The 115,343-nt window shown below is 66.8% G+C and carries 103 protein-coding genes and 1 tRNA gene (1 of these 104 cut by a window edge); 46 read left to right on the top strand and 58 right to left on the bottom strand.

Translation table 11 applies throughout. The annotated features are described in order from the left end of the window. The 15 genes in view from HBE64_RS22690 to HBE64_RS22620 are tightly spaced (at most 46 nt apart) and all read left to right on the top strand, a layout consistent with a single transcriptional unit that may run on beyond the window. A protein-coding gene (locus tag HBE64_RS22690; RefSeq protein ID WP_167107513.1) for a non-ribosomal peptide synthetase crosses the window boundary here: on the top strand, positions 1-2,032 show its 3' portion. It extends 2,210 nt beyond the left edge of the window; 2,032 of the gene's 4,242 nt are visible here — the last part of the coding sequence; its start codon lies beyond the left edge, outside the window; it ends in the stop codon at positions 2,030-2,032. After that, complete coding sequence (mbtG, locus tag HBE64_RS22685; RefSeq protein ID WP_167107509.1) at positions 2,029-3,309, top strand: NADPH-dependent L-lysine N(6)-monooxygenase MbtG; 1,281 nt, start codon at positions 2,029-2,031, stop codon at positions 3,307-3,309. Before HBE64_RS22690 ends, mbtG begins: the two co-directional genes overlap by 4 nt. Continuing rightward, positions 3,290-3,520, top strand: a complete 231-nt coding sequence (locus HBE64_RS22680) for an MbtH family protein (protein WP_167107506.1) — start codon at positions 3,290-3,292, stop codon at positions 3,518-3,520. The genes mbtG and HBE64_RS22680 overlap by 20 nt, the downstream gene beginning before the upstream one ends. Positions 3,521-3,566: 46 nt before the next feature. Beyond that, on the top strand, positions 3,567-5,360 hold the full coding sequence (gene eccA, locus HBE64_RS22675; RefSeq protein WP_167107503.1) for a type VII secretion AAA-ATPase EccA: 1,794 nt from the start codon (positions 3,567-3,569) through the stop codon (positions 5,358-5,360). Beyond that, positions 5,357-6,901, top strand: a complete 1,545-nt coding sequence (eccB, locus tag HBE64_RS22670) for a type VII secretion protein EccB (protein WP_167107500.1) — start codon at positions 5,357-5,359, stop codon at positions 6,899-6,901. Before eccA ends, eccB begins: the two co-directional genes overlap by 4 nt. After that, a complete protein-coding gene (gene eccCa / locus HBE64_RS22665; RefSeq protein WP_167107497.1) occupies positions 6,898-10,905 on the top strand; it encodes a type VII secretion protein EccCa in 4,008 nt (1,335 codons plus the stop codon). The genes eccB and eccCa overlap by 4 nt, the downstream gene beginning before the upstream one ends. Continuing rightward, a complete protein-coding gene (locus tag HBE64_RS22660; protein ID WP_167107494.1) occupies positions 10,902-11,216 on the top strand; it encodes a PE family protein in 315 nt (104 codons plus the stop codon). The genes eccCa and HBE64_RS22660 overlap by 4 nt, the downstream gene beginning before the upstream one ends. Continuing rightward, positions 11,213-12,754 (top strand): PPE family protein, encoded by a 1,542-nt coding sequence (locus HBE64_RS22655; protein ID WP_167107490.1) that lies wholly within the window; start codon positions 11,213-11,215, stop codon positions 12,752-12,754. Before HBE64_RS22660 ends, HBE64_RS22655 begins: the two co-directional genes overlap by 4 nt. Positions 12,755-12,767: 13 nt before the next feature. After that, complete coding sequence (locus HBE64_RS22650; protein WP_167107487.1) at positions 12,768-13,061, top strand: type VII secretion protein EsxS; 294 nt, start codon at positions 12,768-12,770, stop codon at positions 13,059-13,061. Beyond that, the gene (locus tag HBE64_RS22645) at positions 13,061-13,348 is read left to right on the top strand and encodes a WXG100 family type VII secretion target (protein ID WP_167107484.1); all 288 of its coding nucleotides are present in this window, start codon (positions 13,061-13,063) and stop codon (positions 13,346-13,348) included. Before HBE64_RS22650 ends, HBE64_RS22645 begins: the two co-directional genes overlap by 1 nt. Before the next feature lie 3 nt (positions 13,349-13,351). After that, on the top strand, positions 13,352-14,167 hold the full coding sequence (locus tag HBE64_RS22640) for an ESX secretion-associated protein EspG (protein WP_167107481.1): 816 nt from the start codon (positions 13,352-13,354) through the stop codon (positions 14,165-14,167). A 15-nt stretch (positions 14,168-14,182) separates the two neighbouring features. Then, a complete protein-coding gene (gene eccD, locus HBE64_RS22635; protein WP_167107478.1) occupies positions 14,183-15,577 on the top strand; it encodes a type VII secretion integral membrane protein EccD in 1,395 nt (464 codons plus the stop codon). Beyond that, on the top strand, positions 15,574-16,926 hold the full coding sequence (gene mycP, locus HBE64_RS22630) for a type VII secretion-associated serine protease mycosin (RefSeq protein ID WP_167107475.1): 1,353 nt from the start codon (positions 15,574-15,576) through the stop codon (positions 16,924-16,926). Before eccD ends, mycP begins: the two co-directional genes overlap by 4 nt. After that, positions 16,923-17,786 carry a type VII secretion protein EccE gene (gene eccE / locus HBE64_RS22625; RefSeq protein WP_167107472.1) on the top strand — a complete coding sequence of 288 codons (864 nt, stop codon included), beginning with the start codon at positions 16,923-16,925 and terminating at the stop codon, positions 17,784-17,786. The genes mycP and eccE overlap by 4 nt, the downstream gene beginning before the upstream one ends. Positions 17,787-17,800: 14 nt before the next feature. Beyond that, positions 17,801-18,523 (top strand): siderophore-interacting protein, encoded by a 723-nt coding sequence (locus HBE64_RS22620; RefSeq protein WP_167107469.1) that lies wholly within the window; start codon positions 17,801-17,803, stop codon positions 18,521-18,523. Here the strand turns inward: HBE64_RS22620 and HBE64_RS22615 are convergent. Further along, entirely contained in the window at positions 18,502-19,713 is a 1,212-nt protein-coding gene (locus tag HBE64_RS22615; protein WP_167107466.1) for a DNA polymerase domain-containing protein, read from the bottom strand. The two genes, HBE64_RS22620 and HBE64_RS22615, sit on opposite strands and share 22 nt — an antisense overlap. A 64-nt stretch (positions 19,714-19,777) precedes the next feature. On the opposite strand from HBE64_RS22615, the gene fadD2 reads away from it, so the two are divergent. After that, a complete protein-coding gene (gene fadD2 / locus HBE64_RS22610; protein ID WP_167107463.1) occupies positions 19,778-21,457 on the top strand; it encodes a long-chain-fatty-acid--CoA ligase FadD2 in 1,680 nt (559 codons plus the stop codon). An 84-nt stretch (positions 21,458-21,541) separates the two neighbouring features. On the opposite strand, the gene HBE64_RS22605 is transcribed toward fadD2, so the two are convergent. The 4 genes from HBE64_RS22605 to HBE64_RS22590 form a co-directional block, all read right to left on the bottom strand. Beyond that, positions 21,542-23,740: an acyl-CoA dehydrogenase gene (locus tag HBE64_RS22605; RefSeq protein ID WP_167107460.1), complete on the bottom strand. Its 2,199-nt coding sequence runs from the start codon at positions 23,738-23,740 to the stop codon at positions 21,542-21,544. 119 nt (positions 23,741-23,859) lie between these two features. After that, complete coding sequence (locus HBE64_RS22600) at positions 23,860-25,197, bottom strand: MFS transporter (RefSeq protein WP_167107457.1); 1,338 nt, start codon at positions 25,195-25,197, stop codon at positions 23,860-23,862. Beyond that, positions 25,175-26,161 (bottom strand): 2-hydroxyacid dehydrogenase, encoded by a 987-nt coding sequence (locus tag HBE64_RS22595; RefSeq protein WP_208300530.1) that lies wholly within the window; start codon positions 26,159-26,161, stop codon positions 25,175-25,177. The genes HBE64_RS22600 and HBE64_RS22595 overlap by 23 nt, the downstream gene beginning before the upstream one ends. After that, the gene (locus tag HBE64_RS22590; RefSeq protein ID WP_167107454.1) at positions 26,137-27,258 is read right to left on the bottom strand and encodes an alpha/beta hydrolase; all 1,122 of its coding nucleotides are present in this window, start codon (positions 27,256-27,258) and stop codon (positions 26,137-26,139) included. The genes HBE64_RS22595 and HBE64_RS22590 overlap by 25 nt, the downstream gene beginning before the upstream one ends. 194 nt (positions 27,259-27,452) lie before the next feature. Between HBE64_RS22590 and HBE64_RS22585 the strand changes: the two genes are divergently transcribed. Beyond that, positions 27,453-28,034 (top strand): VOC family protein, encoded by a 582-nt coding sequence (locus HBE64_RS22585; RefSeq protein ID WP_167109558.1) that lies wholly within the window; start codon positions 27,453-27,455, stop codon positions 28,032-28,034. On the opposite strand, the gene HBE64_RS22580 is transcribed toward HBE64_RS22585, so the two are convergent. Next, entirely contained in the window at positions 28,031-28,651 is a 621-nt protein-coding gene (locus tag HBE64_RS22580) for a TetR/AcrR family transcriptional regulator (RefSeq protein WP_167107450.1), read from the bottom strand. The two genes, HBE64_RS22585 and HBE64_RS22580, sit on opposite strands and share 4 nt — an antisense overlap. An 82-nt stretch (positions 28,652-28,733) precedes the next feature. On the opposite strand from HBE64_RS22580, the gene HBE64_RS22575 reads away from it, so the two are divergent. Beyond that, positions 28,734-29,624, top strand: a complete 891-nt coding sequence (locus tag HBE64_RS22575) for an oxygenase MpaB family protein (RefSeq protein WP_167107447.1) — start codon at positions 28,734-28,736, stop codon at positions 29,622-29,624. 33 nt (positions 29,625-29,657) lie between these two features. Further along, a complete protein-coding gene (locus HBE64_RS22570) occupies positions 29,658-30,551 on the top strand; it encodes a class I SAM-dependent methyltransferase (RefSeq protein ID WP_167107444.1) in 894 nt (297 codons plus the stop codon). Here HBE64_RS22570 and HBE64_RS22565 read toward each other — a convergent pair. From HBE64_RS22565 to HBE64_RS22540, 6 genes are all read right to left on the bottom strand, one after another. After that, positions 30,541-31,758, bottom strand: coding sequence for a S9 family peptidase (locus HBE64_RS22565; RefSeq protein WP_167107441.1), 1,218 nt, complete (start codon positions 31,756-31,758; stop codon positions 30,541-30,543). The genes HBE64_RS22570 and HBE64_RS22565 overlap by 11 nt on opposite strands. A 72-nt stretch (positions 31,759-31,830) precedes the next feature. After that, entirely contained in the window at positions 31,831-33,606 is a 1,776-nt protein-coding gene (locus tag HBE64_RS22560; RefSeq protein WP_167107439.1) for a glycosyltransferase family 39 protein, read from the bottom strand. Between the two features lie 48 nt (positions 33,607-33,654). Then, entirely contained in the window at positions 33,655-35,535 is a 1,881-nt protein-coding gene (cysC, locus tag HBE64_RS22555; protein WP_167107436.1) for an adenylyl-sulfate kinase, read from the bottom strand. Next, positions 35,535-36,461, bottom strand: coding sequence for a sulfate adenylyltransferase subunit CysD (gene cysD, locus HBE64_RS22550; protein WP_167107433.1), 927 nt, complete (start codon positions 36,459-36,461; stop codon positions 35,535-35,537). The genes cysC and cysD overlap by 1 nt, the downstream gene beginning before the upstream one ends. Further along, entirely contained in the window at positions 36,458-37,261 is an 804-nt protein-coding gene (locus HBE64_RS22545) for a Stf0 family sulfotransferase (protein WP_167107430.1), read from the bottom strand. The genes cysD and HBE64_RS22545 overlap by 4 nt, the downstream gene beginning before the upstream one ends. Positions 37,262-37,328: 67 nt before the next feature. Next, positions 37,329-38,720: a sulfatase gene (locus tag HBE64_RS22540; RefSeq protein WP_243841425.1), complete on the bottom strand. Its 1,392-nt coding sequence runs from the start codon at positions 38,718-38,720 to the stop codon at positions 37,329-37,331. Between the two features lie 187 nt (positions 38,721-38,907). On the opposite strand from HBE64_RS22540, the gene HBE64_RS22535 reads away from it, so the two are divergent. After that, positions 38,908-39,573 carry a phosphatase PAP2 family protein gene (locus HBE64_RS22535; RefSeq protein WP_167107424.1) on the top strand — a complete coding sequence of 222 codons (666 nt, stop codon included), beginning with the start codon at positions 38,908-38,910 and terminating at the stop codon, positions 39,571-39,573. Here HBE64_RS22535 and HBE64_RS22530 read toward each other — a convergent pair. Further along, positions 39,527-41,017 (bottom strand): bifunctional phosphatase PAP2/diacylglycerol kinase family protein, encoded by a 1,491-nt coding sequence (locus HBE64_RS22530; RefSeq protein WP_167107421.1) that lies wholly within the window; start codon positions 41,015-41,017, stop codon positions 39,527-39,529. The two genes, HBE64_RS22535 and HBE64_RS22530, sit on opposite strands and share 47 nt — an antisense overlap. Positions 41,018-41,125: 108 nt before the next feature. Between HBE64_RS22530 and HBE64_RS22525 the strand changes: the two genes are divergently transcribed. Then, entirely contained in the window at positions 41,126-43,051 is a 1,926-nt protein-coding gene (locus HBE64_RS22525) for an alkaline phosphatase family protein (protein ID WP_167107418.1), read from the top strand. Here HBE64_RS22525 and HBE64_RS22520 read toward each other — a convergent pair whose 3' ends face one another. The 4 genes from HBE64_RS22520 to HBE64_RS22505 all read right to left on the bottom strand — a co-directional run bounded on the left by HBE64_RS22520 (position 43,052) and on the right by HBE64_RS22505 (position 46,288). Continuing rightward, positions 43,052-44,026 carry a hypothetical protein gene (locus HBE64_RS22520; protein ID WP_167107415.1) on the bottom strand — a complete coding sequence of 325 codons (975 nt, stop codon included), beginning with the start codon at positions 44,024-44,026 and terminating at the stop codon, positions 43,052-43,054. Then, positions 44,023-44,376 carry a DUF5631 domain-containing protein gene (locus HBE64_RS22515; RefSeq protein WP_243841715.1) on the bottom strand — a complete coding sequence of 118 codons (354 nt, stop codon included), beginning with the start codon at positions 44,374-44,376 and terminating at the stop codon, positions 44,023-44,025. Before HBE64_RS22515 ends, HBE64_RS22520 begins: the two co-directional genes overlap by 4 nt. Positions 44,377-44,435: 59 nt before the next feature. Next, positions 44,436-44,729, bottom strand: coding sequence for a hypothetical protein (locus HBE64_RS22510; RefSeq protein ID WP_167107409.1), 294 nt, complete (start codon positions 44,727-44,729; stop codon positions 44,436-44,438). A 1,103-nt stretch (positions 44,730-45,832) separates the two neighbouring features. Then, complete coding sequence (locus HBE64_RS22505) at positions 45,833-46,288, bottom strand: hypothetical protein (protein WP_167107406.1); 456 nt, start codon at positions 46,286-46,288, stop codon at positions 45,833-45,835. A 329-nt stretch (positions 46,289-46,617) separates the two neighbouring features. On the opposite strand from HBE64_RS22505, the gene HBE64_RS22500 reads away from it, so the two are divergent. Then, a complete protein-coding gene (locus tag HBE64_RS22500) occupies positions 46,618-47,280 on the top strand; it encodes a L,D-transpeptidase (RefSeq protein WP_167107403.1) in 663 nt (220 codons plus the stop codon). Here HBE64_RS22500 and HBE64_RS22495 read toward each other — a convergent pair. Both HBE64_RS22495 and HBE64_RS22490 read right to left on the bottom strand, forming a co-directional pair. Continuing rightward, positions 47,273-47,752 (bottom strand): nuclear transport factor 2 family protein, encoded by a 480-nt coding sequence (locus HBE64_RS22495; protein WP_167107400.1) that lies wholly within the window; start codon positions 47,750-47,752, stop codon positions 47,273-47,275. The genes HBE64_RS22500 and HBE64_RS22495 overlap by 8 nt on opposite strands. A 476-nt stretch (positions 47,753-48,228) precedes the next feature. Beyond that, the gene (locus HBE64_RS22490) at positions 48,229-48,825 is read right to left on the bottom strand and encodes a TetR/AcrR family transcriptional regulator (protein ID WP_167107397.1); all 597 of its coding nucleotides are present in this window, start codon (positions 48,823-48,825) and stop codon (positions 48,229-48,231) included. A 40-nt stretch (positions 48,826-48,865) separates the two neighbouring features. Here HBE64_RS22490 and HBE64_RS22485 point away from each other — a divergent pair, with 40 nt between their 5' ends. The 3 genes from HBE64_RS22485 to HBE64_RS22475 all read left to right on the top strand — a co-directional run bounded on the left by HBE64_RS22485 (position 48,866) and on the right by HBE64_RS22475 (position 51,607). Further along, complete coding sequence (locus HBE64_RS22485) at positions 48,866-50,101, top strand: hypothetical protein (protein ID WP_167107394.1); 1,236 nt, start codon at positions 48,866-48,868, stop codon at positions 50,099-50,101. A gap of 2 nt (positions 50,102-50,103) precedes the next feature. Further along, positions 50,104-51,138, top strand: coding sequence for a dihydrodipicolinate reductase (locus HBE64_RS22480; RefSeq protein WP_167107391.1), 1,035 nt, complete (start codon positions 50,104-50,106; stop codon positions 51,136-51,138). Positions 51,139-51,202: 64 nt separating this feature from the next. Beyond that, on the top strand, positions 51,203-51,607 hold the full coding sequence (locus HBE64_RS22475) for a hypothetical protein (protein WP_167107388.1): 405 nt from the start codon (positions 51,203-51,205) through the stop codon (positions 51,605-51,607). Here HBE64_RS22475 and HBE64_RS22470 read toward each other — a convergent pair whose 3' ends face one another. Continuing rightward, the gene (locus HBE64_RS22470; protein ID WP_167107385.1) at positions 51,608-52,621 is read right to left on the bottom strand and encodes an alcohol dehydrogenase catalytic domain-containing protein; all 1,014 of its coding nucleotides are present in this window, start codon (positions 52,619-52,621) and stop codon (positions 51,608-51,610) included. A gap of 115 nt (positions 52,622-52,736) precedes the next feature. On the opposite strand from HBE64_RS22470, the gene adhE reads away from it, so the two are divergent. After that, positions 52,737-55,331, top strand: coding sequence for a bifunctional acetaldehyde-CoA/alcohol dehydrogenase (gene adhE, locus HBE64_RS22465; protein ID WP_167107382.1), 2,595 nt, complete (start codon positions 52,737-52,739; stop codon positions 55,329-55,331). On the opposite strand, the gene poxB is transcribed toward adhE, so the two are convergent. From poxB to HBE64_RS22420, 9 genes are all read right to left on the bottom strand, one after another. Further along, the gene (poxB, locus tag HBE64_RS22460; RefSeq protein WP_167107378.1) at positions 55,328-57,064 is read right to left on the bottom strand and encodes a ubiquinone-dependent pyruvate dehydrogenase; all 1,737 of its coding nucleotides are present in this window, start codon (positions 57,062-57,064) and stop codon (positions 55,328-55,330) included. The two genes, adhE and poxB, sit on opposite strands and share 4 nt — an antisense overlap. Before the next feature lie 9 nt (positions 57,065-57,073). Then, the gene (locus tag HBE64_RS22455) at positions 57,074-57,295 is read right to left on the bottom strand and encodes a hypothetical protein (RefSeq protein ID WP_167107375.1); all 222 of its coding nucleotides are present in this window, start codon (positions 57,293-57,295) and stop codon (positions 57,074-57,076) included. A gap of 64 nt (positions 57,296-57,359) precedes the next feature. Then, positions 57,360-58,349, bottom strand: coding sequence for an ABC transporter ATP-binding protein (locus tag HBE64_RS22450; protein WP_167107372.1), 990 nt, complete (start codon positions 58,347-58,349; stop codon positions 57,360-57,362). Further along, the gene (locus HBE64_RS22445; protein ID WP_167107369.1) at positions 58,346-59,335 is read right to left on the bottom strand and encodes an ABC transporter ATP-binding protein; all 990 of its coding nucleotides are present in this window, start codon (positions 59,333-59,335) and stop codon (positions 58,346-58,348) included. Before HBE64_RS22445 ends, HBE64_RS22450 begins: the two co-directional genes overlap by 4 nt. Continuing rightward, positions 59,332-60,294, bottom strand: coding sequence for an ABC transporter permease (locus HBE64_RS22440; protein WP_167107366.1), 963 nt, complete (start codon positions 60,292-60,294; stop codon positions 59,332-59,334). The genes HBE64_RS22445 and HBE64_RS22440 overlap by 4 nt, the downstream gene beginning before the upstream one ends. Before the next feature lies 1 nt (position 60,295). Continuing rightward, positions 60,296-61,273, bottom strand: coding sequence for an ABC transporter permease (locus HBE64_RS22435; protein WP_167107363.1), 978 nt, complete (start codon positions 61,271-61,273; stop codon positions 60,296-60,298). An 8-nt stretch (positions 61,274-61,281) separates the two neighbouring features. Further along, positions 61,282-62,925, bottom strand: a complete 1,644-nt coding sequence (locus HBE64_RS22430; RefSeq protein ID WP_167107360.1) for an ABC transporter substrate-binding protein — start codon at positions 62,923-62,925, stop codon at positions 61,282-61,284. A gap of 155 nt (positions 62,926-63,080) precedes the next feature. Further along, positions 63,081-64,007, bottom strand: coding sequence for a hypothetical protein (locus HBE64_RS22425; RefSeq protein WP_167107357.1), 927 nt, complete (start codon positions 64,005-64,007; stop codon positions 63,081-63,083). A gap of 50 nt (positions 64,008-64,057) precedes the next feature. Beyond that, positions 64,058-65,824, bottom strand: coding sequence for an acyl-CoA dehydrogenase (locus HBE64_RS22420; protein WP_167107354.1), 1,767 nt, complete (start codon positions 65,822-65,824; stop codon positions 64,058-64,060). Between the two features lie 221 nt (positions 65,825-66,045). Between HBE64_RS22420 and HBE64_RS22415 the strand changes: the two genes are divergently transcribed. Beyond that, positions 66,046-66,873 carry a family 16 glycosylhydrolase gene (locus tag HBE64_RS22415; protein WP_243841714.1) on the top strand — a complete coding sequence of 276 codons (828 nt, stop codon included), beginning with the start codon at positions 66,046-66,048 and terminating at the stop codon, positions 66,871-66,873. 7 nt (positions 66,874-66,880) lie between these two features. Here the strand turns inward: HBE64_RS22415 and HBE64_RS22410 are convergent, their stop codons facing one another. Beyond that, positions 66,881-67,294: a hypothetical protein gene (locus tag HBE64_RS22410; protein ID WP_167107351.1), complete on the bottom strand. Its 414-nt coding sequence runs from the start codon at positions 67,292-67,294 to the stop codon at positions 66,881-66,883. Positions 67,295-67,589: 295 nt separating this feature from the next. Between HBE64_RS22410 and HBE64_RS22405 the strand changes: the two genes are divergently transcribed. The 3 genes from HBE64_RS22405 (at position 67,590) to HBE64_RS22395 (ending at position 71,631) form a co-directional block, all read left to right on the top strand. After that, positions 67,590-70,442 carry an RND family transporter gene (locus tag HBE64_RS22405; RefSeq protein WP_167107348.1) on the top strand — a complete coding sequence of 951 codons (2,853 nt, stop codon included), beginning with the start codon at positions 67,590-67,592 and terminating at the stop codon, positions 70,440-70,442. A gap of 39 nt (positions 70,443-70,481) precedes the next feature. After that, positions 70,482-70,862, top strand: a complete 381-nt coding sequence (locus HBE64_RS22400) for an intersectin-EH binding protein Ibp1 (RefSeq protein ID WP_167107345.1) — start codon at positions 70,482-70,484, stop codon at positions 70,860-70,862. Positions 70,863-70,962: 100 nt separating this feature from the next. Further along, complete coding sequence (locus tag HBE64_RS22395) at positions 70,963-71,631, top strand: hypothetical protein (protein WP_208300529.1); 669 nt, start codon at positions 70,963-70,965, stop codon at positions 71,629-71,631. 173 nt (positions 71,632-71,804) lie between these two features. On the opposite strand, the gene HBE64_RS22390 is transcribed toward HBE64_RS22395, so the two are convergent. The 5 genes from HBE64_RS22390 to HBE64_RS22370 are packed head-to-tail and all read right to left on the bottom strand — an operon-like array spanning position 71,805 to position 76,468. After that, on the bottom strand, positions 71,805-72,503 hold the full coding sequence (locus tag HBE64_RS22390; protein ID WP_208300528.1) for a bifunctional 2-polyprenyl-6-hydroxyphenol methylase/3-demethylubiquinol 3-O-methyltransferase UbiG: 699 nt from the start codon (positions 72,501-72,503) through the stop codon (positions 71,805-71,807). Positions 72,504-72,516: 13 nt separating this feature from the next. Then, positions 72,517-73,779, bottom strand: a complete 1,263-nt coding sequence (locus tag HBE64_RS22385; protein WP_167107339.1) for an ATP-grasp domain-containing protein — start codon at positions 73,777-73,779, stop codon at positions 72,517-72,519. Between the two features lie 16 nt (positions 73,780-73,795). Beyond that, entirely contained in the window at positions 73,796-74,260 is a 465-nt protein-coding gene (locus tag HBE64_RS22380; protein WP_243841423.1) for a MaoC family dehydratase, read from the bottom strand. Between the two features lie 37 nt (positions 74,261-74,297). After that, on the bottom strand, positions 74,298-75,170 hold the full coding sequence (locus HBE64_RS22375) for a CoA ester lyase (protein WP_167107333.1): 873 nt from the start codon (positions 75,168-75,170) through the stop codon (positions 74,298-74,300). Between the two features lie 44 nt (positions 75,171-75,214). Continuing rightward, positions 75,215-76,468 carry an aminotransferase class I/II-fold pyridoxal phosphate-dependent enzyme gene (locus HBE64_RS22370; RefSeq protein ID WP_167107330.1) on the bottom strand — a complete coding sequence of 418 codons (1,254 nt, stop codon included), beginning with the start codon at positions 76,466-76,468 and terminating at the stop codon, positions 75,215-75,217. 373 nt (positions 76,469-76,841) lie between these two features. Here HBE64_RS22370 and HBE64_RS22365 point away from each other — a divergent pair, with 373 nt between their 5' ends. Beyond that, positions 76,842-76,988, top strand: a complete 147-nt coding sequence (locus tag HBE64_RS22365) for a hypothetical protein (protein WP_167107328.1) — start codon at positions 76,842-76,844, stop codon at positions 76,986-76,988. 250 nt (positions 76,989-77,238) lie between these two features. Next, entirely contained in the window at positions 77,239-77,676 is a 438-nt protein-coding gene (locus HBE64_RS22360) for a pyridoxamine 5'-phosphate oxidase family protein (protein ID WP_167107325.1), read from the top strand. A gap of 484 nt (positions 77,677-78,160) precedes the next feature. Here HBE64_RS22360 and HBE64_RS22355 read toward each other — a convergent pair whose 3' ends face one another. From HBE64_RS22355 to HBE64_RS22295, 13 genes are all read right to left on the bottom strand, one after another. Continuing rightward, positions 78,161-79,045 (bottom strand): DUF3800 domain-containing protein, encoded by an 885-nt coding sequence (locus HBE64_RS22355; protein ID WP_243841422.1) that lies wholly within the window; start codon positions 79,043-79,045, stop codon positions 78,161-78,163. A 192-nt stretch (positions 79,046-79,237) separates the two neighbouring features. After that, complete coding sequence (locus HBE64_RS22350; RefSeq protein WP_167107322.1) at positions 79,238-79,456, bottom strand: hypothetical protein; 219 nt, start codon at positions 79,454-79,456, stop codon at positions 79,238-79,240. 87 nt (positions 79,457-79,543) lie between these two features. After that, positions 79,544-80,089, bottom strand: coding sequence for a hypothetical protein (locus tag HBE64_RS22345; RefSeq protein ID WP_167107281.1), 546 nt, complete (start codon positions 80,087-80,089; stop codon positions 79,544-79,546). 304 nt (positions 80,090-80,393) lie between these two features. After that, positions 80,394-80,873 carry a phage protease gene (locus HBE64_RS22340; protein WP_167107278.1) on the bottom strand — a complete coding sequence of 160 codons (480 nt, stop codon included), beginning with the start codon at positions 80,871-80,873 and terminating at the stop codon, positions 80,394-80,396. A gap of 12 nt (positions 80,874-80,885) precedes the next feature. Continuing rightward, a complete protein-coding gene (locus HBE64_RS22335; protein ID WP_167107275.1) occupies positions 80,886-81,767 on the bottom strand; it encodes a major capsid protein in 882 nt (293 codons plus the stop codon). Positions 81,768-81,781: 14 nt separating this feature from the next. Then, complete coding sequence (locus tag HBE64_RS22330) at positions 81,782-82,174, bottom strand: capsid cement protein (RefSeq protein WP_167107272.1); 393 nt, start codon at positions 82,172-82,174, stop codon at positions 81,782-81,784. Position 82,175: 1 nt separating this feature from the next. Next, a complete protein-coding gene (locus HBE64_RS22325) occupies positions 82,176-82,733 on the bottom strand; it encodes a hypothetical protein (RefSeq protein WP_167107269.1) in 558 nt (185 codons plus the stop codon). Positions 82,734-82,735: 2 nt separating this feature from the next. Further along, positions 82,736-83,062 (bottom strand): helix-turn-helix domain-containing protein, encoded by a 327-nt coding sequence (locus HBE64_RS25045; RefSeq protein ID WP_371744210.1) that lies wholly within the window; start codon positions 83,060-83,062, stop codon positions 82,736-82,738. A 68-nt stretch (positions 83,063-83,130) separates the two neighbouring features. Beyond that, positions 83,131-83,379, bottom strand: a complete 249-nt coding sequence (locus HBE64_RS22315; RefSeq protein WP_167107263.1) for a hypothetical protein — start codon at positions 83,377-83,379, stop codon at positions 83,131-83,133. Positions 83,380-83,681: 302 nt separating this feature from the next. After that, the gene (locus HBE64_RS22310; RefSeq protein WP_167107259.1) at positions 83,682-83,873 is read right to left on the bottom strand and encodes a hypothetical protein; all 192 of its coding nucleotides are present in this window, start codon (positions 83,871-83,873) and stop codon (positions 83,682-83,684) included. Further along, entirely contained in the window at positions 83,857-84,078 is a 222-nt protein-coding gene (locus HBE64_RS22305) for a hypothetical protein (protein WP_167107256.1), read from the bottom strand. Before HBE64_RS22305 ends, HBE64_RS22310 begins: the two co-directional genes overlap by 17 nt. Before the next feature lie 321 nt (positions 84,079-84,399). Next, on the bottom strand, positions 84,400-84,831 hold the full coding sequence (locus tag HBE64_RS22300; RefSeq protein WP_167107253.1) for a hypothetical protein: 432 nt from the start codon (positions 84,829-84,831) through the stop codon (positions 84,400-84,402). A gap of 150 nt (positions 84,832-84,981) precedes the next feature. Then, positions 84,982-86,022, bottom strand: a complete 1,041-nt coding sequence (locus HBE64_RS22295; protein ID WP_167107250.1) for a tyrosine-type recombinase/integrase — start codon at positions 86,020-86,022, stop codon at positions 84,982-84,984. A gap of 730 nt (positions 86,023-86,752) precedes the next feature. Between HBE64_RS22295 and HBE64_RS22290 the strand changes: the two genes are divergently transcribed. Both HBE64_RS22290 and HBE64_RS22285 read left to right on the top strand, forming a co-directional pair. Further along, positions 86,753-87,340: a hypothetical protein gene (locus HBE64_RS22290; protein ID WP_167107247.1), complete on the top strand. Its 588-nt coding sequence runs from the start codon at positions 86,753-86,755 to the stop codon at positions 87,338-87,340. Beyond that, positions 87,333-88,505, top strand: a complete 1,173-nt coding sequence (locus HBE64_RS22285; protein ID WP_167107244.1) for a tyrosine-type recombinase/integrase — start codon at positions 87,333-87,335, stop codon at positions 88,503-88,505. The genes HBE64_RS22290 and HBE64_RS22285 overlap by 8 nt, the downstream gene beginning before the upstream one ends. A gap of 79 nt (positions 88,506-88,584) precedes the next feature. On the opposite strand, the gene HBE64_RS22280 is transcribed toward HBE64_RS22285, so the two are convergent. Together HBE64_RS22280 and HBE64_RS22275 are read right to left on the bottom strand one after the other, a co-directional pair. Then, positions 88,585-88,658, bottom strand: a tRNA-Gly gene (locus HBE64_RS22280). 31 nt (positions 88,659-88,689) lie between these two features. After that, a complete protein-coding gene (locus HBE64_RS22275) occupies positions 88,690-89,523 on the bottom strand; it encodes a hypothetical protein (RefSeq protein ID WP_243841421.1) in 834 nt (277 codons plus the stop codon). A 55-nt stretch (positions 89,524-89,578) separates the two neighbouring features. Between HBE64_RS22275 and dcd the strand changes: the two genes are divergently transcribed. The 7 genes from dcd (at position 89,579) to HBE64_RS22240 (ending at position 97,528) form a co-directional block, all read left to right on the top strand. After that, positions 89,579-90,160, top strand: coding sequence for a dCTP deaminase (gene dcd / locus HBE64_RS22270; protein ID WP_167107240.1), 582 nt, complete (start codon positions 89,579-89,581; stop codon positions 90,158-90,160). A 156-nt stretch (positions 90,161-90,316) separates the two neighbouring features. Further along, positions 90,317-92,050 (top strand): hypothetical protein, encoded by a 1,734-nt coding sequence (locus HBE64_RS22265; protein ID WP_167107237.1) that lies wholly within the window; start codon positions 90,317-90,319, stop codon positions 92,048-92,050. Positions 92,051-92,129: 79 nt separating this feature from the next. Further along, positions 92,130-93,455, top strand: a complete 1,326-nt coding sequence (locus tag HBE64_RS22260) for a UDP-glucose/GDP-mannose dehydrogenase family protein (protein ID WP_167107234.1) — start codon at positions 92,130-92,132, stop codon at positions 93,453-93,455. Between the two features lie 115 nt (positions 93,456-93,570). After that, positions 93,571-95,913, top strand: a complete 2,343-nt coding sequence (locus tag HBE64_RS22255; protein ID WP_167107231.1) for a bifunctional diguanylate cyclase/phosphodiesterase — start codon at positions 93,571-93,573, stop codon at positions 95,911-95,913. Between the two features lie 14 nt (positions 95,914-95,927). After that, positions 95,928-96,692: a maleylpyruvate isomerase family mycothiol-dependent enzyme gene (locus HBE64_RS22250; RefSeq protein ID WP_167107228.1), complete on the top strand. Its 765-nt coding sequence runs from the start codon at positions 95,928-95,930 to the stop codon at positions 96,690-96,692. A 19-nt stretch (positions 96,693-96,711) separates the two neighbouring features. Further along, complete coding sequence (locus HBE64_RS22245) at positions 96,712-97,086, top strand: nuclear transport factor 2 family protein (RefSeq protein ID WP_167107225.1); 375 nt, start codon at positions 96,712-96,714, stop codon at positions 97,084-97,086. 88 nt (positions 97,087-97,174) lie between these two features. After that, positions 97,175-97,528 carry a VOC family protein gene (locus tag HBE64_RS22240; protein WP_167107222.1) on the top strand — a complete coding sequence of 118 codons (354 nt, stop codon included), beginning with the start codon at positions 97,175-97,177 and terminating at the stop codon, positions 97,526-97,528. A 16-nt stretch (positions 97,529-97,544) separates the two neighbouring features. Here the strand turns inward: HBE64_RS22240 and HBE64_RS22235 are convergent, their stop codons facing one another. Both HBE64_RS22235 and HBE64_RS22230 read right to left on the bottom strand, forming a co-directional pair. Next, positions 97,545-98,795: a YibE/F family protein gene (locus tag HBE64_RS22235; RefSeq protein WP_167107219.1), complete on the bottom strand. Its 1,251-nt coding sequence runs from the start codon at positions 98,793-98,795 to the stop codon at positions 97,545-97,547. 31 nt (positions 98,796-98,826) lie between these two features. Next, on the bottom strand, positions 98,827-100,116 hold the full coding sequence (locus HBE64_RS22230) for a pyridoxal phosphate-dependent aminotransferase (RefSeq protein ID WP_167107216.1): 1,290 nt from the start codon (positions 100,114-100,116) through the stop codon (positions 98,827-98,829). Between the two features lie 160 nt (positions 100,117-100,276). On the opposite strand from HBE64_RS22230, the gene HBE64_RS22225 reads away from it, so the two are divergent. Continuing rightward, complete coding sequence (locus tag HBE64_RS22225; protein ID WP_167107213.1) at positions 100,277-100,714, top strand: hypothetical protein; 438 nt, start codon at positions 100,277-100,279, stop codon at positions 100,712-100,714. 10 nt (positions 100,715-100,724) lie between these two features. Here HBE64_RS22225 and HBE64_RS22220 read toward each other — a convergent pair whose 3' ends face one another. The 3 genes from HBE64_RS22220 to HBE64_RS22210 form a co-directional block, all read right to left on the bottom strand. Next, on the bottom strand, positions 100,725-103,628 hold the full coding sequence (locus tag HBE64_RS22220) for a heterodisulfide reductase-related iron-sulfur binding cluster (RefSeq protein ID WP_167107210.1): 2,904 nt from the start codon (positions 103,626-103,628) through the stop codon (positions 100,725-100,727). A 147-nt stretch (positions 103,629-103,775) separates the two neighbouring features. Beyond that, the gene (gene iniR, locus HBE64_RS22215) at positions 103,776-106,277 is read right to left on the bottom strand and encodes an isoniazid response ATPase/transcriptional regulator IniR (RefSeq protein ID WP_243841420.1); all 2,502 of its coding nucleotides are present in this window, start codon (positions 106,275-106,277) and stop codon (positions 103,776-103,778) included. Positions 106,278-106,284: 7 nt separating this feature from the next. Next, the gene (locus HBE64_RS22210) at positions 106,285-108,279 is read right to left on the bottom strand and encodes an Hsp70 family protein (protein WP_167107207.1); all 1,995 of its coding nucleotides are present in this window, start codon (positions 108,277-108,279) and stop codon (positions 106,285-106,287) included. 232 nt (positions 108,280-108,511) lie between these two features. Here HBE64_RS22210 and HBE64_RS22205 point away from each other — a divergent pair, with 232 nt between their 5' ends. The 3 genes from HBE64_RS22205 to HBE64_RS22195 all read left to right on the top strand — a co-directional run bounded on the left by HBE64_RS22205 (position 108,512) and on the right by HBE64_RS22195 (position 112,224). Then, complete coding sequence (locus HBE64_RS22205) at positions 108,512-109,048, top strand: IniB N-terminal domain-containing protein (protein WP_167107204.1); 537 nt, start codon at positions 108,512-108,514, stop codon at positions 109,046-109,048. Between the two features lie 221 nt (positions 109,049-109,269). Continuing rightward, positions 109,270-110,277 carry an IniB N-terminal domain-containing protein gene (locus HBE64_RS22200; RefSeq protein ID WP_167107201.1) on the top strand — a complete coding sequence of 336 codons (1,008 nt, stop codon included), beginning with the start codon at positions 109,270-109,272 and terminating at the stop codon, positions 110,275-110,277. A gap of 81 nt (positions 110,278-110,358) precedes the next feature. Then, positions 110,359-112,224 (top strand): dynamin family protein, encoded by a 1,866-nt coding sequence (locus HBE64_RS22195; protein ID WP_208300527.1) that lies wholly within the window; start codon positions 110,359-110,361, stop codon positions 112,222-112,224. A 3-nt stretch (positions 112,225-112,227) separates the two neighbouring features. Here the strand turns inward: HBE64_RS22195 and HBE64_RS22190 are convergent, their stop codons facing one another. After that, on the bottom strand, positions 112,228-112,671 hold the full coding sequence (locus tag HBE64_RS22190) for a hypothetical protein (RefSeq protein WP_167107195.1): 444 nt from the start codon (positions 112,669-112,671) through the stop codon (positions 112,228-112,230). Between the two features lie 57 nt (positions 112,672-112,728). Here HBE64_RS22190 and HBE64_RS22185 point away from each other — a divergent pair, with 57 nt between their 5' ends. After that, positions 112,729-114,255 carry a dynamin-like GTPase family protein gene (locus HBE64_RS22185; RefSeq protein ID WP_167107192.1) on the top strand — a complete coding sequence of 509 codons (1,527 nt, stop codon included), beginning with the start codon at positions 112,729-112,731 and terminating at the stop codon, positions 114,253-114,255. 3 nt (positions 114,256-114,258) lie between these two features. On the opposite strand, the gene HBE64_RS22180 is transcribed toward HBE64_RS22185, so the two are convergent. Both HBE64_RS22180 and HBE64_RS22175 read right to left on the bottom strand, forming a co-directional pair. Next, positions 114,259-114,861 (bottom strand): hypothetical protein, encoded by a 603-nt coding sequence (locus tag HBE64_RS22180; RefSeq protein WP_167107189.1) that lies wholly within the window; start codon positions 114,859-114,861, stop codon positions 114,259-114,261. An 18-nt stretch (positions 114,862-114,879) separates the two neighbouring features. Next, a partial coding sequence (locus HBE64_RS22175; protein WP_167107186.1) for a hypothetical protein occupies positions 114,880-115,343 on the bottom strand: 464 nt, incomplete at its 5' end.

The following is a 115,343-nucleotide window of genomic DNA, read 5'->3' as shown; positions in this document are numbered from 1 at the left end:
CGAAGCTGTGGTGGCGGCGATTGGCGACCACGAGGCACCCGTCATCGGCTATCCCACCCGCGGAAGCGGCTGTGCGGTTTTGGACGCTTGGCTGCACCCGGTACCCGACGGCGTGGTGGGCGAGCTGTACCTGACCGGACATCAGCTGACCCGAGGCTATCTCGGCCGGTCCGCCGAGACCGCCACGCGGTTCGTCGCCACCGCCGGCGGCGGCCGAATGTACCGAACCGGTGACCTCGTTCGCCGAAATGCCGACGGCGCTTTGACTTTTCTGGGCCGGGCCGATGCGCAGATCCAGGTTCGGGGGCATCGCGTCGAACCGGGCGAGATCGAAGCAGTGCTGGCTGCACTGCCCGGTGTGCGGCACGTCCACGTGGCCGTCCACCCTGCCGCGGCAGGCCCGCGGTTGATCGCCTACCTGGTCGGCGAGGCGGCGGTGCCCGATCTGCGCGCCGAACTGCGCAACCGGCTGCCGCGCTACATGCGCCCGCATCGCGTGGTCGTCGTCGACACCATCCCGCTGACGATGAACGGGAAAGTCGACGAGGCGGCGCTGGCCGCCATGGTCGGGCCGGAGGACACCTCCGCACCGCCACGCACCCCGACCGAGATCACGCTGGCGCGTGCGGTCGCAGACCTGTTGAGCCTCGACGAGGTCGACATCGACGCCGACCTTCTGGAACTCGGACTGGACAGTATCGTCGCGCTCTCTGTCGCCCAGATCGCCCGCCGCGACGGCCTGGCCCTGCCCGCGCGGCTGATCCTCGAAAGCGGGACGACACGGGAACTCGCGGCCGCAGTCGACCGCGGTATCGCCGACGACAGCGCTGCCGGTCCAGAACCTCAGGGCCCGGTTCCCGCGCTGCCCAATGCGCACTGGCTCTATGAGCACGGCGACCCGCGACGCCTGGCACAGGTACAGCTGCTAGCGCTGCCGGAGGGCACCGATGCCGAGCGGCTCCGCGTGCTGCTGGACGCCAGCGCTTCTGCTCACGAGATGCTGTGTAGCCGGATTGATCTGGCGACGATGACCTTTCGCAGCGACGGTCCGGGCGGCATCCCGCTGACGGAGATCGAGGTGGCCGGCGACCCGGTAGCTGCGACCGCCGAACATGCCGCCGCTGCCATCGAACGTCTGGACCCCCAAGGGGGCTGCCTGGTCGAGGCGCTGTGGCTGCACCGGCACGCCGAGCCCGGTGTGCTGGTGCTAGCGGCTCAAGTGCTGGCGATGGACCCGTCGTCATGGCGCATCGTCCTCGGTGAGCTCGCCGCGGGCCTGCAGGCCCCAGCCGGTCTCGAACCGATGCCCGAGCAGATGAGCTATCGCCGTTGGGCGGCCCGCGCCGCCGAGCGGGTGGCCGCCCTGGACACGATGGGCTTCTGGCTGGCACAGCTCGACGGCGAGGATCCGGCCCTGGGAGCCAGGCGGATTCGGCCCGGACGAGACCGGGCCCGCGATCTCCAGGTCACCGCGACCGTCACCGATGCCGAGCTCACCGGGCGACTGTTCCGCGGTCAGCGACCGATTCAGGATGCCCTGGCCGATGCGTGCGCCCGGATGATCGACCGATGGCGGGCCGCACGGGCGCAGCCTGCCGCGGTCCCGCTGCTCGCACTCGAAACGCACGGCCGGGCCGGCGGCGCTGATGACACCGTGGGGCTGCTCAGCGCCATCTATCCGCTGCGGGTTCAGCCGGGTCGCCCCATGCCGGAGATCGACGGGTACGCACAGGATTACGCTCTGCTGCGTTATTGGCGCGCCGACACCGCCGAGCGGTTGCGCAGCCTTCGCGAGCCGCAAGTGCTGCTCAACTACCTGGGGCGCGTCGACGGTCTCCCGACGACCGGGGCACCGGTGTCGATGGTGCCCGAACCGAACGCCGCCGTCCGCCACGAGCTGACCCTGATCGGCGCGGTGAGCGGCGGCCAACTGGTCACCCAGTGGCGCACCGTTGCCGACATCTTCAGCCCACCGGAAGTTACTGAGCTGCAATCACTCTGGCAGGATGCGCTGCGCGAGGTGGCCCGATGAAGCTGGTGATCGTCGGCGCAGGCGCGAAGGCGGTTGCGGTCGCGGCCAAGGCTGCGGTGCTGCGCGAGATGGGTGTGCCGGCCCCCGCCATCGTCGCCGTGGAGAGCCGGACGGTCGCGGGCAACTGGCACGCGGCCGGCGGGTGGACCGACGGCAGGCACAGGCTGGGCACCAGTCCGGACAAGGATGTCGGATTCCCCTACCGGTCAACACTTCTGCCCGGCCGAAACGCCGAGCTCGATCAGCGAATGACCCAGCTGAGCTGGCAGACCTATCTGGTGGCCCGCGGCGGGTTCGCCGAGTGGGTCGACCGGGGAAAGCCCGCCCCGACCCACGAGATGTGGGCGGATTACCTGCGGTGGGTTGCCGAGCGTGCCGGACTGACGATCGTCCACGGTGCGGCCGTCAGGCTGTCGCTGGACGGCCCGCAATGGGTGGTGCACACCCACGACTCCCGCGTCCGCGGTGACGCGGTGATGATCACCGGTCCCGGCCAACCGGACCGATCGGTGTTGCCGGGCCACCCGCAGGTGCTCTCCATCGCCCGGTTCTGGCAGCTCGCGTCCCGCAGAGACCGGATCGATGCCGAGCGGGTCGCGGTGATCGGCGGTGGCGAGACCGCGGCGTCGATGCTCGATGAGCTTTTCCACCATCGGGTTTCGACGATCACGGTGATCTCCCCGCAGGCGACATTGTTCACTCGCGGCGAGAGCTTCTTCGAGAACCGGTTGTTCAGTGACCCGACTGACTGGGCGGGGCTGAGCGTCGCGGAGCGGCGTGAGGTGATGGCCCGGACCGACCGGGGAGTGTTCTCGGCCCGCGTGCAGGACTCGCTGCTGGCCGACGACCGGATCCGCCATCTCCGCGGACGCGTCGCCCACGCGGTGGCTGCCGACGGGCGAATCCGGATCACGCTGCAGACCGACCAGGGCGGCGAACGGCTGGAGACCGTCCACGGCTTCGATCTGGTGATCGACGGTTCGGGCGCCGATCCGTTGTGGTTCATACCGCTACTGGGCCAGGACGCGCTGGACCTGATCGAGGTCGCGCTGAACGCGCCGGTGACGGGCGAGCTGTTGCAACGCTCCATCGGCGACGACCTCGCCCTCGCCGGGGTCGCACCGAAACTGTTCCTGCCCAACCTCTCCGGGCTCGCCCAGGGCCCCGGCTTTCCCAACCTGAGCTGTCTCGGGTTGCTGTCCGACCGCATCCTGGGCGCCGACCTCCGTCCAACCGATCCGAAGATCAGGAGAAACCATGAGTACCAACCCGTTTGACGATGACGCAGGCCAGTTCTACGTCCTGGTCAATGACGAGGAGCAGCACAGTCTGTGGCCGGCCTTCGCTGAGATTCCCAGTGGCTGGCAGATCGTGTTCGGCGTAGCGGGCCGGGGCGAGTGCCTCGACTTCGTCGAGCAGCACTGGACCGACATCCGGCCGAGAAGCCTGCGCAGGGGAGGTCTCGACAGTGCCGTCCGGCAGTGCTAACTTCCTCCAAGTTAGTTTAGGCAACCCTAAGTGAAAGGTTGGGCGCGTGGGCCTGGAGGCGGACCTGGTCACCCGGTTCGCGCACTGCTGCAGGGCGCTGGGTGTTCCGGTCTATGAGCGGCGTAGGCCCGCCGACCGTGCCGCCGCGCACCGGGGCTTCACTGAACTGACCCGTATCGCTGGCGATCAATGCGATGTATGGACGGGTCTGGCCGCCGCCGGCGAATCCACACCGGAGGTGCTGGCCGAAGTCGTCCGCACCGTCGACACCAGCGGAACGCTGCAGCGCCGGATCGAACTTCCGACCGGGACATTGGGATTCGACTACGACACCGGGCTGTATCTGCGGTTCCACGCCACCGGACCGGACGACTTCCGCCTGGCATACGCCGCGGCACTGGCCATCGACGGACAGTTCGCCGCGGCCGACCACGCGCTCAGCACCGTTCGCGGGCGGCGGCCGGACTGGCGTGAGGCGCGCTGGGTCGACGCGGCCCTGCACTACCGAGCCCAACGCTGGTCGGATGTCGTCAGGCTACTGACCCCGCTCGTCGGCGATCCCGCCCTGGACCCGGTCTCCGGGCACGCGGCACGGGTGTGTCTGGGCATCGCACTGGCCCGCCTCGGCATGTTCGCGCCTGCACTGTCGCACCTTGACCAGCATGACGGCCCGGTCGCCCTGGCGGCCCTCGATGGCGCCCTGGCCAAAGCCCTGGCGCTGCGCGCCTACGGGGACGACGACTCCGCGGCAGACGTCCTGCACGAGGTGTACGCGGCCCATCCGGGCAACGACCAGGTCGAGACGGCCTTGTCCGACCCGACGTTTGGCATCGTGACCACCACCGCGGCACGCATCGAAGCCCGGACCGATCCCTGGAACCCCGAAACAGAGCCCACCGCAGGCGATTTCATCGACCCTGAGGCTCACGACCGCAAGGCGGCACTCCTGCAGGACGCCGAGCGGGAATTGGCCGAGTTCATCGGTCTCGAGGAGGTCAAGGATCAGGTTGCGCGGCTGAAGAGTTCGGTCGCGATGGCGCTGCGACGCGAGGAGCGCGGTCTGACGGTTGCGCAGCGTTCGCACCATCTGGTCTTCGCCGGCCCGCCGGGAACCGGCAAGACCACCATCGCCCGGGTGGTCGCCAAGATCTACTGCGGGCTGGGCCTGTTGAAAAAGGAGAACGTCAAGGAGGTGCACCGGGCCGATCTGATCGGTCAGCACATCGGTGAGACCGAAGCCAAGACCAACGCCATCATCGACAGCGCCCTGGACGGCGTGCTGTTCCTCGACGAGGCCTACGCCCTGGTGGCCACCGGCGCCAAGAACGACTTCGGCCTGGTGGCCATCGACACCCTGTTGGCCCGGATGGAGAACGACCGCGACCGACTGGTGGTGATCATCGCCGGCTACCGCGCCGACCTCGACCGCTTCCTGGACACCAACGAAGGTCTGCGCTCCCGGTTCACCCGCAGCATCGACTTCCCCTCCTACACCGCCGGTGAACTCGTCGAGATCGCCAGCGCGATGGCCCGCCAACGCGACAGCGTCTTCGACGAAGCGGCGCTCGCGGATCTTGAGGCGCTCTTCGAACAGTTGGCGGGTTCCACCACGCCGGATTCGGCCGGTGTGGCCAGGCGCAGCCTCGATATCGCCGGTAACGGCCGGTTCGTACGCAACGTCGTCGAACGTTCCGAGGAGGAACGCGAATTCCGGCTTGACCACACCGGGCCGGCCGTGGCCGACTTCACCGACGAGCAGCTGATGACGATCACCGCCCCGGATGTGGTCAATGCCGTGCGGCCGCTGCTGCGCGGACTGGGCCTGTTGGTCCCGGCATGACCGGAGCGCACCCCGAGGACGACCGGCGGTCGTTCTCCTCCCGCACGCCGGCCAACGCCAACCCCGACCGGGTGATCTACCGGCGGGGGTTCATCACCCGGCATCAGGTCAGTGCATGGCGGTTCGTGATGCGCCGCATCGCATCCGGGCTCGCGCTGCACGACACCCGCATGCTCGTCGAGCCGCTGCGTAGCCAGTCCCGCGCGGTGTTGATGGGGGTACTGCTGGCGGTGACCGCCGTGCTGGGCTGCTTCGTCTTCTCCCTGCTACGTCCCGCCGGTGTTGCGGGCAGTGATCCGATCCTCGCCGACCGGTCGACCGCCGCGCTGTACGTGCGTGTCGACGGAAAGTTGCATCCGGTGCTGAACCTGACCTCCGCGCGGCTGGTGAGCGGGCGTCCCGCGGAGCCGACCATGGTCACCAGCGATCAGCTCGACGGCTTCGCCCGCGGCAATCTGATCGGCATCCCGGGGGCACCGGAACGCATGGTGCAGAACCCAATCCGGGACTCCGAGTGGGCGGTGTGTGACGGCAGCGAGCCGCGCGCCGATGCCGCCGGCGTCACCGTGATCGCCGGACCGGTCGACCGCAGCGGAGCGCGTGCACACGACCTTCCGGCGTCCGCCGCCGTCCCGGTCGCCGGTCCCGAGGGGACCTGGCTGTTGTGGGGCGGGCGGCGCAGCGCGATCGACCCGGCCGACCGGGCGGTCGCCGACGCACTCGGCCTGCCCGCGGCGGGCGGTGCGGCCAGGCCCATCTCACCGGGATTGTTCAACGCGATTCCGGAAGGGTCGGCGCTGCGGGTTCCACAGATCCCGGGTGCGGGGCTGCCGCCAGTCTTCGCACTCCCGGTCGCCGCGCCGGTCGGGGCGGTGGTGATCGCCTACCGCACCGACGGCACCCCGACGAACTACGCGGTACTGCCGGACGGACTCCAACCCGTCAGCCCCGTGCTGGCCGCGGTGCTGCGTAACGCGAACTCCTACGGGTTCGCGCAGCCCCCCACACTGACGGCCGATGACATTGTTCGCCTTCCTGTTTCGTCGCAGTTGGATGTGGCGGCCTTTCCCGACCGTCCCGTCGCTCTGGTCGACCCCGCGCAAGCACCGGTGACATGTGCGCTGTGGCAGCGGGCCGACGGTGCGACAACGAGTTCCCTGACGCTGCTTTCGGGCTCGATGCTTCCCACACCTGACGGGACCCACCCGGTCGATCTGATCGGCGGGAACACTGCGGGCACGGCGACCCGCGTGACGTTGCCTGCCGGCCGCGGTTACTTCGTCCGGACCGTCGGTCAACAGGACAGCTCACCGCCCTCGGGTGCGTTGTTCTGGATCTCCGACACCGGGGTGCGCTACGGCATCGGCACCGACCCGTCGACTACTGAAAAGACCGTTGCCGCTCTGGGTTTGACGCAGCCACCGATTCCGATGCCCTGGCCGGTGCTGAGCCTGCTCGCACCTGGCCCCGCGCTGTCCCAGTCCGACGCCCTCGTGGTCTACGACGCGGTCCGGCCGGCCCTGCCCCAGGAGGCCCGATGAGCCGGTTGATCTTCGAGACGAGCCGGCGGCTGCCGGGTCCGACGGCCCCCAAGGGAACGATCGTCATCGAGCCGCCGCCGGAACTGCCCAGAGTGTTGCCACCCTCGCTGCTGCGCAGGGCGCTTCCCTACCTGATCGTCATGCTGATCGTCGGCATGATCGTGGCGATGGTCGCCACCGGGATGCGGCTCATCTCGCCGCAAACCCTGTTCTTCCCGTTCGTGCTCCTGCTGGCCGCGACCGCGCTGTATCGCGGCACCGACAACAAGATGCGCACCGAGGAGGTCGACGCCGAGCGTGCCGACTACCTGCGCTATCTGTCGACCGTCCGCGACAACGTGCGGGCCGCCGCCGCCGCACAGCGCGCCGCCTTGCTGTGGTCCCACCCCGCCCCCGCGGACTTGCTGACGGTTCCCGGGTCACGCCGGCAATGGGAACGCGATCCACACGACAGCGACTTCCTGGTTCTGCGCGCCGGGATACACACCGTGCCACTGGACACCGCACTGCGGGTCAAGGACGCCGCCGCAGACCTCGACCTCGAGCCACTGTCACACAGCACGCTGGCCGCCCTACTGCACACGCAGCGGACCGTCCGTGAGGCTCCACGTGGTATCGATCTGAAGACGCTGTCCCACATCACCGTCGCAGGTGATCGCGCCGAGGTGCGCGCGGTGCTGAGGGCCTGGCTCGCACAGGCCGCCGCATGGCACGACACCGCGTCGCTGGGCATCGCGCTGGCGAGCCCCGACGTGGAGTCGCCGGACTGGTCTTGGCTGAAATGGCTGCCCCACATTGACATCGGTGGCCGCGTCGACGGCTGCGGACCGGCTCGACAGCTGGCGACGAACGTCCCGGACCTGATCGCATCCCTTTCTCCGGCGCTGGCTCAGCGTCCGCTGTTCGATACCGGGCAACCCGAACCCGGCCGGCACCTGATCATCGTCGTCGACGACCCCGGCCAACTGCCGGGAGACTCCGTATTGGCGACCGGCCGCGCCGGTGTGACGGTGATCTACACCGGTGACGCCGACGCCGCACCGGCCCCCGGCCGGTACCCGAATCCGGAACAGCCGTTCTACCGCGTCGCCGACGCCGCGATCTCGCGCTGGGAATCCGGCGGGTGGCAACCCTTCGTCACGGCCGCCGACCAGATGTCAACGGGTGAGGCCGTCCATCTGGCCCGCGGTCTGGCCCGCTGGGATTCCAACCCGACGCTGCCCGGACTTCGCTCCGCCGCCAACCGGGGCGCGAGTTTCACCACGCTGCTCGGGATTCCGGATGCTTCGGCACTCGATGTGGCCGACCTGTGGGCACCGCGACGGCGCGAGGACGAATTGCGGGTCCCCATCGGTGTCACCGCGACCGGCGAGCCGCTGTACTTCGACCTCAAGGACGAGGCCGAGGGCGGGATGGGCCCGCACGGACTGATGATCGGCATGACCGGATCGGGCAAGTCGCAGACGATCATGTCGATTCTGTTGTCGCTGTTGACCACCCACAGTGCCGAGCGTCTCATCGTGATCTACGTCGACTTCAAGGGTGAGGCGGGCGCCGACATCTTCCGCAACTTCCCGCAGGTCGTCGCCGTCATCTCCAACATGGCCGAGAAGAAATCGCTCGCCGACCGGTTCGCCGACACGCTGCGCGGCGAGGTCGCCCGCCGCGAGAACCTGTTACGCGACATCGGCCGCCGCGTCCAGGGCAGCGCCTTCAACTCGGTGGCCGAGTACGAGGCCGCCGCCCCGGCCGCGCAGGCGGCCGGTATCGAACTGCCGCCGCTGCCAACGCTGTTCGTCGTCGCCGACGAGTTCACCCTGATGCTGGCCGAGCACCCGGAGTACGCCGACCTGTTCGACTACGTCGCCCGCAAAGGGCGGTCCTTCCGCATCCACCTGCTGTTCGCGTCACAGACCCTCGACATCGGCCGCATCCGCGACATCGACAAGAACACCTCTTACCGGATCGGGCTAAAGGTGGCCAGTGCGGCCGCCTCCCGGCAGATCATCGGCGTGGAGGACGCCTACCACGTCGAATCAGGCAGGGAACACAAGGGAATCGGCTTCCTGGTACCGGCCCCAGGTGCCGCACCGGTCAAGTTCCGCAGCACCTACGTCGACGGAATCTACGACCCGCCCCGCCCAGCCGTCCCCTACGTGGTGCCCGCTGTCCCCGAACCGGTCACCTTCACGGCAGGGCCCGTGCCCTATCAGGACGACGTCGTGGTGCCCGCACCTGGCGACGCCGCACCCGCGGCGCCCGCGCGCAAGCTGATCGCCACCATCGGAGACCAGCTGGCGAGGTGCGGCCCGAAAGCACCGCCGCTGTGGCTGCCGCCGCTCGACGAGCCGATCCCGCTGAGCGGCGTGCTCCGGCAGGCCGGCGTGCCGCCCCGGCAGTGGCGGTGGCCACTGGGTGACATCGACCGGCCGTTCGACATGCGCCGCGACCCGCTGGTGTTCGACGCGGCCTCGGCTGCAGGCAACGTGGTCATCCACGGCGGCGCGAAGTCCGGCAAGTCCACCGCGCTGACCACCTTCGTGCTGTCGGCGGCCGAGCTGCACTCACCACGCGAGGTCACCTTCTATTGCCTGGACTACGGCGGCGGGCGGCTGCGCGCGCTGGCGGACCTGGCCCACGTCGGCAGCGTCGCCTCACCGCTCGAGCCGGAGCGGATCCGGCGGACCTTCGGCGAGCTCGCGCAACTGCTGCGGGCCCGGCAGCTCGACCCCGCAGTGCACACCGCGAATCCCGAGTCCCGTGCGGACGGCCATGGCGAAGTGTTCCTGGTGATCGACAACCTGTATGCCTTCGGCCGCGAAAACACCGACCAGTTCAACACCCGCAACCCGCTGCTGGCCCAGGTCACCGAACTGGCCAACACCGGCCTGGCGTACGGCATCCACGTCGTCGTCACCACACCGAACTGGATGGAGGTTCCGCTGGCGATGCGCGACGGCCTGGGACTGCGCCTGGAACTGCGGCTGCCCGACCCGCGGGACAGCAACGTGCGGATGCCCGGCAGCCTGCGCCGCCCGGCCGACGCGGTGCCGCACGACCAGCCGGGCCGCGGCCTGACGATGGCAGGCGAGCATTTCCTGATCGCGCAACCCGACCTGGCCGCGATCGCCGACATCAATGCGCGCCACTCGGGCCTGCAGGCGCCGCCGGTGCGCCTCCTTCCGGCCCGGCTCGACCCCGCCGTGGTGGCACCCCTACACCGGGGCGGCGAACGGGTAGTGCTCGGTCAGCGCGAAATCGACCTGGCCCCAGTGGTATACGACTTCGCCGAGAACCCCCTGCTGATGGTGTTCGGGGACAGCAGGTCGGGGAAGACGACGCTGCTACGCCATCTGATCCGCACCATCCGGGAGAACTCCAGCGCACACGACGTCGCGTTCACGGTGTTCGACCGGCGGCTGCACCTGGTCGACGAACCGCTGTTCGACGACAACGAGTACAGCGCGAACATCGACCGGGTCACTCCCGCCGTCATGGGCCTTGCCGCGCTCATCGACAGCCGACGCCCGCCTGCGGGACTGCCGGCGGCCGAACTGGCGTCGTGGAGTTACCGCAGACCGGGCGAGGCGGTGCACGTGCACTATCTGATCGTCGACGACGTCGACCAGATCCCCGACGGGCCAGCGCTCAGCGGTCCCTACGCCGGCCAGCGGCCGTGGACGCCACTACTCGGGTTACTCTCAGCTGCAGGCGATTTGGGGCTGCGTGTCATCGCCACCGGCCGCGCGGGTGGCTCGGCGCACACGCTGATGACCAACCCGCTGCTGCGCAGGATGAGCGATCTGCAGGCCAACGTCGTGATGCTGTCGGGGAACCCCGCCGACGGAGCCAAGATTCGCGGCCACCGATTCAGCAGATTGCCGGCCGGGCGCGCCCAGTTCCTGGGCGACGGCGACACCGCCGACCACATCCAACTCGTGGACCCATTCACTCCCGTGCACAGCACATCCGAGAACCGATCCGGAAAGGACTACCCGTCATGACGCTGCGTGTCGTTCCCGAAGGACTGGCCGCCGCCAGCGCGGCCGTAGAAACGCTCACCGCGCGGTTGGCCGCCGCGCACGCCGCGACCGCCCCTCTGGTCACCGCCGTTGTGCCGCCGGCCAGCGACCCCGTATCGCTGCAGACGGCGGCGGGTTTCAGCGCCCAGGGTGCCGAGCATGCCGAGGTGGCCACCCAGGGGATCACCGAGTTGGGCCGGTCCGGGGTGGCCGTCGGCGAGTCCGGCGCGGGCTATGCCGCCACCGACGCCGCGGCCACCGCGTCGTATGCGATCGCACGGGGAGGCCGATGACCGCCCCAGTGTGGTTGGCGACCCCTCCCGAAGTCCACTCGGCGCTCCTGAGCGCAGGTCCCGGCGCGGGCCCACTGCTGGCGTCGGCGTCGGCATGGAGCGCCCTGAGCGGCGAATATTCCACGACGGCAGCGGAACTGGCCGCGATGCTCGCCGACGTGCAGGCCGGGTCGTGGCAGGGGCCCAGCGCCGCGCAGTATGTCGCCGCCCATACCCCGTACCTGATGTGGCTCGAGCAGGCCAGCCTCGACAGTGCCGGGGTAGCCGTCCAGCAGCAGAGCGCCGCGGCCGCCTACATGACGGCACTGGCCACGATGCCGACGGTGGCCGAGCTGACCGCCAACCACCTCACCCACTCGGTGTTGTTGGCTACCAACTTCTTCGGCATCAACTCCATCCCCATCGCCGTCAACGAAGCCGACTACGTGCGGATGTGGATTCAGGCGGCGACCACGATGAGCGTGTACCAGGCCGTCGCCGGCACCGCACTGGCCGCGGCACCACGCATCACGCCCGCGCCGATGATCACCGTGCCGGGAGCAGAGGCCGCCGCATCGGCTGACCTGGCCATGGGTGCTGCCGCGCAGGCACAGGCAGGTGAATCCGCAGGCGCGCTGAGCAATTCCAACGTCATCGTCGACCTGTTGGAGTCCTACATCAAGTCGCTTCCCGACGGCGATCTCATCTGGGACTTCCTCACCAACCCGGTCTCCACGATCCAGCAGATACTGGTCGACTTCGCCACCAATCCGGCGCAGGCGCTGACCACCTGGGGGCCACTGCTGTCGGCGCTGCTGTACCAGGCGATCTTCCAGCCGCTCGGCTGGACCACCTGGGGTCTGGTCCTGTCCGCACCGCTGTGGTTGCCGCTGGCCCTGGGGGCCGCACTCCCACTGCTCGGCCTGCTGGCCATCCAGGCTCCGGTGCCCACCGCGGCGCCCGGGGCCCAGGCGCTACCGGAACCCGCCCAGGCACAGCGTCCCGGCCTGTGGCCGGTGTCGACCTCCGCGCCGACCGTACCCGCTGCCGCGCCCGCCGCACCGGCGGGCACCGCGGCGCCGACGCCCGCGCCCGCTGCCACCGCGACGGTTCCTGCGGCACAGGGCATCTTGTATGCCGTCGCCGGGACCGACCCCGACGACGGTCCGGGACCGACGTTCACCGAGGGCGGCTCGAGCAAGGCCGCGGTCCCGGCGGAGGCGCCCGCCGCGGCGGCTCTTGCCGGCCAGCGGACCGCCTCACGTGCCCGGCGCCGCCGTGGTCAGCAGGCCAAGGACCGCGGCCACCGCGACGAATACATGGACCTCGACAGCGGCCCGCCGCAACAAGAGTCGAGCCCACCACCGACCGTCTCGACCTCCGATCGTGGCGCAGGACAGATCGGGTTCACCGGAACCGAGACCCGCACCGGCCGTGGCGCCGTCACCGCCGCCGGGCTCGCCGAACTTGCCGGGGGATTCCCCGGCGAGCGTCCCACCATGCCGATGCTCCCGGCCACCTGGGACGACCAGGACGACACCGACACCCACCGAGACTGATTGGAGAACCACCGTGAGCATGCTCGATGCCCACATCCCGCAGATCGTGGCCGCCGAGGCCGCGTTCGGCGCCAAGACCGCACTGATGCGCTCCACCATCGCCCAGGCCGAACAGGCCGCGATGTCCGCCCAGGCGTTCCACATCGGTGAGGCCGCGGCCGCGTTCCAGGCGTCCCACGCCCGATTCGTCGAGGTCGCCGCCAAGGTGAACTCGCTGCTCGACATCGCACAGCTGAACCTCGGCGAGGCCGGCGGTAGCTACGTCGCCCAAGATGCCGCTGCAGCAACGACATACGGAGGGTTCTGATGTCTCAGATCATGTACAACTACCCCGCGATGCTCGCCCACGCCGGTGACATGGCCGGCTACGCGGGCACATTGCAGGCCGTCGGCGCTGACATCGCCACCGAGCAGGCCGCCTTGCAGGGTGCCTGGCAGGGCGACACCGGGATGACCTACCAGGCCTGGCAGGCCCAGTGGAACCTGGCGATGGAGGAGCTGGTGCGCGCCTACCGTGCGATGGCCACCACCCACGAGACGAACACCCTGTCGATGCATGCCCGAGATCAAGCCGAAGGCGCAAAGTGGGGCTGAGCCGTGCCCGCACATAACGCGGTCGAGCTCACCGCCGATGCGGCGTGGCTCGTCGCGGAAAGCATTGGCGCCGGGTCATTTCCGTGGGTGCTGGCGATCACCCCGCCGCAGGCCGATCCCCACGCCGAGCTGACGAGCATGGGTGTGTTGTCAGCGCGCGGAGCCGTCGATCCGGCGGTCGCCCGCTGGACGCGCACCGCGTGCGCACCCGAGCTCTGGCTGGAACTGCGCTATGTGCGCGGCAGCGAGGCCCGCATGCTGCGGGGACTGGTCGCCCGCCGTGGGGAGAGCACCGTCGCAGTGCTGCGCAGCGGCCACCTGGTTACCCTCACCGAACTCGACGTCACCGCTCCCGATCTGCTCGCTGCCGCGGTCACCACGCCGTTGCAGGGACGGGCGGCGGCGCGGTTCACCGAGTTCGTCATGCCCATGCGGGTGGGTCAACGCGCCGACGATCGGCTGCGCGCTGGGGCTGAGGTGGACAGCGTCCTGGACTTTCTGGGCATCCCGCCGTCGGCGGCCGCCCTGGTCCGCTCGGTGTTCACAGGACCGCGCAGCTATGTGGAGGTGCGGGCCGGATGCGCCCGCGACGGCGTGCACCGCCTCAGCGACGTCGGCGTCGGCATCGTCGACACGCCGCTCGGTCGACTGCTGGTCAGCCCACATCGGGCCGACGACGGGACGTGGCTGTCCACGTTCGCCCCCGGCACACCGCTGGCGATCAGCGCAGCGCTCGAGCGGCTCAGCGACACTCTGCCCGCGGGTCGCTGGTTCCCGGAGTCCGTGCTGGTCCGCGAATTCGCCGAGCACCGAACGTAACAGGAGACGACAACGATGACCCAAACTCCGGTGCTGCCGATCGTGCGCATCGCCGTTCTGGCCTACGGCCGGATCACCGACGTGGCCGTGCCCACCGAAGTTCCGCTGCGCGAGATCGTGCCCGCGGTGGTCCGCTTGGTCCCGAAACCGGATTCGGCTGCCAATGACGGTGACCTGACGCCGCTGACGCTGGCCCCGATCGGGGGCGCACCGTTCAGCGTCGATGCCAGCCTCGACACCGTCGGTGTCGTCGACGGTGATCTGCTGGCACTGCAGCCGGTGTCGCATCGGCACACATCGCCCGGCGTGGTCGAGGATGTCGCCGACGCGGCGGTCATCTTCTCCGCAGCCCGTATGCGCCCGTGGGGTCCGGAGCGGCTGCGCGGCGGTGCCCGACTCGCGTTCGTCACCTTCGTCGTGGCGTTGTCGGCGGTGGCATTCGCGCACCGCGCCGCAACCGGCTCGGTCACCGGGCTCTATGCGGTGTCGGCGCTGGCCGCGCTGTCCGCCGCGGCGGGCCTCGTACTGCGCAGGTACTCCGTGCGGATCGCCACCGAGGTGTCGGTGGCGGCACTGGTACCGATCGCATCGGCGTTCTGGCTTGTCGTCCCGGGGACGTGGGGGCCAGCGCAGGTGATGCTGGCGGCCGCGGGTGTCGCGGCATGGTCGGTGATCGTCCTGACACAGAGCGACGACGGGGTCGCTGTGTTCACCACCACCGGGATCGTCAGTCTTGCAACACTTCTGGCGACGGGTGCAGCCGCACTGTGGCAGCTGTCCGGCATCGCGGTGGGCTGCGCGCTGATCGTCATCGGACTGCTGGTCACCGTGTCGGCCCCACAGATCGCCGCGACATGGGCCCGGTTTCCGCTGCCGGTCATCCCAGCACCAGGTGATCCGATCCCGGCCGGCGTGCCCGACCGGCTGCTCGCCGATCTGCCGCGCCGGGTGCGTGTCGCCGAAGCACACCAAACCGGCCTGATCGCGGGGGCAGTGTTGGTATCGGTGGCGGGATCGCTGCTCGTCGCGTCGGCACCGGGCGGTCCCACGGGATGGGGCTGGTACCTGATCGCGGCTGCCGCGGCTGCGGCAGCCCTGCGTTCCCGGGTATGGGACAGCGCCGCGTGCAAGGCCTGGCTGCTGGCTCAGCCGTTCCTGGTCGGCTGCGCACTGTTGATGATGTACGTCGCCGACCGCCAGTTCGTCGCTGCCATGTGGACCCTGATGGCGCTCGCTGCAATGACCGCGGTGTGGGTGCTGGTAGCTGCTAACCCGGATCTGGCTTCGGCCCAACGCTATTCGTTGCCGGTGCGGCGGCTGGTGGGATTCGCGGCGGCCGCGCTGGATGCCTCGTTGATTCCGGTGGCTGCCTACCTCGTCGGCATCTTCGCCTGGGTCCTGGATCGATGATGCGCACCGCCGCGATGGTCGCGGTGGCCCTGCTGGTCACCGGGCCCTCCGCCGCCGCGCTGAGCCCGCCGGTCGCCGACCCCGCTGTGCCGCCGCCGTCGGGTGCGGCCGGCCCGGTCGCGGTGATGAGCCAGCGCGCCGAGTGCGTGCAGACAGCGATGCGTCCCGGCGCCGATCCTGCATCGGTGACTGTCAACCAGCAGATGCTGAACATCTCTGCGGTCGCGAACTATTCGCGCGGCGAAGGGCAGACCGTGGCCGTCATCGACACCGGAGTCCAGCCCGGTCCCCGACTCCCGAATGTGACCGGCGGAGGCGACTTTCTGTCCGCCGGCGACGGGCTGACCGACTGTGACGGGCACGGAACCGCGGTCGCCGGGATCATCGGTGGCCAGCCGGGACCCGACGGCTTCGTCGGTGTGGCACCGGGGGCCCGGCTGCTGTCGATCCGGCAGTCCTCGCCGCGATTCGCACCCAGTGCGGCAGGGGAGGACCCCCGCGAGGTCGCGGCTCGGGTGAACATCGCAACCCTGGCCCGCGCGGTGGTGCGCGCCGCCGACCTCGGTGCCACGGTGATCAGCATGGCGACGGCCACCTGCCTGACAGCCGACCAGGTGGGCGACCAGCAAGCCCTCGGAGCGGCACTGCGTTACGCCGCCGTCGACAAGGACGCCGTGATCGTCGCCGCTGCAGGGGATTCCGGTGGCCCTGCGGTCGCCGACGGCTGTTCGTCCAATCCGCTCGGCAGCCCGGCGCAACCGTCGGATCCACGCAACTGGGCCGCCGTCACCTCGGTGTCGATCCCGTCATGGTGGCAGCCGTACGTGTTGTCGGCCGGTGCGCTGGCCGCCGACGGTCAGCCTGCGGCGTTCACCATGGCCGGTCCGTGGGTGGGCATCGCTGCACCCGGTACGAACATCGTGTCGCTGAGCAACGACGGAGCCGGCGGCCTGGCCGACGGGACGCCGGACGGCCGCGGCACCATGACGGCACTGGATGGCAGCGGGTTCGCCGCCGCCTATGTCGCCGGTGCGGCCGCGGTGGTGCGCAGCCGCTACCCGGACATGCCCGCCGCGGAGGTGGTGCGGCGCCTGACGGCCACCGCGCACAATGCCGCGCAGGCCCCGTCGAACCTCGTCGGGGCCGGAACCCTCGACCCGATCGGCGCCCTCACCTGGGCGGTCAACCCACCGAACGAGTCTGTCGCGACCGCGAGACGCCTGGCCGCTCCCGTGCCACCGCCGCCGACCGATCACACCCCGCGAAACGTCGCCTTCGTCGGTACCGCACTGCTGGCCGTCGCCGCCGCTGTCGTAGTCGCGCGCCGCCGAAACAGGGAGCCCACATGAGCCGGATGACGCGCCCGCCACTGCCCGGTAGCGTCCGGCTGACTGTCGCTGTGGTGGCGGTGATGTCCGCGGCCTTCGCCTATCCCTGGGCATCGTCGACCGACCGATGGGTGCTCGCCTGCGCCGCCGTGCTGACCTTGACGGTCTTGGCGTGGTGGCGTGGCTGTTTCGTCACCACGATCCTGGGCCAGCGCGCCCGAATTGCGCTGCAGCCCAGATCGATCCGTATTCCCACGGTGCACGAGAGTGTCACCGACCTCGACGCGGTCACGACAGTGCTGCTGCGCGTCGACGGCGGTACGCGTGAACCCCCGACCGAGATGCTGGCCGGATACCTCAACCGCTTTGGCCTGCAGTGCGATTCGATCCGCATCACCACCCGCCTGGCCGGCGACGACCGCAGGATGTGGATCGGACTACGGTTCAGCGCGGCAGCCAATCTGGCTGCCCTGCAGGCTAGATCCACGCGGATACCGCTGCGGGCCACCGCACGGAATGCGGCCCGCCGACTCGTCGAGCACCTGGACGATCGGGGCTGGACCGCGCATCTCGTCGAACCCGACCAGGTGCCCGAGATGCTCGCCGCTGATGCCCGCGAAGGCTGGCGGTCGGTCCGCGATGCACGCGGATTCCTCACCGCCTACGGCAACGCCGAACCGACCGTCGGCAGCGAGGCCACCGAATGCTGGTCGGTGGTCGAGATCACCGGCACCCGTGCGGATCCGCGCATCAGTACCGGCATTGCGATACGCACCGAGGACCCACCGCATCCGCTTCCGGGCCAGGCAGCGCTCACCGGCCGCCAGGCCAGCGCACTCGCCGCACTTCACCCGTTGTCGAGCACCCGACTGCTCACGTGAGAAATGGAGAACCGATGACCGACACCAAACTGTCCCGCGGCTGGCAGGGCGCCATGCTCAAACTGCTGCGGGCCGGCGACTACGAACTAACCGTCACCGGCCGCGAGCAGATCACCGAACACTTTCTGCGACTGAACTTTTCCGCCGGGGGACTGCTGGCCGACCGTCCCGTCCATCCGACCATGTGGGTGCGGATGTGGTTTCCCGACGGCGCCAAACTGCACCAACGCGGCTACACCCTGGTCAATGCCGACCCCGACAACGACTCGGTGGACATCGAATTCGCGCTGCACGACGGCATCGCATCCCGGTGGGCGTGTGCGGCCCGGCCCGGTGACACGATCGGCGCCACCGTGCTGGGAAGCAACTTCACCCTCCCGGTGCCACAGCCGGCCGGATACCTGATCGTCGGTGACACCGCGTCGTTGCCCGCGATCAACACCCTTCTCGATGCCATCGGCGATACGCCGGCGAAAGTCTTTCTGGGCGCCGGCCACGACGACGACCGGACACTTCCGGTCGCCCGGGACGCCGGCGTCGTCTGGATAGACCGCGGGGAGACCGGTGCAGCCCTTGTCGACGCCGTCAGCGCGGCCGCCTACGACGCCGAAGACCACTTCGGCTGGGTCGCGACCGACAACCGCACCACCCGGGCCGTCGCCAAGGTGCTACGCGAGGACTACCGCATTCCGCGCACGTCGATCAAGGCCCAGGCCTACTGGGCCGAGGGGGCCTGACGACCCGAATACCCTTCCCAGGGACTGTAATCGGCGATCAGGGCTTCCTGCGGCGGACGCTGCGCAGCGGGCACGTGTTCGAGGTTGATGCGGATGCGGTACCAGATCGAACTGGGCCCGCGCATGCCGTCGACGAGGATGTCGGTCGGCGCCAGCAGCGCCGCCGCCTCCGGATAGCGGGACCGCCACACCGCCAGGGCAGCCAGTGCCTCGTCACGGGTCTTGGTGCGCGCCACCTCGATCAGCGGCTTGCTGCCCTTCGGTGGCTTCTCGGCCGGGCCCAGTTCTTCGGCCAGCCGAAGCAACCCGTCCAGCGAGCCGACAGCCTCGTCCATACCCGCCCACGGGTCGCCGCGCTCGGCGAACCGCGCCGGCACCGTCGCGATGGTGAAGGTCTCGGGCCGACAGCCGGGAACCTCGTCCCACACCAATGGTGTCGAGACCCGGGCGTCGGGCGTCGCCCGCACCGAGTACGCCGACGCGACCGTGCGGTCCTTGGCGTTCTGGTTGAAGTCGACGAACACGCCTTGACGGTCTTCCTTCCACCACCGGCTCGTCGCCAACTCCGGTGCGCGCCGCTCCACCTCGCGGGCCACCGTCTCGGCGGCCAGCCGAACTTGTTTGAACGGCCACTGCGGGGCGATACGGGCGTAGATGTGAAAGCCGCGCGAGCCCGACGTCTTGGGCCACGCCGTCAGGCCGTGGTCTTCGAGCACCTCGCGCGCCACCTGTGCGACGTCGAGGATCTGCGGCCAGGTCACGCCGGGCATCGGGTCCAGGTCGATGCGCAGTTCGTCGGGGTGGTCGAGGTCGGCGGACCGGACCGGGTGCGGGTTGAAGTCGACGCACCCCAGATTGACCGCCCACACCAGCCCGGCGGGTTCGTGAATCACGGCCTCCTTGGCCGAGGTTCCCCGCGCGTAACGAAGCTCGGCGACGTCGATCCAGTCCGGACGTTTCTCCGGGGCGCGCTTCTGGAAGATCGCCTCCTCGGTGATGCCTTTGACGAACCGTTTGAGGATCATCGGCCGGTCGACGACCCCGCGCAGCGCGCCGTCGGCCACGGCTAGGTAGTAGTCGACGAGGTCGAGCTTGGTCACCGGGTCTCGGCCGTCGACACCCGGGAACACCACCTTGTCCGGATGGCTGACGCTGACCTGGCGGTCCCCGACGCCGATGAAGCCCTCCATAACGCAATGCTAGTTACGGGCGCATTCCGCACGGCCCGCGACCTGATTCACCTAGGGTGGCGGCATGCCTAGTCTCAACGACCTGCCCTCGAAGGCGCTGGCCAAGGTCCAGACGCTGGCCGACCGCGGCGCCGCCGAACTGCACTACCTGCAGAAGATGATCGAGTCCGGGGCGTTCGGGCTCGAGCCACCGCAGAACCTGGTCGGCATGGTCGCCGACATCCGCCGGTGGGGCGAGATCGGGATGGTGCCCGCCCTCAACGCCCGCCGCACCCCCAACCGGCTGGCCGTCATCGACGACGAGGGCTCCCTGACGTGCAAGGAACTCGACGACGCGGTCAATGCCGTGGCCAACGGTCTGCTGGCGATGGGTGTCAAGGGCGGTGACGGGGTCGCGATCCTGGCGCGCAACCACCGCTGGTTCGTCATCGCCAACTACGGCGCCGCCCGGGTCGGGGCCCGCACGATCATGCTCAACACCGAGTTCTCGGGTCCACAGATCCGCGACGTCTCCGAGCGCGAAGGCGCGCGGGTCATCATCTACGACGACGAGTACACCGAGGCCGTCAAACTGTCCGAGCCGCCGCTGGGCAAGGTGCGTGCGCTGGGCAGCAACCCAGACAAGCCGGAGCCGTCGGGCAGCACCGACGAGACGCTGGCCGAACTGATCGCCCGCAGCAGCAGCGCACCCGCGCCGAAGGCCACCAGGCGGTCCTCGATCGTCATCCTCACCAGCGGGACCACCGGCACGCCCAAGGGCGCGACCCGGCACACCCCGCCGACCCTGGCACCGATCGGCGGTGTGCTCTCGAGTGTTCCGTTCAAAGCCGGCGAGGTGACGTCGCTGCCGTCGCCGATGTTCCACGCGCTGGGCTACCTGCACGCCACGATCGCTCTCACACTGGGCTCCACCCTGGTACTGCGCCGCAAGTTCAAGCCGGTCACCGTGCTCGAGGACATCCCCACCCACAAGGTGACCGCGATCGTCGTCGTCCCGGTGATGCTGTCCCGGATGCTCGACGCCCTGGAGAAGATGGACACCAAGCCCGACCTGTCGTCCCTGCGGATCGTGTTCGTGTCGGGATCCCAACTGGGCGCCGAACTGGCGACCCGAGCACTCAAACTCCTCGGTCCGGTGGTCTACAACCTTTACGGCTCAACCGAAGTCGCACTGGCCACGATCGCAGGCCCGGAACAGCTGAAGAAGAACCCCGCCACCGTCGGCTCGGTGGTCCGGGGCACCCGGATCAAGATCCTCGACGACAACGGCAACGAGGTGCCCCAGGGCGAGGTCGGCCGCATCTTCGTCGGCAACAGCTTCCCGTTCGAGGGCTACACCGGCGGCGGCAACAAGCAGATCATCGACGGTCTGCTGTCCTCCGGTGACGTCGGCTACTTCGACCACAACGGGCTGCTGTTCGTCAGCGGCCGCGACGACGAGATGATCGTCTCCGGCGGCGAGAACGTGTTCCCGGCCGAAGTCGAGGACCTCATCAGCGGCCACCCCGACGTCATCGAAGCCACCGCCCTCGGGGTCGACGACCCCGAGTGGGGTGCCCGCCTGCGGGCATTCGTCGTCCTCAAGGAAGAGGCCGAGACCACCGAGGACGCTATCAAGAACTATGTGCGCGAACACCTTGCGCGCTACAAGGTTCCGCGCGAGGTCGTCTTCCTGACCGAGCTGCCGCGCAACCCCACCGGCAAGATCCTCAAACGCGAACTGCGGCAGATCGAAATCCAGTAACCGACCGCCTGCCTTTGCGCCCAAACCAACGAACGGGCGCGAAAGTGCGAGTGCTCGGCTACATTTCGTCGATCTCGGCGCAGCTTACGGGTCGCGCGGCAGACCGAGCAGCCGCTCGGCGATGATGTTCAGCTGTACCTCGGAGGTGCCGCCGTAGATCGTGGTGGCGCGGCTGGCCAGCAGGTACTCGGCCCACTTACCCTGTAGCGACTCGGGATCGCCGATGGCACCGTCGATACCGAACGATGACACCGCGAACTCCGCATAGCCCTGCCCGGTGCGCATCGACAGCAGCTTGGAGATCGCCGCCGACGGCATCGCGTCACCACCGGCCAGCGTCAGCAGCGTCGAGCGCAGGTTCAGCAGTTTGGCCGCATGCCCTTCGGCGATCAGCTCACCGGCCCGGTGATGCCCGACCTGGTCGAAGTGGCCCTCGGTGACGAACTCGACGAAGCCGTCGAGGTTGGCCAAAAAGCCCGGCTCACTGCTGCCGATCGAAACACGCTCTGCGGTAAGGGTATTGCGGCTGACCTCCCAGCCACGGTCCACCTCGCCGAGGACGAGTTCGTCAGGGACGAAGACGTCGTCGATGAACACCGTGTTGAACAGCGCGTTGCCGGTGAGCTCGCGCAGCGGCTTGACTTCCACGCCTTCGCTTTTCATGTCGAGAAGGAAGTAGGTGATGCCGTTATGCTTGGGTGCGTTCGGGTCGGTGCGGGCGAGTAGTGCGCCCCACTGGGAGAACTGCGCGGCGGTGGTCCAGATCTTCTGGCCGGTGATGCGCCAGCCGCCGTCGACCTTGGTGGCCTTGGTGGTCAGACTGGCCAGGTCGGACCCGGCGCCCGGCTCGGAGAACAGCTGGCACCAGATCATCTCGCCGCGGAACGTCGGCGGCAGGAAGCGCTGCTTCTGTTCGTCGGTGCCGAACGCGACGATCGACGGGATCAGCCAGGCCGCGATACCCATCTGCGGGCGGCGAACCCGGCCCTCGCTGAACTCCTGGGCGATGATGACCTGCTCGACCGGGCTGGCCGCGCGGCCCCACGGTTTGGGCAGGTGCGGTTGCACCCAGCCGCCCTCGGCGATCGCGGTGGTGCGCTGTTCGCGCGGAATCGCTTTGAGCGCTTCGACTTCGGCGCGGATCTCGTCACGCAGCTTCTCGGTCTCGGGGTCGAGGTCGATGTTGACCGGCCGCATGCCCGTGGTGGTGGCGGTGTCGAAGACCTTCTGCTGGTAGTCCGAGGATCGGCCGAACGCCGCGACCAGGCCGAGGGTGCGGCGGTAGTAGACGTTGGTGTCGTGCTCCCAGGTGAAGCCGATACCGCCGTGCACCTGAATGCAGTCCTGCGCGCACTGCTGGGCGGCGACGGGCGCCAGGGTCGCGGCGACGGCGGCGGCGAACTCGTAGTTCGTTTCGTCGTTGTCCCAGTTCTTCTGGACCGCTTCGTCCAGAGCGCGGGCGGCGTCCCACACCGCGGCGGTGGCGCGCTCGGTGGTCGCGATCATCGCGGCGCACTTGTGCTTGACCGCCTGGAACTGACCGATCGGGCGGCCGAACTGTTCGCGAATCTTGGCGTATTCCGCCGCGGTGTCGGTGGCCCAGCGGGCCAGGCCGATTGCTTCGGCCGACAACAGGGTGGTGACGATGGCCCGCCCGGCGCTCTGGGACAGGTTCGACAGCAGCTGGCCGGTGCTGACCTCGACGCCGTTGGCGCGCACGTGAGCCACCGGCCGCAGCAGGTCGACCGACTTGACCGATTCGATCTCCAGTTGGGCGGCGTCGAGTACCACCCACTCGACACCGCTTCCGATGGCCACCGGCAGCACCAGCACCGAGGCCTGCGCGGCGGACGGCACCGAGCGCGCTTCGCCGCGGATGACCAGCCCGTCGCCCTGCTCGCTGGCGGTCAGCTCCGACTCCAGTGCGTAGGCGGCGATGACCTCACCGGAGGCGAGCTGGCTGAGCAGCTTGGCGTCGGGGTCGTTGGCCGAGATCAGTGCGCTCGCGATCGCCGACGGCACGAACGGGCCGGGCACCGCGCCGTAACCGAACTCGGCGAGCACGATGGCGAGTTCGAGCAGTCCGAAACCCTGCCCGTCGACCGATTCGGAGAGGTGCAGGCCGTGCAGGCCCTGTTCGGCCGCGGCCCGCCAGTACGGCGGCGGGTTGGGGATCGGGTTCTCCAGCGCGTCGTGTAGAACCTCCGACGGCGCCACGCGCGCCACCAGGGACTTCACTGAATCGGCGAGATCGTTGTGCTCGGGGGTGATGGCGATGGGCATGTTCACAGACTCCTGTGTCGGCTGACCATGTCAAATAACCGGTGGGTTGGGACCGAGGGTACCCGCGAACAGAATCGAGTCTGCGGTCAGATCTCAGTTTCGGCGGCCCGCCGCCGGGATCACGATCTGGGCGCAGACTCGGCGGTCCTCGGATCGGGGGTGGCACGCAACACCACGACGACGACCGCGGAGATCACCATGAAGATGCCGACGGCCCACATGCCGGCCTTGTCGTTCCCGGTGAACTGATTGAGCGCACCGGTTGCGTACGGCGCGGCGAAGCCGCCGAGGTTGCCGATGGAGTTGATCAGCCCGATCCCGCCTGCGGCCGCTGCCCCGGTGAGAAACTGGGCGGGCAGTGCCCAGAAGCTGGGGATGGCGCTGAAGACGCCCATGGCGGCGATGCTCACCGGGATCATCACCAGCAGCGGGCTGTGCAGGTACAACGCCACCGGAATTGCCAAGCCGCCCAGCAACATCGGGAGCGCGACGTGCCAGACGTTCTCTCGGGTGCGGTCGGCGTGACGCGACCACAGGTACATGGCGATGGCCGCGCACGTGTAGGGCACCGCGGTGATCAGCCCGACCTGGACGATCGACAGGTGGACGCCGAAGGTCTTCTTGAATCCGGTGATGATCGAGGGCAGGAAGAACGCAAGCGCGTACAGCCCGTAGGCGATGCCGAAGTACACCACCGACAGCGCCCAGATCCGCGGGCTCGTCAGCACCCGGCGCAGCGGAAAGTTGAAGGTGTCGGCCACTTCTCGCTCCTCGGCGGACAGCACGCCGATCAGCCATTGCCGTTCCTCGGGTGCCAGCCAGTGGGCGTCGGCCGGATGGTCGGTGAGGTAGAACCAGCAGATGATGCCCAGGACGATCGCCGGCAGACCGACCGCGATCATCATGAACTGCCAGCCGGCCAAACCGAACGTGCCTTCGCCTGCCGAGATCAGCCACGCCGACATCGGCGTGCCGACGGCCGCGGCGATCGGACTGGCCATCATGAACATGGCCACGATGCGGGCCCGGTAGGCGCGGGGGAACCACCGGGTGAGATAGAAGATGACACCCGGAAACAGCCCGGCCTCGGCCACGCCGAGCAAGAACCGCAGGACGAGCAAGGTGGCGGCATTGGGCGCGAATCCGATCGCTACCGCGACGATTCCCCACGACACCGCGATGCGGGCCAGCCAGCGCCGGGCACCGAACCGCTCCAGCGCCAGGTTCGACGGCACCTCGACCAGGACGTAGCCGATGAAGAAGATGCCCGACGCAAGCCCGAACATGGTCGACGTCAACTGCAGGTGCTCGCTGATGTCGGCCTTGGCGATGCCGAGGTTGGTGCGGTCCAGATAGTTGACGAAGTACAGCGCCATCAGAAAGGGCACGGCGCGGATGATCACCTTGCGCAGCGTGCGCGCTTCCAGCGACAGCTCAGCGGTGGATGCGCTTGCCATCCTGCCTCCCGTTGACGACGTTGATCAGATCTTGCCCCTGGTGTAGTCGCCGGCAGTTGTCGACCGCCTCGAGCAGGTAGCGGCGCATGGTGTCGCGGGTGACCCAGGTGACGTGCGGGGTGAGTACCACGTTGTCCAGCTGCAGCAGGGGGTTGTCGTCGGTCACCGGTTCGACGGCGAACACGTCCAGCCCGGCCGCGGCAAGCCGGCCGTTGCGCAACGCATCGATGAGGGCTTCTTCGTCGACGACTCCACCGCGAGAGGTGTTGATCAGCAGGGCTTCCCGCTTCATCCGGTCCAGGGCGGCCCGGTTGATGAGCTTGTCGGTGGCGGCGGTCAACGGCAGGTGCAGGCTGACGATGTCGCTGTCGGCGAGCAGGGTGTCCAGCGGGCGCCAGCTGTCGCTGCCGTCGTCGGATGTGTTGGTGTGCAGCACCCGTGCGCCCATCGCGTGCAGGATCGCCTCGACGCGCTTGGCGATGTTGCCGTAGCCCACCAGGCCGACGGTGCAGCTGCCGATGTCGCGGACGGTCTCGGCCAGGGTCGGGTCCGTCGGCCAGCCGCGGCCCTGCCGGATGGCACGGTCGAGGTGGGGTAGCCGGCGCAGTGCGGCCAGCATCAGCAGGACGGCGCCCTCGGCGACCGACGGAGCGTTGGCGCCGGGCATATTGGCCACGGCGACACCGAGTTCGGTCGCGGTGTCGACGTCGATGGTGTTGACCCCCGCGCCCAGTTTGTGCACCAGGCGCAGGTTCGGCGCCTGCCGCAGGTCGTCGCCGGACAATGGGCGCAGCACGTGCCAGATCGCCTCAGCCTGCGGTAGCTCGCGGTACAGGGTGGCGTCGTCGTCTTCGTGGCACCACCGGACGTCGAGCCAATCGGATTCGGGCGTAACGACTTCCAAGACAGTGTCTGTCGGCAGGAAGTGCGCGAGCACGCTCAATGCCACCGCTTGCCGATCCATCGCGCAATGGTATCGGCCTGTTCGCTGCGCGCCCCCGGCGTGGTGAAGTAGTGGTCGGTGTCCATGGAGACCAGGGTTTTGTCGGCGCTCGCGAGCGCGTCGAAGATCCTTGTGGCGTCGGACGGGAACACCCCGGTGTCCTGCTCGGCGTTGATCACCAGGGCCGGGCAGCTGATGCGGGCCAGGTGCGGCTCGGCGCGGGTCTGGGCGGTCTTGAGGCTCCACATGCCCAGCCAGTTGCGCAGCGTGCACGCCGCGGCGATGCCGTGCGCTGAGCGGTTGGCCTTGACCGGCACCCCGGCGTAGCAGAGGTTGGGCTGACGTTTGGTGGGTTCGATGGTCGGGTCCACCATTCGGGGGTCGGCCCAGGTGCGCATCACGGTGAACGGCCGGTCGGAGAAGCCCGCCGCCTGCACGCGCTTGAGTTCGGTTTCGGCCCAGTCGGTGATCGCGTGGTTGCGGGCCACCTGCGCGGCGCGGTAGCGCGCGACGAAGTCGGCCGAGAACGGGGGACCGTTGCGGTCGTCGAACAGATCAAGCTCGGGATCGGTGGCCACCGGGTCGTTCTCGTCGACCACCGCCCCGTCCATCCAGGCGGTCAGCACTTCGGGACGTCCCGGATGGGCCGCGCTGGCGACGTAGCCGTCGGCCGCGGGAAGCTCACCCAGCCCGGCCGCCGGTCGCATGCCCGGCAGTGGCGTTACGTTGGGTTCGACGGCTTGGGACTGGTATGCAGCCATCAGCGAGCCGCCGCCCGAATTGCCTAGCAGTACAACTATTTCCACACCCTGGACGTCGCGAAGCCAGCGCACGCCGACGCCGATGTCGACCAGCGCGTGGTCGAGCAGGAAGCTGCTCTCGAAGCCGCGGAAGCGGGTGTTCCAGCCCAGGAAGCCGATGCCGCGGGTGGCGATGTAGTCGGCGAGGTAGTGCTCGGAGAAGTCGATTTGGTAGTGGGTGGCGATGATCGCCACTTTCGGCTTGCGTCCCACGCCCCGGTGGTACAGACCCTGGCACGGGTGGCCGCCCGCGCCGGCCCGGCGGGCGGTCGGTGAGGTGACGCCGACGAACTCACGAACGACTCCAGGCGTTGCCATGGTGAGGGCCTCCTTGGGCGTGGATCGCTGAGGAGACGATATTCGCCAACGTCGCGGTGCACGCCTGATCTTGGACATCCGCTCGCGCGCGTTACCGGCAAGAAGTTGCGTTCGAAAGCATGTTGACCTGGGCAATCAGCACACCGGCTGGTGCTACTTTCGAGGTGACCGTGCGGCACAACCGGGAGCAGTTCATGATCAGGCCCAACTTCACCAACCGGGAGTTCGAACTCGGCGGGATCAACCACGTGGCGTTGGTGTGCGCTGATATGCAGCGCACCGTCGATTTCTATACCGGCGTGCTCGGGATGCCGCTGATCAAATCACTCGATCTTCCCAACGGTATGGGCCAGCACTTCTTCTTCGACGCCGGCCACGGTGACTGCGTGGCGTTCTTCTGGTTCACCGACGCACCGGACGGGCACACGGGGGAGACCACACCGGCGGCACTGCCCGGCGTCGGCGATATCGTCACCGCGGTCGGCTCGATGAACCACATCGCCTTTCATGTGCCCACCGAGCGTTTCGACGAGTACCGCCAGCGCCTCAAGGACAAGGGCGTGCGGGTCGGGCCGGTGCTCAACCACGACAACAGCCCGTCGCAGGCGGCACGCACCGTGCATCCCGGGGTGTACGTGCGGTCGTTCTACTTCACCGACCCGGACGGCATCCTGCTTGAGTTCGCTTGCTGGACCAAAGAATTCGTCGAGGGTGAGGCGACGACGGTGCCGAAGACCGCGGCCGACCGCCGGCCGCGGATGCACGCCGCGCCCTAGTCTCCGAACAGTCGCGGATGACCGACCTCGTCGATCATCGCGGTGATCTGGTCGATGAGGTCAGCCGCCGACAGGCCGATGTCACCGGCCAGCCAGGCGCTGATGGTCTGCCCGACGCCGCCGACGACGAAGTAGGCGAACGCCTTGATCCGATCGTTGGCCCGGCGGTTCAGCGTCGTCTCCACATGCTGGCCCGACAAGACCGCGAACAGCGGGCCCAACTCCTGGCGCTTGCGCACCACGGTGGAGTTGGACAGCTGGGCGCTGAACAACAGCCGGCCCAGGCGCGGGTTGTGCTCGATGCTGTGCACGATGTGGGCGATACCCGTGTGGTTCTGCTCGGCCTGCGGCGCCGCCGCCACGGCCGCCTGGGTGGTCGCGGCCAACTCGGCGACCGCCCAGTCGAACACGGCGGCGACGAACTCGTCCTTGTCGGCGAAGCTTTCGTAGAAGTAGCGGGTGGCCACCCCGGCCTGGCGGCAGATGCCCCGAACGGTCAGCTCAGCCGGGTCGGTGTCGCCGCCGAGCAGCTCCATCCCGGCCAATAGCAGGCTCGCCCGACGCCGGGCCAGCCGGTCGGCGGCGTCCACGCCGCCGTACGGCCTTGCCTGCGTCATCACGTCATCTTGACACCGGTGACAGGAAACCGGCAATATCAGGAAACATCGGTTCTCAGATGACGCGACAGGTGAGGCAGCAGTGACGATCAGCGAACCCGTCAGCCACGTCGAGCGTGCCGTGAGCGCACCGCCGCTTGCCCGGCGCCCAGTCCGGCGTCGTGGCCCCTCCGACGACCTCATGGGCGTTGCACTGTTGGCGGGTGCGGCCAACGTGATCATGGAACTCGCCCGCCCAGGCGTGGGGTACGGCGTGATGGAGAGTCGGGTCGAAAGTGGTCGCGCGGACCGCCACCCGATCAAACGGGCCCGGACCACGTTCACCTATCTCGTCGTGGCCAGGCGCGGCACCGAGGAGCAGAAGAAGGCGTACCGGCGTGCCGTGGGCAAATCGCACGCCCAGGTTTACTCGACCGACGACAGCCCCGTGCAGTACAGCGCGTTCGACAAGGACCTTCAGCTCTGGGTGGCCGCCTGCCTCTACAAGGGCGGTGTCGACGTCTATCGGACATTCATCGGAGAGATGGATGACGAAACCGCCGACCGTCATTACTGGGATGCCAGAACGCTGGCCACCACATTGCAGGTTCCCGAATCCATGTGGCCGGCCGACCGTCAGGCGTTCGACCGGTACTGGCAGGAGTCGCTGGACCAGGTCCACATCAGCGACGCCGTGCGCGAGTACCTGTATCCGATAGCGGTGTCGCGTATCCGGGGTGTGCGGCTGCCGGGCCCGATCCAGCGTTCCCTGGAAAGCGTGAACCTTCTGATCACCACCGGTTTCCTGCCACAGAAGTTCCGCGACGAGATGCACTTCGACTGGAATGCGGACAAGCAGCGTCGGTTCGACCGGCTGATGAGGGTCATCAAGTTCGGCAACGATCTGGCGCCCCGGTTCATTCGGGAGTTCCCGTTCAATGTGCTGCTGCGCGATCTGGATTGGCGGATGCGGACCGGGCGGCCACTGGTCTGAAGGCTGTCAGATTCCGCGCGTACCCTCGCGGACGTGCGTAGTGACGATGACACCTGGGACATCACCACCAGCGTCGGGTCGACGGCTCTGTTCGTCGCTGCGGCGCGGGCGCTGGAAGCGCAGAAGCCCGACCCGCTGGTGGTCGACGAGTACGCCGAGGTGTTCTGCCGGGCGGTCGGCGGGCACTGGTCGGAGGTCCTCGACGGGACGACGACAGCCAGCAAGCTCGCCAGCGAGTTCGGCACCCACTTCGTGAACTTCCAGGCGGCTCGGACGCACTTCTTCGACAGCTACTTTCAGGCTGCGGTGGCCGCCGGTGTCCGCCAGGTGGTGATCCTGGCCGCTGGTTTGGATTCGCGCGCTTACCGATTGGACTGGCCGGAGCACACGGTCATCTACGAGCTGGACCAGCCGAAGGTCCTCGACTTCAAGCGGGAGGTGCTGACCCGCCGGGGCGACCGGCCCAGAGCCGAACGCCGCGAGATCGCAGTCGACCTTCGGACGGACTGGCCGCAGGCCCTCAAAGACAACGGCTTTCGGCCCGAGGAGCCCGCGGCGTTCCTGGCCGAGGGACTGATGATCTATCTGCCCGCGGACACCCAGGGCACGCTGTTCGCCGGCATCGACGCGCTGGCCGCCCCGGGCAGCTTCGCGGCAATCGAAGAGGGTGAGCCCATGCCGGATCAGGCATTCGAGGCCGCCAAACGTGCCGAGCGGGCCGCCGGTACCGACGGCACCTTCTTCACCCTGATCTACAACGAGATGATCGCACCGGCCGCCGAGTGGTTCGGCGCCCACGGATGGAACGCCCAACCGACACCGCTGTACGACCTGCTGGCCGAGCTGCAGCGCCCGCTCCCCGAACCCGGCACGGAAGCCTTCCCGATGGTGCGAACCAATACGTTGGTCAGCGCCGTCAAGAACTGACCCGAACGTCGGGCTCGTCCCACATCAGTGGCCGCAGGAACCGGTTGGTGCGCCGCAGGTACTCCGGCTGGCTGACGTGCAGGATGTGATTACCGGGAAACCAATGCAGCGCACAACGATCCCAGTGTTCCCACAGTGCCTCGGCCTGCTCGGGCGGGGCCAGCCGATCGCCCAGCCCCGTGATGATCAGCCGCCGCTCCTTGGCCACCAGCGGTTGGTAGTTCAGGGGGCAGTGGTAGGCCGAGGCGGCCACCGACTCCTCGCGGCTCATGCCGCCGAGGTTGCGGCCCAGTGCCACCAGCTTGCTGGTCGGCCACCACTGGTCGAACGCGGATTCCGGGGTGACCACCGGAACGTTCGGGATCACCGCCTCCAGGCGGTCATCGACCGAGGCGATCAGTGCCGAGGTGTAGCCGCCCAGTGACATGCCGGTCAGCGCGATGCGGTCGACACCGGTGTCACCCAACCAGTCCAACACCGACCGGAAGTCATGGACCGCCTGCGCCATCGTCTCGGCGAATCCCGCCATGCCCTGCGCAAAAATCCCGTAACCACTGAAAGGGGAACCCTTTTCGGCGCGCCGGCCATGAAAAGGCATGGTGTAGAGCAGAACGTCGTAGCCGGTGCGGTAGAACCACGGCAGCGAGAAGAACAGTCCGTTGAACAGGTACGCCGACCCCATGAATCCGTGAATGACGCACAGCGTGGGCCGGGGGCCGTCACCGTGGCGCCAATGCTGGGCCCACACGGTGTTGTTGCGCTCCAACTTCTTCCACTGCGGCCGCATCGCAGGGTTGACGGGTTCGAAGCTGCTCTCGAACGAGATGTTGTGGACGTTGCCGTGCGCGATGTATTCGGCGATGGCGTTGGCGGGCCGGCTGGTCACCGCCGGCGAGGCGGTGGGCGCAGGAAACGACAGCGCAGGGTCGTGGTGGCTGCCCAATTCGGCGTAGAACCCGAGGTTGTCGCGCTCACGCTTGGCCTGCGACCCGCGCAGAAGGCCCGTGGTGATCGTCGGCAGCAGCGTGGCGCCGACCAGCGACGAGATCGCGGTGCGCAGAGCGAGGTCGGCGATCGCGGAGGTGTCGACCACGGTGCGCTGCAGCAGGGTCAGGTCCGAGCGGGCCGGCAGTCCGCCGCGTCCGGCGTCGGCACCTGGCACATCCGGCACCGGCACGGGAATGGGCAAGTCGACATTCGACGTCATCGTCGTAGCGCCTTTCCGGGGGACATCTTCAGTGCTGTCAGCCCCCGTCCGGATGCTAGCGGCCCGGACGGGTCACGACAGCCGGAACACCGTTGTCCCCCCGACTTTCACGGGCGGGTAGTGACTGGCCACCCAGCGCGCGATGTCGGTACCGTTGGGGTCGTGACTGCCCAGCCGCCCACTGAGGATGTAGTAACTGATCTTGCCGGCGTGCACCGCCGCAATGAACTGGTCAAGGGTGGGGACAGGGTCGTTGCTCCACCCGCCGATCGCCATCACCGCCGTGCCGGTGGCGACCTCCAGGGAAGCTGCCGCCTGCGAGCCCGGCGTGGCCGCCGACCAGGTGGTCCGGGTGGCGCGCAACAAGTCGCCCAGTTGTGGGTCGACGTGGGCCGAACCCGCGCCGATCATCACCGTCTCCTCGAACCGCTGCCCCACGGTGGGCCACACGGTGGCGGTGTGGGCGGCGTTGGGAATCGACCCGTTATGCGGCGTCGCCGCGGTGGCCACCGAGAACATCGCGGTCCCTCCCAAGGCGGCCAGCAGGGCGATCACCGCCGCCACCGGGGTCAGGCGCGGCCATCGCCACAGGGCGGCCAGCAATGCGATCACCCCGGCGGCCGCGGCGATCCCGATCGCCCAGCGGCTCCACACCGGTCCGAGTTGGGCGCGGTGCAACAACGCCACGCTCCACGCGGCCGCCGACAGTGCCATTACGGCACCGGCCGGTCTGCTCCACACCGCGGCCAGACCGATCAGCGCGCCGATGGCAGGCGCGAGCGCGACGGTGTAGTACGGGTGCACCATGCCGCTCATATAGCTGAACACCGCCGCGCTGACCACGAACCATGCGGTCCACATCACCAGGGCGGCTTTCTCGATGTCGGTCAGCCGACCCCGGACGGCCAAGTACGTCCCGGCGCCGATCGCCACGATGACGGCGGGCAGCAGCCATGAGATCTCGTAACCCATCTCCGCGGAGAACAGCCGTGCAAGCCCCGCGTGGGTGCCCCAGCCGCCGGGATGCGCGTCCGCCGGGTGGGCGCGATCGCCGCCGCCCACGATCCGGTCGACCCCGTTGTAGCCCAAAGCCAGGTTGAGCACGTTGTTGTCGGTGGATCCGCCGATGTAAGGCCGTGAACCGGCCGGCCACAGCTGGACGACCGCAACCCACCAACCGCCCGAAACAACAAGGGCAACAACGGCTCCCGCAACGTGCAGTGCCCTGCGTGCCGGTGTGGTCGGGGCGAACAGCAGGTAGGCCAGCGCGAAGGCGGGCAGCACCAGCAGTGCCGCGAGCATCTTGGTCAGGAACGCGAAACCCAACGCCACCCCGACGAGCGCCAGCCACCGCCATGACGCTGTCTGCACCGCCCGGATCAGGAAGTACGCCGCCACGGTGATCAGCAGCACCATGAGCGCGTCGGGGTTGTTGTAACGGAACATCAGGGTTGCGGCTGGCGTGACGGCCAGGACGGCCCCGGCGATCAAGCCGGCAATCGCGCCCCGGGTCGGGTCATCGAGGGTGCGGCGCACGGTCGCGTACAGCACGGCGACGGCGGCTACCCCCATCAACGCTTGGGGAACCAACACGGCCCAGCTGTTCATCCCGAACAGCCGGACCGAGAGCCCGGTGACCCACAGTGAGGCCGGCGGTTTGTCGACGGTGATGAAGTTGTTGGGATCCAGCGACCCGAAGAACCACGCCTTCCAGCTCGTGGCGCCGGACTGTGCGGCCGCTGCGTAGAAGGTGTTGCCGTAACCGTTGATCGGCAGGTTCCACAGGTAGAGCGCGGCAGTCGCGGCCAGCAGGCCCAGCAGCGCGAAGCGTGGCCAACGCAAAGTCACCGCACTACGGTGCCGTACCTGACTGGGAAGTCGCTGTGAGTAACCGGCTCAGGTCGGGAGCTGACGCTTGCGATCGAGTACTTCGAGCACGCGCCCCACCAGCTCGTCGATGTCGGCTCCGGTGGTATCCACGACCAGGTCGGCGTCCTCGGGTGGCTCGTAGGGCGCACCCAGACCGGTGAGACCTTTGAGCTCACCGGAGCGGGCACGCTTGTATAGGCCCTTCGGGTCCCGCTTCTCGCATTCGGCCAGTGGGGTCGCTACCCATACTTCGATGAACGGCAGTTTGGCTGCCTTGTTCAGCGCGCGGGCGATCTCTCGGTCCGATTTCAGCGGCGACACCAGTGAGGCCAGCGCCACGACGCCGGCGTCGGCGAACAGCCGCGTCAGGTGGCCGACTCGGCGGATGTTCTCCGCGCGGTCACCGGCCGAGAAGCCCAGGTCATCAGATAAGCCGTGACGGATGTTGTCGCCGTCGAGGAGATAGGCCACCTGGCCGGACTCCACCAGCGCACGCTCTACCGCGACCGCCAGGGTGGATTTTCCGGAGGCGGGGAGCCCGGTGAACCAGATTGTGGCGCCGCGCTGTTGTGTTGCGGACCAACGGTGGTCGCGGTCCAGGGAGGACGGGTGCCACTTGATGTCGTTGCGGGTCTGCTCGCCGGGCTTGACCTCGCGCGGCTCCAGGATCGTTCCCGCACCAACGGTGTCGTTCGAGTGCTCGTCGATGAGGATGAAGGCCCCGTTGTCACGGTTGTCCAGGTAGGTATCAGCCACGACGACCGAGCTGGTTCGAAGCGTTATCGAGCCGATGTCGTTGATGGCCAGCTCCACCGGCCCGTCGAGTTCGTCGAGCGTCTCCGGATCGAGGCGGCTGTGCAGTGCCTGGACAGTGGCGCGGACCGTGCGGGTTCCCTGCTTGAGCGCCAACCGGTCGCCCGCGCGCAGCGGCGTGTCGGTGAACCAGCACACGGTCGCGTCGAGTTCACGTGCGAGCACCGGTAGGTGTGCGTTGTCGAGTCCGCTGACCAGAACGTCACCGCGACCGATGTCGATGTCGTCGGCGAGCTCGACCGAAACCGAGAGTGGCGCAACGGCAGTCGTGCGGGCGTCGTCGAGCGCGTCGAGTGCCGTCACCACCGAGCGGGTGCCGGCAGGCAGCGAGACAACAGCGTCCCCCACGCTGAGGGTTCCGGCAGAAAGCCGTCCGGTGTAACGACGACGCTGATCCGCAGTCGGGCGGGACACCCACTGGATGGGCAGGCGCAGCCGCTCCGACTCCGGCGACGGCGCCGCGAGTTCCAGATGTTCGAGGTACTCCAGCAACGTCGGCCCGGCGTACCACGGTGTGCGCTGCGAAGGATGGACGACGTTGTCGCCATGCTTGGCCGCAATCGGGATGACGGTCAGGCCCAGACCACCCAGCCGCGCCGACAGCTGACGCAGTTCCCGCTCCACTTCGGCGAAGCGCTCCTGGTCGAACTCGACGAGGTCGATCTTGTTCACCGTTGCCACGAAGTGCTTGATCCCAACGAGTTTGGCGATCCGCGCGTGTCTGCGAGTCTGACGCAACACTCCCGCGCGGGCGTCGACCAGAAGGATTGCCACGTGGGCGTTGGAGGCCCCGGTGAACATGTTGCGTGTGTAGCGTTCGTGTCCGGGGGTGTCGGCGAGTATGTAGCTGCGGGTATCCGTGGAGAAGAACCGGTACGCGACGTCGATGGTGATGCCTTGTTCGCGTTCGGCGCGCAAGCCGTCGGAGAGGGCGGCCAAGTCGGCCACGCCCTCGTCGTCGGTCACCGCTTCCAGGTGATCGAGCGGCAGACTGTCGGTGTCGTGAAGCAGCCGGCCGATCAGCGTGCTCTTACCGTCGTCGACGGATCCGGCGGTGGCGATGCGTAACAGCTGCCGTGTCACGGTGATGGACATCAGAAGTAGCCTTCGCGTTTGCGGTCTTCCATGGCTGCCGCCGAGGTGCGGTCATCCGCGCGGGTCTCGCCGCGTTCGGATACCGTCGCAGCGGAGATCTCGCCGATGACGCCGTCGATGCCGGTGGCGGTGGAGCGGACCGCGCCGGTGATGGTGAGATCACCGACGGTGCGGTACCGAACCCATTCGACCGCCGACTGCTCGGAACCCTCGGGGCGGGCGTACTCCGAGACCGCCAGCAGAATCCCGTCGCGCTCGAAAACCTCGCGTTCGTGGGCGAAGTAGATGGACGGCAACTCGAGGTTCTCCAGAGCGATGTAGCGCCAGATGTCCAGCTCGGTCCAGTTGCTCAGCGGGAATACCCGAACCTGTTCACCCCGCCGGATCCGCCCGTTGTACAGCGACCACGGCTCGGGCCGTTGCGCCCGGGGGTCCCACTGACCGAACTCGTCGCGAAAGCTGAGGATCCGCTCCTTGGCGCGCGCGCGTTCCTCGTCGCGCCGCGCACCGCCGAATGCGGCATCGAACCCGCCGGCCTCCAGCGCGTCGAGCAGGGTGCGGGTCTGCAGACGGTTACGCGATGCGCCCGGGCCCGGATCAGCGACCCGGCCGGTGTCGATCGATTCCTGCACCGAGGCGACGATCAGTTTGTGTCCCTGGTCGGCGACTCTGCGGTCGCGGAACTCGATGACCTCGTCGAAGTTGTGCCCGGTGTCGACGTGCAACACCGGGAACGGCAGCGGTGAGGGACGAAAAGCCTTCTCGGCGAGCCGCAGCAGGACGATCGAGTCCTTCCCCGCCGAGAACAGCAGCACGGGCCGTTCGAGTTCGGCGACCACCTCGCGGATGATGTGGACCGACTCGGATTCGAGTAGCCGCAGTTCGTCGACGTGGGTGGTGTCGACGGGTGGATTCGGTGATGTCACGTCGGCAGGCCGTCGCGTTCTGCGTCGCTGCGGTAGCGGTCCACCCATTCGTCGGAGCGTTGGTCGGCTTGGCGTTCCAGCACCGGGGGCGGAGCCAGCCGCGGATCCTGGCCCAGCGCCTCGAGAATCTCCGCCACGACCTGGGTCAGGTTGCGCCATAACACCGGGTAGGGGACGTCGATCGGGTGGACGTCCTCCTCGATGAACCAGCTGCGCCACCCCTCCTCCTGGGCGCGCAGCATCTTCACCACGTGCGCGATCGCGCCGGCGTGATATTCGGCCCTGGCGTCTCGCACCGGGTCCGGGCGACCGCGCCAGACCCTGGTCTGCACGGCCCGCCAGAACGACACGGCCTGCGAGATGACGTCGGGACGGTAGACGTGGATCAGCACCGGATCGCTGCCCACCACGTCACGGATGGCCGACAGCAGCCCCGACCCGGAGCGGTTAGGGAGATCCTTGGCGCGGCTGAGCAGAAGGGGCGTCTGGTTCCACATCAGCTTGCCGCCCCAGATGCCATTGGGGGTGCGGCCGACGGTGCGGATGTAGTCACGCCAGATCTCGGCCGGCGCCAGGTCCGGTTTGCCCTCGATCAGAGGGTCGAGCAGCCGCAGGATCGAGTCGTCCTCGACGTCGGCGAACCACTCCCTCGGCTGCGGCGACATGCTGGTGGTCGGCAGGTACTGGAAGAACTCAGCCGGCTCACCGGCCACGCCGGTGGCGCGCAGCGACTCGACCAACAATGTGCTGCCGCTGCGCTGCGACGCGAGCACCAGGTATGCGGACGCGGGGTCTGGCATGGGCAGAGCCTAACGGCACATTCGGCACCGTGCTTCGAGGGCCTGGTTTAACTCGCCTTGACGAAAATCATTGCGCGAAGCCAACTTCATCATCGATGCCACGCTCGGTGGCGATGGCCGAGCGGCTGGTCAACGTGATGCCGTTGATCTGGAAATACGTCTCGGTGTAGCGGGCCGCGATGCGGGTCCCGGCGAAATCCGACGGGATGACGTCGCCGGTCTGCTGGCGCCAGTCGTTGAGTCGGGCGGCGAGTTCGCCGGCGACCTTCTCGGCATCGTCGGTGATCTCACCGACGAGCAGGTTGGTCGTCTCGGTCGGATCGGCCACCAGGTCGTAGAGCTCACGGGGCGGCCGGGGCGTGGTGATGAGCGGCTCGACCGCCTGCCCCGACGGGCTCTCCTCGATGTCCAGCGGCAGGTCCAGAAGCGGGCGCTGCGCGTAGTTCTCGATATAGCTGTACTCCTTGGTGCGGATCGCCCGGATCGGGTCGAACGAGTCGTGGTAGGTCTTCTCGGTGTAGACGTGATCGCGGACCTCGTGTCGATCATCCTGCGCACCAACCAGATTGGCGGCGTGCGAGAGGCCTTCGACGTCATCGCCCGGGGTGATGCCGACGAGTTCCAGCAGAGTGGGTAGCAGGTCGACACCGCTGAACAGTTGGTCGTAGACCTGCGCGGGACGGCCGAGTCGCAGCGGCGGCCGGATGATCAAGGCGATGCCGGTGCCCGCGTCGTACAAGGTGGACTTCGCGCGCGGGAAGGCCGGGCCGTGGTCGGTCATGAACACCACCCAGGTGCTCTGGTCCAGGCCGGTCTCGGCCAGCGTGTCGAGCAGGCGCCCGACGGCAGCGTCGGCGACGGCGATCGAGCCGTAGAACTCGGCCAGGTCGCCGCGCACCTCGGGGGTGTCGGGCAGCGAGTCGGGCACCTCGACGTCGGAGGTGTCGGCGGGCTCGTAGCGGTCCCGCGGATAGGGCCGGTGCGTCTCGAAGAACCCGGCGGTGAGCAGGAAGGGAATGCCCTCCTCAATGGGTGCGCTGTCGACCAGCCACTCCTGAGCGCGCTGCACCACGTACTCGCAGTAGGAGTTGGAGACGTCGAACTCGTCGAAGCCCAGCCGCGCGGGGAAGGAGGTTTCATGCTGCATACCGAAAAGAGCTGAATACCAACCATTTTCGTGCAAGATGTGGGGCAGCGTACGCACTCCGGGCCGGTACTCGAAGCCGTGATGGGCGAGCCCGACCAGACCGTTGCTGTGCGGGTAGCGGCCGGTGAACAGTGATCCGCGCGACGGCGAGCACAGCGGTGCGGTCGCATGGGCGCGGGTGAACAGGATGCCGTCGGCGGCGAGCTGGTCCAGGCGTGGGCTGGAGATTCCGGGATGGCCGTAGACGCCCAGGGAGCGGCCCAGGTCATGCCAGTGGACGATCAGCACGTTGTCCTGTTGCGGCTCGCTCACGCGGGATGCCTCCATTCGATTCTGCCGGTTCAACCTTGCCTCGGGGTGCGAGGCTGCCCTGAGCCGGCCGTCTGGGGCAAGGGTTTCACTCCGGCCGATTACCTGGGTTTTCCCCGCCCCGTGCGCCGAGCGTAACGCCACAGCGGTTCCGAGCTGGGATTTCCGCCGCGGCGTTACCCTCGCGGAGATGACTTCGAGAACCCGCTGGGTGGTCATCGCGGCCGTGGGTGCGGTGATTGTCTACGCCGCGATGTGGATCGGCTACGTCCAGAACTGGGCGTGGCTGGACACCGTCGACACCGTGTCGCTGCGGGTGTTCTACGACTTCGGTATCAGCCGCCCTCGCTGGGTGTTCTCCTGGCAGTTATTCTGCACCGTGTTCGGCCCCACCGGTTTTCGGGTGATCGCCCTGGTGTGGATCGTGATCGCGGTGCTGCGCGGCAGTATGCGGACGGCGTTGTTCCTGGCGGTCAGCGTCGGCTTGATGGGTTTCGTCACCGAAACCGCTAAGACGATCGCGGGCCGGCCCCGGCCGGTCACGGCGATGACCGAGGCCACCTCGTCGTCGTTCCCGTCCGGGCACGCCCTGGGCGTGATGGTCGGTGTGCTGGCGATCCTCACCATCGTGTGGCCGGTGGCGGGGCGGCTACGGCTGCCGCTCGCGCTGATCGGGGTGGCACTGATCGTCCTGGTCGGCGTGGGCCGGGTGGTGCTCAACGTCCACCACCCGTCCGACGTCGTCGCCGGATGGGCGCTGGGATTCCTGTTCTACCTGTTGTGCGTGCGGCTGGTGCCGCCTCGGCCGCTCACGGCAGCGGGCGGAACACCGGCAGCGCTCGATACTGTGCGGTGAAGCTGGCCTTGTCGTAGGTGCTGCCGACCTCCCCGTCACGGGCCACCGGAGTGGGGCCGTCGACCGCTTCGAAGGAGAACTGCGGCACCTGCATCTCGTGGTAGAGCGGGCTGCGTTCGAGTCGGCCCAACGCCAGCGCGCTGAGGATGCGCAGGCGGCTGAGCCGGCGGCCGGTTTCCAGGATGCGGACGTCGAGCAGCCCGTCGTCGAGCCTGGTGCGCCGCGCCGGGGCGAACCCCGACGGCAGGTAGACCGAATTGCCCAGGAAGAACAGCGAGGTCTGCAGGGTCTTGTTGTCGTAGCGGATACGCACCGGCTGCTCGCGGCGCAGGGTGTGCAGCATCGCGTACAGCCCGGCCAGCGGTTTGCCGATCTTGTGCTCGAGCTTCTCGCGCGTGCGCACGAACCTCGGGTAGGCCCCGATACTCGCGGTGTTGATCACCGTCTGGTCCTCGTTGAGGCACACCAGGTCCACACGGGAGACGCTGCCGGCGCGGATCGCCGACACCGTGCGCTCGACGGTGTCGCAGCCGATGTCCTTGGCGAAGTGGTTGAAGGTGCCGGCCGGGAACACCGCCAACGGCAGCCCGGCGGCGACCGCGACCGCCGCTGCGCACGCCACAGTGCCGTCGCCGCCCCCGACGGCGAGCACCTCGGCGCGTTGGGCGGCCTCGCGCAGCACCGACTCCGGGGTGTCGTCCTCGCCGAGTTCGACGATCTCGGCCTTGGGCAGCTTCGCGCGGACCTCGTCGACTACCCGCGCGCCGTTGCCGCTGCCGGAGGCGGGGTTCACGACCAGCACGACCCCGGCGCCGTCGGGTCGTGGCGGGGCGTCGACGACAAGCGGCTCGGTGGACGGCAGCTTGGCCGGGACGACGGGCGGCACCAGCCGTCCACCCAGCACCCCGATTGCCGCGCCGATCCCGAAGCCGGCGAACACGTCGCCCGGATAGTGGGCCCCGGTGGCCACCCGCGACAGGCCGACTAGCCCGGCCAGCAGCGCCAGCCCCAGCCCCAGCGGCGGGCTTTCGAGCCCGACGCCGACCGCGAATGCCGCGGCGCTGGCCGAATGCCCCGACGGCAGCGAGTTCGACGTCGGCATCCGGCGGGCCCGCCGCACCAACGGCACCAGGGCGCCATTGGGCCGGGGACGTTTCCACGCCCTCTTGGCCACCTGATTGGTCAGCAGGCTGGTGACCGCCAGCGTCGCCACGCCCCGGCCGGCACCGCGGCGCACCGACGGCGAGCCCGTCGCAGTCAGGGCCGCCGCGATGCCCAGCCACAGCTTCGAGTGGTCGGCCGCCCGCGTCAGGATCGGCATGGCCTTGTCCAGCAGAACACTGGGGGATTCGGCGACCGCTTCGAACACCTCGCGGTCCAGGGTTCCCAGTCCGCCCGTGATCTGACGGATGCCCTGGGCGTCAAGCAAGCTTCGCGACCTCATCAACCCAACGTAGCCGGGTCGGTTTCAGACACGGTCGTCAATTCTGGCGCGAACCCAAGGTTGGGGGTGTCCAATCGCAGGAGAACTGACGCGGCGAAGGGAACAGTGATGAGTGGTGCCAGGTATGTCGGCCGGGTCGGCGGTTTGGCAGTGGCCCTCGGGGTGGGACTTGCGATCGCTGCCGCCACCGCGCCGGCCAGTAACGCCGACACCGGAACCTCGGGCTCGTCGAGCACCCACGGAAGTTCGGCGCGCAGTAGCGGGGCGGCGCACAACGGTGCCAGTGCCTCGTCGCACCAGACGATCGCCCAGGCCTATGTGGCCGGCGGTGCCAGCCCCAGTCCCCAGGATCCAGCGACCCCGGCCCAGGCCGTGGCCGCCGCCGTCACCGAGGTGGTCCGCCGCGAGGTCGGGCACAGCGCGCGAATCACCTCCGGCGGCCTGCTCACCACCGCGGCCGTCGTGACCACCCCGGCCCCGGTGCTCAGCAGCGGCAACCTGGTGGTCAACTCGGGCGCGGAAGTAGGTGACCCGTCGTTGTCCGGGTACAGCTCGGTGACCATTCCTGGCTGGTCGGTGACGGGAACGCCGACGGTGATCCAGTACGGCACGCTGCGACGCCTGCCGGGTCTGTTGGGAACCGAGGGACCGACGCTTCCTGCGTTCCTCAGCTTCCCGCAGAGCGCCCCGACAGGTGGCGGTAACCAGTTCTTCGGCGGCGGCAACGTGGCCACTTCGTCGCTGTCGCAGACGGTGGACCTCAGCGGGGCGGCCACGGCGATCGATCACACCGCCGACCCCAATGCGGCGGGTTTGGCGTTCGCGTTGAGTGCCGATCTCGGTGGCTACCTGATCGATCCGTCCCGGGCATCGGTGAAAGTCACCTTTCTCGATGCCAACAAGGGCTACCTCGGTAGCGCCGACGTCGGACCTGTCACCGCGCTGAACCGGTTGCTACAAACCGGTTTTCAGGAGCGCGACACCACCGGCTACGTCCCGGTGGGCACCCGCAGCGCGCAGATCGTGGTGACCTTCAAGGATCTCAATCCGATTCTGGGCAACTACAACAACGCCTACGCCGACAACGTGTCGTTCAGCGTCGAATCGACCAACGTGGCTCCGGCGCCGCTGACGGTGCCGAGCTCGAATGTCGGATCGCTCGACCACCTCTTCCTGGTGTACATGGAGAACCATTCCGCCAGCGACATCATCGGAAGCCCGAACGCGCCCTACATCAACAGTCTGATCAACGCCTACGGAAACGCGCAGAACTACTACGCCCTGACCCATCCGAGCATGCCGAACTACTGGCCGATCTTGGGTGGCTCGGACTTCGGACTGAACTACAACTGCGCCGCGAAATGCTTCCTCGAGCCCAACCTGATCAACCAGGACGGTCTGTCGTGGGCGGCCTACCAGGACGGCGGCGGCGGGTACACCACCCCGAATGACCGCACCCCGTTCCTGGCGTTCACCGACATCTACAACGACCCGGCGACCGCTGCGAAGATCCGCGACATCTCCGCTCTGAAAACCGATCTCAACAACGGCAATCCGACATCGGTGGCCGCCTTCAACTGGATCGCCGGTGACGATGCCACCAACATGGAAGGGCCCACGGGGTCGCTGACCGGAATCCTGAACTGGGCGGTCAGCCAGCTCACGACGCACCAGTACAACATCGCGGCGGGCGACAAGTTCATGCAGGAGCAGCTGTCGACGGTGTTCAGCTCGGATCTGTGGAACGACCCCAATACCAAGAGTGCGGTGTTCCTCACCTTCGACGAGGACTTCAACAACATCTCCCTGGGCCTGGGCAATGACGGCAATCATGTTGTGATGGTGGTGATTCCGTCACCCGGAGCGCTGGCCAGCGCGACCAACCCGAACGGGATGAGAGGCGGGGCTTTCATCGCCACCGACTACTACAACCACTACAGCCTGCAGCGCACCATCGAATTGGCGTTGGGCAATCTAACGCCGTTGACCAACAACGACAAGTATGCCCAGCCGATGAACGAGTTCTGGGTGTAGCTATTTGTTGTCGGCCGGCGGATCGTCGGTGGGCGTGGCGTTGGGTACGACGATCCGCTTGGTGGCCACCGGCTTACCGTCGACCTTCTTGACCACCTGGGGCGGTGCGGGCGGCGGTGCGGTGATGCGGCCCTGAACGGGTGCACCGTTCCTGATGCTCGGCACCGACACCCGTTTGGTGGCCGCCTTGTCGTCCTTGTCGGTGCCGGCGCCGCCGTGCATCGCCCCGGGCGGGACCATCGGCATGCCGGACATCCCGCCTGCCGGGGTCGACGCCGAAGTCGGTGTGACGGGCGGCGATGTCGCCATCGCGGGCGCGGCTGACGGTGACGTGCCGGCGGACGGGACCGGGGGCGGGCCGAGCATCGCGGTGGGCGCGGTACCGCCGAACCCGCCGCCGCCACCGCCGCCTGCTGACCCGCCGCCGCCTGCGCCCCCGAATTCGCCTGCATCCGCGCCATATTCGTCCAGGGGAAGCTCGGAGAGGCTGGCCTTGTCCAGCTCGGCGGCTGAGCCACCGGCCTGCTGCATCATCCCCATGCCGGCCTGCATGGCCTGCTGCGCGCCCTGGGCGACCTGCTGGGGAATCTGGGCCAGGGGTTGCAGTGCGCCACCCATCGCACCGGCCAGTGCGCCGGCGATACCGGAGGCCATCTGCGGCAGCTGCTGAGCCATCTGCGAGGCATCGCCTTGGGCTGCAACGCCTTTCATCTCAGCTGAGGCGGCCTCGTCCTGGGCGGGGAATTTAGCGGCGGCCTCGGCGGTCTTGGCGTCACGTTTGGCGTGCTCTTCGAGGCTCTCGGCGTTGTCCTTGGGGTCGCCCAGATTGGCGGCCAGGCCCAGCACTCGGAGCAGCTGTTCGATCGGGGTTGCGCCGGCAACCAGCGGGTCCGAGGTGATGGGAGGCGGCGGGGCGTTCATCGCGTTGGCCTGCAGGTAGTGGCCCGCGCTCGCGGCGAGCTGGCCTTCGGTCATCGGCGCTCCTCCCCTCGGGCTGCCAGGTTAACGGCCTGAAACCAGGCAAAGTGGTAGTTGGCGCTGGTCTTTTCGCCCTTGATCAGGGCGTCGATGGTGGCTAGCAGCTGCCAGTTGCCGACCTTAGCGGCGTCGATCGTGTCGGGGTAGTCACCCAGAACCTGGCGGGCCACGGCGGCGAGGTGTTCGTGGAGCAGCTCGACCTCGGAATCAAGGTAGCCGGTGCCAGTCGAGGTGGCTTTGGCCAGCGTGTGGGCCAGCCGGGGAAGGCCGTCGCGCCACTTGGTGGCCTGCACGAGTTCCCAGCCGAGATCCTCGACGGCCGGTGTCTGGCGGGCGCGGATGGACATCGGCACCGGTTCGCAGTCTTCGGCTTTGGGGATGAACTGGCCTGGGGTGTAGGCGGCGGTCAGGGTTGTCGATGTGTATAAGGCCCACCCCCGGCAGCCGCCGCGATGGGCGGCTGAATAACGGGCGCGGCGGCTGCCGGGGCGGCGGCGACGACGGTCTGCGGCGCCTCGGCGACGGGCGTTGGGGCGGGTGCCTCGACAGGTGTTGCAGCGTGGGCGGTTTCGAAGACCGGCACACCTGCAGAAGGTGTGGTGGGCGCCATCGGGGTGGACATCGCTTCGGGGTGTATCGGGGCCTGCGGTTGCATGGCGTGCATCGCGCTAGTGGACAGCGCCTCGCTACCGGCCGACATCGGAGAGCCTGCCTGCGTGCCCGCGTTGAAGTTCTGGGCGAAGCCTTCGGGGGAGAGGGCGTTGGTGGGGGCGGATGGGAGAGAGGTGCCGCGGCCACCGAGTGCAGCAGTGGCCGACGGTGTCGAGACTGCGGACTGCGGAGGTACCGCAATGCCGCCTGCGCCAGGCGATCCTGCCGGGACTGATGATGTTGGCAATTGAGAAGTTGGAGGGAGCGAGCTGGGTCCGAGCGCTGCAGAACCTCGGGTCAACACGTTGGGCATATTTACCTGCCCCGAATCAGCAGTCGCCGCGCTCACGTTCGATGCCGTCGATGAGACGGGTCGGTCGACGCCTGCCATAGAGGTTGTGCCGCCACTGATTGCGGTCGCCGTCTGGGACGCAGCAGGGCCCCCGTTCGAGGCGCTGCCGGGGGATGATGCGTTGCCGAAGTTGCTCTGCCGCCCTCGCTGGATAGCTTCGGCTGTTCCCCCCTCGGCGAGGTTTGGGCCGCCTAGCGTCGTAGTTACGTCGCGGCGGATGGCGTCTCTGTCCGGCGACCCCCACGCACGGTCGAGGTTTACGCCGTGACTGCGCGCGAATTCCGTTGCAGAGGGCTCGAATCCTTGCCGAAGGAGGATCCCTTGGATGGCAGAGTTTAGATTCGCGGCATGGGCGCTAGCCTTGACGTTGGAGTCCATCTGAGCCTCGGCGATGACATCCACGATCCTGGATAGCTTGATTGCGGCCGGAGCATCCGAAGCCTGGATCGTTTCGATGGCGGCGTTGCCTCGTGACGCGATGTCTGTCAGCGCCGCGCGTAGGTCAGAGATCCACGTATGCGCGGATCGATAGGCCCCCGCCTTGGCCGCGTTCGTTTCGGCGACATCCCGGGAGAGGTTCTCACCCAATTGAAATCTATCGCGTGTGGCATCGGCGGTGACTCCCTCCTGCGCACCGAGAGGTCCAGTTCGAGTGGAACGCAGAAGGTTGGCGTAGGTTTCAAGGTCCGACGCACTCTTTGCGCGGTTCGCGCTCGCGCCGGCAATAACCTGAAGTGCAGCGGCACTTGGCCACTGGTGGCCCACTAGTATCGGCGACCACTTGCCTGGTGGGAAGTCGCTCATTTACACGCTTCCGTTATTCGTTCTATGTCCTTATCTGCGCCAGTGGCGAGCGGCTGTAGATCGGAATTTGATGCGTCTGCGATTTGCCTCATTGCGATCTCGCGGTACCGACTCGCGAGCAGGCGAATTGGTTCTGCCAAAGTCTCCGGAGTCGCGGGATTGGCAGTTAATTGGTCTGCGAGATAGCTGCTGCTAGTAGTGAGCGCCAAGCGGATGTTGACGGCCACGATGAACGAATCGGTGGGATTGTCACCCGACTTTCCCCCAGCGGTGTTGACGGTGCTCTTGACTTGTTCAAACGCGTCGCACACAGCCTTCTTCGCTTCCGTGACCTCCTGCTCGCTGTAGGTCTTCGCAGCAGGAGCCTCCGCCTTCGGGGCCGGCCTGAACCAGGCCCCGATCGCTACCGCGACGGCAATCAACGCGATGACTATGGCGATGATCGTCGGCATCCGTGACGGTCCGCCAGACGCAGGCGGCGGTCCTTGCGGAGGCCAGGGTGCGGGTGCAGCGGGCCCAGGTCCATAAGGAGCTTGCGACATGTTGGCGATGGTATCGCTTGTGTTTGCCGGAGCGCTATTCACCTTTGACGCCAGCTCAACGCCCCACGTACGGGTTACCGCAGATCAGCACGGTGTTACGCATCAAGAATCCGCTCAATAACGGATGCTCGGGCGAGCCACTTATCGCATAGCCGCACGGCCTCCGTTAGCTGGCCCAGACCCAACTGTGGCCCAACCTTGACTTGACCCCACAGAAACGCCACGGGGACCATGAAGTGATGCGCCGAGTCTTGCTAGCGATGTGTGCTGCCTTCAGTGCGGCGCTCGTCGCCCTGACCTCGGCACCCCCCAGCTTCGCCGAAACCCCATGGTTCCAGGCCAACGTCGGCAACGCCACCCAGGTGCTCTCCGTCGTCAGCACCGGCGGAGCCACCGCCAAGATCGACGTGTGGCAGCGCGGCGCCAACGGCTGGCAACCCGTCGGCGTCGGCATCCCGGCCCACGTCGGCGCCAACGGCATGACGCCGCAATCCCGCGATGGCGAGATGAAGACGCCGATGGGCATCTTCACCCTCGACTTCGCCTTCGGCACCCAGCCCAGCCCGGGCGGCGGCCTGCAGTACGTTCAGGTGACCCCGGACTACTGGTGGGACGGTGACATGAAGAGCCCCACCTACAACACCATGCAGGTCTGCAAAAAGGCCGACTGCGCGTTCAATACCGACCCCAGCAGCGGTACCGAGAATCTCTACATCCCGCAGTACGCCCACGCCATCGTCATGGGTGTCAACAAGGCCCGCATCCCGGGCAACGGCGGCGCGTTCTTCGTCCACACCACCGACGGCGGGCCGACGGCGGGCTGCGTATCTCTCGATGACGACACTTTGGTCAAGATCATCCGTTGGCTAAAGCCCGGCGCCCTGATCGCCGTCGCTAAGTAGTCGCGACGGCCTTGCCCGGCGTCGCTTTGAAGTTCATGTTCTCCGTCGACTGCGTCACCTCGTAGGTGCGGTCGTATCCGGTCTTGCTGATCTTCCAGCCGTCGGGTGTCTTGCGATAGCGGTCGCGGTAGAACCCCGCCCCCATGAGCATGAAGTTGTACTCCGGCACGATCACCCGGTCCTGCAGGTACCAGATGGCCTCGGCCTCGTCGCCGTCGACGGTGATCTCCGGGTGGGTCACCCGGTGCTCGGTCAGCACGCCGGCAGGCATCGACTTGCGCATGAACTCCACCAGCTCGGTGCGGTTGGTGAAGTGGTGTTCCTCGCCCAGCGACGAGCCGTAGTCCCCGATGATGTCCTCGGTCAGGGTGTCGGCGAAGTCGTCCCAGTGCTTGGTGTCCAGGGCCCGCATGTAGCGGTACTTGACCTGTTTGATCGCCTCGATTGCTTCCGCGTCAGCCATGCCGGTCATTGCAGCACAACGATGCCGTCACCGGGTAGGGCTGTCTCAGACGACGAAACCGGCGACCCCGAGGGGGTACGCCGGCTTCGGTCATGAATCAGGTCAGCGGTGAGTGTTCTCGTACCGCTGGGCGATGGCGACGAGCTCATCGCGAACCGTTGACGGGGGCATCGCACTGATGCGTGCGTGCAGGCGGCGACGGTTGATGGCCCGCTTCATGTCACTGCGAAAACGCGCGAGCGACGACATTGTTTTCAACTCCTCTTTATGCCCCCGGGTCTGCAGGGGCTTGTTTGCTGCTGGCGTTCACCTATCCGGGATCGCCAGCTAGGGGAACGGCTCGATGGTCCTTGTTAATTCCGTGTAAATCAACTTTGTGCCTGTGACTTTGGTGACAGCACTGCCGTGACCAGGGGAGTGTGACGCGCTCTGTGACAGCCGACACCCCGATACGCAGAGGCGCAACGGCGATTCGCTGGGGCGGTTCAGCGGTCCTGGAGGTAGCGGGTGACCATGTCGACGAGCAGCCGACGTTCGCGTTCCCACTCCAGATGCGAGTTCATGATCATCTCGACGAGCACCATGCCCCGCAGGGCCGACCAGATCACCTCGGCGACCCCCGGGTCAGCGGAGATCAGCCTGCCGAGCTGGTTGATCGCGTCGTTGATCTCCAGCAGGTGCCGACGCCCGCTCTGGCCGTGGGTGCCGCGCATGGCACGCAGAATCTCGAACGCCGCCAACGACGTCGGGCTGCTGTAGCAACGGAAGGCGGTGTCGACGACGAGTTCGATGCGCTCCCGCAACCCCAAATCGCCCACCTCGGCGGCCGAGAGTTCTTCCACCAGTCGGGCCACACCCTCGTCGACGACGGCCATCAGTAGACCGTTGCGGTCACCGAAGTGGTACTGGATGACACCCCAGGTGACGCCGGCGCGCTCGGCGACGTGCTTGGCGGTGGCGGCCTGGAAGCCCTCCTCGACCACGCAGCGCACCGTTTCGTCGATGATCAGCGCGCGGGTGTCGTCGCCCCGTTTGCGTGGCGCCTGGGTCTGCCGCGTGGGCGGGGTGCCGAGTGCCTTCACATCGTTGACTTTATAACATTGAGCCAACTATGTTTCGCGTGTGAGCGAATCGCACAGCCGCTATGCCCAGCTGTCCCGAGCCGAACTGGCCGTCCTGGTACCCGAACTCCTGCTGATCGGCCAACTCATCGACCGGTCCGGAATGGCGTGGTGCATCCAATCCTTCGGCCGCCCCGAGATGCTGCAGATCGCGATCGAGGAGTGGGCCGGATCCAGCCCGCTCTACACCCGGCGCATGCAGAAGGCCCTCAAGTACGAGGGCACCGACATCATCACGATCTTCAAGGGCCTGCAACTCGACATCGGTGCCCCGCCGCAGTTCATGGACTTCCGCTACACAGTCCACGACCGCTGGCACGGCGAGTTCCACCTTGACCACTGCGGCGCCCTGATGGACGTCGAACCGATGGGCCCCGACTACGTCAAGGGCATGTGCCACGACATCGAGGACCCGACCTTCGACGCCACCGCGATCGCCACCAACCCCAAGGCGCAGGTCCGCCCGATCCACCGCCCGCCGCGCACCCCTGCCGATCGCCAGCCGCATTGCGCGTGGACGGTCATCATCGACGAGTCCTACCCCGACGCCGGCAGCATCCCCGCGCTGGACATCGTGGCACAAAGTCGAGCCGCCACATGGCAGCTCGACGAGATCGATCCCAGCGACGAGGGCCAGGCCGACTACTCCGGGCCGCTGCTGTCCGACGTCGACTTCACCGCGTTCTCGCATTCGGCCCTGGTGCGTATCGCCGACGAGGTAGTGCTGCAGATGCACCTGCTCAACCTGTCGTTCGGTATCGCGGTGCGCGCCCGCGCCGGGGACAACACCGACCTGGCCACCCAGATCTGCACCAAGCAGCTCATCGGCATCGCCGGGGTGGCCGCCGAACGGATCCAGCGAGCCCTCAAGTTGCCCAACGACTTCGACGGTCTGGCAAAGGTGCTGGAGTTGCATCCGCTGCTGAACCCGGCGGGCTACGTCGTCGCCGAGATCGAAGGCGGCCGGCTGCACGTGCACCCCTCGCCGGCGCATCAGGACGGCGCCTGGATCTCGCTGAGCTCGCCGGCCTCGGTCGAGCCGTTGCAGGCCATCGCCACGGCGATCGACCCGCACATCGCCGTGCGCATCACCGGCACGGCCGACGACTGGACAGCGGAGTTCGAAAAGTCCGACACCGCAGCCAAAGTCGCGCCCGAAGTCGAGGTCACCAAGTTCAGCGGTGGAGCGACCTTCGAATTCGAGGAGCGGCGCTCGCTTCCGCTGACGGTCGTCTAGCGATGACCTACCGCGTGGTGCAATGGGGCACCGGCGCGGTGGGCGTGGAAGCGATCCGCGGCATCCTCGACCACCCCGATCTGGAACTGGCCGGTGTCAAGGTCTACACCGACCAGAAGGTCGGGCGTGACGCCGGAGACCTCGCCGGGACGGACCCGCTGGGCATCGCCGCGGCCAAGGACGTCGACACCAGCGGAGTAGACGCGGTGCTCTACGCACCGCGTCACCCGACGGTCGACGAGGCGGCCGCGATCTTGGCCTCCGGGGCCAACCTGATCACCACCGCCTTCGCCTTCCACCCGGCCCGCATGGCCGCCGCCGACCGCGATCAGTTGCAGCGCGCCTGCACCGCAGGCAACAGCTCGCTGCACGGGACCGGCCTCAACCCCGGCAACCTCGGTGCGATCATCCCCATCGCGCTGTCCGGAATGTCGCGCAGCATCGAGCACATCACGATCCAGGAGCGCGCCGACTGGTCGGTGTACGACAGCGTCGAGATCACCTTCGACCAGATGCGGTTCGGCAGCCCGCTCGACGAGGTCACCGCCGAGACCGAAGGTCCCAAGTTCACCAGTGAGCTCTTCCAGCAACAGGTTTGGCTGCTCGGCGACGCACTGGGGCTCGGCGTCGACACCGTCACCACCGAGCTGGAGGTCATCGCCGCCAGCGAGGACCGCGACATCTGCGGGCGAACCCTGCGCGCCGGCACTGTCGCCGGACAGCACTGGCGCTGGACCGGCACCCGAGCCGGCACGCCCGTCGTCGACGTCGAAACCCTGTGGACTGTCGGCGAACCTCAGCCGCGGCACTGGCCGGCACCGCAGCACGGCTGGACGGTCACCATCGAAGGCACACCCTCGATGCGGGCACACCTGATGACCCTGGCCAGCTTCCGCCGCGACGTGCCGCTGGAGGAGCACGTCCGCTCGGCCAGCGTGGCCACCGCGATGGCGGCGGTCAACGCCATCCCCGCGGTCTGCGCGGCCCAGCCTGGTTTCGTCACCATGGCTGACCTGCCGCTGCGCCTGTTCGGCTGAGGTTTCGCTGCTCGCGAACCTGAGGCAGTCGACGCGGCAGCAAACGGGGCGCACACTGTGAGCTATGGAGAACAACGGACCGTTCGGGTTCGACCCGGACGACATCGATCGCGTCGTGCGCGAGGCTGGTGAGGGCCTGCGTGACGTCGTCGAGCGATTCGGCAGGCTGATGAATACGCCGGGCGAGGCTGCCGGCTTCGGCATGCTGTTCGACGAGTTCACCCGCCGCTCACGGCCCCGCACACAGCCGGAGACCGCAGGCGAGGCCGGCGACGGGGTGTGGGCCATCTACATCTCGGATGCCGACGGTAAGGCCCATGTCGAGCAGGTCTACAAGACTGAACTCGACGCCTTGCGCGCCAACAAGCACAACACCGATCCCACCCGCAGCGTGCGATTCCTGCCCTACGGCATCGACGTCAGCGTCCTGGACGCCGGGGTGGAGAAGTCTGAGCCGACCGAGGACTAGCTACGTCGTCAGGACCATCCGGTAGCGGGCGCGGCCGGTGTCCATCGCCTCGTAGGCCTCGGCGGCCTGCTCCAGCGACACCTCCTCGATGCGCGCCCGCACCCCGGACAACAGCGCGAAGTGCATGGTGTCCTCGATATCGGCTGACGTGCCCGACGGATGCCCGATCACGCTGTAGTTGCCGAAGATCAGATCCCCCGGCGAGATCGGCAGGGGATCGAATGTGGCGCCGATGATCACGAGTTCACCCTGCGGAGCCAGCCCGCCGACCGTCGCGGCCATGGCCGCCGAGTTGGCCGCGGTGGCCAGCACCACCTGCGCACCGCCGAGCGCCTGAAGCGCCTCGGCGACATCCCCGGCCGTCGAATCGATGTAGTGATGGGCGCCCAGTTCTTTGGCGTCGTCGGACTTGCCGGACCCGCGGGCGATCGCGATCGTCTCGAAGCCCATCGCGCGGGCCCACTGGACGCCGAGATGGCCCAGCCCGCCGATGCCGAGCACCGCCACCCGGTCGCCGGCAACGGCCTTGGTGTGCCGAAGCGCGTTGTAGGTCGTCACTCCCGCGCAGCCCATCGGGGCGGCCTCGGCGAACGAGAGCCCGTCGGGAATCCGCGCGAGTGCGGTGGCCGGTGCCGTCAGCGACTCGGCATAGCCGCCCGGATAGTGCCAGCTGGGGATCTCTCCATTGACGCACTGCATGAACTGGCCCTTGCGACACGGCAGGCAGTGATTGCAGTTGCCGCCGAACCAGCCGACCGCCACCCGGTCACCGATCGCGAACCCCTCGACGCCCTCACCCAGTTCGGCGATCGTGCCGGCCGCTTCGTGCCCGGGAGTGACGGGCCAGCTCAGGTTGGGAAATCCGCCGTTGACGAAGGCGTGGTCGGTGCCGCACACGCCGCAGGCGTTCACTGCGATGCGAACCCGGCCGGGACCGGGCGGCGTGGTCTCTACATCCACTAGCTCGAGGGGTGCTCCGGCTGACGGCACGTGTACTGCGCGGTGGGTGGGCATGAGTCCTCGATTCCTCTGGGTTCAGTCAACTGAACTCAGCATATAGGGGTCTTTTATCCCTATCTACCCCGATCGCCGCGAACATACGATCCCCGCATCTGGGAGGGGCACGGTGATGACCGGAACACTGAGCGCAACACAAGATCAAGCCGACGACAACCGCACCGCAGAGATCGACGCGATGGTCGACACCGCCGCGCAGGCGGCACGAGAGTTCCGCAAGCTCAGCCAGGAACAGGTCGACGCCATCGTCGAGGCGATGGTCCGCGCCGGCGTGCGTGCGGCCGGCGAACTGGCCGCATTGGCTCTGGAGGAGACCGGCTTCGGCGTCTTCGAGGACAAGGTCGTCAAGAACTACGTCGCGACCGAGTTCCTTCACGACTACCTCAAGGACAAGAAGTCGGTGGGGGTGGTCGACGAGGATGTCGAGCACAACATCGTCTACGTCGCCGAACCCATCGGTGTCGTGCTGGCGATCACGCCCGTCACCAACCCCACTTCGACCGTGCTGTTCAAGGCGATCGTCGCCGCCAAGACCCGCAACGCGGTGCTGTTCCGGCCGTCGCCGTACGCGGTGCGCTGTTGCGAACGGGCGGTGGCGATCCTGCGCGAAGCCGCCGAGGCGGCGGGCATGCCCCCCGGTGCGCTGCAGGTGATTCCCGACGCCGCCCACGAGGTTACGCACTACCTGTTCAAACACCCCGGCGTCGACTTCATCTGGGTGACCGGCGGCCCGAAGATCGTCGCGCTGGCCAATCAGGCCGGCAAGCCGGGCCTGAGTGTCGGACCGGGCAATGCCCCGATCTACATCCACAAGACCGCCGATGTCCGGGGTGCGGTCGTCGACATCCTGATCTCGAAAACCTTTGACTCGTCGGTGATCTGCCCAGCCGAGCAAACCTGCATCATCGACCACGAGATCTACGACGCGATGGTCGCCGAGTTCGAGAGAATGGGCGCCCGGATGCTCAAGCCGGCCGAAGCCGCCAAGATCGCCGAGTTCGCATTCGGCTGCGGCGACAAGGTGTCGATGGACGCCGTCGGCCAGAAGGCGCCGGAGTTGGCCGCCCGCGCGGGCTTCAGCGTCCCGCCGGGTACCAAGATCCTGTTGGCTCCGCTGCCGTCGGATCTCGACGAGCTGGCGGCGCATCCACTGGTGCAGGAGAAGCTGATGCCGGTGCTCGGAGTGGTGCGGGCACGGAACTCCCAGCACGCCATCGATACCGCCGTGCTGGTGACCGAGCACGGCGGGCTGGGCCACACCTCGGCCATCTACGCCCACGACCAGCCGGTGATCGACGCCTACAGCCTGGCGGTGCGCACCGGCCGGATCCTGGTCAACGCCCCCACGGCCGTCGGGGCGCTCGGCGGTGTCTACAACAACCTGACGCCGACATTCTCGCTGGGCTGCGGCACATGGGGCGGATCGAGCACCACCGAGAACGTCAACTACCGCCAGCTGCTCAACATCAAGACGGTCTCGCACCGCAGAACCCCGCCGCAGTGGTTCCGGGTTCCGGCCAACACCTACTTCAACGCCGGCGCGCTGGACAACCTGCGCGAGTTGGATTGCGAGACAGTCGTTATCGTCACCGACAATCTGACCGACGAGCGCGGAGTGGTGGAGTTGTTACGCAGCAAGCTGCCCACCCGGCACGTGCACGTGTTCACCGACATCACTCCCGAGCCCGACGAGGAGACCATTCAGCAGGGCGTCGCGCTGCTGGAGCGGGTGCAGCCCGACGTCCTGATCGCCGTTGGCGGCGGCTCGGTGCTCGACGCGGGCAAGGCGATGCGACTGTTCTACGAGCACCCGGAGAAGACGCTCGATGAGCTGACGATGCCGTTCCTGGATCCGCGCAAGCGGGTTGCCGACTATCCGACCGATCGGCACAAGCTCCAATTAATCGCCATACCAACGACATCGGGCACCGGCTCGGAGGTGTCCCCGGCCGCGGTGATCACGATGGGGCCGCGCAAGCAGACGCTGGTGGACTACAGCCTGGTGCCCGACGTGGCGATCGTCGACCCATTGCTGACCTCGTCGATGCCGCCGAACCTGACCGCCGACACCGGGGTCGACGCACTCACCCACGCCCTGGAGGCGGCGGTGTCGATCTTCGCCTCGCCCTACACCGACGCGCAGTGCGCGCAGGCTGCCCGGCTGATCTTCGATGCGCTGCCACGGGCCTACCGCAACCCCGACGATCTCGAGGCGCGCACCCAGATGTCCAACGCGGCGACGCTGGCCGGGCTGGCGTTCTCGAACGCGTTCGTCGGCACCAACCACGCCTTGGCTCACGCCGTGGGTGCGGCGTTCGGCATTCCCCACGGAAGGGCCAACGGCATCTTCCTGCCCTACGTGTTGCAGTACAACGCAAGTCTGCCCAGCAAGTTCATGCCGGCACCGGGGTACTCGGCGTACGTCGCGCCGGAGAAGTACGCCCAGATCGGCTCACTGATCTTTGGCGGGCACACCCCCGAAGACAGCCGGGCGAGGCTGTTCGCCGGGGTGGATCAGCTGCTCGACGAGCTGCACATGCCGCGCTCGCTACGCGAATTCGGCGTCGATGAAGCCGAATTCACCGCGGCGCTGCCAGTGCTGGCCATGACGGCGTTCGAAGACCTGAGCAACCGCACCAATCCGCGGATGCCGTTGGTCAGCGAGATCACCGAACTCCTGCGGCAGGGCTACTACGGCAACCGCTAGTCGAGGATGCGCCGTGCGACATTAGTGCTCACCAGGTCGAGCAGCTCGCCGCCGCGGCCGGCGAGGATCGTACGGATCGCATACAGGGTGAACCCCTTGGCCTGCTCGGCAGAGATGGCGGGCGGGATGGACAACTCCTCGCGTGCCACCACGACGTCGATCAAGGCGGGACCCGGGTGGGCCAGCGCGTCCGCGATGGCCTGCTCCAGATCGCCGGGCTGCTCGACGCGGCGGCCGAAGATGCCGATCGCCTGCGCGACGGCGCCGAAGTCGGGGTTCTTCAGATCGGTGCCGAAATTGACCACGCCGGCGGCCTTCATCTCCAATTCGACGAAGTTCAGCGACGAGTTGTTGAACACGACGACCTTCACCGGCAGGTTGCTCTGCACAAGGGTGAGCAGTTCACCGAACATCATCGACAGCCCACCGTCACCGGCCAATGCGACGACCTGGCGGCCCGGGAAAGCGGTCTGGGCGCCGATGGCATGGGTCAGCGCGCACGCCATCGTCCCGTGTGTGAAGGATCCACTCAGCCGGCGTTTACCGTTCATGGTCAGGTAGCGTGCCGCCCAGATCGTCGGCGACCCCACATCGAAGGTGAAGACGGTGTCGTCGTCGGCCAACCGGTTGACCACGCCGGCAACATATTCCGGCCGGATAGGTGTTCGGTCGCGGTCGTTGACGGCCAGCGCATCCAGTGACTTGCGGGTCCGCTGGTAGTGGTGCAGAGACCTGTCCAGGTGAGTCCGGTCCACCTTGGGCTGCAGCAAGGGCAGCAAGCCGTCGATGGTGTCCTTGACGTCACCGACCAGACCGAGGTCGACAGGGGTACGCCTGCCCAGGTGGCTGCCACGCAGGTCCACCTGGATCACCGTGGCGTCCTCGGGGTAGAACTGCGAATACGGGAAGTCGGTGCCCAGCATCAGGAGGACATCGGCTTCTTTGATGGCCTTGTAGCCCGAGGCGAAGCCGAGCAGCCCCGTCATCCCCACGTCGAACGGGTTGTCGTACTCGATGTGGTCCTTGCCCCGGAAGGCATGCACGATCGGTGATTTCAATGTGTCGGCGAGCCGGATGAGCTCGGCGTGCGCGCCGGCGGTTCCCGCGCCGCCGAGGATGGTCACCCGCGATCCCGCGTTCAGGAGGGCCGCCGCGTGACGCAGGGACTCGTCATCAGGGCGCAGCACCGAGCGCGTGGGCAGCACGGGGCGAATGTTCCACGCGCGATCCGGAAGCTTGGCCAAGAACACCTCGCCGGGGATGACGAGCACCGCGACGCCGTTCTCCTCCACCGCGGTCCGCATCGCGATCTCCACCAGCCGTGGCGCCATCTCCGGTGTGCTGACCAACTCGCAGTAGACGCTGCACTCGCGGAAGAGTTCCTGGGGGTGTGTCTCCTGGAAGTAGCCGGTGCCCACTTCGGCCAGTGGAATATGTGCGGCGATGGCCAGCACCGGCACCCGGTGCCGTTGTGCGTCGTAGAGGCCGTTGATCAGGTGGGTGTTTCCGGGCCCGCAGCTACCGGCGCAGACCGCCAGCCGGCCGGTGAGCGCGGCGTCGGCAGTCGCCGCGAATGCCGCGGTCTCTTCATGGCGGACGTGTTCCCAGGTGATGTCGTCGGATCGGCGGATGGCGTCGGTAAAGCCGTTGAGGCTGTCGCCGGGCAAGCCGTAGACGCGGCGGACGCCGCTGGCGGTCAGGGATGAAAGGATATGTTGCGCAACGGTTGGCACGACTACAGCCTACGGCTGCGACGCCGACTCGTCGCCCTGTTGGTCAGCGGCCAAGCACAGCAGGCTGGCGACGAAGGTCGCAACGGTGATCCCGCCCGCCATGTAGGACTGATTCGGCGATGCTGTTCCGAGAGCGCTGACGAACAGGGCGAATCCGATGATCGCAGTGAAGTTCAGCAGCAGCCCCACCGTTCGGAGGACCTCGCCGGCACCGCCGTGCTCGCTTTCCATGCCCCCTCAGTACCCCCGATGTCGACGCGCTAATCGCCGCTCACCGACGACAACCGCGCCGAAATCACGACGACGTGCGGGGGTGGTGGCAGGCCACCATGTGGCTGTCGGCATGCGCGACCAACGCGGGTTCCTCGGTGCGGCAGATGTCGGTGGCCGACACGCAGCGGGTGTGGAAACGGCAGCCCGGCGGCGGGTCGATCGGACTGGGCACGTCGCCTTCGAGCGTGATCCGTTCCCGCGCGAAGTTCTTGCGCGGGTCCGGTATCGGCACTGCGGACAGCAGGGCGTTGGTGTATGGATGCAGCGGGTTGTCGTAGAGCCCATCGGAGTCGGAGTTCTCCACGACCTTACCCAGGTACATCACCGCGACCCGGTCGGAGACATGGCGGACGACGCCCAGATCGTGAGCGACGAACAGGTACGACAGCCCGAACTCCTGCTGCAGATCCTCGAGCAGGTTGATGATCTGCGCCTGCACCGAGACGTCCAGCGCCGACACCGGTTCGTCGGCGATGATCAGCTTGGGCTGCAACGCCAGCGCGCGGGCGATGCCGATGCGCTGCCGTTGCCCGCCGGAGAACTCGTGCGGGTACCGGTTGTAGTGCTCGGCCTGCAGACCCACTCGGTCGAGCAGATCCTGCACCCGCCGCCTGAGTTCGGCGCCGCTGGCCAGCCCGTGCAACTCCAGCGGGTCACCGATGATCTGACCCACCCGCTTGCGCGGGTTCAGCGAGGCGAACGGATCCTGGAAGATCATCTGCATCTCGCGGCGCAGCGGCCGCAGCGCACGCCGCGAAAGCCCGACCAGCTCCTGGCCGTCGAAACGCACCGAGCCCGACGTCGGCGTCACCAGCTGCAGGATCGCTCGGCACAGTGTGGACTTGCCGCAACCGGATTCACCGACCAGGCCCAGGGTTTCGCCTTCATGAAGGGTGAAGCTGACGCCGTCGACGGCGTGCACGCGGGCGACCTCGCGGTCCACCACGATGCCCGACTTGATCGGGAAGTGCACGACGAGGTCGCTGACCTCCAGCAGCGGATCGCCCCTCATCGGTTCGCCAGCTTCTCGTCGGGTGTCAGCCAGCAGCGGTCCAGGTGGCCGGGGTTGCCGACGCGGGCCTCCAAAGCCGGTGGTTGCGTGCACTTTTCGAACGCATACTGGCATCGGGCAGCGAAGCGACAGCCCGTCGGTGGGCTCAGCAGCGACGGCGGCTGGCCCGGAATCTGCGGCAGTCGTTCGGGGCGGGCCTCGTCGAGACGCGCGATCGACCCCAGCAGCCCCCACGTGTAGGGGTGTTGCGGGTTGTAGAAGATCTCCTCGAGTCGGCCGTCCTCGACGATCTGACCGCCGTACATCACCACCACCCGGTCAGCCATCTCGGCGACGACGCCGAGATCGTGGGTGATCAGCACGACCGACAGGTTGCGCTCGGCGTTGAGGTTCTCCAACAGCCGCAGGATCTGCGCCTGGATGGTGACGTCGAGGGCCGTGGTGGGCTCGTCGGCGATGAGCAGCTCGGCATCCAGGGCCAGGGCCATGGCGATCATCACGCGCTGACGCATGCCACCGGAGAACTCGTGCGGATAGTCCCGGACTCGGCGCTCCGGGTTCGGAATGCCCACCGAGCGAAGCAATTCCACCGCTTGGGACAGTGCCTCGCTCTTGGAGACCTCGCGGTGGGCACGGATCATCTCGGCGATCTGATCGCCGACCCGGTACACCGGGTTCAGCGAGGTCATCGGGTCCTGGAACACCATCGCGATGTGTTCGCCCCGCACACCGCGGAAGTCCTCGTCGGAGAGCTCGATCAGGTCGCGGCCCTCGAACATCACCGAGCCGGTGATCTTCGAGTTCGGGGCACGGGTCAGGCCGATCAGCGTCTGCGCCGTCACGCTCTTGCCGCTACCGGACTCGCCGACGATCGCGACGACCTCGCCGGGGGAGACCTCGAAGGACACTCCGTCGACCGCGCGCACCACGCCGTCGTCGGTGCGGAAACTGACCTGCAGGTCGCGGACGGTGAGGATCGGGGTCATGATGGTGCCGCCTCACCCAGCCGGATCCGGGGATCGAGCACGGCGTAGAGGATGTCGACGATGGTGTTGAACAGCACGATGAAGAAGGCCCCGAACATCGTCACCGCCATCAGCGGCGGCAAGTCGAGCTTGCCGATCGCTTGACCGGCATAGAGGCCGACTCCGTTGATGTTGAAGACCGTTTCGGTCAGGATCGCCCCGCCGCCGACGACGGCGCCGAAATCGAGCCCGAACAGGGTGACGATCGGGATCATCGAGTTGCGCAGCACATGGCGGATTCTTACCTGGCGTTCGCTGATGCCTTTAGCCCGAGCGGTGCGCACGTAGTCCTCGTTCATCGCGTCAAGCATGTTGGAGCGCAGCACCCTGCTGTAGAACCCGACGTAGAGCACCGCGAGGGTGATCCAGGGCAATATCAGGTGATACGCCCATTGGAGCGGATCTTCAGACAGTGGCACGTAACTGCCGGTCGGGAAGAGCTGCGTCTTGAAGCTGAAGAAGTACAACAGGATTGCCGCCAACCAGAACACCGGCATCGAGATGCCGACGAGCGCCAGGATGGTCAGCGCGCGATCGGTGAACCCGCCCGCGCGTACGGCACTGAGGTAGCCGAACCACACCGCCAGCGCCATCCACAGCACCGCCGCGCCGATGGTCAGCGACAGCGTCGCTGGCAGTCCGTCCCAAATCTGTTGGGCCACATTCTGACTGCTGGCATAGGAGGTCAGCTCGCCGGTGAAGATCTGCTTCATCATGGTCAGGTACTGCACCGGCAGCGGCTGATCGAGGCCGAGGTCGGCACTGACCCGCGCGATGAGCGCCGGGTTGGCGTTCTTGCCGGCGATGCGGGCCGCGGGGTCTGAGTTGGGGATGACGTTGAAGATCAGGAAAACGATCACCGAGATCGCGAACAGCACTGCGACCATCCCGATGAGTCTTCTGGCAGCGAATCGAAGCATGCTAGTGCTCCAACCGGATCTTGGCACGCGGATCTAGGGCGTCTCGCAGCCCGTCACCGAATACGTTGAGCGACAGGACCGTCAGGACGATCATCAAGCCCGGCACGATCGTCAGGTGCGGTGCTGTGTAGATGTTCTGGTAGCCGTCGGCGATCATCGTGCCCCACGACGCGTTGGGCGGGCGCACGCCGGCGCCCAGGAACGACAGTGCCGACTCCAGCAGCATGTTGTTGGCGATGTTGAGGGTGAAGAACACGATGATGGTCGAGACGATGTTGGGCAACAGCTCGGAGACCATGATGCGCACCGGCCCTTTGCCCTGCGCCACAGCGGCTTCGACGAACTCCTTCTCCCGCAGGGCGAGGATCTCACCGCGGACGGGCCGGGCCATGTACGGCACGTACACCAGGCCGATGATCAGGATCGGAATCCACAGGGAGTCGCCGGCCACCACCAGGCCGCCGATCTTGAAACCGCCCAGCGCCAGTGTGGTGCCCAGCGCGATACCGAGCAGCAGCACGGGGAATGCCCACACCACGTCGAGAATCCGCGACAGGATCGAGTCGACCCAGCCGCGGTAGTAGCCCGACAGCATGCCGACGATCACCGCGAATACTGTGGTGATGACCGCGGCCATCACCCCGATGTAGATGGAGGTGCGCCCGCCGTACATCAGCCGCACCATGACGTCGCGGCCGTTCTGATCCGCCCCCAGCAGGTAGCGGCCACGCAGACCGGGACCCAGGGGCGTGCCGTCGGGTGAGACGACGTAGGTCTCCTGGCCGTCGATGAGCACCTTGTCGGTGATGTGGTTCTGGTTGGGTCCGGTGTGCGCGACGTGGTCGGCCCACAGCGGCGCGGCCAGCGAGAACAGCACCAGCAGGATGAACAGCGCCCCGAAGGCCAGCGCAACCTTGTTGCGGCGCAATCGTTCCCATGCCAGCTGCCAGGGACTGCGCCCCTCGACGGTGGCGACCATGGCGTCGGCTACTTCAGCGCGAACGAGGTGTAGTCCTGGTTGAACAGCAGATGGCGATAGGACTTGTCGAAGTCCATCCGCTCGGACAGGAACGTCGTGTACTGCTCATTGCCGTACGGCGCCCACACCGCCTGCTCCATGTAGGCCTTGTCCAGCTCGGCGTACTGCTTCTTGACGTCGTCGGTGAGCTGCTTGGTCAGCAACTCGTTCTGTTTGGCGTCGAGTTCGGGGATGTTGACCCGGGAGAAGTTGTTGCTGTTGGTCGGCAGGATGTTCGCACCGTTGAGCAGCGGACGGAAGAAGTCGTCGGGGTGCGGGAAGTCCTGGAACCAGTCAGAGAACCCGGTGTCCAGATCCGGGGTCGACTGGTTGCCGATGGTCTGGAAGTAGGTGTCACCGGAGATTACCTTCAGCGTGGCGTTGAAGCCGAGCTGGGTCAGCACGTCGTGGTAGTACTCGCCGATGCGTTTGCGGTCCGGCTCGTCGTCGGTCCACACCGTGATGTCCTTGTCGGCCGGATTTGCTTCGGCGAGCAAGGCTTTGGCCTTCGCCATGTCCGGTCCCGGGTACAGCTTGTACTCGTCGTGGCCTGGCATGCCGGGCGGCAGGATCTGCTGGGTGGCGTGCAGACGGCCACCGAACACCCGGTTGAGCGCTTCGGGGTCGATCGCGTAGTTGATGGCCTGGCGCACCTTGAGATCGTTGAACGGCGCCTTCTGGGTGTTCATCCAGAAGTAGTAGGTGTTGATCGAGTCCTCGAGCCGGAATCTGCTGGAGTACTTCGCCTTGATCTCCGGCAGCCGGTCGGCGTCCGGCGGGTCGGTCATGTAGTCGATCTGGTTCTGCTGGATGCCGGTGACCTGCGCGGAGTTGTTCTTGTTCTGGGTGACGACGATCTTGTCGACCTGCGCATCGGTGACCTCAGTGGCCCCGGCGTCCTTGACCGTCTTGAACTGCGGATTACGTTCCAGCGTCAGGGTATTCGGAGCATTCACCTTGGTGATGACGAACGGTCCGCTGGACGGCGGCGGGTTGTTGGTCGCGTCCTTGTCCAGCGGGGTCGTCGGCGGAACCGGAGCGGCGAACATCAGCCCGAGCAGGTTGTTGAACGTGCCGTTGGGGTTGGCCAGCGTGATGGTGATGTCACCGGTGGCGTCGTCGGTCTTGATGCCGCTGATGGTGTCGGACTTGCCGTCGGCGAAATCCTTTGCGCCGATGATGCCTTCGTAGAACACCGACCCGCCGGAGTCGGCCTTGAAAAGCCGTTTGATCGCGTAGGTGAAGTCGGAGGCCTTGATCGGGGTGCCGTCGGAGTACTTCATGTTGGGCCGCAGGGTCAGCTTGTAGGTCTTGCCGTCAGCTGAGATCTCCGGCATGTCTTTGGCCAGGCCGGGCACCACGTCGGTACCCGGTTCACCCTTCTGGTGCTTGTAGGTCAGCAGCGGGGTGTAGGTGTTCCACAGCACTTCCCACCCCTCGAGGGTGTAGGACAGCTGGGGGTCGACGTAGTCGGGGAATGAGGTCATCGTGACGCTGATGTCACCGCCGGTGGCGCCGCTCGTGCTTTTCTTGCTTCCCCCGCACGCTGCGACTCCGAAGGTCGCGACAGCGGCGATGCTGACGATGGTGATGGCGTTCCGCAGCTTGCTCATACCGCTCCTGGAGTCTGCTCGCGTGTCGTTCACAGCCGTCAAGGCTTAGGACACTCTGCCGCAATCCTTAGATCTTGGGGGCAGAACCGCTGACCTGCATCCCGAGCGTGTGCGATCGCCAGGAGTCACCCCACGAAAGGGGGCCTGACCGGCAGCTAGAGGGTGTTCACCGGATCTGTCGGCGGGTACGCCGGCGGCGTCGTGGTGGACAGCGGCAGTCCGGACTCGCCGCGGTTGTGCAGCAACTGGAAGGGATCCAGGACGTCCCAGGCCGTGGTGATCGCCCACGTCTGCAAGTCCAGCGCCTGCTGCTCGAGATTCACCAGATCGGCGATTTCGTTGTAGCCGTAGTACAGAAAGGCGACCGGCGCGATGGTGACGATCAGGTTGTTGACGATGCGCTGCGAGGCGGCCTTGTCACCGGCGAGCGCAGCCTGAAGGTTTGCGCCGATGTTGGAGAACGGCACCACGACGTTGACCCACGGGATCATCTGCGACACGCGGTAGGCGCCCTCGAAGATCTCGCGGGGCACCGGCTTGAAGAAGTCGGGGAAGGCGTTGACGACGGCCTGCTCCAAGTCCCAGATGGGGCCCGGCATGTCGTTGGGTGCCGGCTCCGGCGGCATCGGACGCAGCGGGTTGGGGCTCCACGGCACCGAGACGGTGTCCGAGGCGACGGAAGAGGACTGTGAAGCCTGCGTCCCAGTGGTGACGGTGTCGGTGGTGGCCGTGGCTGCGCGGGCACTGCTGCCGGTGGACAGATTCTTCAGCCGGTCGACCGGGGCGGCAGTGGAGGTGGCGGCCGTCGTTGTTGTGAGGGTGAGGCTCGACGCGGCGGCGGTCGGGACCCTGCTGACTCCGCCTGCGGCGGCATCGGCGGTGCTGCTCGGCTTGGTGTGCGCGCGGGCCGCGTGCGCGGTCGACTTCTTCGGCCCGGCATCGGCGGGTGAGGCTGCGCTGCTCGAGTCGGCGTTGCCGGTCTCCGCGCCGGCGGTGCCCTGAGCGCCTGCGGCGATCGCCGCTCCCACCCCGACCGCGACGGCGACGCCGCCGACATAGCCGATATACCTGCTGCTATCCATTGACGCCGACCCCTTCGTTGACCAAAGGGAATCCTAAGGGGTCGGGCAGGTCAGAACCACTCCGGGCGCATGTCGAGGGTGGTGCGGTCCAGGCTGGCGAGCAGCTGGATCTGCGGGGTGGTGCGCGGCAGCTCGTAGCGGAAGAAGTAGCGGGCGGCCTGGCGCTTGCCCTCGTAGAAGTCGCCCGGGTGCCCGTTGGTGGCCACGAACTGCTCCAGCCACATCCACGCGATCACGATGTGACCGAAGGCCTCGAGGTAGACGGCACTGTTGGCCATCGCCGCCTCGATGTCACCGGAGGCGAACATCGCCATCGTCACCTCGACCAGCCGCTGCCACGACGTGTCGAGGGCGGCGGCCAGCTCGGCGGCCTCACCGCCGAGTTTCTCGGCCGCCGCGACCGACTGGCCGATCACCGTACCGAGTGCGGTGAGACTCGCGCCGCCACGTTGAGTGACCTTGCGGCCCAACAGATCCAGGCTCTGAATACCGTGGGTGCCCTCGTGGATGGGATTGAGGCGGTTGTCCCGGTAGTGCTGCTCGACGTCGTACTCGCGCGTGTAGCCGTAGCCGCCGAGCACCTGAATAGCGAGGCTGTTGGCCTCCACGCACCACTGCGACGGCCAGCTCTTGGCGATCGGGGTCAGAATGTCGAGCAGCAGGGCGGCCGAGTCGCGCTCCTCGTCGGACTCCGCACTGTCCTGCCAGTCGACCAGCCGGCCGCAGTACAGCGCCAGCGCGAGCGCACCTTCGGCATAAGACTTCTGCGCCAACAACATTCGCTTGACATCGGCATGCTCGACGATCGGCACCTGAGGGGTGCCGGGATCCTTAGTCGTGATCGGCCTGCCCTGGGGCCGCTCCCGCGCGTACTGCAGGGATTTGAGGTATCCGGTGTAGCCCAACGCGACTGCGCCCATGCCCACTCCAAGGCGTGCCTCGTTCATCATTTGGAACATGTAGACGATGCCGCGGTGCGGTTCGCCGACCAGATAGCCCACTGCGCCGTTGAAGTTCAGCACCGTGTTGGTGATGCCGCGCTGCCCCATCTTGTGATTGAGACCCGAGATGGCGACGTCGTTGCGCGCACCGACCGACCCGTCGGCCTCGACGAGGAACTTCGGCACGATGAACAGCGAGATGCCTTTGGTGCCGGGCGGACCGCCGGGAATCTTGGCCAACACCAGATGCACGATGTTCTCCGACATCTCGTGCTCGGCACCTGAGATCCACATCTTGGATCCGAACAGCCGGTAGGTGCCGTCGTCCTGCGGTTCGGCGCGGGTGACGATGTCGGCCAGTGACGACCCGGCCTGCGGTTCGGACAGTGCCATCGTGCCGGTGAAACGACCGGCCAGCATCGGCTTGACGAACGTGTCGATCTGGTCGGGGCTGCCGAACTTCACCAGCAGGTTGGCGTTGGCGATGGTCAGCATCAGATAGCCGGCCGTGCTGATGTTGGCTGCGGTGAACCAGGCGAACCCGGCCTGGGCGACAGTTGACGGCAACTGCGCCCCGCCCAGTTCCTGATCCATGCCCATGCTGAGCAGATCGGCGGCGGCGAACGCGTCGATGGCTTCTTTGACCTCGGGGATCACCGTGACGGTCGTCCCGTCGAACGTCGGCTCGTTCTGGTCACTCTTCTTGTTGTGCGGGGCGAAGTACCGGGTGGCCAGGTCTTCGCAGAGATCGAGCACGTCGGAGAAGGTCTCGCGGGAGTGCTCGGCGAAGCGTGCGCGTTTGGTCAGCGCGTCGGCGGCCAGCCACTCGAAGAGCAGGAAATCCAGGTCGCGGCGGGAGAGAATCGTCGACTTCATCAGCTGATCACGTTACGCGGCACCAGGCCGCGACTCAGCCGAATCGGCTCGACACACTGTCCCCGCCGCGCGATGCGTCAGCATTTCCTGCCGACCCATCTTGGCTGTTCAACGGCGTTTCCGTGATCGCTGAGCTGGTGTCGGTAATTGGCACCGGCGTCGAAGAGACCCCAGATGCGCCCTCTCGGGCGCATCGCCCTTAAGGTTTTAGGGTGCCTGATATTGATCGCCGCAGTCTGATGGTCATGGCCGGTTTCGGTGCGATTGCCGCCGCGCTGCCCATGCCGGCGGCCGGTGCCAGCCCCGCTCGACCGGATGCGCCAGCACCCAACGCCACCACTCCCGCGTACCTCTTCCACGACGAGTTCGACGGCCCGGCCGGCTCGGCTCCGGACCCGTCGAAGTGGAACATCGCCCAGGCGCGGGAGATCATCAAGAACCCGGTGTTCTGGGACCGGCCCGAGAACATGGGCCAGTACCGCGACGACCGTGAGCACGTGTTCCTCGACGGCAACTCGAACCTGGTCATCCGCGCGACCCGCGGCGCCGACGGCAAGTACGTCTCCGGCAAAGTGCTCGGTACGTGGTGGGGCGGAATCAATACCACCTGGGAAGCCCGCATCAAGTTCAACTGCCTGACCGCCGGGTGCTGGCCCGCCTGGTGGTTGATGAACGACAACCCGGACGTGGGCGGCGAGATCGACCTGGCCGAGTGGTACGGCAACGGCGACTGGCCGGCTGGAACCACCGTGCATGCCCGCCTGGACGGCACCTCGTTCGCCACACACCCGATCGGCATCGACTCCAACTGGCACACCTGGCGAGTCACCTGGAACGACTCCGGGATGTACTTCTGGCAGGACTACGTCGACGGGAAGGAGCCGTACTTCACGGTGCCGGCCTACTCCTTGGACGACTGGCCGTTCAACTTCCCCGACTACCGGGTGTTCCCGGTACTGAACCTCGCAGTCGGCGGCTCCGGCGGCCGCGACCCCCGGCCAGGCCACTACCCGGCCGACTTGCTCGTCGACTACGTGCGGGTCTGGTAGCCCCGGGTCAGCAGCTGAGTTCGCGCCGTTCGACGTTCTGGCTCAATAGGTTCAGCTGAGCGGCGAACTGCTGTGCGGCCCGGCGGGTGGCCGGCGAGTACGGCTGCCAGCGGTCGATGGCGGTGCCCTCGTGCTCGATGGTGAGGTGGATCCGGTGATTGTGATGACGTCGCACCGGTGATCCGGTTTCCTCGACGTCGACGCGCAGACCGGACAGCGGAATCCGGCGGGCATTGTCGTGATAGCCCATCACCAACTGCTGGTGGGTGATGCGTAAGCCGGCCCAGGTGGTCACCACACCATCGGCCCGGTCACGCAACTTCTGGGCCACATGGGCGGAGACGGCGCCGACGGTCGCGACGAGGATCGGGACGGCGACGATGGCGAAGGCGATGAAGCCTGGACTGTGATGAATACCCATGACACCCCCCGGTTCTGCGCGCCTATTTGCCGAACTTTAGAACGCTGATGCGGGGGCGCGCCACAGATACTCAAATACCCACTTGGGGTGAGTCGAATCCGTTGCGGCGCGGTCAATCTCGTCCATACCGGGGAGTGCGGTGACAGTTATTTGCGGCATTCTTTACGGCATGGGTGTTGCCTTGGTTTTGTGCGGATAGTTTCGATTTCAGCAACCTTCTGTGCGGCCGCGATTGTGACGGTCCAAGGCTGGCCCCCTAAAGGGACGGGTTATAGCTTAGTATGACTAACTCACCATGAGTGCTCCGACGATCGACACCGAGATCCGCGCTGACGAGGCGCGTCGAAGCGGCGTCGCCAAGTGGATCCGCCGGCTGTCCATCCCGATCATCTTGGGCTGGATCGCGCTGATCGCGGTCCTCAACGTCACGGTGCCCCAACTCGACGATGTCGCCAAGATGCGGGCGATCTCGATGTCGCCGAAGGAAGCCCCGTCCATCGTCGCGATGACGCGGGTCGGCAAGGTGTTCGAGGAGTCCGACTCCGACAGCTCGGCGATGATCGTCCTGGAGGGTGACCAACCCCTGGGGGACGACGCCCACAAGTTCTACGACGAGCTGGTGGCCAAGCTGCGGGCCGACACCACCCACGTCCAGCACATCCAGGACTTCTGGGGCGATCCACTGACCCGGGTTGGCGCCCAGAGCGGCGACGGCAAGGCCGTCTACGTCCAGGTGAACCTGGCCGGCAACATGGGCGAGCCGCTGAGTAACAAGTCGGTCGAGGCGGTCCAGAAGATCGTCGCGAACATGACCCCGCCGCCGGGCGTGAAGGTCTTCGTGACCGGCGGGCCGGCGCTGCAGGCCGACCAACAGCACGTCGGCGAAAAGAGCCTGCGGGTCATCGAATTCGCCACCGTCGGCGTCATCATCTTCATGCTGTTGTTCTTCTACCGCTCGATCCTGACCACCCTCATGGTCTTGGTGATGCTGATCCTGGGCCTGTCGGTGACGCGAGGAGTGGTCGCGTTCCTCGGTTACCACCAACTGATCGGCTTGTCGCCATTCGCCACTCAGCTCTTGGTGACGTTGGCGATAGCCGCGTCCACCGACTACGCGATCTTCCTCATCGGGCGATATCAAGAAGCGCGAACGGTCGGCGAAGACAAAGAGACCGCCTACTACACGATGTTCCGGGGCACTGCCCACGTGGTGCTGGCTTCCGGCCTGACGATCGCCGGCGCGACGTTCTGCCTGGTGTTCACGCGGCTGCCCTACTTCCAGACGCTCGGTGTTCCGATGGCAGTCGGCATGGTGGTCGCCGTCCTCGTGGCGCTCACCCTGGGGCCGGCCATGATCACCGTCACCAGCCGATTCGGCATGCTCGAACCCAAGCGGGCCATGCGAATCCGGTTCTGGCGCAAGCTGGCGGCCATCGTCGTCCGCTGGCCGGGCTGGGTGCTGTTCCTGACCATCATGGTCGCGCTCGTCGGTCTGATCATGCTGCCGGGCTACCAACCCAGCTACAACGACCGTAAGTACCTGCCCGACAGCCTGCCGGCCAACGAGGGATTCGCCGCCGCCGAACGGCACTTCCCGATCGCCCGGCTCAACCCGGAAATCCTGATGGTCGAGACCGATCAGGACCTGCGGAACTCGGCCGACTTCCTGGTGATCGAGAAGATCGCCAAAGCCGTGGCCAAGGTTCCCGGTATCGGGCGGGTGCAGTCGATCACCCGGCCCGACGGAAAACCGTTGAAGTACAGCACGATCCCGGCCCAGCTCGGCATGGGCAACGTCATGCAGACGATGAATCGTTCGTACCTGCAAGACCGCATGGCCGACATGATCGTGCAGGGCAACATCATGCAGGACACCATCAACAACATGACCCAGATGATCGGGTTGATGGAACAGATGAGTGGCACCATGCACAACATGGTCGTCAAGACTGACGAGATGGCCGCCGACATCCTCCAATTGCGGGACCACATAGCCGATTTCGACGATTTTCTCCGGCCGATCCGCAATTACCTGTACTGGGAACCGCACTGCTTCGACATCCCGCTGTGCTGGTCTATTCGCTCGACCTTCGACAGCCTCGACGGTATCGACACCATGGCCGACGACATCCAGTCACTTCTGCCCGATATGCACAAGCTCGACGCGTTGATGCCGCAGATGGCCGCGATGATGGTTCCGACGGTCGAGAGCATGAAGCGAATGCGGATCATGATGCTGACCATGCAGGCCACGCAGGCCGGCCAGCAGGATCAGCAGGCGGCGATGAGCGAGAACTCCACGGCAATGGGCAAGGCGTTCAACGACTCCCATAACGACGACACGTTCTATCTGCCGCCGGAGATTTTCGACAACGCCGAGTTCAAACGCGGCATGAAGAACTTCATCTCACCGAACGGCCACGCCGTGCGGTTCATCATCTCCCACGAGGACGATCCGCTGTCCGCAGCCGGCATCAATCGGATCGACGACATCAAGTCCGCCGTCTTCGAGGCCATTAAAGGAACGCCGTTGGAGGGTTCCAAGGTGTACCTCGGGGGCACCGCCTCGGCGTTCAAGGACCTCGAACTGGGCAACGCCTACGACTTGATGATCGCCGGGGTGGCCGCACTGACCCTGATCTTCATCATCATGCTGTTGATCACGCGCGCCATCGTGGCAGCAGCGGTGATCGTGGGAACCGTCGCGCTCTCGCTCGGTGCGTCCTTCGGCATGTCGATCCTGCTCTGGCAGCACATCCTTGGCATCGACCTGCAGTTCATGGTGATGGCCATGGCGGTGATCATCCTGTTGGCAGTCGGTGCGGACTACAACCTGCTGCTGGTGTCGCGCATGAAAGAAGAGCTTCCGGCGGGCATCAACACCGGCATCATCCGGGCCATGGGCGGCACCGGGTCCGTCGTAACCTCCGCCGGGTTGGTCTTCGCGTTCACGATGATGGCGATGTCGGTCAGCTCCATGATCGTGGTCGCCCAGATCGGGACGACGATCGGTATGGGTCTGCTGTTCGACACATTGGTGGTGCGGGCGTTCATGACCCCGGCGATCGCTGCGCTGCTCGGCCGCTGGTTCTGGTGGCCGCAGCTGGTGCGACAGCGGCCGGCTCAGATGGGTGAGCTCGTCCGGTAATCCGGCACGCTGCAAGCTGCTGTGCTTGACTCAATGGCCATGTCGGCACGGTCGAAAACGGTGGTGCTGCCGATGACGGCGGCGGCCGCGTTGGCCGCCATGGCCGTCAGCGTGGTGGTGTCCAGCCCGGCCTCACCGTCAACTGGCGAAAAGTGTTCCACGTTCGAGGTTTTCGACGCCAGGACGGGTATCTGCATGCCCGGCCTGCCGCCGGACATCGTCGAGGAGACCACCGCCGCGGGTGGCGGTCTGCCCGAGGTCGACGGCATCCCGTGCACGGGGCAGAACTCCTATGAATGCATCGGTCTGGCCGAGCAGGGATTGGGGACCGGACCCACCCCGAGTGCGAGTTCGACATTGTCGGAGAATCCGGGCTCCTCGGTGGCGTTGACAGCGCCTGCGGTGGCCCCGCCGGCGTAAGTGCTGGGCCCCGATAATGCGAAAAGCATGGCCATGGGCGTAGCTAGATAAACCCGACACTTTGCTGTTATTGGTTCGTGATCAAGTTATTGTGTTTTGCGTGGGACGCCATGAATTCGCCACGAAGCGGCGTGGGCCGGCAATGGTCCTCGCCGCCGTTGGCGTCCCACTAGCTCTGTCGCTGGCCGTCGGCGGGGATGTCCGGCCGGTGGCCGCGCAACACGTGACGGCGCCGGCGGTGGTCGAGTCGGCGCCGTGCTGCCTGCAGATCGTGGCGGCGGTGCCCAGTCCGTCGATGTCGGCGATCCCCGGGGACGCGGTCAACGTGAGTTTTGCTGTCAGCCAGGTTCCGGCAGGGTCGCGGTGGCGGTTCGACACCCGCTCTCGCGTACTGCCCGTCGGGGTGGCGCCCGAACAAGGCCTGCAGGTCAAGACGATTCTGGTCGAGCGCGCCATCAGTGCCGAGTTCCCGCAGATCCACAGCATGGGCGGGGTGCGGCCCGATGCGCTGCGCTGGCATCCCGAGGGGCTCGCGGTCGACGTGATGATCCCGAATCCCGGTAGTGCCGAAGGCATTGCGCTCGGCAACGCGATCGTCGAGTTCGTGTTCAAGAACGCCCAGCGGTTCGGGATCCAGGACGCGATCTGGCGCGGCGTCTACTACACCCCGAGCGGTCCGTCAGGCTTCGGATACGGCCACTACGACCACGTCCACGTCACCACGACCGGCGGGGGATACCCGACCGGCGGCGAGGTCTACTACCGCTGAGCCGCTTGGCGATCGAGATCGACGCCGTAGGGCCAGAAGCGATAGGCCACCAGAATCGGCACGATGGCCCACGGCAGGTTGGCCGGCAGATAGACGCCCAGGTGCGGCGGACTGTCCGGCCCCAGGAAACGTCTGCATGACGGCCCAGATTTGGCGAGTCGGGCGGGCGGGCATCAACTTCGCGCGGGTACCGCCTCCAGCCATTCCATCGTTTCCGGCTCGGCACTGGTCAGCCGCAGGCCTGCCCCGCGGAGAGCGTCGCGTACATCCTCAACGGCCAAGACCTCCAGATGGAAGCACTGGCTCAACTCCATCCCGTCAGCGATCAACGTGTATTCGCCGTCGACGAGGCCGCCGGGCTCGCGGGCACCGTTGTGGATGGCTACCCGTACGGTGACCTCGTCGAGTGCGGTCGTCCCCACCCAGCCTGACGGACGGGCGGCCCAGAACGAAGGCGGCTTCCATTGAATGATGGCCTTGCCGGTTGGCTTGAGGTGACGGGTCATCGCCGCCAGCACCTCGCGCCGGAGGTCCTCACCGCGGTAATGGATGAGGTTGGTCGCCAAGACGACAGCATCGAATCGCTCTGCCAGGTGAAGATTCTCGATGCGACCGCACACCGGATGCGCAAGCCGAATCTCGGCGAGCATCTCATCGGAGTCGTCGACCGCGGTGACCCGATGGCCCAGCGCGGCCAGCGGATCGGCGATCCTCCCCGTCCCCGACCCCAGCTCCAACACCGAGCTGTACGGTGCTAGTAGAGCGTGAATGTCGTTGGCCTCGAGAGCTTTCGGCATGCGACGGTACAGCTCGATCAGGCTGCCGTCAGCTGTCCTCTCGTCGGTGTCGGACTCGCATAGACACAGTGGCATGGTCGATCTCTCTTTAAGCGGTTTGGTAGAAGCTCGGGCCATCCAGGTAGCGGAGGGTCCACAAGTCGCGGGACACCACCTCGTCGACCTCATGCACCAGGGTGACGAAGACGGGGTAGGTGAGGTCATCGGTGGTGACCGGCAAGTGGTCGCCGGGATTCACCCGCACCTGCATATCGTGGAAACTCTCCAGTTCTTTGATGACTTCAAGGCTGTGGTAGGAGATCAATCTTCCACTGTGGGGCGCGACCATGACGGTCCGCGCGACATGCTGATGTAGCGCATAGGGTTTCCCGCTTGTTTCGACGAACTTGCCGGGCCGGACGTAGGCGTCCACGGTCCAGTCGACTTGGGATCGGCCGGTGGCCAGGCGTGCTGTCGCCGGCAGATTCGCTCCCGCTATGCGGGCGCCCACCTCGATCAGGCAGGGGCCGTCGGTGGTCAGTTTCACCTCGGTATGGGCGGCCCCATGCTGGATCCCGAGCGCATCGAGTACGGCGAACGTATAGGGCACCAGCTGGCCTTGCACCTGTCCAGTCGCTGCCAGCAAGCGCCAGGCAACCAGGAGGTCAGGAATTCCGCTGGTGCAGATGCGGTGACTCTGCCAAATGTCCGTGACGTGGTGAATGCCGTCCCGGCTCACGGTATCGACAGTGTATTCAGCGCCGACGACGCATTCCTGGGCCACCACTCCGTCATTCGATTGCGACAGAGCGCCTGTGCGACCGTTGAGCAGCCGGAAGGCGGTGACGGATTCCTCGGGGCTGCGGCACCACGTCACGCCGTCATTCGCAGCACTGCGCAGCGGTTTGACTACGACCATGCCACCGATATCGGCGTGCCAGGCTCGCAATTGCTCCTCACTGTCCACCAGGAGTTGGCGGGCGCCGAGCAGGCCGCTGCGCTTTATCTGCTCGATCATCAGGTACTTGTCGCGTCGAGCGGCGCTGAGCGCCGTGCCGTTGGTCGGCGCACCGGTTGTCGGGTGGAAGGTCTCGCTGAGTGCGTCGGCGAGCTCAACCGCGGGTTCGGTGGCGGCGACGACAGCGACGGGATGGAAGGGTGCCAACTCTGCGACTGTTGCAGCCAGATCGCCGTGGTGGACGATGTTGTGCGAATAGGGGTAGTTGTCGGCCAGTCCGCGCAGCCCGGCCGGCACCTGCGGCGTGCTCTGGACGCGCAGTGGCGTGAAGCCTGCGTCCCGGAAGCCCTGTGCCAGTTCGGTTCCGATGGTGCCGTAGCTGTCGACCAGAACGACGTATCGTTTGTCCGGCACGCGTCCTCCTCCGCAGTCAGTACGTCGCATGAACTTCGAGTTCATGGTCGCGAGTGGGTAGGAGGAACGAACGCTGACAGGTCATGAAGACGGTGCCGTCGTCCTTCACACCGCGCGTGGTGCAGGTGACGATCCCCTGGTGCGGGCGAGACTCCGACAGTCGCTTGTCGAGGTATTCGGTCTCCGCGTAGAGCGTGTCGCCGATGAACACCGGGGCGACCAGACGAATGCTGTCCCAGCCAAGATTGGCCAGCCCGCGGGCGCTGGTGCTCTGCACACTCATTCCCGAGACGATGGACAACGTCACCAGGCTGGACACCAATGGCTTCTTCCATTCCGTGTTCTGGCAGTAGGCGGCATCGATGTGTAGCGGATGCAGGTTGAGCGACAGGAGAGACATCCAGGTGTTGTCGGCTTCGGTGATGGTCCGGCCAGGCCGGTGCTCGACGATCGTCCCGACCTCGACGTCCTCGAATGTCACGCCGCGGGATTCCCGCCACCGGCGTGGGCCCACCTGCCTATACGCGCGAACGTGGTCCATGTGCGGCTCCGATCGGCTCGTAGGAATCTCGGTCGTTATGCGCGTTAAAGACATTGGCTAGCTGCAGGATTCGGTTCGCTGCATTGACCATGGGTGGGCCCAACATCTGGCCGTCGAGGACGGCGATCCTGCCGGAATGGTCATCGGCCAGGCGAACGATGCGGCGGGCACGGTCTACCTCGGTCGACGTAGGGGTGAAGCCCGCGTTGATCACCGGCACTTGGCGGGGGTGGATCGCGGCCTTGCCGGTGAAGCCCACATTCCGTCCACGCCTCACGTCGATCAGCAGCGCCCGGTCGTCGTGCAGGTCGAATGTCGGCGCATCGATGGCTGCGATGCCCCCCGCGGCGGCAGCCGCGACGATGCGCGAGCGCGCATACAGCAGTGGCTCCCATTCCATCGAGACGCCCAGTTCTGCGCTGAGGTCGGCGGCGCCGAACACCAGCGCCCGCAGCCGGGGCGTGGCCCCGGCGATCTCTTCGACGGCCGCCAGGCCCGCGGCGGTCTCGATCGTCGCCAGGAACGTGATGCCGGCGAGCTGGTCACCGAGTAGCTCGTCGAGGATGAGGAGGTCTTCGGCACTGTTCACTTTGGGGACCAGCAGGGTGTCTGGCCGCGCTTGGCCGTCGATGATGCACAGGATGTCGCGCAGCCCGTCTGCGCTGCGGACGCTGTTGATCCGCAAACCCCGCATCGCACGTGGCGAAGGGAACGCCAGCGCCTCCGCCGCCTGACGGCGCGCCTGGACCCGCTGGTCAGGCGGAACCGCATCTTCGAGGTCGACGGTGCAGATGTCGGCGCCGGAGTGCAGGGCGAATCGGTACCGCTCCGGGTCGATCGAACTCGTCATCAACATTGCACGAAACATGTTGTGCTGCATAGGTTGCTGGTGACTCATAGCGAAGTGCCCACCAAGTCTGCCGATCTCGATCCGGTGAGCTCGCCGACGCTCTCGCAGAATCGGCGAATGTCGTTGGGATCATTGTCGGCGCGCAACATGACCCGCAGGCCGGCGTGGCCCTTTGCAGTGACGGGGAAGAAGACCGCTGAGGTGTAGAAGCCTGCTTCGAGCATTCGGCTCGACGCCTCGATCGCTCTGTCTTCCTCGCCGATCTCGACCACTCGAATCGCGGTGTCCAGGCCAGCCTGCGGGGTGGCGATCATGCTGTCGAACAGGGCCGCGTTGCTGCGTAACTGATGTTGGCGCAGTGCGAGATCCGGCGAGTTGTGCACCCGCAACGACCCCAGGCAGGCGCCGATCGTCGGGCCGTTCTGGGCCTGCGACCACGCCAGCGGGCCGCCGAATCGCATCAAAACGTCGTGGTGCTTCTCGGGTCCGAGCATGATGACACCGCCGGTGGCACCGAAGGCCTTCCCAAGAGACGCGACGACGATGGTCAGCGGATTGAGGTCGTTGGGCAGCAGTGAGCGCACGATGCCCTCACCGTTGCGGCCGTACATAGCCAAGGAGTGGGAGTCGTCGAAGAACAGGAACAGACCGTAGCGGTCCTGCAGTTCCATCAATTCCTTCACCGGCGCAACGCCGCCCAGGGAGTATGCGCCGTCGGCGACGTAGGCCACCCGATCGTGCTTCTTGCACATGTCCTCGATGTAGTCGAGGTCGTTGTGCGGGCACGTGTAGACCGGTGCCTCGTCAGCACAGATGGGTTTGACGTAGTTCAGCGAGAAGTGGCTCAACTTGTCGAAGAGCATGACGCGCGGCTTGCCGTCATCAGTCAGGTGACCGGAGGCGATCAGGGGCAGGACAGCTGCGCTGGCCGTCGACGCCGACAGTGCGGCAACGCTTCGGGCGCGGTACAGCTGCGAGAGGCCGGCTTCGAGTTCGTCGAGGATGGACAGCCGGATACGCAGGCGCGACACGGGAAGCGTGATGGTCTGTTCCGACTCGATCGCGTTGCGGGCGCCTTCCAGAACCCACGGATGGGTGTGCAACCCGAGGTAGGAGCAGGACACCATGTTGACAAAGCGGTGCCCGTCGCTGATTCGTTCGACCCGGTCGTTGCCGACGTAGCGGACGACGTTGTCCAGCAAGAGATTGTCAGCCGCGGCCTGCCAGGAGGGGTTGCCAGTCTCGACGGCCTTCGCGTTGTTGCGGTAGCGATGTTTCTGGTGTCGGTCGTTGTCCATCGGGTTCGTCTCCTTCTGTGCGCATCCATGTCGAGGTGGGCGGCGTTGGGCCGGCCATCCAGGTGTGCTTGTTCTGAAGGTTAGGAAGTGCGGGGCCGCTGCGACATCGGGCGATCGGGTGGAGGTCGGGGTGAATCCGCTTTCCGCCGAACGGGGGACAGCTTCGGTCGGGCGATCGACTAAACCGCAGGTAGGAGTGCACTCCAGCCGTCCCTCGTGGCTGTGAGGGCGGTGTCCACTGGAGTCCCAGGGGACCTGCGACATCGTCGTACAGCGAGTTAACTGCTTGTCCGCTCGATCCTCTGCCCCAGGTCGGCTAGTTCGTCGAGGACGAGGCTTGCTCGCCGTACCTGGTCTCGTTTGCGATCAGTCAATGGGCGTGGAACACCGCCGTCGTGCAGTCGCTTTTATCGCGGCGAACACGCTGCCGCGGGGTGCATCGACAAGTGATGCGATGTTGTTGGACAACAAGATCGGTGTCGACGGCGATAGCATCAGTAGTTTCTCGCTCGCGCTGTGACGCCTGATCGGCCCGGCCATGTTTCGCCACTCAGCTGGTATCTCGGCGAGACGCTCTGCGGTAGTGCGTGATTCGGCGGTAGCGGTCTTTGATGCGTTCGCGAATGTGAGGATCAGCGGGCGTAGATCGCGGGACTTAGCTATAGCATTAGTCCGAGTTATTGCGATAAGTCAGACTTTGGAGTGCATGAGTCCGGGTCGCGAGCGACCATGTGTACAAGCCAAGGCTCGCTAGCAGGAAGACTTGCACCATGTTCGGTGAACTGACCCAACCGCAAATCGAGGAGCTGCTGGGCTCCGAGGTGATCGCGCGGATCGGCTGCCTCGCCGACGGCCGGGTTTACGTAGTACCGGTGACCTACGTCTACGACGGAATTTACGTGTGGGGACACGCCATGGACGGCGCGAAGCTGCAGGCGATGCGAGCTGAACCACAGGTCTGCGTCGAAGTCGAGAAGGTCGAGGACCTGTCGAACTGGCGCAGCGTCATCGCCTGGGGAACCTTCGAGGAATGTCAGGGCGCAGACTGGGACGCGGGGATGGCCCTGTTGGTGGAGCGCATCATGCCGCTGCTGACGTTTCCCCCACACTCACCGCCGCCCGATCTGTCGGGGCTTCGGCGCGGATCGGTGTACCGAATCAGGTTGGACCGAAAAACTGGCCGGTTTGAGAAGGTCAGCAGTACCTGACTGGGGAACAGACCGCGTTTCCGCTGATCAACGTGGAGCCGATGACGGGAATCGAACCCGCGTATTCAGCTTGGGACCCACGCGTCTGCCTGCGTCCGTCGGTATCCGTGAAAGTATTGCAATGCAACACTTTTCGATGTTGATCAGCACGCTGAGATACGGGCAAGTACGCCGCAAGATGCGGCCGTTTCTACGGGGAAACTACGGATTGCCTGCAAAGAGGGGACTGTGCTGCGGATCGACTCCGACCGGTCCCTCAGCACTCGGCCGATCCCACGTCGCTGCAACGAACGGCCCATGCTGGGGATAACTTGTGTACAAGTTGTGAGTAAATCGACACGCCTTGTGGATGAAATTGCTTATTTTCGTCGTTGACCTTGTCTAAACTCCGTACTTGTGGACCCAACCTCCCGCATGGAGGCCCCTGGGCCCGCCGTCAAGGGAGGCCCCGTGTGGGGCCTCCCCTTCACTTTTCTGAGGACCTTTACGGCCACACGACGATGCCGTCGTTGCGTGAGTTCGATACCTCGCTCAGGCGGGCCGCGCCAGCCTCATCCCACATCTGTTCTGAGCACACGCTGCGGCGGCGGCCACCGGCCGGAATAACCTTTCGGGTAGCCGCGTAAGCGCACAGGTCGGCCAACTGCACAAAGTACGAGTGCTGGGAGTCGCGCGGAATCGGATCCTCGACGATCAGCGGCGCCTCAGCATGTTGGCCTAGTGGATTGAAAGTGTGCCGGCGGAACCGGCGGACGTGTTTGCGCAGCTCTTTGTCACGGCTGCCCTGGTCGTGGAGAACGACGATCGGCGCGGAGGTCCCGCGTGAACGCATGCGCAACCGTTGCAACAGAAATTCCCAAGCGAGAGCCTCGGGATCCTTTGACCGATCGAGAATCTCGTCTTTGCGGATCACAATCGCGAAGGCTGCCGAAGAGACGATCGGCAATATGTTGAGGTGTCGGCGATAGATATCGCGTAATTGGCCGTCTCCGAGTTTCTGCTCGCGGAAGTGCTTTTTTACGTTCACGAGCCATTCGCCCTTCACCTCATCACGAAAGCGGATGCGGTAGGTGTCTTTGATAAGGCGGCGCATCTCGACTAAGACGTCCAATCGAACCGTCCAGTGGTCCAACGGGACAACAACGCAACCGAGGCCGAAGGTGGCACTTCCATTGGCCATACCGGGATCGCCACTGTCATCGACGTAGGCGAACTCGGCGCGCGGCGCCGTGTTTGATTGGATCAACCCGGCGAAATCAATGGCCATGGTTTGGCAGTGTCGCAAATCAATGGAATGACCGGGCGCATCGACGCGGGACCTGGCCGGCCAATTTTTCTTGTCGACGTGGTCGTGGGAAGCGTTGCGCATGTGAGACGCAGCCGTTTGGCTGCTCGACCGACCTAAATGTGTTCTAGTCCGCTGCGCGCGTTCCGGACGATCTCCGTGACCGCGTCGGCGTTGGGCAGAGCGGCCATCACGAACAGCTGATCCTCTTTGACGCTTTGGATCGAGCGGCAACTTGCGGGTCGCGAGGTAGGTAGAGCCGGGAATCGTTCCGTTTCAGTAGATGGTGCCCAACACGTCGGCTGCGCCGCCGGTACGCCCGGGAAGATGACCTGGTTCGGCGACGATCTGGTCCCACTTGTGAGGCGCGTAGAAGACTGCCCCCTTTCCAATCTCCCGGATCACGAGCACTCCTCCGTCGAGGAATTCGTACTCGTCTTCATCGCCGTATTCTCGGGGCGGAGTCGTCCCGTAGGTGTATGCCTGGAATGCCATCTCCGGAGCTTCTCACGATACTGCGTGCACCAAAGGGAATTGCAGGTCGGATTCGACGCCAATATCTGACAACACCCGGTATGTGTTCTAGTGCTCCGCTGGCATGGTTCCGGACCACTCGAGCTCGGGGGCTGCTTGGTCGTCCGCCGCTCGCCATCTAACGTTCGCGCGCATTTCAGCCCCATACGACGTGTTGCCCCAAAAGGGCTGCGATCCTCGGCCGTCGACGCGGGCGATGGTGGCTGGCGTCTTGTTCTTGCTCACGCCTGGACCAGAGATCTTGACGTGGAATTTAGGCGTGGCGCTGTCGTTCCAGAGATCCCATGTAGCGCCCTGCCTGTGTTCGATACGCCAGGGAACCCGCTCCGCGGCGGATGCTTGCTCAGCCAAGAGCCTGTTCTGTGCCTCAAGGGCATCGGCGGCGCGTTTGGCTGCGGCTGCGGACTGCTGTTGAGCAGCTGCGGCCTCCTCGGCAGCCTTGACCGCCCGCTTTGAGTGCTCTTCAGCCGCTGCCCGGTAGCCGTCTGTTGCGGCCTCGGCCTTCCTGGCGCGGACTGCCGACATCACTGCCCACACAGCAGACCCAGCAGATACCACGACACCAGCCAGGCTGATCCAATCTCCAACGGTCATGGGGTCAAAGCGTATGCCCGTCGCGATTTGAGCAGGGAACTAATTGGCTCGATGGACGACTATCGGGTCTGAACCTGAGACGACTCGCCCAATCCTGGAGCTTGGACAATCAGGCTTTCTCTCCCCGGGTCGACAGTGCAGGAAAGGGTCGGGCCGTCGATTTTCGAGCCCCGTAAAAAAAATTCCTGATTGGCGGTCCGAACTGGGTCGGGGGGGTGTCCTCAAGAAATATGGCGGGTGCCCCGTCAGCCGATGGGCGCAAAGCTGCTCACCCCTACCTTGGCTATTGCCGCAGGTCGGGGGCTTAGCGGAACCACTCGGTGGTGTCGGCGGGTAGGCCTGACTCGCTATCGACGCCGTAGCCGACCGCGGTGAGCGGTACCGCGGTCTCGTCGGGTACTGACGCCAGCACGTCAGCCATGCCGGGGTCGGCGCCGATGAGGGCGACCCAGTGCTTGCGGCGCGCGGCAGTGATCTTGCCCTTGCGTACGGCGTCGTCGACGGTGGATTCGATCTTGGCGTGCTCGGCCGCGGCTTTGATCTGTCGGCCTTCGGTGGCGTCGCGGCGTAGGGATTCCAGCGATGCGGTTTCGATGACGTCGAAGCCGATGCGCTTGGCGGCGGCGGCGACGGCGGAGGGCTTGGCCATGTCGCCCTCGCTCTGCTCGTCGCTGGCGAGGTCTTGCACCGTCGCGAGGATGGTGTCGACATCGGTCGTGTCGGGGGGCAGGCCGAGCATGTCGAGCAGCGATGCGGCTTGATCGTCGGTGAGGGTGATTGCCATGTGTGTCGTCTCCTATCCGGCGAGGCCGGTCAATTTCTTGAGTGCGAACGGACGGTCAACGGCGAACGCGGGTACCACGAATCCCTGCACCCATGTTGATCGGGTGGCGGGATCGGGCCAGGCATGGACGTTGAGCGGGAACTCGAATCCCACGGTGCCGACCTGGCCGCGCTCGCAGACATAGGCTGTGCCGGCGGTCATCCGCGGGTTGGCGAATAGTTCGAGCCCGGCTGACTTGAGCATGTCGTCAAGGTTTTCGGCGTACGCAGTGCGTAGTGCGGCGGCCTCGTTGGGGTGCACGATCAGCAGGTTGTGTTTGACGCCGAGTTCCTGGAGATCCGATTTCAGTTGTGCGGCAGAGAAGTCGGCGGTTGGTCGGGCGGCGCTGGCGGTGATGCTGGCGAGCGGGCCGACGAACACTTGAGCGCCCCAGTTGTTGCCCGTGACGGTGTTGGCGCTGTCGATCGCGGCTTCGATGGCGGCGAGTGCGGCGATATCGAGCTTGCGGGCCAGGGTGTTGGCCAGCTGCGTGCTCTGCTGGTCGAGGTAGGACACCGCGTTGCGGATGCGCTGTTCATCGGTCACCTGAAAGCGGCCGCCCCAGTCGGCGACGACGGCGAGTTTCGGGTCGGGGTCGACACCCTCGACGACTTTGTATTCGCCTCCGGGTGCACGTTTTTCGACGTCGCTGGTGTAGAAGTCCGACGCTTGGACGACGCTGTAGATGATTCCGCCGCCTTCCACCCTGGCGCCGAATCCGTGGAACAGCTTGTCGAGAACGATCTGGTCGTCCATCAGCTGCGCGATGCGGTTGCGGATGATGGTCGGCTGGTTGAGCGCGACGTCGACGGTGAGCTGGCGGCCGCTCAGTGACGGTAAGAGTGCACTTGGCATTGGTCAATTCCCTTTCAGTAGAGCGAGATTTCGGCGTCGGCGCCGGAGCTGGCACCGGTGAGCGCGTAGCCGACCGCGATACCGGACGTCTTGGTTACGGCGGCGCCGTTGGCACCGACCTGGACCTCGGCGAACGCGGCGATGGTGCCCGACGCGGTGACCTTGACGACGCGGGAGTTTCCGCGGGCGATGGTGACGAGTTCTCCGGCCGCGGCGCTGTTGCGGGCCACGCCGCAGACCCGGCCGGCTGCGGTGGCGGTCACGACGGCGATGTTGCCGCCGGTGGTGGTCGATCGGTCGCCGCTGATGGCGAGGAAGGTCTTGGCTGCGATGGTGCCGGTTGCTTCGCCGGTGATGTTGTCGCCGGGGGCGTAGATCCCGACTCCGGTGGTGATCGTGGTCGACATGTCAGACCTTTCCGTTGATGGTGATTCGGTTGGTGCGGCGGCGCCGGGCGGCGGCCACCGCGACAGTGCGGGCGCGGGTATCGGGCCGGGCAGTCATCGGCAGCGTGATCCGCTTGGCGGCGACGTCGTAGAGCTGAGCGACTTCGGCGAGATTGGTGACGGCGGGTGCGACCGCGCCGAGCAGCGCCACGGCGGTCAGGACCAGTGGCCACACGGTGCCGTCCGGTGCCTCGTAATCGATCAGGGCTTCGATCGAGCGGTCGGGCCATGCGCGCGGCAGTAACGTCGCGATCGCCTTCGGTACGTCGATGAAGTCGCCGATGAGCGCCTGGCCGTTGTCGGCGGTGCGGAGGTTGTCGACTCGGCCGAGGGCGGGGCCGCCGTCGAAACGGGGATCTTCGTGGCCGAGCTTCAAAACCGGTTTGCGCAGCACCCCGGCATCGTGTGCTTTGACCGCTGCGGTGAGATCGTCCGCGCTGACGGTCCATTCGCCAGTGGCGGCGTCCCAGGTGCCGACGCGGATGAGTTCGACGCCAGTGATCGTGCGAAGGTCAGCCACGGCTACCCCCGCTTGGCTGCGCGCCTCTCAGCAAGGGTGACGATGCTTGTCGCGGGGTAGAGCCAACTGCCCCCGGCCCGGTGGGCTGGTATCCGCCCACGGCGCGCGAGATCACGAACGCCGTTGGCGGTGATGCCGAGTATGGCTGCAGCCTCGCCGGTCGTGAGCACGTCATAGGGTCGATAGTCCGACGAATCACCACAATTGCCAACATTTCTGGCGTCTGCACCAGTATTGGGCGATGAAACGCCAGATTTCGCAACAGTTCTCCGCAACCGGTCAATGAAATCGCTCAGCTGAGCTGATGGTCGGCGATCGCGTAACAGCATGTTGAACGCGTCGAGGAGATACTGGGCGTCGGTGGGCTCAAGTAAGATCCCGGCGACTCGCTCAATCGTCACGGGCGAGCCTTCAATTTCAGCCACAGCCGCGTTACCTCGTCGCGCAGCGCGGCCGTCGGCCGTTGCCCGAACTGGCGGATGAGAAGGGTCGTCTCGTCGAGGACGTCGCCCAGGTCGACACCCTCGATGCGCATGGCCTCGCACAACGCGGCCGTCTGCTCTTTGTCGCCCGTCGTTGCCGCGAGCATCCATTGCGCGGTGCGCCAACGCAGCTGCAACAGGTCGGTGGTGTTTCTTAGTGGCATGGTGGCTCCTGCATGGCGTTGATTTCTTCTGCGGCGGCGATCAATTGGTGAGCGAATTCGATTGCCTCAGCTGGTGTTGCGGTGATTCGGTGCACGCCCACGCGAATCCGGACGCGACCGTTGCCCTCTGGCCGCGCAGATGCCTCAATGTCATTGGCAGCATTGACCCTCACCACGCGACCTCCGCCCTCGCAAGTTTCTGGTCCCGCGGGAAAAAATGTCGTGAGCTTGGTCGCGACTCGTTACCGCCCCCCACCCCGAACATTTTCGAGGGGGTGTTGCCAAGTGGCGCAAGTTGGTGGTCACGAGGACGACCCATCTACCAACCGGCAGAACGCGCAGAGACCGTCGTCGCCATCGGGCAGTTCCTTCGTGCACTTCCGGCACAACGGCCGCACCTCGGGCTCGTCTTCGCCGAGATGGCCCGGATCGCCACTCGCGGTGACTTCCCAGAAGGCCCAGTGCGATTCGTCGTTGTCATCGGGATTCGTCATCGTAAGACTCCTTCGGTTCGATTCGTTCAGTGATATCCATGAGCGCGCCGAGAAGGCGCAGCGCTTCAGGCGCACTGAGGTCGTAGAGGTTGATCTGACGCCACTGGCGCACGATCTCGCCCAGGATCGGCGTCAGGTCGACGTCGTCTACCTCTTGACGGTCAAGCGTGAAAACCTTCGCGTGAATCTGGTTGCCGTCACCCATTTTGCTTTTGCTCGTCTCTCTTCGCGCGTGCGGTCAGTGGGTTACCTACGTTCCCGATTTGCGTACCGGTGTCGGCCGTCAAGTTCGGTAGGGGTAACGCGCCTTCTTGCACCGCAGGTGCATGAAGGGAATGTGTAGTCCATACAAGGGTTGTCCATTGATGCACCACCGTGGGTGCAAGATGTCTTGCACTGCAGGGGTGCAACAACGCCCGGCTGATGTTGCACAAAAAATGGTGCAGGGTTGGCGCTGACGAACATGCACTGATTCGGTGCAAGGTATAGCGATCCGTCATGCACTGATTCGGTGCAACGTCGACACTCATGACACCCCCCTGAGTCTGTTTGCTGGAAGCTCGATTGGCCCGGAGTGGTGGAACAGTTCGTCGTCGGTGAAACGGCGGCCGCCGGCACACACCACGTAGGCGCACCGGCGCTGCAAGAGCTCACCGGCACGCACGTAGCCTCGGATGATCAGCCGACCGTCTTTCACCGCCGCCTCAATGGCTTTCGTCGCTCGGCGCCGGTTTCCGCCCCACCCGAAATGCTCCGAAATCTGCGCCGCCGACGTTTCCCACACTCGCCGTCTAGAACCCGGCATAGTCGCGCACGAAAGCAGGTAAGCCATCACCACAAACCCGTCAGAGCCCAGCGCCGAGTTGTGTGCACCGGAACGGATCAGCTCGTCCGACAACCAGGTAACGCCTTGACGAACCGGCCCGCCAATCACGTGAATCGGGTTGCGGCGCCCCATGTCACGTGCCGCCTTCGCGGCATCCTCGCGAGAGATTCGGGAACCCTCGCGAGGATGTCACGACGAGTGCAGCGCCTCTGATCAGGGCACATTCTGGGGTGTCCGGGCGGACGGGCGGCGGATGTCCGGCGGATGTCCGGCGCGACTCGGTCACAGCACAGCCGCCATCGCAGTAGCCCGGACCTCGTCGTCATCGACAGCGGTGTAGCGCTCAGTCGTGGCGATGCTGGCGTGCCCGAGAAGCTGCTGCACCGCCCGGAGATTACGGGTCCCGCGATACGCGCGGGTGGCGTACCGGTGGCGCAGCTTGTGCATGGAGTACGCCTCGGGAAGTACGCGGCCAACGAGTACACCGACGTACTCGGCCGTCAGCGGCACGCCCTCGATCCGCGACGGAAAGAGATAGCCCGTGGCCGGCAGACCCGGGGTGTGCCCGCCCGGTCCGGCTCGCACCACCGACGCGAGCTCATCGCTAATCGGCACCAGCCGCTGCTTGTTCCCTTTTCCGTGCACCAGCAGTTGGGCTCCGCCAGCACCGTCGACGAGATCGTTGGTGTGGACCTGGGCCACCTCAGCCCGGCGCATCCCGGCCTCAGCCGACAGGCGCAGCATCACCGTGACCCTCGCATCCGCAGCGGCCAGCGCGTCGCGCCATATCTGGTCGGGTACCGGGCGAGGAGACGGTACCGACTCACGCACCTTGGGAAGATGATCGCCGAGATAGTCGGTTACGCGGCCGGTCTTGTATGCCCAGGAAAAGAAGCCACGCGCCACAGAACGGTATTGGCGACGGGTGTTGAGACCCCATTGGGTTTGGCCGCCGAACCAATGCTTCAACTGGTCGCCGGTTACGTCTTCGGGCGGCACACCGAGGCCGCGGGCTATGCGGGCCAGTCCGAGTCGGCGGGCGCGGATAGTTGGTGCGGTCTGTCCCGCGGCAGCGAGTTCAAGGCAGTAGTCCGTGATCATCGGTGCCCAGGCCTCTGGAATGCGGTGGGCCGCCGGTCCCGGTTGGCGTGCCACGAATCGCTCAGCGAGATAGTTTTCGAGCCTTGAGATGTCGCCCTTTAGCAGCAGGCCGCCGGTCTCGTCGCGTAGCCAGAACACATCACCGCGCCGAACCAGCTTTAGTCTGAGGCTGTTGGCCTTTCGTCGTGCGACGCGGGCTCGACTCAGATCGTTGGCGCTCATAGCCTCGCTGCCGTCCGGATAGCGTCGACACTTCTGAACCACCTTCCGCAGATGCCGCATTGAGTGCTCTGACCCGCATGCAGGACCGCTTCTATTCGATGCTCCCAATGTCGCAGATGGATAGTGCACATCAAGCGTCGCTCGCACCCGTGAGCATCAACGCGCCACTGGGCTGAGCGTGAGCACTGCCAGCCGGCGTTGGTCGTGATCTCACACTGGACCGAGTCGTCCCAGCCAGAGATGACCGCCTGGAACTCGATCTTGATCTTGTGCTCACGTCGAGCAGCCAAGTCGATTGTGTCGGCGGCCCGGGGCTGTACAGTCACAACAGATCTCCTTGCTTACTTGAGGGCGGGTGGATCTCCTGAAGGGCCTCGGGCGCAACCGGGGCCTTTCGCATGTCCTCGGTCTGGTCGGCTTCCGGGTGAAGGCCGAGGTCTTCCGGGTGTGGGTATTCGCGCATCACGCCGCACCCTCAAGTCGAGCGATGAATTGGGCTACCTGGTTGTCGGTGGAGAACCGACGCCTTCCGATGCGCACCGAGCCCAGTTGGCCCGACTGCCAGAGCTCGAAAACCGTGCTGCGGCCGACGCTGAGTTTTTCGGCTACGGCCCTCCAATCGTTCATGCCATACCTTTCGTGTAGCGAAGAATTTGTAGTAAATTCTTCTGGCATCGCAGACACTAGCACGTCATTCGACAGACGCAAGGAAACGCGCCACACTATTCGTGTGGCGAAGGAAGTGGACGGTCAACAGTGGGCCAAAGAGCTGGTTAAGCGCATCGGCAAGGAGGTGAAGGCAGCGCGCGGCAGCAAGTCGGCAGTGTGGCTAAGCGACAGGACCGCCGAGCTGGGCTACCGGATCTCGCCGACCGTAATTGCGAAGCTGGATTCCGGCCACCGAGGTGAGGTACTAAGTGTCGCCGAATGGCTCATTCTTTCTGCAGCCCTTGGGATTACGCCGATGGCACTACTGTTCCCCGACATTCCGGATGGCCCTGTCGAGATGCTTCCAGGCGTAGAAGGGACAGCATTCTCCGCCGCGATGTGGGTCGCTGGAGATGAGATCGAAGGCTTTCTGGCCCTGCCTGATGGGGCGCCGAGATCTGACTATGACTATCGGCAAATTATGCTCTGGTCGAGAGCGCGAGCGCACTACCAGCGGAAATTACGCGAGTTGAAGAACATATTGGGGACGCTCGATTCCGACGATGAGATAGATAACGTCACGAATTCCATGGTCCGGGCGCGCCAGGGCGTGCAACACCTCAACGAGACGCTTCAAAGCTCCGGCGCCGTGGTAGATAGCGATGCCTAGACAGCGCCTCTCCCCTGGCGAGCATGGCAAGATCACCGACACTCGGCGCGGTGAAATCTTCTACGCCACAACTTATGTCCGACTGCACAGCGGGAAGCTGCGTGAGCGGGAGGCATCGTCACGGAAGTCCGCCGAGGACGCCCGCCGGGAGCTGAAACGACGTATCGCCGCGGAGCTGGCGGCTGGGGAGCCGACCGGTGTGATCAACCGTCGGACAACACTTTCCGAGCTATTCGAGGCGTGGCTGCCAGCGAAGATCGCCGAGGATCGGATCGGCGAGCGCACCGCGACTCTGTACCGGGATACGTGGCGGCTGCACGGTGAGCAGCAACTCGGCTCGCTGCGCATCGGTGAGTTGGCGACCAGTCGTGCCGACGCTCATCTGAAAGCGTTGCCATCGTCGGCGGCGATCTACATGCGAATCATCTTGTCGGGCATGTACGGCATGGCCGCCCGGTTCGACGTCGTGAAGCACAATCCGATGCGCGAGACCAGAACCGCCAAGACCGAGCGTAAACCGGCGCGCGCACTCACCGCGATGGAACTCACCCGGGTGCGCGAAGCGGTCAAGGTCTGGTGCGAGCATGCGGGCCCGGGGCCGCGGCGCGGCCGGATGCTGCCGGCGTTCGTGGAGTTGCTCGCGGCGACCGGAGTGCGGCCCGGGGAGGTGCTGGCGATCAGATGGGCCGATGTTGACCTGCTCGGCACTCCACCAACCGTGACCGTCGCGGGAACCGTCGTCGACGCCGGAAGGGTGGGCGGAAAACCGTTGCACCGTCAGGACGAGCGCAAGGGGCGGGCACCGGCACACACCGTCACACTTCCCGAGTTCGGCGCCCATGTGCTCGCGGAGTTGTTCGGCGTCACTGGACCGGACGGCACGGTGCTCAAGAACCGGGACGGCGGCCTGGTGAGTCTGTCGAACATCCGGTCGTCGCTGCGGGAAGCGCTCGCGCCACACGAGGATCTGAAGTGGGTGACCCCGCACAGCTTCCGACGCACCGTCGGGACGGTGGTCCGGGACGGACTCGGTGTTGAGGCCGCGCAGCACCAGCTCGGGCATGCGCAGCTCGCGACGACCGAGGGGCACTATGTGCAGCGGGTCACGGCGGGGCCGGATACCCGCGCTGTGCTGGACAAGTGGTCCAGCAACGGAAATGGCTGACCCAATTTACGGGGAAAGTACGGGATTCTTCAATCCGAGATTTGCTGGCAAACTCTGATACTTGCCTGACCTCCATAAATGGAGCCGATGACGGGAATCGAACCCGCGTATTCAGCTTGGGAAGCTGATGTTCTGCCATTGAACTACATCGGCATGTGCTGCTGACGAAGGATAGCAAGACCTGTCAGGGCAGGGACTCGTTGACGTAGGTGCAGTCCTCTTCGAGGGTGTCGAGCATGTCGGGGATGCTGACGTTGAGCCGGCGCAGCGCCCTGAACGCGAGGTTCTGGGTGTTGCGTGGTCCCAGGTCGGTGTCGAACGAGGCGCTGCGATAGTCGCTGATCTCGTCGTCGAGGTCGCTCAACCGTTTGCAGTCGAACCCTTTCTTCGCCGCAGTGAACTCCTCGACGAGCCGGTTGTACCGGTCGGAGAAGCCCTTCATGTCAGCGGCCATCTGGGCGCGGTCGAAGTTCTCCGGGTGCTGGGCGGGTTTGTCGATCCACGTGTTGTGCAGGATCGAGAACCGGCCGACACCGGGCACCCGCTCACCTTCCGGCGCCCCGGCGTAGAAGTGCACCTCCACCGGCAAGCCGTAGAAATGGATGCGCCCCTCCTGCCGCTGCTCGATATTGCTGCTGAGCAACGCCATGGCCGCCGAAAGTTGCTGCGCAGCAACACCATCAGCATGGGTGTGCACATGCACGTCGAAATCCGACGCATCGTTGTACTCGTAGGAGGCGATGCTGCCGACCAGCGCGACGTCGTCGACCGTGAGGCCGGCGACACCGCTGTCGCGCACCAGGCGGTCGACCATCGCCAGGGTCGCCGTGCGCACCTGCGGCCGCAACTGCTCACCGTCCCAGATGTGCGGTTGGAGCTCAGTGTTGAAGGTCGTGACGGCGGTGATCGCCTTGTCGATCGCCGCCGACGAGTTGTCCGCCAGTGGTGCCGAGGGCACTCGGTCCGCGTCGCGTCCACACGCAGTTCCGCTGAACACCACCGCAGTCGCGATCCCCACCCACAACGCCAACCTTGCGGCCCTTTTCACCCCACCACCCCGTTACGCTCGTCGCGTGCTGCTCTCAGATCGTGACATCCGCGCCGCCATCTCCGACGGGCGACTCGGCATTGACCCGTTCGACGACACCCTCGTGCAGCCGTCGAGCGTCGACGTCCGGCTCGACAACCTGTTCCGGGTCTTCAACAACACCCGCTACACCCACATCGACCCGGCCAAGCAGCAAGACGAGCTCACCAGCCTCGTTGAGCCTGCCGAGGGCGAGCCGTTCGTGCTGCACCCCGGCGAATTCGTCCTCGGCTCCACCCTGGAGTGCTGCACCCTGCCCGACGACCTCGCCGGCCGCCTGGAAGGCAAGTCCTCGCTGGGCCGGCTGGGCCTGCTCACACACTCCACCGCAGGGTTCATCGACCCAGGCTTCTCCGGGCACATCACCCTGGAGCTGTCCAACGTCGCCAACCTGCCGATCACCCTCTGGCCGGGGATGAAAATCGGCCAGCTGTGCCTGCTGCGGCTGACCAGCCCCGCCGAACATCCCTACGGCAGCGCCAGCGTCGGCTCGAAGTACCAGGGCCAACGCGGTCCCACACCGTCGCGCTCGTATCAGAACTTCATCCAGTCGCCGCGGGGCGAGTAACCTCGGAACTCCAGGGTCAGCTGCGCCTCGCCAGCTAAGCCGATTGGCTGTAACACCGCCCCTATCTGCGGCGATGAAACTTTAGGTCGACCGGCTTACGCCGGGGAAGCGCGGTAGCGGGTCGGGAACCAGCTAGCAAACTACCTTGGAGGGTTCGTGGACATCGTGCTTGGTGTGTCGATGACACCAACAACGGTCCGCATGGTGCTGGTCGAAGGCGAGAAGGGCGACGGTGCGACCGTCGACCACGACACCTTCGACATCGCCACAGACGACGGCACGGCAACCACTGCGGCCGAACAGGTGATAGCAGCGATCCTCGGCACCCGGGAGAGCGCGCAGGAGGGCGGCCACCGGCTGATCGCCACCGGCGTCACATGGACCGACTACCTCGGTGCCGCCGAACTGCGCGAAGCCCTCACGGCCCGCAAGATCGACGACGTCCTGCTGATCTCGGAGCTGCATGCCGCCGGGGCGCTGGCACAGGCGGTCGGCCAGGCCGTCGGCTACGAGCGAACCGCCCTGATGTTCCTCGAGCGCGACACCGCGACCCTGTCCGTGGTCGAGACCGCCACCGGAGCCATCGTCAAGGTCGAAAGCCAGAGCCTGCACGCCCCCGATGCGGTGGCCGAGCTGGCCCGCATGGTCACCGGTCTGGAATCGGTCGCCGAGCCCCCGCAGGGCCTGTTCATGGTCGGTTCGGGAGTCGACGTCGCCGCAGTCAAGGCCCAGATCGCCCTCGGGACCACACTGCCCGTGCACGCCCCCGACGAAGCTGACCTGGCGCTGGCCCGCGGCGCCGCGCTGGCCTCGGCGGCAGCCCCCCGCTATGAGGCCTCGACCGTCGGCCTGGCCTATGCCCCCGACCGCGACGGCACCACCGCCGGAGCCGCGTACTCCGCAGGAGCCGACACCGAGATGTCCGCCGGGGCCACCCAAATGGCCGCCGCCGGATACATGGCGCCGCTGGGCTACAGCGAGGTACCCGACGGCGACCTCGATGACCTCGGCTATGACGCGGTGCCCGCCGACCTCGACGAGATCGAGGACATCGCAGAAGAACCCGGCCGTAAGCCCTTCCTGCTGGTCGGCAGCGCACTCACCTCTGTCTTCGTGGTCGGCGTCGTCGCGCTGGTGATCTCCCTGGCGGTCAGCATCCGCCCCACCGTGGACCAGCGTCCCAACCCCGGGGAGAGCGTGATCGTCCCGAGCAGCCAGGCGCCCGTCTCGGCCGCCCCCGAAGCCCAGCCGCCCGCATCGGCCCCGCCGTCGGCCGCCGAGACCATCCAGGAACCGGTTCAGGTGGTGCAGCAGGCGCCGCGGACGGTGTTCGTCACCCCCGCGCCGAAAGCCCCCGCTCCCGAGCCTGCCGCTCCGGCACCGGCTCCGGAAGCACCCGCGCCTGCCCCGGCAGCTCCAGCGCCCGCGCCGGTCGTCGAGGCTCCCGCACCGGTGATCCAGGCGCCGGTCATCGCCCCGCCCGTCGTGGTGCTGCCGCCGATCCTGCCGCCGTTCCTGCGGCCACGAGCTCCGCAGTACCCCCAATACCCGCAGAACCCCTACACCCCGGCGCCGACCTACACGCCGACGCCGACGTACACCCCGACGCCGACCTATACGCCCACCCCGACCTACACGCAGCCGCCCACGTATACGCCGCTGCCGACCTACACCCCGGCGCCTACCTACAGCCCGCCCACCGCTGAGGCGCCCGCCCCGGCCGCGGGCTCGGGTGGCTACGGTTCAGGTGCTGGCGGTTCCGGCTCCGGTGGCTCAGGCAGCTCCGGTTCGGACTCTGGTGGCGGTTCACACGGCAGCAGCGGCCGCGGCTCCGGCGGCGGCAACTCGCAGAACCCGATGTGGCCACTGTGGCCCAACTTCGGCCAGTGAGGCCCGAGTTCACCAGGCGTTAGCCTCACGGCTGGTGTCGCGATGCAGTTAGCTCATCGCCGCAGCCTATTCAGGCAGTATGCGATGCACAGTGTTTGGCACGGGCTACCTGGGGGCGACGCACGCCGCCGGCATGGCCGCACTGGGACACGAGGTCGTCGGTGTCGACATCGACCCCGGCAAGATCGCGAAGCTCTCCGCCGGTGACATCCCGTTCTACGAACCGGGCCTGGCAAAAGTATTACGGGACAACCTCTCTGCTGGACGTCTGCAGTTCACCACCGACTACGAGCTGGCGGCCGATTTCGCCGACGTGCACTTCCTCGGCGTCGGAACGCCCCAGAAGAAGGGCGAATACGGCGCGGATCTGCGCCACGTCAACGCGGTGATCGACGAGTTGGTGCCCCGGCTGACCCGGCCCTCGGTGATCGTGGGCAAATCCACTGTGCCCGTGGGTACCGCCGCCGATCTGGTGCGTCGCGCGCAATCGTTGACCCGCGACGGCTTGGACGTCGAGATCGCGTGGAACCCGGAGTTCCTGCGCGAAGGATTCGCCGTACACGACACCCTGCATCCCGACCGGATTGTCGTTGGAGTGCAACAGGATTCGCAGCGTGCCGAGGCTGCGCTGCGCGAACTGTACGCTCCGCTTCTCGCCGAGGACGTGCCGTTCCTGCTCACCGACCTGCAGACCGCCGAATTGGTGAAGGTGTCGGCGAATGCGTTTCTGGCCACCAAGATCTCCTTCATCAACGCGATCTCGGAGGTCTGTGAGGCCGCCGGCGCCGACGTGCGGGTGCTGGCCGACGCGCTCGGCTACGACCCGCGCATCGGCCGCCGATTCCTCAACGCGGGCCTGGGCTTCGGCGGCGGGTGCCTGCCGAAAGACATCCGCGCGTTCATGGCCCGCGCCGGCGAACTGGGCGCCAACCATGCCCTGACGTTCCTGCGCGAGGTCGACAGCATCAACATGCGCCGCCGCACCCGCATGGTGGAGCTGACCACCACCGCCTGCGGCGGGTCGTTGCTGGGCGCCAACATCGCAGTCCTGGGTGCGGCGTTCAAGCCCGAATCCGACGACGTGCGCGACTCTCCGGCGCTGAACGTGGCCGGCATGCTCCAACTCAACGGTGCCACGGTCAACGTCTACGACCCCAAGGCGATGGAGAACTCGCAGCGGCTGTTTCCGACGCTGAACTACTCGACGTCGGCGCTGGAGGCCTGCGATCGCGCCGACGCGGTGCTGGTGCTGACCGAGTGGCAGGAGTTCCTCGACCTCGAGCCGCAGGCCCTCGCCACGACGGTGCGGGCCAGGGTCGTCGTCGACGGTCGCAACTGTCTCGACAGCGGGCGCTGGGCCGATGCCGGCTGGAAGGTCTATGCGCTGGGTCGACCACCCGCGTAAACAACCTGCGTACCCGGCCACATCCGGGTGTGCGGTTCTCTACAATTCACCTGCCGTGTCAATTTCTGGCCGGTGATCGCGCGCCGCCCGACCAGGCGGACGTTGGGGGTGTGGCTTGGTCAGGACGGCGCATGCTGCCACCGCCGCGGTGGTCGTATTCCTCACCTTCGTCGCGTGGATCGTCGGTGGGCTATCCCAGGGCTTGACGCTGAAAACCGTCGACGACGTCGTCTTCATCTTTTTGACTGTCCCCTCGGTAGGTCTTGCCGCGATGGCAGCCAAGGCGGCCCACGGCCGGCTCCGGGTGGCGTGGATCGCGATGGCGGTCGGGCTACTTGGCTGGGCTCTCGGCGACATCCTGTGGACCTACTACGAACTCGCTGTCGACGAGGTTCCGTTCCCGTCGCTGGCCGATGTGGCATATCTCGTGATGCCCGTCGCGTTCTGCGTGGCGCTGCTGTTGTTCCCCGCCGACGACAGCGCCCGGTTCCGCGGCCGCATGCTCCTCGACGGTCTGATCGTGGCGGGCTCCCTGTTCCTCGCCAGCTGGGTCACGATCCTCAACCCGCTCTATCAGGCGGGCGGTGACAGCACGCTTGCGTTGGTCATCTCGCTGGCCTATCCGATATCGGACGTGGTCATCCTGACCATCGCCGCAATCGCGGCAGTCCGGGCGGCACCCGAGCAGCGCCTGGTGCTCAGCCTGCTGACCGCAGCAATGGCATGTATTGCGCTGTCGGACAGTGCGTTTGCCTACCTCTCCGCCAAGGCTGAATACACCACTGGGAATGTGATCGACATCGGTTGGGTCGCCGGACTGCTGTTCATCATGGTGGCGGCTGTCGCAAGCCGGGATGCGCCCCACCAGAGGAACGGTGCGCTGTCCCTTCCAGGATGGGCGTCGATCTGGTTCCCCTACGCACCGCTGTTGCTGGCCGGCGTCGTCGCTGCGGCGGAGCCACCCCAAATGTTCCAGACGCCGTTGGTCGAAATAGTCGGGGCGCTGGTGGTGGTCACAGTCCTGGCCAGGCAGTTCCTCGCCGTCAGCGACAATCGTCGGCTGCTGAAGGTGGTGGCGGAGCAGGCGCTGCGCGATCCGCTGACCGGGCTCGGTAACCGCTCGATGTTCTCCGAGCGACTCAACCACGCGATGCAGCAGCGCGCACGCGAGAACACCTCGGTCAGTCTGATCGCGTTGGACCTCAACGACTTCAAGCTCGTCAACGATGCGATGGGACATCCAGCCGGCGACGAGTTGCTCAACCGGGTCGGTGAACGAGTGCTGGGCTGCGTGCGTAACAGCGACACAGTGGCCCGACTCGGCGGCGACGAGTTCGTGGTGTTGGTCGAAGGCGACGCCACCTACGCCGACCACGTCGCCCGCCGGGTCGTGGAGTCGTTCGACAAACCTTTCGTCATCGACGGCCGCGAGGTGTTCATCCGCCCCAGCGTCGGCTTGGCGGTCGCCGACATCGACCACCCCGCACTGACGGCCGAGGAACTGCTCAAACGGGCAGATGTGGCGATGTACTCGGCCAAGAAGTCGCGGGCGGCCGCGGTCCAGCTGTTCGCACCCGACATGCCGGTTGACGCGCACGCCGATGACGGTTTGTTCACCCGGCTGGGCGCGATGTCCTCCGCCGCCGACCAAGGCGGCACACCGTTGCTGGCCGAACTTCGCCAAGCCATCGACCAATTCGAACTCACATTGCTCTACCAGCCCAAGTTCGACGTGCGCACCCTGCAGATCGTGGGAGTCGAAGCCCTGGTGCGCTGGCCGCACCCCGAGCGCGGGCTGCTGGGTCCCGACCAATTCCTGCCCATGGTCCGGCGGCATGGGCTGATGGGATCCATCACCGATCTGGTGATCAACATGGCCCTCGACGATGCGCGGCACTTCCATCGCGTCGCGGCGGGTCTCCCGGTGGCGGTCAACGTCTCGGCGCCGCTGTTCGCTGATCCGCACCTGCCCGCCCGGATCGCCCGCGCACTGGACGACCGGCGTCTGAGCCCGGCGGTACTGAGCCTGGAGATCACCGAAGACCTCCTGCTGGGCAACATGGAGAAGACGCAGCAGGTTTTAGATGAGCTGCGCCGCAACGGAATACGCATTGCGATCGACGACTTCGGAAGTGGCTACTCCACCTTGTCCTATCTGTGCGAGCTGCCCGTCGACGAAGTGAAGCTGGATCGCAAGCTGGTGGCTTCCGTCGCCGAGGACATTCGGGTCAGCACTGTGGTGCGACACGTCGTCGACCTCGCCCACGAATTGGGCCTCGTCACCGTCGCTGAAGGCGTCGAGGACGCCGAGTCCGCGGCCCGCGTTGCCGCACTGGGCTGTGATGTGGTCCAGGGTTTCCATTTCAGCCCCCCGGTGACCCCAGCGGAGCTTCTGCGCCTGCTGCAGGCGCCCGTCGCCGATCGTTCGGCCGCCGAGAACTCGAACGCACACTTCTGACGTAGGTTGCGGGTATGCACATTGCCGATGAGCTGATTACGGAGAACGCGGCCTTCACCGAGCTCGTCTGCGAAGCAGACCTGTCGACCACGGTGCCGACCTGCCCGGACTGGACGCTGGGCCAACTCATGCGCCATGTCGGGCGCGGTGATCGCTGGAGCGCCCAGATCGTGGCCGAACAGGCGATGGACGTCATCGACCCGCGCACGGTCGCCAATGGAAAGCCACCCGAAGGCCGGGACGCCGAGCTGGCGTGGCTGCACCAGGGACCGCAGCTCCTCCTGCAGGCGGTCGCCGAGACCGGCGCGGACACCCTGGTATGGACCTTCCTGGGACCCCGACCGGCGAAGTGGTGGCTTCGGCGTCGGCTGCATGAAACCGCCGTGCACCGCGCCGACGCCGCCCTGGCGTTGGGAGCCGGTTACTACCTCGCCCCGGCACTGGCCGCCGACGGCATCAGCGAATACCTCGAGCGGGTGGTGGTCCGCGCCGACCAGGAGGGCCCGGGCTGGGGCGACCGGCCGCTGTTCGACGGGCAGTCGCTGCACCTGCACGCCACCGACCCCGGACTGGGCGAAGTCGGGGAGTGGACCATCCTGGGCCGCCCGGACGGGATCGCCGTCGACCACGAGCACGGCAAGGCCACCACGGCGCTGCGCGGCCCGGCGCGGGACCTGCTGCTGGCCATCGTGCGCCGCGGCGCGGTCGCCGACCTGGACATCGAGATGTTCGGTGATCCGCACCTCTGGGACACCTGGTTGGCACGCACGCCGTTCTGAGCCGGTAACTTGGGCGCTCATGAGCACTTCGGAGATCGCCACCGTTCTCGCCTGGCATGACGCACTGAACTCCTCGGACCTCGACACCCTGGTGTCGCTGTCCAGCGACGACATCGAGATCGGCGACGCCACCGGCGCTGCCCAGGGCCATGCCGCGCTCCGGGCGTGGGCGCAACGCACCGACGCGGCCATCGAAGTCGGCCAGATCTACTACCACGACGGCGTCGTCGTCGTCGAAGAGCAACTGACCTCGAAAACCGACCCCGCCGAGACAAGCACCGCCGCATCGGCGTTCCGCGTGGTGCACGACCACGTCACCTCGGTGTTCCGTCACGACACCCTGGCCGCCGCGCTGGAGGCCACCGAACTGACAGACGAAGACCTCCAGGTCTGACGGGCGGGCCGGTGCCCGGCTCGACTCGGCGATGACTTCGCCCCGCTGACAGGGCCAGTACTTCCGAGACCGATAGGAGGTATGTCCCATGTCGATTGACCACGTGCTGGCCGTGATCCCGGTGAGCGACGTCGACAAGAGCGCCCAGTGGTACGCGGATCTGTTCGGCCGACCGGCCGACAACAACCCCATGCCGACGCTCGTCGAGTGGCAGGTCCGCCCCGGTGCCTGGGTGCAGGTGTTCAGCGAACCGGACAAGGCGGGCAACGGACTGCTCAACTTTGCCGTCAGCGACCTCGAGGCCCACCTGGCCGAACTGCGCGGCCGCGGACTCGAGCCCGGCAGTGCGCTCGACGCCGACAAAGGTGTGCGGTTGTCGAAGCTCACCGATCCGGACGGCAACGAGATCACCATCATCGGGGGCTTTCGCGTCGAGTACTAAGTGGTGAACCCCGGGCTCAGGGCAGGCTGTGGCGGTGACCTGCAGGAGCCGGCGGAGCAGGAGTGGCCAGAATCGCGGCGATCCCCGTGGTCAACGGCACGGCCAGCGCCAGGGCGATACCGCCCACCGCCGAGCGGGCGATTTCGATGGCCACGCTCTCACTGGTCAGCACATCAGCCAGTGACCTGTTGGCCACGCTGAACAGCAGCAGCAACGACAGCGAGCTACCGGCATAGGCCAGCACCAGGGTGTAGACCGTGCTGGCGATATGGTCGCTGCCAATTCGCATGGCGCGCAAGAAGATCTGACGGCGCGACCCGTGGCCCAGATGAGCCAGTTCGAACACGGCGGAGGCTTGGGTGATGGTGACGTCGTTGAGCACGCCGAGGGAGCCGATGATGAATCCGGCCAGCAGCAGTCCCTTGATCGACACGTGGCCCATGGATGCGGCCACCACGTTGTTCTGGTCTTCGGACAGCCCGGTCAGATGTGCGAGTTCGATTGCGCCCCAGGACAGTAGGGCGGACAGCAACATTGCTGTCAGGGTGCCGAGCAGTGCCGCGCTGGTGCGCAGGCTCACGCCGTGTGCCAGGTACAGCGCCGTGTAGAGAATTGCCGCCGAGGCCACCAGCGCCACCGGCACCGCCGGTGAACCGTCACGGAGGGCGGGCAGCATGAAGATCACCAGCACCAGGAACGCGACGACGATGCCGATCATCGCCCGCAACCCGCGCCAGCGGGCCACCGCGACGATGACGATCGCAAACACCGCCGCCAACGCGATCAGGGGCCAGGTGCGCTCGTAGTCGTAGAAGCCGTAGCTGGTCGCGCCTTGCTGGTCGACCTGCCGGAAGATACGAATGTTGTCCCCGGCCAACAAGTTCGGCTGTCCCGGTCCCGGTGAGAACTCCAGCATGGTGGTGGCGCCGCGGTTGGGGCCGGTGTCGATCGAGACGATGTTCTGCACACAGCTTCCGCTGCCGGGTAAGCCCGCAGCCGGTGTGGTGGTGAGCACCTGACCCGCTGACGGACTTCCGCAGTCGGCCAGGCTGGTCGAGACCACCCGGCCGCCCTCCGTGGTCACCGCGCCGCCCGCGGCGTTCTGGAACGGCAGCGGGATGTCGACTTTGGCGTTGCTCGGCCACAGCAGCACCGCGCCGATGACCACCGCCAGGCCGATCACGGCCAGGGCGATCGCCACGATCCTGGCCGCCAGGGGACTCAGCGGGGCCGGACCGATGTGCGGATGCGAGTGTGAGTGCGTCACTCGCACAGGGTAGATGCGACGGGCTGGACCCTTACTGGCGGTAGCCGGCCAGGAAGTTGCCCAGCCGTTCGATGGCGTTGGACAGATCCCGCGACCAGGGCAGCGTCACGATCCGCAGATGGTCGGGCGCGGGCCAGTTGAACCCGGTGCCCTGGGTGACCAGGATCTTCTCCTGCAGCAGCAGGTCGAGCACTAGCTTCTCGTCGTCGACGATGTCGTGCACCTCGGGATCGAGGCGGGGGAAGACGTACAGCGCGCCCTCGGGCTTCACACAGGAAACGCCGGGGATCTCGTTTAGTTTGGCCCAGGCCAGGTCGCGCTGCTCGAGCAGCCTGCCGCCGGGCAGAACCAGATCCTCGATGCTCTGGTGTCCGCCGAGGGCCACCTGAATGGCATGCTGCGCAGGCACATTCGGGCACAGCCGCATGTTGGCGAGCAGGCTGATGCCCTCGATGAAACTGGTGGCGTGATCGGTGGGCCCGGTGATCACCAGCCAGCCGGACCGGTAGCCGGCGACCCGGTAGGCCTTGGACAGGCCGTTGAAAGTCAGGCACAGCTGGTCGGGTGCGACCGTCGCCAGCGGGATGTGCTGGGCGTCGTCGTAGAGGATCTTGTCGTAGATCTCATCGGCTAGCAGCAGCAACTGGTGCTTGCGGGCCAGCTCGGCCATCTGGGTCAGCACCTCACGGCTGTACACCGCGCCGGTGGGGTTGTTCGGGTTGATGACGACCAGCGCCTTGGTCCGGTCGGTGATCTTGGACTCCAGGTCCGCGAGATCAGGCTGCCAGCCGTTGGTCTCGTCGCACAGGTAGTGCACCGGGGTACCGCCGGCCAGTGAGGTCGACGCCGTCCACAGCGGGTAGTCCGGCGCCGGGATGAGCACTTGGTCGCCGTTGTCCAGCAACGCCTGCAAGGTCATCGTGATGAGTTCGGACACGCCGTTGCCCAGGAACACCGAGTCGACGTCGAACCGGGGGAACCCGTCGACTAGCTCGTAGCGGGTGACGACCGCGCGCCGGGCGCTCAGGATGCCCTTGGAGTCCGAGTAACCCTGCGCGGTGGGCAGCGCCTGGATCATGTCGCGCATGATCACGTCGGGCGCCTCGAAACCGAACGGGGCGGGATTGCCGATGTTGAGCTTCAGGATCCGGTGACCCTCGGACTCCAGGCGCGCGGCGTGGTCGTGTACCGGGCCGCGGATCTCGTAGAGGACGTCCTGCAGCTTGGTCGACTGCGCGAACGTGCGCTGCCGCGGATGCTGCGTGCCGTGCCACGGCAGCTGATGAGTGCTCACGTGAAGAATTGTCCCATCTCGGTGCAAACCGATTTGCTGTCGGCCGCGACGACGATTTTGCTGCGCCTACATAACTGTTCGTCATCGGTTGGGCGGCATCCCGGACACAACCGGGTATTGGGCTGCTACTTCCCGAATTCCCTGCGCGAAGGCTGCTAATTTGCTGAGTCGAGTAGGAGGCGCAGAAATGAAACAGCACATCACTGCTGCACTGGCGACGGCGTTCGTCACAGTGGCCACCGCGGCCGTCATCCCAGTGGCCATGAGCGCCCCGGCCAACGCCGATCCGTCACCGCTGACCGGTACCTACGCCATCGTCGGCGGTGCCGAGGGCGCACAGGTGACGGCGACGACGAACTGCGTCGTTCTCGCCGACGGCTGCACGGCCAATCTCGTCAGCACCGTCGGCTGGACCAGCGTGGCCACTCTGACCGACGGCCGCTGGAACTTCACTGTCACCAAACCGGACGGAGTCGTCTGCGACGACGGCAGTTTCGCGCCCGTCTCGATCGCGTACTCCATCGACGCCGCTACCCTCGCGGGCACGCTGACCACCGACTCCAACGGCGAGTGCCCCGGCGGGCAGATCACCCAAGCCGCCTTCCAGTTGCAGAAGGTCAGCTAGCGCCGCTAGCTCAGCGCTTCTTGCCCGGCGGTCGGGCACCCCGGGCGATGCCGAGTCCCTTGACCTCGACGGCCGGTTCAGGATCGGCAGCCGGTTCCGGTGTGGTCTGCGCCGCGGGAGCGGGTTCGGCAGCGGGCGCTGCTTCGGCCGGTGCCGGCGCGGCGGGCGCGGAAGGTGCTGGCGCAGAAGCCTTCTTGGCGCCCGGTCGACGTGCGCCGGCGGCGATGCCCAGCCCCTTGACGGGGACAGCAGGTGCCGCCGGAGCCTCAGCAGCGGGTGCCGGAGCCTCGGCAGCCGGCGCTTCGGCGGCAGGAGCCGCCTGAGCCACCGGTGCCGCTGCCGCCTTCTTGGCCCCCGGACGCTTGGCGCCGGATGCGATGCCCAGGCCCTTGACGGGCGCGGCCGCAGCAGTCGGAGCCTCAGTCGCAGGTGCTTCAGCGGCCGGAGCAGCCTCGGCTGCCGGTGCGGCAGCCTTCTTGGCGCCGGGGCGCTTGGCCCCGCCCGCGATGCCCAGACCCTTGACCGGGGCGGCCTCCTTGACCGGAGCTGCCGGAGCGGCTGCAGCCGGCTCCGCAGTTTCGGCGGGAGCGGGCGCGGGCTCCGCCTTGGGCGCCGGCGGCGCCGCAACCGGAGCCGCGGCGGCAGCAGCCTTCGCGGCGGCGCCCTTCTCCGGCAGCGTCACCGAGCTCAGGTCCAGCGTGCCCAGCAGCAGCTGAGCGACGTCGAGCACCTCGACCTCGTCGGCCTTCTCCCGGTCACCGACGCCGTCGGTGATCATGACGCGGCAGAACGGGCAGCCGGTGGCGATCTTGGCCGGGTCCAGCGCCAGCGCCTCGTCGACGCGCTCGTGGTTGACGCGCTTGCCGATGTGCTCTTCCATCCACATCCGCGCGCCGCCCGCACCGCAGCACAGGCCGCGGTCGGCGTGGCGCGGCATCTCGGTGAGCTGGGCGCCCGAGGCGCCGATGAGCTCACGCGGAGCGTCGTAGACCTTGTTATGGCGGCCCAGGTAGCAGGGGTCGTGGTAGGTGACGTTGGCCCCACCCTCGACCGGCTTGACCGGGACGAGCTTCTTGTCGCGGATCAGGCGGTTCAGCAGCTGGGTGTGGTGCACCACGGTGTAGGTGCCGCCGACCTGCGGGTACTCGCGGCCCAGGGTGTTGAAGCAGTGCGGGCAGGTGACAACGATCTTGCGGTCGACGCGCTCGACACCTTCGAACAGGCCGTTGAGGGTCTCGACGTTCTGTCCGGCGAGCTGCTGGAACAGGAACTCGTTGCCGGAGCGGCGGGCCGAGTCGCCATTGCAGGTCTCGCCGTCGCCGAGCACCAGGAACTTGACCCCGGCCGCCGACAGCAGCTCGGCGACCGCCTTGGTGGTCTTCTTCGCGCGGTCTTCGTAGGCGCCGGCGCAGCCGACCCAGAACAGGTACTCGAAGCCGGCGAAGGACTCGACGTCCTTGCCGTAGACCGGCACGTCGAAGTCGACTTCGTCGATCCAGGTGAGGCGTTCCTTGGCGTTCTGGCCCCAAGGGTTGCCCTTGCTCTCCAGGTTCTTGTAGAGCACCCCGAGCTCGCCGGGGAACTCCGACTCCATCATCACCTGGTAGCGGCGCATGTCGACGATGTGGTCGATGTGCTCGATGTCCACCGGGCACTGCTCGACGCACGCACCGCAGGTGGTGCACGACCACAGCACGTCGGGGTCGATGACGCCGAGCTGCTCGGCGGTTCCGACCAGCGGGCGGGTGGCCTGCGCCGGGCCGGAGCCCAGCACGCGCTCGAAGCCGGACTCGGGAACGTGATCGTGGGCGTCGTGCTTGGTCTCGACGAAGCCTCCCTCGGCAGAGGCGAACTGTTCGGCCTCGTTCTCACCGCTCGGCATCGGCTTGCCGCCGATGATGTAGGGCGCCTTGGCGAACAGGTGGTCGCGCAGGTTCATGATGACGAGTTTGGGAGACAACGGCTTTCCGGTGTTCCACGCCGGGCACTGCGACTGGCAGCGGCCGCACTCGGTACAGGTGGTGAAGTCGAGGTAGCCCTTCCAGGTGAAGTCCTCGATCTTGCCGCGGCCGAGCACGGCGTCCTCGGCGGGATCCTCGAAGTTGACCGGCTCGCCCTTGTACTCGACGGGCAGTAGGGGTCCCAGGCCGTTGGGCAGCCGCTTGAAGGTGACGTTGATCGGCGCGAGCCCGATGTGCAGGTGCTTGGAGTGCAGCACGATCAGCAGGAAGGCCAGCATGACGCCGATGTGGCCCATCAGCGCGATGGTCTCGATCCACACGTTGGCGGTGGTGCCCAGCGGAGCCAGCAGTGCCGCCATACCGTGGGAGAAGAATGCACCCCAGCCGTAGGGGAAGGCGTCACCGAGGGCGTTGACCGAGGCCCCGCGGAAAAACGCGTAGGTGGCGATCACCAGGAAGATCATGAACAGGATCAGCCAGGCGCCGCCGGTGTGCGAGCCGTAGAAGCGCGACGAGCGGCCGTACTCCTTGGGCTCCGACCGGAGCCGGATGATGGTGAAGACGAGGATGCCCAGCAGTACGGCGACGGCGAAGAAGTCCTGCAGGAAGCCCAGGGCGTTCCAGCGGCCGACGAGCGGAATGTGGAACTCCGGGTTGAAAAGGACGCCGTAGGCCTCGAGATACACCGTGGCAAGAATGAAGAAGCCCCACATGGTGAAGAAGTGCGCGATGCCGGGGATGGACCACTTCAGCAGCTTCTTCTGACCGAAGACTTCGGTGAACTGCGCTTTGATTCGAGCGGGGATGTCGTCCTTGCGACCGGCCTCGTCACCGACGGGCTGACCCGACCGGATCAGCTTGGTCAAGAACTGCACGCGGCGTGCGGCAAACACCAACACGATGGCGGTGGCCAGTAGGCCAACCACCAGGCGGCCCCAGTCGAGAGCGGTCACGGACTGCCTCCCTGTTATAAGTTACCTAACAGTAACTTAGTGCAAGTTACTGGTCAGTAACTTGGCTCCATTCCAGCTCATAGTTGCATCCCCGCCGTCGGCGACGCTACAAAGGCTGTCCTAACTTGCCCCCGAAAGTGTTGTGGGTCACGCCTCGGTCGCCAGGATCGCCCGCAGCATCGACAACATCTCCGAACGGGATTCGGCGCCGAGACGCCTGCGGATGCGTGCCACGTGATGCTCAACCGTCTTGGCTGAGATGAACAACTGCGCACCGATGTCGCGGTAGGGCATTCCCAGCAACAACAGCTCGGCAACCTCGCGCTCCCGGTCCGACAACGGCGACGCCCCCGACCGGGCCGCGCCCAGCGCCGGCCCGGCACCCCCGGTTGCCGTCGCCGGATCGTCGGCGGCTTCGCCCGCCGCCACCTTCAGGTCACGTGCCACCTGCAGCATCAGTCCCGACACCTTCGGATCCGCGGCCTGCAGGGCGGCCTGACCGGCCAGCCGGGTCGCATCGGAGGTGAGGCCGAACTGCGCCAAACTGTGCGCTGCGGCATTGACCTCGTCGGCCTCGACCTGGTTGGCGAGTACCCGCAGCCAGGTGCGTCCGGCTCCGGCGAGCGCCTTGGCGAACGGGTTGTCCGGGGCCGCCGCGGTGAGAGCCTGGCCGTGCGGGGCCACCGCACCCGGATCGTTGGCCAGGATCCCGGCGTGGACACCGGCCCAGTGCAGCGGAACCGACCAGGTGGACGGGTTACCGAGCGCCGCGAGGATCGCGAACGCCTGCTCGAGCGCCGGCGCGAGGCGCTCCTGCTGACGAAGTCGGGCCGAGGCCATCCACAGCTCGCCCAGCGGCAGCAGCGAGAAGAGGTCCACCGAATACTCGGCGAGCACCTCCATCGCCGCGTACCAAGCCTTCTGCAACGCCCCGGCATCGCCGCCACGCCTCGCGATCGCCGTGCGCAGCGCTGCCGCCCACAGGGCGTCGCGGCGTTGCAGCACCGAGTCGTCGACGAGAGACATGTCGGCACCGGCCCCGGACAGGTTGCCGTCCTGCATCTTGGTCCAGGCCAGCAGCAGCCGGTGCCGGTGTCCATAGAGGGGATCGGGATTGTCCTGCCCTGCCCGCACGGCCCGGGTGATCACGCTGCGCGCGCGCACCGTATCGCCGGCGTGCAGTGCGGCCAGCGCCACCAGTGCGGCCGGGCTGTCGGGCAGGACCTGGCCCGCGGCATGCTCGGCCGCCATCGCCTGGCCCAGCTTGGGCGCCGCCGCGGAGTACGGCGCCGACACTGTCGTGAGCAGGCCGTCGGCCAGCGTGCGGGCACCGCGCGATGCGGCCGTCGGCGGTCCGTCGGCGTCAGGGGCCAGCGCTGCCCGGGCCCCTTCGGCATCCCCCACCGAGGTCAGCACGATCGCCGCCGCGGCGCTCACCACCGCGTCGGGATACGGGCCCAGCCAAGTGAACAGCTCGGCCGCCTGCGCGCTGTTGCCGCGGTGTGCAGCCATGCTCGCCGCGACGCGCACCGCAGCCGCGCGCTCACGGGCGACGGCAGATCCGAGCAGCTCGTCGGTTTCGGCGACGGCGGCAGCGCTGTCACCTGAGCGCGCCAGCGCATCGGCTAGCTCGGGACGCAGTTCTGCCGCTCCGGCGTCGACGGCGGCCCGGTACAGCCGGGCCGCTTCGGCCGGATCAGTACGTCCGGCGGCGGCCTGCCTGCGAAGAACGTCTGCCAGCTGCTCGTCGCGCACACCGTGTTCGGCCAGTCGCAGTGCCAGGCCCGCCGACAGCGTCGACATCTCGATTTGTGAACGTAGAAGCGCGGTTTCGATCTCGCGGTGCCGCGCGTTGCCGACGACCTGGGACACCGCACGATGCACCGAGCGCAGGAAGTGCGGGTTGTGCGACGGTTCCACCAGGCCGGTTGCGCGGGCCCGGTCCACCAGAACCTGGGCGTGCTCGGCAGGAAGATCCAGGGCCGCCGCGAGGTCGGTGGCGCCGAGGTCATAGCTCAGTGAGCAGATCAGGAGTGCATCCAGTTCCGGCTCACCCAAACGCCGCAGTCGCTCGATGAGAGCGAAAAAGGCTTTCTGCGCAATCGAATTCACCGCGGGTGGGAGCGCTGAGTCGGTCACCGCCGCCACCAGAAACGGGATGCCCGCGGTGGCGACCAGAATGTTGGTCACCAGCTCAGTGCGCGGGGGGTGGCCGGAGGGGTCGACCAGAAGTCGTGAAATATCGGCGCCGGCAAGCGGTCCCAGTACAACGCGGGGGCGTTCGCGCTCGATAACAGTGGTCAGCTCGCGCAGAGCACCGTCGCTTTCGCGGGCCTCGGTGGCGGCCACCACCGTAGTGTCCGGCTTCGCCGCCAGCTCGGTCAGCCAGCTCAGTTCCTCGGCGGTGAGCAGGTGCGCGTCGTCGATCACGACCACCGCCGGGTGTTCATGCGGGGCAGGAAGCCGGGTGCTCACCGTCACTCCGGCCGCGCGCAGCGCCTCTCGGATCGCGGCCAGTACCGTGCTCTTGCCGGTACCCACGCCACCGGTGATCAGCGCCTTGACCGGACCGTCCGGTGCTGCTGCCAGCGTCTCCACCAACACCTTGGCGGCAGGTGGAAGGCTCTGCAGCGCAACCAGTTCGGTCACGTCGCGGCTAGCTCTGAGGTCCGCCGACGGCGGGGATCAACGCTTCGGTGGTGACCACGGCCTGGTGAGTGGGCGGCTGCACGGTGGTGGCCGCCGCGACCGCGGTCGTCGTGACCCCGGCAGGTGTCGTGACCGCGGCGGGTGTCGTCGTCGGCGGCCGAGCCGCGCTAGTAGTCGGTGGGGGCGCTGCCGTCGTCGTGGTGGGCGGCGGCTGACTGGTCGTGGTGGTGGTCGGCTGAGTCGTCGTGGTCGTCGTCGGCGGCGTTGTGGTGGTCGTCGTGGGCGTGGTCGTCGTTGTTGTGGTGGTCGTTGTTGTGGTTGTTGTGGTGGTCGTCGTGGTCGTGGTAGTCGACGGCGTGGTGGTTGTGGTGGTCGTGGTCGACGACGGCGGCAGGGTGGACGTCGACGCCGGGATCGTCGAGACCGTCGCGTTGCCGTTGTCGCCGGTGATCGTAACCGTCTGCGGCGGAACGACACTCGTGTTCGGCGCGTCGGTGGGTTGTTCGCCTGGCTTGGTGACGCGGGTCGTGGTGGTTGTCGGGGTGCTGTCGGCGCTGGTGAGCGTGATCGCCAGGCCGCCGACAGCGACTGCGGCTACCGCAGCCGCCAGACCGAACAGCAGCGGAGGTCGCCGATACCACGGCACCGGCGCATCGACCAGCATGGTTTCCTGGTCGTCGGAGTCGAACTCGATCATCGGGCGGGCGCCGGTGGGGCCCTGGGCCTGGGCGTAGTCGAAGGTGTAGTCCTCACCGGAGTAAGGGACCGGCTCCTCGCCCGCGTCGTCGTCCTGGGACCACGCCAGCGCACGGAACGTCGCCGAAGGTGAACCGTCGGTTGCCGACTCGGTCGCGGCGGCACCCGCCGTGCCGGCCGCCCAGGCTGCCGGTGCCAGCCCGGTCGGCGCATCGGCCGCGGCAACGGACATGCTCGTCGGGGCGTCCGGTGCGATACCGCGGGCGGCGATCACCGCGGCCCCGATCGCCGGGTTGAGACCTGCCAGCGGGGTGGTTATCACGGGGACGCGCAGTTCCTCCGACAGCCGCTGGGTGATGACCGGGATGGCTGCGCCTCCGCCGACCGTCGCCACTGCAGCGAGGTTCACCGCCGGAATCCTGTTGTGCTCCAGTGCATCACCGAGGGCATCGAGGAAGCCTGCCAGCGGCTCGGCGATCAGCGCCTCGAGTTCGGCGCGGGTCACCCGGATCTCGGAGCGAAAGCCCGGCATGTCGGCGGGCACGACGGTCGCCGTCTCCGACGACAGCCGTTCCTTGGCCTGCCGGCACTCGTCACGCAGCCGGGTCAGCGCTCCCACCGCGGCCGTACTGGCTGGGTCGGCGTTGGATGCGTCGCGCACTGCGGCCAGCACCTGGGTCAGCAGAGCCTGGTCGATCTGCTCGCCGGAGAAGTCCGGGAAGCGAACGGTCTCGCCGATTGGCGCGAGGTTGGCGCCGGCGTCGGCCAGCGTGATATTCGTTCCGCTGCCACCGAAATCGCACAGCGCCACCACACCTTGGGTGGGCAGACCGGGATCGGCCTGCAGAGCGGCCAGCGCCGCGGTCGCGTCGGAGATGAGCGTCGGCGGAACCCCGCCGGGTGAGAGCGCCGGCCGGGCCCGCAGGGCACCGCGCAGCGCGCCGACGGCTCCGGCGCTCCAGTACGCCGGCACGGCGATCACTATGGTCGAAGGCGGTTCACCGTCGTCGACCGTGCGGGCCATCGCCTCGAGTGCCTCGGCGGCCAGCGCCTCGCCGCGGTGCGGGGAACCATCCGCGGCGACCAGCGGAACCGGGTCACCGACCCGCTCCACGAACCCGCGCAAGACAAGTCCGGCCTCGGTCAGATTCGGGCTCGTCAGCTCCGGATTCTGCGAGGGCACACCGACCTCGGCGGGACGGTTGTCCCGCAGCGTCAGCACGGATCGGCGGGTCACCGGCTGGCGTCCCGGGCGGGCTGCCGCCAGGTTCACCGTCCCGATCGACAACCCCAGCGAGTCGCTCAATTCGCACTTCCCTTCAGCTGCGCGCAGCGGCGTTTTTCACCATAGCGGCTGACCGTCCCGAACCCCGGCATCCAACCCCTAACGCCGCCGAATCCCCTAAGGCCACATCCCCTAACGGTGACCGGCACGGGTTGGGTTCGGCACCGATCCCGGCCACCGCAATCGCCGATAGCATTCTGGACAGCAGCTGGAATTCCGCTGTGACTATCGGTGGTAGGGGAGAAGGCGTGACATGGCAAACTCGTTGCTCGACTTTGTGATGTCGTTGGTGCGTGACCCCGACGCCGCGGCACGCTACGCGGCCGATCCTGCCGGTTCGATCGCCGCCGCCCACCTCACCGACGTGACCAGTGTCGACGTCAACAACCTCATCCCCATGGTGGCCGATTCGCTGTCCACGGCGGTGCCCTCCTTCGGGGCCGACCCGACCGCAGACGGCAACGTGTGGGCGAGCGGCGCGGCGACGGCCGCCTTCGATGCGTTCGACGCGGCAGCGCCCGCGATGACACCGAATTCACATCCGGTGGACACGGGCGTGATCCAGCCGCCGGCCGACGACGGCCCCGCGGTGGTCGCCGACACCGGAGGGGACCACTCGGTGGTGGAACCGGTGAGCGTGGACCCGTCCACCCAGTTCACCGACCCGGCAGCCGACCAGCATCTCGACCCCGGACACACCCCGGACTGGCTCGCCGACGCGGGGTGGGACCACTCGCACATCGACGACTCCCACCCGGGTCCCGATCATCAGGGGTTCGACCTCTTCTGAGCTCACGCCGCGTCAACCCCACGTTATGCGACGTGGGGTTTTCCGCGTTATACAGCGAATCCCTAGGGAGCCCCTAATCCCCTAACGATTGCGTCCCCGGCGGCCCTAGTAGGGCCGCGCCGACGAGGGGTCGTCGCCCCGTTTCGGGCGCCCCGGCACGGCCATAGCGTGATTTTCAGATCGCCGGACAGTCCGGCGAGCACGACCGAAAGGCTCCGACCATGCTCACTCTGATCGACTGGATCCTCGGCCTGTTCCGCGACGAGGACGCCGCCCGCTCGTTCGTCTCCGCACCGGAACAGTCCCTGCGCGATGCCGGACTCGCCGGCGTGAGCGCCGCACAGGTGTCGGCTGTGGCCGCCACCGCGGTCCCCGGACTGGCGCTCGGCGACGGGGACCCGATCGTCGGCCTGCAGCGCGCCGTGTCCAACCAGTACGGGTTCGCTCCGGCCTACGCGCCCTCGTTTCAGCCGGTGTACGCCCCGGCGCCCACCTTCGCCCCGCAGACCGACCTGGCCAGCCACAACGACACCTCGCTGCTGAGTCCCAACCAGGGCGCCGGCGCGAACGCCCAGCAGGGAGCGTTCAACCTGGGCTTCGGTGACATCACCTTCGGCAACAAGACGACCCAGACCGCCACCGACGGCGGCGTGGTCGTCGGCGGCACCAACCACGGCGACATCGTCAGCGGTGACGGCGCGGTCCTCGGCAATAACAACGACGTCAACAACGGCCACGTGCTTGCCGGCACCGGCTCGAATGTCGCTGTGGGACATGGTCAGATCGACGACAACGGCACCACCGCCACCGGCGGCAGCACCGTCATCAAGGACAACGGCGGGCCGGTCTTCCACAATGTGGATGCCAGCGGCGGCAACGGTGGCGGCGCCTCGGGCGGCAGCAGCCTGATCGGCATCGGTGGCGGCCGCACCTCGGGCGGCGACGCCGGCGGCGGCGGCATCACGGTGATCGACGGACACACCTCGACCAACAGCGGCAACTCGGTGAACGCCCCGTCGCACACCCAGACCGAGGCCACCACCACGACCACGGTGGTCGACCACTCCGACACCTCGGTGCACCCGACGACGGTGACCGACACCTCCACGCACGACAGCTCGAACCATTCGTTGTTCGACACCAGCCACAACACCACGCTGGTCAACAGCCAGCTCGACAACAGCCACGACCTGTCGCTGGCATCGGGCAATCACCTTCTCGGCTTCTGAGGCGACGGCGGCGGGGACCGGTTGACGGTCCCCGCCGCCGGCGTGCGCATACGGTGTTGATGGCGAGCAGTGGGAGGACAAGTGACGCAACCGGTCAATCCAGCGCAAGACCCGGGCCGGGTCAATCCAGCGGAGGACCCCCGCAGGATCAGGGTGATCGTCGAGCTGATCGAGCACACCAGCGCGATCGCCAACGCCAACGATCGCGCTGACCTGGCGGCCCGCCTGGCCGCGGCCAAGGAGCGCATCTGCGACCCGCAGATCCGGGTGGTGATCGCCGGCCAGCTCAAGCAGGGCAAGAGCCAGCTGCTCAACTCGCTTCTCAACGTGCCGGTGGCCCGCGTCGGCGACGACGAGACCACCGCGCTGGTCACGGTCGTCAGCTACGCCGACGAGCCCTGCGCCCGGCTGATCGTCTCGGCCGGGGAGGGCCTGGAACCCCAGGTCGTCGACATCCCGGTGGCCGACATCCGCCACGACCTGCGGCGTGCCCCGCAGGCCGGCGGACGCGAGGTGCTGCGAGTGGAGGTCGGCGCCCCCAGCCCGCTACTCAAGGGCGGCCTGACTTTGATCGACACCCCGGGCGTCGGCGGTCACGGCCAGCCGCACCTGTCGGCGACCCTGGGCCTGCTGCCCGACGCCGACGCCATGCTGATGGTCAGCGACACCAGCCAGGAGTTCACCGAACCCGAGATGCGGTTCATCCGTCAGGCACACGAGGTCTGCCCGGTCGCGGCGATCGTGGCCACCAAGACCGACCTGTACCCGTTCTGGCGGCAGATTGTGGAGACCAACACCGCGCATCTGCAGCGAGCCGGGCTGAACCTGCCGCTGATTCCGGTGTCCTCGTTGCTGCGCAGCCACGCGATCACGCACAACGACAAGGAGCTCAATGAGGAGTCCAACTTCCCGGCGATCGTGAAGTTCCTCTCCGAGAAAGTGCTCTCCCGCGAGAACGACCGGGTGCGCGACCATGTCGTCAACGAGATCCGTTCGACTGCAGAGCATTTGCGGCTGTCGGTGGATTCGGAGCTGGCTGCCCTCAACGATCCCGACGAAGTGAGCAGGCTCACCGAGGATCTCGAGCGCCGTAAGCAGGAAGCTCAGGACGCCCTGCAGCAGACCGCGCTGTGGCAGCAGGTGCTCAACGACGGTATCGCCGACCTGACCGCCGATGTGGACCACGACCTGCGGGCCCGATTCCGGGCCATCACCCAGCACGCCGAGGGCGTCATCGACTCCTGCGACCCGACCCAGCACTGGGCCGAGATCGGCGCAGAGGTGGAGAACGACGTTGCCAACGCTGTCGGCGACAACTTCGTCTGGGCGTACCAGCGGGCCGAGGCACTGGCCCAGGAGGTGGCCCGCACGTTCGTCGAAGCCGGGCTCGACGCGATCAAGATGCCGGAGGTCAGCGCCCGCGAGATGGGTGCCGAAGTGGGCAGGCTCAAGTCACTGGCCCGACTGGAGGCCAAGCCGATTGGCAAGGGCCACAAGGTCATCACCAGCATGCGCGGCTCCTACGGCGGCGTACTGATGTTCGGCATGCTGACCTCGGTGGCCGGGCTGGGCATGTTCAACCCGCTGTCGCTGGGCGCCGGTCTGCTGCTGGGCCGCAAGGCCTACAAGGAGGACATGGAGAACCGGATGATGCGGGTGCGCAACGAGGCCAAGACCAACTTGCGCAGGTTCGTCGACGACGTGCTGTTCGTGGTCACCAAGGAATCCCGGGACCGCCTCAAGAACGTCCAGCGCCAGCTGCGTGACCACTACCGCGAGATCGCCAACCAGACCAACCGCTCGCTCAACGAGTCACTGCAGTCCACCATCGCCTCCGCGCGCCTGGAGGAGACCGAACGCAACAACCGCATCGGTGAACTGCAGCGGCAGCTCAACATCCTCGGCCAGGTGATCGACAACGCCGAAAAGCTGCTTCCGGCAAGGTAATTGCTAAGGCTGCGGGTATAGGGTCCGGGTCTCGTTGAGCCGCGGCCCCGAGCGGGTACTACCCGGCGGATGGGTGACCCGGGTGGGGAAGCTTCCCGGGAACGTCGGTGCGACGGCGCCCGGCGGCGGCGTCGGTGGCGCAGACCCATCGGTCGGTGTCGTGGTCGCGGTGCTCGAGGGAGTCTCGCCCGGCAGGCCGATATCCGTGGTCGACAGCCGCACCGTGGTGTACGTGGTGGAGGTGCCCGCGGTGGTGGTAGCCGCAAAGTGCGGAGGCTCCGGCAGATGCGTGCCGGGCGGGACGACGGGCTCGGTCTCGCCGGTGTTCCACTGGCCCGACATCTTGATGACCGTGAACACCAGTGCGGCGATGATCCCCAAACCGAGCAGGCCGCCGGCGAGGGTCGCCGCCGAGGAGCGGTACCACGGCGTCGTGTCCCGGGCCATGGCGGCTGATACTAGCTGTCCGGCACCGCAGGCGCTGAACCGTAGACTCGACGCTCGATGAGCACCAGCGATCAGGTACGCGCCATCCTGGCCGGCACCCGTCGCGCCTATGAGGGCGAACCCGCATACCGGCAGCGACCCGACGTGTTCAACGAACTCGACCGCATCGCGGCCCGGCTCAACCAGCCGATCCGGATCGCGCTGGCCGGCACCCTTAAGGCCGGAAAGTCGACCCTGGTCAACGCCTTGGTGGGGGAGAGCATCGCCCCCACCGACGCCACCGAGGCCACCCGCATCGTCACCTGGTTCCGCCACGGCCCGACACCGAAGGTCACCGCCAACCACGTCGGCGGACGGCGCAGCAACGTGCCGATCGCCCGCGGCCTCAACAACTGGGCCGGTCTGACCTTCGACTTCGGCAGCCTCGACCCGGTCGACATCGCCGACCTCGACGTGGAGTGGCCGGCGGTCGAGCTGATCAACGCCACGATCATCGACACCCCGGGTACGTCGTCGCTCTCGCGTGACGTCTCCGAGCGCACCCTTCGCCTGCTGGTCCCCGAGGATGGTGTGCCGCGGGTCGACGCCGTGGTGTTCCTGCTGCGCACACTCAACGCCGCCGACATCGCCCTGCTGCGCCAGATCGGCGAGCTGGTCGGCGGATCCTCCGGCGCCCTCGGGGTGATCGGGGTGGCCTCCCGAGCCGACGAGATCGGCGCCGGCCGTCTCGACGCCATGCTGTCGGCCAAGGACGTGGCCAACCGCTTCACCGAGGAGCTGGACCGCACCGGGATCTGCCAGGCGGTGGTCCCGGTGTCGGGGTTGCTCGCGCTGACGGCCCGCACCTTGCGGCAGAGCGAGTTCGCCGCCCTGGAGAAGCTGGCAGCCGTGGATCCTGCCGAACTGAACAAGGCCATGCTCAGCGTGGACCGGTTCGTTCGCCCCGACCTCGAGCTGCCGGTCGACGCACCGACCCGCGCGGCACTGCTCGACCGGTTCGGCATGTTCGGCATCCGCATCTCGATCGCCGTATTGCGTTCCGGAGCCGCCGGGCCGGCGACATCAGGCACCGGCATAACCGATTCGGTGGCTCTGGCCGATGAGCTGCTTGAGCGTAGCGGGCTGGTCGCGCTGCGTGACGTGATCGACCAGCAGTTCGCGCAGCGGTCGGAGTCCCTCAAGGCGCACACCGCGCTGGTATCGCTGCGCCGGTTCGTGGAGGCCTACCCCATTGCGGCGACCCCCTACGTCAGCGCCGATATCGACCCGCTGCTCGCCGACACCCATGCCTTCGAGGAACTGCGGCTGCTCAGCCAACTGCGCTCGCGGCCAACGACTTTCACCGATGACGAGATGGCGTCACTGAGGCGAATCATCGGCGGGTCGGGCACTGATGCGGCCAGCCGCCTCGGGTTGACGCCGGAGGTGCCCTATGACGGGCCTCGGGCAGCCTTTGCGGCCGCGCAGCGGTGGCGGCGGCGCGCCGAGCATCCCCTCAACGACCCGTTCACCACCAGGGCGTGCCGGGCGGCGGTGCGCAGCGCCGAGGCGCTGGTGGCGCAGTACGCGTCCCGAGGGTCCTGAGGTCTACTGACCGCCTCCGCCGGGGCGCGGGAACAATGTCGGCAGCGTCGGCAGCACCCGCTGGGTCGTGGTCACCGTCTCGGTGGTCGTGCTGGTCACCACGGTCGTGCTGGTGGTCGCCGGGGTGCTCGCGGTGGTGCTGGTGGTTGTCGTCGACGGCGTCTCGCTGGTGGTTGTTGTTGTGGTGGCCGTCGACTCGGTGGTGGTGGGAGTCTGCGCACTGGTCGTCGGGGACTCGGTCACGGTCTGTGTGGTGCCACCGGGAGCCGGGACCACCGACGCCGAAGAGGTGTCCACCGAGGACGTCGGCGTGGTGGTCGACGTGACCGCCGGACTGTTCGCGTCGCTGCTGGTGAATTTGACGATGGCGTAGACCAGAAACGCCAGCACGATGGCGGTCAGAACCCCAAGACCGATCAGCGCCAGCGGTTTTCGATACCAGGGTGTCGGCGGCTCGGGGTGCTGCCCGTAGCCGGTTGGCTCGGTATAGCCGGACTGCTGGTAATCGCTGTAGGCCTCACCGCCGGTGCCGCCGTAGTTGGCGTACTGGGTGGGGTCGCTATCGGAGTAGTTGCCCGGGTCGTCGGGGGAACCGTCGCGCGCCACGGGTTCCGATAGTAGCCGTCACCCGCCGCCGGGCTGGTTGGGGAACGCCGGGCGGTGGGTGGGACGAACGCTGATCTGGGGCGGCCGCGTCTGCGGCGTGGTGACGTTGGGCCTGCCGTTGTCGGCCTGCTGCGGGTACTGCGGCACCCACGTGTTGCGGGGCTGCGCCGACTCCGGCGAACTCGCCGGCGGAGGAGGCGGTGGTGGTGGCGGTCCGGGTGACTGCGAGCGAGTCGGTGCGGTGGTCGATGGGGCCGTCGTGTCGGGCGTGCCGGCGCCGTCTGACCCGCCGGAATCCCCGGAGTCACGGACCACCAGAAGGACCGCCGCCACCAGCATGGCCACCACGGCCGCGCCGATTGCCCACAGCGCGATCGTCGCGGACTGCTTGCGATACCAGGGCCGTTCCGGGAACCAGAAGGCGTCGGCAGCGAACGGGTCGAAACCGTCGTCGGCGGCCACCGGCGCCATCGCCGGATCGG

This window comes from Mycobacterium sp. DL592, from assembly GCF_011694515.1.
In the GTDB taxonomy this organism is placed as follows: domain Bacteria; phylum Actinomycetota; class Actinomycetes; order Mycobacteriales; family Mycobacteriaceae; genus Mycobacterium.
This window is presented reverse-complemented; position numbering and strand designations above follow the sequence as displayed.

Bases quoted from the DNA above. Each gene is read 5' to 3' on its own strand.
- mbtG (WP_167107509.1), top strand. From the start codon at position 2,029: ATGAAGCTGGTGATCGTCGGCGCAGGCGCGAAGGCGGTTGCGGTCGCG.
- HBE64_RS22680 (WP_167107506.1), top strand. From the start codon at position 3,290: ATGAGTACCAACCCGTTTGACGATGACGCAGGCCAGTTCTACGTCCTG.
- eccB (WP_167107500.1), top strand. From the start codon at position 5,357: ATGACCGGAGCGCACCCCGAGGACGACCGGCGGTCGTTCTCCTCCCGC.
- eccCa (WP_167107497.1), top strand. From the start codon at position 6,898: ATGAGCCGGTTGATCTTCGAGACGAGCCGGCGGCTGCCGGGTCCGACG.
- HBE64_RS22660 (WP_167107494.1), top strand. From the start codon at position 10,902: ATGACGCTGCGTGTCGTTCCCGAAGGACTGGCCGCCGCCAGCGCGGCC.
- HBE64_RS22655 (WP_167107490.1), top strand. From the start codon at position 11,213: ATGACCGCCCCAGTGTGGTTGGCGACCCCTCCCGAAGTCCACTCGGCG.
- HBE64_RS22645 (WP_167107484.1), top strand. From the start codon at position 13,061: ATGTCTCAGATCATGTACAACTACCCCGCGATGCTCGCCCACGCCGGT.
- eccD (WP_167107478.1), top strand. From the start codon at position 14,183: ATGACCCAAACTCCGGTGCTGCCGATCGTGCGCATCGCCGTTCTGGCC.
- mycP (WP_167107475.1), top strand. From the start codon at position 15,574: ATGATGCGCACCGCCGCGATGGTCGCGGTGGCCCTGCTGGTCACCGGG.
- eccE (WP_167107472.1), top strand. From the start codon at position 16,923: ATGAGCCGGATGACGCGCCCGCCACTGCCCGGTAGCGTCCGGCTGACT.
- HBE64_RS22620 (WP_167107469.1), top strand. From the start codon at position 17,801: ATGACCGACACCAAACTGTCCCGCGGCTGGCAGGGCGCCATGCTCAAA.
- HBE64_RS22615 (WP_167107466.1), bottom strand. From the start codon at position 19,713: ATGGAGGGCTTCATCGGCGTCGGGGACCGCCAGGTCAGCGTCAGCCAT.
- fadD2 (WP_167107463.1), top strand. From the start codon at position 19,778: ATGCCTAGTCTCAACGACCTGCCCTCGAAGGCGCTGGCCAAGGTCCAG.
- HBE64_RS22605 (WP_167107460.1), bottom strand. From the start codon at position 23,740: ATGCCCATCGCCATCACCCCCGAGCACAACGATCTCGCCGATTCAGTG.
- HBE64_RS22600 (WP_167107457.1), bottom strand. From the start codon at position 25,197: ATGGCAAGCGCATCCACCGCTGAGCTGTCGCTGGAAGCGCGCACGCTG.
- HBE64_RS22595 (WP_208300530.1), bottom strand. From the start codon at position 26,161: ATGGATCGGCAAGCGGTGGCATTGAGCGTGCTCGCGCACTTCCTGCCG.
- HBE64_RS22590 (WP_167107454.1), bottom strand. From the start codon at position 27,258: ATGGCAACGCCTGGAGTCGTTCGTGAGTTCGTCGGCGTCACCTCACCG.
- HBE64_RS22585 (WP_167109558.1), top strand. From the start codon at position 27,453: ATGATCAGGCCCAACTTCACCAACCGGGAGTTCGAACTCGGCGGGATC.
- HBE64_RS22580 (WP_167107450.1), bottom strand. From the start codon at position 28,651: ATGACGCAGGCAAGGCCGTACGGCGGCGTGGACGCCGCCGACCGGCTG.
- HBE64_RS22565 (WP_167107441.1), bottom strand. From the start codon at position 31,758: ATGACGTCGAATGTCGACTTGCCCATTCCCGTGCCGGTGCCGGATGTG.
- cysC (WP_167107436.1), bottom strand. From the start codon at position 35,535: ATGTCCATCACCGTGACACGGCAGCTGTTACGCATCGCCACCGCCGGA.
- HBE64_RS22545 (WP_167107430.1), bottom strand. From the start codon at position 37,261: ATGCCAGACCCCGCGTCCGCATACCTGGTGCTCGCGTCGCAGCGCAGC.
- HBE64_RS22535 (WP_167107424.1), top strand. From the start codon at position 38,908: ATGACTTCGAGAACCCGCTGGGTGGTCATCGCGGCCGTGGGTGCGGTG.
- HBE64_RS22530 (WP_167107421.1), bottom strand. From the start codon at position 41,017: ATGAGGTCGCGAAGCTTGCTTGACGCCCAGGGCATCCGTCAGATCACG.
- HBE64_RS22525 (WP_167107418.1), top strand. From the start codon at position 41,126: ATGAGTGGTGCCAGGTATGTCGGCCGGGTCGGCGGTTTGGCAGTGGCC.
- HBE64_RS22520 (WP_167107415.1), bottom strand. From the start codon at position 44,026: ATGACCGAAGGCCAGCTCGCCGCGAGCGCGGGCCACTACCTGCAGGCC.
- HBE64_RS22515 (WP_243841715.1), bottom strand. From the start codon at position 44,376: ATGTCCATCCGCGCCCGCCAGACACCGGCCGTCGAGGATCTCGGCTGG.
- HBE64_RS22510 (WP_167107409.1), bottom strand. From the start codon at position 44,729: ATGTCGGCCGGTAGCGAGGCGCTGTCCACTAGCGCGATGCACGCCATG.
- HBE64_RS22505 (WP_167107406.1), bottom strand. From the start codon at position 46,288: ATGCCGACGATCATCGCCATAGTCATCGCGTTGATTGCCGTCGCGGTA.
- HBE64_RS22500 (WP_167107403.1), top strand. From the start codon at position 46,618: ATGCGCCGAGTCTTGCTAGCGATGTGTGCTGCCTTCAGTGCGGCGCTC.
- HBE64_RS22495 (WP_167107400.1), bottom strand. From the start codon at position 47,752: ATGACCGGCATGGCTGACGCGGAAGCAATCGAGGCGATCAAACAGGTC.
- HBE64_RS22480 (WP_167107391.1), top strand. From the start codon at position 50,104: ATGACCTACCGCGTGGTGCAATGGGGCACCGGCGCGGTGGGCGTGGAA.
- HBE64_RS22475 (WP_167107388.1), top strand. From the start codon at position 51,203: ATGGAGAACAACGGACCGTTCGGGTTCGACCCGGACGACATCGATCGC.
- HBE64_RS22470 (WP_167107385.1), bottom strand. From the start codon at position 52,621: ATGCCCACCCACCGCGCAGTACACGTGCCGTCAGCCGGAGCACCCCTC.
- adhE (WP_167107382.1), top strand. From the start codon at position 52,737: ATGACCGGAACACTGAGCGCAACACAAGATCAAGCCGACGACAACCGC.
- HBE64_RS22455 (WP_167107375.1), bottom strand. From the start codon at position 57,295: ATGGAAAGCGAGCACGGCGGTGCCGGCGAGGTCCTCCGAACGGTGGGG.
- HBE64_RS22450 (WP_167107372.1), bottom strand. From the start codon at position 58,349: ATGAGGGGCGATCCGCTGCTGGAGGTCAGCGACCTCGTCGTGCACTTC.
- HBE64_RS22445 (WP_167107369.1), bottom strand. From the start codon at position 59,335: ATGACCCCGATCCTCACCGTCCGCGACCTGCAGGTCAGTTTCCGCACC.
- HBE64_RS22440 (WP_167107366.1), bottom strand. From the start codon at position 60,294: ATGCTTCGATTCGCTGCCAGAAGACTCATCGGGATGGTCGCAGTGCTG.
- HBE64_RS22435 (WP_167107363.1), bottom strand. From the start codon at position 61,273: ATGGTCGCCACCGTCGAGGGGCGCAGTCCCTGGCAGCTGGCATGGGAA.
- HBE64_RS22430 (WP_167107360.1), bottom strand. From the start codon at position 62,925: ATGAGCAAGCTGCGGAACGCCATCACCATCGTCAGCATCGCCGCTGTC.
- HBE64_RS22425 (WP_167107357.1), bottom strand. From the start codon at position 64,007: ATGGATAGCAGCAGGTATATCGGCTATGTCGGCGGCGTCGCCGTCGCG.
- HBE64_RS22420 (WP_167107354.1), bottom strand. From the start codon at position 65,824: ATGAAGTCGACGATTCTCTCCCGCCGCGACCTGGATTTCCTGCTCTTC.
- HBE64_RS22410 (WP_167107351.1), bottom strand. From the start codon at position 67,294: ATGGGTATTCATCACAGTCCAGGCTTCATCGCCTTCGCCATCGTCGCC.
- HBE64_RS22405 (WP_167107348.1), top strand. From the start codon at position 67,590: ATGAGTGCTCCGACGATCGACACCGAGATCCGCGCTGACGAGGCGCGT.
- HBE64_RS22400 (WP_167107345.1), top strand. From the start codon at position 70,482: ATGTCGGCACGGTCGAAAACGGTGGTGCTGCCGATGACGGCGGCGGCC.
- HBE64_RS22390 (WP_208300528.1), bottom strand. From the start codon at position 72,503: ATGCCACTGTGTCTATGCGAGTCCGACACCGACGAGAGGACAGCTGAC.
- HBE64_RS22375 (WP_167107333.1), bottom strand. From the start codon at position 75,170: ATGACGAGTTCGATCGACCCGGAGCGGTACCGATTCGCCCTGCACTCC.
- HBE64_RS22370 (WP_167107330.1), bottom strand. From the start codon at position 76,468: ATGGACAACGACCGACACCAGAAACATCGCTACCGCAACAACGCGAAG.
- HBE64_RS22365 (WP_167107328.1), top strand. From the start codon at position 76,842: ATGGGCGTGGAACACCGCCGTCGTGCAGTCGCTTTTATCGCGGCGAAC.
- HBE64_RS22360 (WP_167107325.1), top strand. From the start codon at position 77,239: ATGTTCGGTGAACTGACCCAACCGCAAATCGAGGAGCTGCTGGGCTCC.
- HBE64_RS22355 (WP_243841422.1), bottom strand. From the start codon at position 79,045: ATGCGCAACGCTTCCCACGACCACGTCGACAAGAAAAATTGGCCGGCC.
- HBE64_RS22350 (WP_167107322.1), bottom strand. From the start codon at position 79,456: ATGGCATTCCAGGCATACACCTACGGGACGACTCCGCCCCGAGAATAC.
- HBE64_RS22345 (WP_167107281.1), bottom strand. From the start codon at position 80,089: ATGACCGTTGGAGATTGGATCAGCCTGGCTGGTGTCGTGGTATCTGCT.
- HBE64_RS22340 (WP_167107278.1), bottom strand. From the start codon at position 80,873: ATGGCAATCACCCTCACCGACGATCAAGCCGCATCGCTGCTCGACATG.
- HBE64_RS22335 (WP_167107275.1), bottom strand. From the start codon at position 81,767: ATGCCAAGTGCACTCTTACCGTCACTGAGCGGCCGCCAGCTCACCGTC.
- HBE64_RS22330 (WP_167107272.1), bottom strand. From the start codon at position 82,174: ATGTCGACCACGATCACCACCGGAGTCGGGATCTACGCCCCCGGCGAC.
- HBE64_RS25045 (WP_371744210.1), bottom strand. From the start codon at position 83,062: ATGCTGTTACGCGATCGCCGACCATCAGCTCAGCTGAGCGATTTCATT.
- HBE64_RS22315 (WP_167107263.1), bottom strand. From the start codon at position 83,379: ATGCCACTAAGAAACACCACCGACCTGTTGCAGCTGCGTTGGCGCACC.
- HBE64_RS22310 (WP_167107259.1), bottom strand. From the start codon at position 83,873: ATGACGAATCCCGATGACAACGACGAATCGCACTGGGCCTTCTGGGAA.
- HBE64_RS22305 (WP_167107256.1), bottom strand. From the start codon at position 84,078: ATGGGTGACGGCAACCAGATTCACGCGAAGGTTTTCACGCTTGACCGT.
- HBE64_RS22300 (WP_167107253.1), bottom strand. From the start codon at position 84,831: ATGGGGCGCCGCAACCCGATTCACGTGATTGGCGGGCCGGTTCGTCAA.
- HBE64_RS22295 (WP_167107250.1), bottom strand. From the start codon at position 86,022: ATGAGCGCCAACGATCTGAGTCGAGCCCGCGTCGCACGACGAAAGGCC.
- HBE64_RS22285 (WP_167107244.1), top strand. From the start codon at position 87,333: ATGCCTAGACAGCGCCTCTCCCCTGGCGAGCATGGCAAGATCACCGAC.
- HBE64_RS22260 (WP_167107234.1), top strand. From the start codon at position 92,130: ATGCGATGCACAGTGTTTGGCACGGGCTACCTGGGGGCGACGCACGCC.
- HBE64_RS22250 (WP_167107228.1), top strand. From the start codon at position 95,928: ATGCACATTGCCGATGAGCTGATTACGGAGAACGCGGCCTTCACCGAG.
- HBE64_RS22245 (WP_167107225.1), top strand. From the start codon at position 96,712: ATGAGCACTTCGGAGATCGCCACCGTTCTCGCCTGGCATGACGCACTG.
- HBE64_RS22240 (WP_167107222.1), top strand. From the start codon at position 97,175: ATGTCGATTGACCACGTGCTGGCCGTGATCCCGGTGAGCGACGTCGAC.
- HBE64_RS22225 (WP_167107213.1), top strand. From the start codon at position 100,277: ATGAAACAGCACATCACTGCTGCACTGGCGACGGCGTTCGTCACAGTG.
- HBE64_RS22205 (WP_167107204.1), top strand. From the start codon at position 108,512: ATGGCAAACTCGTTGCTCGACTTTGTGATGTCGTTGGTGCGTGACCCC.
- HBE64_RS22200 (WP_167107201.1), top strand. From the start codon at position 109,270: ATGCTCACTCTGATCGACTGGATCCTCGGCCTGTTCCGCGACGAGGAC.
- HBE64_RS22190 (WP_167107195.1), bottom strand. From the start codon at position 112,671: ATGGCCCGGGACACGACGCCGTGGTACCGCTCCTCGGCGGCGACCCTC.
- HBE64_RS22185 (WP_167107192.1), top strand. From the start codon at position 112,729: ATGAGCACCAGCGATCAGGTACGCGCCATCCTGGCCGGCACCCGTCGC.